Origin of the sequence: Kutzneria sp. NPDC052558, assembly GCF_044547355.1 — a bacterium.
Classification (GTDB): domain Bacteria; phylum Actinomycetota; class Actinomycetes; order Mycobacteriales; family Pseudonocardiaceae; genus Kutzneria.
The window spans coordinates 1-112,724 of sequence record NZ_JBIUAG010000015.1 but is presented as its reverse complement, the minus strand read 5'-3'; the positions used below and the strand labels follow the sequence as shown (position 1 = coordinate 112,724).

The following is a 112,724-nucleotide window of genomic DNA, read 5'->3' as shown; positions in this document are numbered from 1 at the left end:
TCGATCAGGGTCGAGTTGATCACGTCCTGGCTGGCGGCCCGGCCGTAGGGGATCTTGGCCGCGTCCACCACCCGGACGTGCGGCGGCAGCTCGTCGAGCAGCTGCATGGGGCCGAGCCGGTCGACCACGACGACGTCGGCCAGCGACAGCAGCCGACGGCCCCGCACGGTGATCAGCTCGGGATCGCCGGGACCGCCGCCGACCAGGGCGACGCCGCCATCCCGGGGCTTCTCGGGCAGATCGGCCACGGACCCGGTCCGCAGGGCGGTGAGCACGCCGTCCCGCACGGCGGCGGAGCGCCGGGGCTGCCCGCCGGACAGCACGCCGACCAGCAGCCCGTCGTGCTCGCCGACGGCCGGGGTGACGGCGCTGCCCTGGGTGCCGGCGTCGGACCGCACGCAGAAGATCCGGCGGCGCTCGGCCTCGGCGGCGACGGCCTCGTTGACCTCGGTGACCTGGGTGCAGGTGACGACGTACCAGGCGCCGTCGAGGTCGCCGTCGGTGTAGGGGCGCTGGTGCCAGGTCAGCTCGCCGGCGTCGGCCATGCCCTGCACGGCCGGGGTGACGTGCGGCGCGATCACCTCGACGGCCGCGCCGGACGCGACCAGCCGGGGCAGCCGGCGCTGCGCCACGGTGCCACCGCCGACGACGACCACGCGCCGTCCGGTGAGGTCGAGCCCGACCAGGTAGTGCTGCTCAACGGACATGGCCGTCAGCCTGCCATGCGTCCACCAGCGCGTTGACCACGGAACCGGCGATCGCGGCCCCGCCCCGCTCGGTGGCGGAGCTGGCCGCCGGCAGCCCGGACCGCCGCAGCGCCGCCTTGGCGTCGACGGAGCCGACGAAGCCGACCGGGATGCCGATCACCAGCGCCGGCCGCACCGCACCGAGCGCGGCCAGCCTCAGCACCTCCTGCAACGCCGTCGGCGCGTTGCCGACGGCCCATACCGCGCCGTCGGGAAATGCCTTGGCGGCCAAGCGGATTCCGGCGGCGGAACGGGTCGTTCCCGCCGACTTGGCCAGTTCGGCGACGCCGGGCAGGTCCAGCCCGATCACCGCCTCACGCGGGGCGACGGCGGCGGCGAGCATGCGCACGTCCACGACCAGCGGCGCGCCCGCGCCGAGGGCGTCCCGGCCGGCGGCCAGGGCCTGCTCGTCCAGCACGAGATCCCCGAGCCAGGTCGGGTCGGCCGTGGTGAGCATCACCCGCTCCACGACGGCACGGGTCAGCGGCGGCAGGTGCCCGGTGTCCACCCGGGACCGCAGTACAGCGAGCTGGTCGGTCACCCGGCCAGGATTACACGGCGGCCGGCGGCGGCCTCACTCCGCGTCCATCTCCACCAGCTTGCGCTGGCCGGTCGGCTCGGGGGCCGGGGCCGGCGGCGAGAACAGGGTGGGCCGCATCACGAACACCACGGCGGTCATGGCCGCGCCGGCCACGAAGGACACCAGGCACAGCACAAAAATCTGGCCGAACAACCACATCATCACGCACTCCTGGTCTTGTCCACGACCACGCCGCCGCCGAACAGCCGTTGCAGCAGCTTGGCGGTGTTGGCCTTGCGCTCGGCGTCGGGCAGCACGCCCTCCATCACCACCTGACCGTCCACAACGGACACCTTGACGTCCGCGCCCGGCTCCAGGGTCAGCACGGAGACCAGGGCGGCGGCCGCGGTGGTGGTCATCGCGAAGTCGGTGCCGGGGCTGGTCGAGGTGTGGTCCACCAGCGGCCGGCCGTGCGCGTACTCCCCGACCACGTGCAGGAACTGCCTGCGCCAGGTGTCCTGCTGGGTGGTGCCGGCGATCACGACCTGCCTGTCGTCCACGGAGATCGTCAACGGCCCCAGCGCCGGCTCACGGGCGGCGACCGTGCGCACCCCGGGCAGCGCCCGCACGGTCTTCTCGGCGTCCGGGATCCGCTCGAACGGCACGCCGACCAGCGTCACGTCCCGGCCGCTGACCACCACGGAGCCGTTGCCGGCCAAAGCTTTTGTCGACTCGGCCGAGATCTGCCGCTCGATGTCGCCGCCCTGCGCGGCCACGCCGACCACGGCCAGCACGGCGGGGACGGCGACGGCGGACGTCAGCCAGTACCGGGTCCAGGGGCGCACTCCCGTTGTCTACCCCCGCCCCGCCGCCTCCGGTCCCCGCCTCGCCGACGTTTCACCCACCCGTGCGACCCCCCAAACGCTTGGAAGGGGGCTTTCCTCCACTCGGAGTGGAGGAAAGCCCCCTTCCAAGGGGTACAGGGCGTGCTGGGGTGGGGGCTAGGGTTAGGGGCGGATGCGGGCGGCGGCTACGGTGACGTTGTCGCCTTTGGCCTTGGGGACGACGAGTTCCACGGGTCGGCCTTCGGCCATCTCGGCGGCGGCGTACAGGGCGGCGGCCTCGGCGACGCTGGGGGTGCCGGTCTTCTGCTCGACCACCGGGCTCGGGTTGGGCACGGCCACGGTGGACAGCGTCTCGGCCGGGTAGGTGAGCAGCTCCGGCGGGTCCTCGCCGACGCTGCCCTGGCCGTGCCAGAAGTTCCAGTCCTCCAAGGCCTGGAGCACGCCGGTCTCGCGGGCCTTGAGGTCGATGCTGGCGAACGCCCGCACGGCCCGCAGGTCGAGCCCGAAGTCCCACTCCAGCATGGACAGCACCGAGGTGACCTCGTCGCCGGACACGCCCGAGGACGCGCCCACCCCGACCACCAGGGTGCGCGGCACGATGCGCAGCACCTCGCCGTCGGTGCCGTGGCCGGCCACCCGGTCGTCGATCACGATGGTCCACCGGGCCCCGCCGCCGGCCTGGCCGACGTTGTCGGGCATCGGCGGCAGGTCGAAGCCCATGGGGTTGAGCAAGCGGATGGGCTCGCCGTTGAGCATGGCCGCCGCGCACTCGGCGATGTCACCGTCCACAGTGGCGTCGAGCTGGTCGACCAGCTGCTCCAGCACGGTGTCCCCGGTGTTGTCGCTGCCGGCGGAGGCCACCACGGTCAGCCCGAGGACCTCGCCGACCCGGTCGGCCAGCGCGTTGGCGCCGCCGGAGCTGCCGCCGGCCAGCACCACCACGAAGTCCTCGGTGACGCACACGACCGCGGGCGCGGACTCGTCCCGCACCAGCATCGGGGCGATGGTCCGCACCGCCGCGCCGGTCGGCATCAGCAGCACGGCCGCGCCCAGCCGGTTCCACATGCGGTGCACGGCCTGGTGCACCGGGCCGTCGGCGACCACGGTGTCCCGGCCCAGCCTGGCCGACAGCTCGACGGCGAGCTTGCGCTGCTCCTCGTCGATGGCGAACAACCCGATCATGAGCGCACTCCCCACACCACCGTCACCGGGTTGACCGCCGACAGCCGGCTCGACCCGTCGGGCAGGTCGGCCAGCCGGGAGGCGGACAACTGCACGCCCTCGACCGTGTAACCGTTCTCCCGCAACGCGTCCCGCGCCGGGGCGACCCGGTCCACCGCCGCCAGCGACACCACGATCCGCGGCGCGCCGACGCTGGCCGCCGCCCGCACCACCTTCGTTCCGCCGCCGCCGACGAAGATCGCGTCGGGCTGGGGCAGGCCGTGCACGGCGGCCAGGAACTCCGCCTCCACCACCCGCACGTCCACGCCGTGCGTGGTGACGTTGGCAATGATGCGCACGCACTGCACGGGATCCCGCTCCACCGCGACCACCGCCGCGCCGAAGCGGGCGCATTCCACTGCCACCGAACCGGATCCCGCGCCCACGTCCCAGATCAGCGTGCCCGGCGCGGGCGCGAGCCGGGCCAGCGCCACCGCCCGGATCTCGGACTTGGTCACCATGCCGTCGCGGTGGGCGAACTCGTCCTCCGACAGCGCCCAGCCGGCCGTGCCGGGCAGCGGCTCGCCGCCGGCCAGCCAGCCGCGCGGGGCGACGGCGTCCGGATCGGCAAGGCACAGCACGACATTCGGCTCACGCCAGGTCCGCATGGCGGCGTCGGCGGCGTCCACAGTGGACACAATCTCGTCGCCGCCGATGTCCTCGGCCACGATCAGGGTGCGCCGCCAGCCGCCCAGCCCCGCGGCCAGCTCGGCCGGCCCCGCGCCGGGGGCGGTGAGCACCGCGACCGCCGGTCGGGCCCGGCAGACGTTGAGCGCCTGCCGCAGGCCACGGCCGTGCGCGCTGACCACCGTGACGTCGTCCCACGGCCGCCCGGCCAGCGCGGCCAGGCGCTGCACGCTGGACGGGGCCGGCACCACCTGCGGCCGGATTCCCTTGTCCCGCAACGCCCTGAGCACCCCGAAGTAGCCGGGGTCGCCGGAGGCCAGCACCACCGCCGGCCCGTGCGCGGCGGTGTGCGCGGCCAGCGCCTCCAGCGCCTTGTCCAGCGCGCCCAGCTCGATGGTGGTGGCCCCGTTGCGGACGTGCAGGTCCAGGTGCCGACGACCACCGACGACCAGGGTCGCCTTGTCCAGCAGCGCCTCGCCGCCCGGCGGCAGCGCGGCCCCGTCCACCCCGATCACGGTGATCGTCATCAGCTCACCCGCTCTTGCGTGTCCGCTTCGCCTGCGTGTTGCGTCCCTTGGCCGGCTGCTTGGCCGCCCCGGCCCCATTGGCCCGCGCCGTGGTCCGCGGCGCGGGCTTGATGGCGGCCGGGGAGACGGCCACCTTCTCCGGCTCGGGGGCCGGCATGTCCAGCGAGGTCTGGTCGATGTCCGGCTTGGCCGCGGGCTTCGGGGCCGCCGGGGCCTTGGTCCGGGCGTCGGCCTGCCAGCTGTGCACGGCCCGCCACGCCGCCTGCGAGGTCTCGCCCGCCGACTGGGCCGGCACCTCGTTGCGGGCGGCGGCGATCCGGTTGGTGCGGCCGGCCCGCGCCGACCACGAGGTGCGGCGGGCCGAGCGCTCGCCACTCGTCTCGGCGGCGTCCTCGACCGGCTCGGCCGGGCTCTCGGCCCGGCGGTAGCGGGCCTTGGCCCCCGGGGCCATCGCCTTGCCGACCAGGAACAGCGTGTGCCGCCACAGCTTGCGCTGCTTGACGGTCGCCTCCAGCTCGCCGAGCGTGGTGTTGAGCAGCAGCTCGTCCGGCCACGTTGTCTTGTACGCGACGACGACCGGGGTGTCCTCGGCGTAGCCGCCCGCGGTCAGCTCCTCGACCAGCTGCCCGGTGCGGGCCGCGGCGACGAACACGCCCAGCGTCGCGCCGTGGCCGGCGAACGCGCGGATCTGGGTGGCGTCGGGCAGCGCGGTGGCGTCCACCCGGGTCAGGATCAGCGACTGGTCCTCGCTGTCGGTCAGCTCGCGGCCGACCGCGGACACCGCGGCCGACACCGGCGACACGCCCGGCACGATCTCCGTCTCCACGCCGATCCGCCGGCAGGCCTCGACCTGGTCGCGCACCGCGCCCCAGAGCACCGGGTCGCCGGTGATCATCCGGACCACCCGCAGCTTGTCCCGCGCGGCCCGGCGGAACAGCTCCACCAGGTCGTCGGAGGCGGCCCGGGACAGGTCGATCAGCTCGGCGCCGTCCCGCACGTGCTCGCGAACGCACTCGGCGTCCACCAGGCTCGGGGCCCAGACGACCACGTCCGCGTCGGCCAGCCGGCGGGCGCCGCGCAGCGTGATCAGGTCGGCGGCGCCTGGACCCGCGCCGACAAAAGACACCAACCCCGACTTCACAGTTGCTCCCCTCTTCCGCCCCGGGGCGGAAGGATCACCACGGTGGACAAGTACGGCGCGGAAACCGACCGGTCCACTTCAGACAGGGGGAGCACCCGCGCCTGCTGTGTGCCGAGATGCTCGGCGTACACCGAGCGGTCCAGCGCCCCGGCGGCCTCGATCTCGGCGCGCAGCTCGTCGAGTCGTCGTCCGCCCTTGTAGGCGACGACCGTACCGCCACCCCGCAAGGCAGCCCGCAGCCCGGTCAGCTCTCGGGTCACCGGCACCAGGGTGAGCGACTCCGTGCCTTCCACCAGATGGAGTCCGGCGGCGCTGGCGGCCGCCTGCATGGCGGTGATTCCGGGACTGAGCACCACTTCCACCTCCGGCAGCAACCGCCGAACGGTCTCCGCGAGATAGGTGAAAGTGGAGTAGACCATCGGGTCGCCGATGGTGGCGAACACCGCGCTGCCGCCGGTTTCGCGCAGGTGTTCGGCGACCTCGCGGCCGGCGGCGTCCCACAGTTCGTTACGACGTTGTTGTGAACCGCGCACGTCGTCGTTGAGCGCGAACACCAGCCGCCGCACCGGGGCGTCGTCGGACAGGTGCGCGCGGACCACGGCCTCGGACCGCCCCTCCTCGTCCGGCGACATCACCGGCACGAAGATCCGGCTCGCCGCCCGGAGCTCCCGGAGTCCGGCCAGTGTGAGCAGTTCCGGGTCGCCGGGGCCGACGCCGAGTCCGACCAGTCTCACTTGACGCACCTTTCGACGAACCGGCGGACGGCCTGCGGGGCGGCGGCCGGATGAGTGTGCAGGTAGGAGGCGTGCACGCCGTCCTGCACGAAGCCTTCGGGCTCCGCGCCGCGCCAGCGCCAGGCCGGCTGGGCGCCGTGCCGGGGCGTGACGGCGGTGCGGTGGAACTCGTGCCCGGTCACCCGGTCCCCGATCGAGTGCAAGGTTGACTCGACCGGGGCTAGAGCGTCCCGGTAGCCGAGGGTGAGTCGGGAAGTCATGGCCGCGGTGGCGTCGAGCACCCCGCACAGGGGACGACCGTCCAACTCCTTGGCCAGATAGAGCAGCCCGCCGCACTCGGCGTGCACGGGCGCGCCGGCCCGGGCCAGGTCGGCGACCTCGCGCCGGAGTGAGTCGTTGGCCGAGAGCTCGGCGGCGTGCTGCTCGGGGAAGCCGCCGGGCAGCACCAGCCCGGCCGTGCGGTCGGGAAGTTCCTTGTCCCGCAACGGATCCACCACGGCCACCTGGGCGCCGGCCGCCGCCAGCAGCTCCACGTGCTCGGCGTAACCGAACGTGAAGGCCGATCCTCCGGCCACGGCGACGACCGGATTCCCGGCCACCGGCTCGACCGCGGGCTCCCACGGTTGGGCGGCCAGCTCCGGCGCGGTGGCGGCCAGGGCGCTGACGGCGTCGAGGTCCACACCGGCGGCCACGGCGTCGGCCATCGCCTCAACCGCCTGCACGGCAACGGATCCGTGCTCGGCCGCGGTGACGAGACCGAGATGCCGGGAGGGGACCGCCAGGCCGTCGGAGCGGCGGAGCACCCCCAGCACGTCCAGGCCGATCTCACCGCACGCGTCGGTGAGGACCTGCTCGTGCCGCTCGGAGCCGACCTGGTTGAGGATCACCCCGGCCAGCCGGATCTTGGCGTCATAGCTGCGAAATCCGTGCAGAAGTGCCGCAAGGCTGCGGCCCTGTCCCCGACCGTCGACCACCAACACCACCGGCGCTTGCAGCAGCGCGGCCACGTGCGCCGTGGAGCCAAAGCCGTCGGTGCCGATCCGGCCGTCGAACAGGCCCATCACGCCCTCGATCACGGCGATGTCCGTGCCTCGGGCGCCGTGCCGGAACAGCGGGGCGATGCGTTCCTCGCCGACCAGCACCGGATCCAGGTTGCGGCCGGGAAGGCCGGCGGCCAGCGCGTGGTAGCCGGGGTCGATGTAGTCCGGCCCGACCTTGAACGGCGCGACCCGGCCGCCTCGGCGGCGCAGGGCGGCCATCAGGCCGGTGGCCACGGTGGTCTTGCCGCTGCCCGAGGACGGGGCCGCGATCACCAGCCTGGCTACCACTCGATCCCCCGCTGGCCCTTCTGACCGGCGTCCATCGGGTGCTTGACCTTGGTCATCTCCACCACCAGGTCGGCCGCCTCGACCAGCGCCGGCGCCGCGTCCCGGCCGGTGATCACCACGTGCTGGAAGCCGGGCCGGTCGCGCAGGGTGGCCACCACCTCGCCGACGTCGACCCAGCCCCACTTCATCGGGTACGTGAACTCGTCGAGCACGTAGAGCCCGTGCTCCTCGGCCGCGAGCCGGCGCTGGATCTCGCGCCAGCCCTCCAGCGCGGCGGCGGCGTGGTCCTCGTCGGTCCCCGGCTTGCGGGTCCACGACCAGCCCTCGCCCATCTTGTGCCACTGCACCGGCCCGCCCTGCCCGGTCCGCTCGTGCACCTCGCCGAGCGCCTTGAACGCGGCTTCCTCGCCGACCTTCCACTTCGCCGACTTCACGAACTGGAATACGCCGATGGACCAGCCCTGGTTCCAGCCGCGCAGGGCCAGTCCGAAGGCGGCGGTGGACTTGCCCTTCATCACGCCGGTGTGCACCACGGTCAGCGGCCGGTTGCGGCGCTGCTTGGTGGTCAGACCGTCGGCCGGGACGACTTCCGGCTTTCCCTGTGGCATGTCAGGCCGCCCTCGTCGCTCGCACCACGCCGGCCATCTGCTCGGCCGACAACTGTTCCAGCCGCAAGCAGGCGCCGCCCAACGCACTGGCCAGTTTGTCGGCGAGCCCGAGCCGCACCGGCCCGTGCTCGCAGTCCACCACCACGGTCGCGACGCCGTCGGCCGCGAGCAGCGCCGCCGCCTTGAGCGAGTCCTGCACGGGGTCGTGGCCCGGGCGCGCGGAGGTGGCGCGGCCGTCGGTGACGACGACCAGCAGCGGCCGCCGCCGCGGATCCCGCAGCCGCTCGACCGTCAACACCTTGTGCGCCTTGAGCAAACCGTCGGCCAACGGGGTGCGACCGCCGGTGCGCAGTTGACGCAGCCGCGCCACGGCGGCGTCCACGGAGGACGTCGGCGGCAGCGCCACCTGGGCGTCGGTGCCGCGGAACGTCACCACGCCGACCTTGTCCCGCCGCTGGTAGGCGTCCCGCAGCAGGGACAGCACGGCACCGCTGACCGCCGACATGCGCTGGCGCGCGGCCATCGAGCCGGAGGCGTCGACGGCGAACAACACCAGGTTGCCTTCCTTGCCCTCACGCACGGCCAGCCGCAGGTCCTCGCCCTTGAGCCGCAGGCCCGCGCCGTCACGGCCGCGTGCGCGCTGGTGCGGGGCGGCGGCGGTCACCGTGCCGACCAGGTGCAGGCCGTGGCCGTCCACAGTGGACGAACGGACCGTGCGGCCGCTGTTGGCCCGCGCGCGGGACCGTCGTCCGGGCGCGCCCTCGCCGACGCCGGGCACCTGCAACAGGCGGGCCTTGAACGCCGGCGACGGCGCGGCCGGGGCCTGGTCCTTCGGCGCTTGGCCCTCGCCTTGCTGGGGTTGTTGTTGCGGTGCCTCGGATTCCGGCGGAGTCTCGCCGCCGTCGGGGTCGTCGTCGGGGTCGGGCTCGTCCAGTTCCGCAGCCGCCTGCTGCATGGCGTCCTGGAGCTGCTGCTCGTCCATGCCGGGCTCGTCGAACGGGTCGCGCCGGCGGCGGTGCGGCAGCGCGAGGCGCACCGCGGCCTCCACGTCTTCCTCCGTCACGGTGTTCCCGCCGCGCCACACGCAGTGCGCCGTGGCGGTGCGGGCGACCACCAGGTCCGCGCGCATGCCGTCCACCTCGAACGCCGCGCAGATGGCGGCGATTCGGCGCAGTTCCGTGTCCGGCAGCACCGCGCTCGGCAGCTCCGCCCGCGCCTTCACGATGCGGGCCGCCAGCTCCGCGTCCGCCTCGGCCCAGTCGGCGGCGAAGCCTGCGGGGTCGGCCTCGTAGGCCAGTCGACGACGGATGACCTCCGTGCGGGTCGCCACGTCACGCGAGGCCAGCACCTGCACCGTGAGGCCGAAGCGGTCCAGCAGCTGCGGCCGCAGCTCGCCCTCCTCGGGGTTCATCGTGCCCACGAGCAGGAACGACGCCGCGTGCGACACCGACACGCCCTCGCGCTCCACGTGCGCACGACCCATCGCCGCCGCGTCCAGCAGCAGGTCTACGAGGTGGTCGTGCAGCAGGTTGACCTCGTCCACGTACAGCACGCCGCGGTGCGCAGCGGCCAGCAAGCCCGGCTGGTACGCCCGCACGCCCTCGGTCAGCGCCTTCTCCAGGTCGAGCGAGCCGACCAGGCGGTCCTCGGTGGCCCCCACCGGCAGCTCCACCAGCCGTGACGGTCGCCGGTCGGAATCCGCACCGCTGTGCGGGCCGTCGGGGCACTCGGCGTCGGGGTTGGCCGGGTCGCAGCCGAAGCGGCAGCCCGGCGCCACGTCCAGATCAGGCAGCAGTGCGGCCAGGGCCCGCACGATCGTCGACTTGGCGGTGCCCTTCTCGCCGCGCACGAGCACGCCGCCGATCGCCGGGTGCACGGCGTTCAGCAGCAGCGAGAGCCGCAGGTCTTCGTGCCCAACGACGGCAGAGAACGGGAAGCGAGGCGCCATGCCAGGTCCTTCCTCGGGTGTCCACGCCCGGGTCGGTCGGACGAGGGGCCGAGTTCCTGGCTCCCGGGCCCACGGCTGTCACACCGCGGGCCCGGTCACAGTGGCGGGACCGTCCCGGATTCGCACCGGGTTCCTCGCGCACACCTCGCTGTCGGCGGGGAGTCTAGTTGGACCCCCGCCGGCAGCGAGGTGCCGAATCAGCCGTTGAGCAGGGCTTGCGCCAACTCGGTGAGGGTCCTCACACCGGCCGTGGGCCCATCCGGCGCCGCAGCGGTCACGGTCCGGTTGACGCCCAGGGCGTGCGCGATGATCGCCGCCTCGCCGACCATGGCCGCCTTGCGCGGGTGGTACGGCGCGGCGGCCAGCAGGTTGAGCGACTGCCCCTGGATCCACGCGTTGCCGCCGGCGCACGCGTCATGCCCGTACGACGGCCCGTACGTGTCGACGAAGGTCGCGCCGCCCGCCGCTGCGGCGTTGGAGGCGGCGGTGTTGAGGGCTCGTTCGATGCTGTCCAGGTAGGTGTAGTCGCCGTCGGCGAACGGCAGCACGTCCGGGCACGTGCCGCTGGCCGGGGCGATCCGCGGGTAGCCGATGACCAGCACCTTGGCCTGCGGGGACCGCTGGTGGATGCCCTGCACGACCGCCGTCACCTTGACCTGCGTGTCGGCGATGGCAGCCAGCAACTGGTCCTGGCCGTTCACGGTGAAGTGCGCCTTGCACGGGGCGCCGTGCGGGTCGGAGGCGCGCAGCCCCGGGCAGGTGCCGACGACCGTGCCGAACACGCTGTCGTCATTGCCGCCGATGCCCACCGTGACCAGGTCCGTGTTCGCGCGCAGGGCGTTGAACTGCGGCGGGTTCGTGCCGAACAGCGGCACGCTCTGCGGCTGCGTCATGTTGGTGGTGTCGGCGCCGCCGCAGCTCACGTCCGTGAAATGCCGGACGCGCAGGGCGGCGGCGAGCAGCGACGGGTAGTTGTTGGTGGAACGCCCGCACCCGATCGGGTTCAGGCGCATGAGCGGGATGAACGGGCCGGAGGTGTACGAGTCGCCGAGGGCGACGTAGTTGGCGTAACCGGGCGTGGCCGCGGCGGCCGCGCCCGTGCCTAGGGCGACCAGGGACGTGACGACGACAACCGCAGCAGTGAGCACGCGGCGCAGGGTCATGGCTCCTCCACGCTGAGCAGCAAGACGACTGCCCAGTGTGGTGCGAACGGGTCAGCGCCGGTCAATCACCCAACACGCTCGACGTGAGGGCGGCGACGTTCACCCTGAGTGTGTCCTCGGCGCCGGGCTGCACCATCTCGCTGCGCATGCTGCCGATGATCACCTTGGCCAGGAAGTCCGCGTCGACGTCCGGGCGGACCTCGGCGATCAGCGCGGCCAGCTGGTCCAGCCAGGGCGGCGGGCCGACGCAGGCCGACTTCTCCATGGTCGCCATGAGCGGCCGCAGCCGCAGCACGATCAGCTCGAACATCTCGTCGACCAGGCGCAACGCCCGCTCCCGGGCCGGCACGGACTCGTCGGTGGCCCGGGCCTGCGCGTCCCGCCACCACGCCTCGGTCCGCTCCCGGACCACCGCCTGGATCAGGCCGTCCCGGTCGCCGAAGCGGCGGAACAGGGTGCCCTTGCCGACGCAGGCGGCCGACGCGATGGCGTCCATCGACACCGTCGGGCCCTGCCGGCAGAACAGGTCGCCGGCGACCTCGAGGATGACGTTGTGGTTGCGCGCGGCGTCGACTCGCATGCCGCACATTCTGCCTCTTGACAGAAGCGGACCGACAGTCCGTAGAGTGTGTCCCATAACCGGACCGCCGGTCCGACCTTGAGGGGGAACACCATGAAGGCAGTGCGCCACCACCGCTTCGGCCCGCCCGAGGTGCTGGTGCTGGAGGACGTGCCCGACCCGACGCCCGGCCCCGGCCAGCTGCTGGTCAAGGTCGCGGCGGCCGGCGTCAACTACGCCGACGTGATGCTGCGCGGGGAGGCCGGGCCGACGGCCCGCTTCCGTCCCGAGGTCACGCTGCCGGCGACGCCCGGCCTTGAGGTCGCCGGCCCGGTGCTGGCCGCCGGGCCGGACACCGACACCGCCCTGGTGGGCCGGCGGGTCACCGCCTTCGTCCCCAACGGCGGCTACGCCGAGCTGGCCCTGGTGCCGGCGGCCGGGGCCGTGCCGGTGCCGGACGGCCTCGACGACAACCGGGCCCTGGCCCTGCTGAGCCAGGGCGCGACCGCCGTCGGCGTGATCGACGCCGCGCGGCTGACCGCCGAGGACACCGTGCTGGTGGAGGCGGCCGGCGGCGGCATCGGCACGCTGCTGGTCCAGCTGGCCAAGCAGGCCGGGGCGACCGTGATCGCCGCCGCCAGCAGCGAGCGCAAGCTGGACGTGGCCCGCAAGCTGGGGGCCGACCGGGTGGTCGACTACAGCCGGGACGGCTGGACCGAGGAGGTCGGGCCGGTCACCGTGGTGCTGGAGACCGTCGGCGGGCGGACCGGGACCGAGGCGTTCCAGCTGCTCGCCGAACGGACCGGCACCCGGATGGTGGTGTACGGCTTCGCCTCCGGCGAGCCGGCCGACATCACCGCCGCCGACCTGTTCTCGGTGGGGGCCGCGCTGATCCCGTTCAGCCTCGGCCGCAACCCGGAGCTGCTGGCCGACCTCAACCGGCGGGCCCTCGACCTCGGCACCGCCGGCCGGCTCGACCCGGTGATCGGCAGCGTCCTGCCGCTGGCCGAGGCGGCCGCCGCCCACCGGGCCTTCGAGGACCGCACGGCCATCGGCAAGATGGTCCTAACGCCCTGAGCCCGCGCGGGCGGCCAGGGAGGCCACCTGGTGTGGCTCGGCCCGCACGCCGTCCACGGTCATGCCGCCGTACTGGAGCCGGGACGAGTACTGGTTGACCTCCGCCGGGAAGTTCAGCTTGGGCTTGGACACCTGGTCCAGCCGCTCGCGGTGCTCGTCGGACAGCACCACGTCCAGGCCGGTGATGTTGGCGGTGAACTGCTCGAGGGTGCGGGCGCCGATGATCGTCGAGGTGATGCCCGGCCGGTGCTGCGCCCAGGACAGGGCCACCGCCGCCGCGCTGACGCCGATCTCCGCGGCGATCTCGTTGACGGCGTCGATCACCACGTACTGGGCGTCGGTCGGCGGCCGGAAGTAGTCGATGGCGCCGCGGGTCTGGGTGGCCGGGTTGGCGCTGGAGTACTTGCCGGACAGGAAGCCGTTCTTGAGCGGGCTCCACGGCATGATGCCCATGCCCAGCGCCTGGGCGGCCGGGACCAGTTCGCCCTCGATGGTCCGCTCCAGCAGCGAGTACTCCAGTTGCAGCGCGGTGATCGGCACCCATGACCGGAACTTCGCGGTGACGGCGGCCTCGGCGACCTTCCAGCCCGGCAGGTCGGACAGGCCGACGTAGCGGATCTTGCCGGCGGTCACCAGGTCGTCCAGGGTGCGCAGGGTCTCCTCGATCGGCACCCGCGGGTCGAAGTTGTGCACCCAGTACAGGTCGATGTAGTCGGTTCGCAGGCGCCGCAAGGAGTTCTCCAGCTGCTGCATGATCCCCTTGCGGCCGACGCCGCCGCCGTTGGGGTCGCCGGGCCGGAGGTTGCCGAAGAACTTGGTGGCCAGCACCACGCCGTCGCGCACGCCGGGGTGGGCGGCGAAGTAGTCGCCGATGATCCGCTCCGAGTGGCCGGCGGTATAGATGTTGGCCGTGTCGATCGAGTTGCCGCCCCGGTCGAGGTAGGCGGCGAGGATGTCGGCCGACACCTCGGGGCTGCTGCCCCAGCCGAAGTCCTCGCCGAAGGTCATCGTGCCCAGGGTGAACGGGCTGACCCGCAGGCCGGACTGTCCGAGGGTGACGTACGAGTCCAGCGACATGACACACGCTCCTGTTGTCTGATCCGATCACTTGCTGTCGTCCATTCCACCAGCGAATTCCCACGGCTCCTAGATCGATCAGCGCCAGGCGTTGCACGATCTGCTCAAGTTTGCTGCGATGGAGGTGTGCGGGACACATTGCGCGAACTGACCGACCGGATCACCCGGCTGCATGCGAGGACCACTCGGCCGGTGTGGGTGGAGGGCATGACGGTGCACGTCACCACCTCCGTCGAGCACGGCTCCGGCGGGGTGATGCGGCCGGTGCTGGCCCTGGTCGCCCAGGGCGCCAAGCGGACCAGCCTGGCCGGCCACGTCTACGAGTACCGGGCCGGCCAGTACCTGGTGGCCTCGGTCGACCTGCCGGTGCTGGGCCGCATCATCGAGGCCAGCCCGGCCGAGCCGTTCGTCGCGATGGGCCTGCCGCTGCGCAAGTCCGTCATCACCGAGCTGCTGCTGGAGACCGGCGGCGGGGCCGGGCCGGACAGCGCCGACCGCGGCCTGGTCAGGGCCACGGCCGACGAGGAGCTGCTGGACGCCGTGGTCCGGCTGCTGCGGCTGATCGACCGGCCCGCCGACTTCGCCGTGCTCGCGCCCGGGGTGGAGCGGGAGATCCACTGGCGGCTGATGAACGGCCCGCACGGGGCGGCCATCCGCCGGGTCGGCATGGAGGACAGCCGGGTGTCGCTGGTCGGCAAGGCCACCCAGTGGATCGCCCGCCACTTCGACCGGACCATCCGCATCGCCGACCTGGCCGACGAGGTCGGGGTCAGCGTGGCCACCCTCAACCGGCACTTCCGCGCGGTGACGGCGATGAGCCCGTTGCAGTACCAGAAGCAGCTGCGCCTGCAGCAGGCCCGGCTGCGGCTGATCGCCGAGCCCGACGACGTGGCGGCGGTGGGCTATGCCGTCGGCTACGAGAGCCCGTCGCAGTTCAGCCGGGAGTACCGGCGCATGTTCGGGGAGCCGCCGGGCCGGGACGTGTCGCGGATCTCCGAGGTGGTGGTCGAGGTCGGGGCCTAGGCACCGGGGCGGCGCCGCCCTGATGCGAGACTGCTCGGCGTGACGACCGGCAACCCTGACGCAGTTTTCGACTGGATCGACGCCCGGGCCCAGGCCCGGCAGGAGGCCGGGCTGGCGCGTCAGCTCCGTCCCCGCGCCGCCGGTTGGGACGCCCTGGACCTGGCCAGCAACGACTACCTGGGGCTGTCCCGGGACAAGCGGGTGGCCGGGGCCGCCGCCGCGGCGGCGCTGAAGTGGGGCGCGGGGTCCACGGGGTCACGCCTGGTGACCGGGTCCACCGAGCTGCACACCGAGCTGGAGCTGGAGCTGGCCTCGTTCTGCGGGATGCAGGCGGCGCTGGTGTTCTCGTCGGGGTTCATGGCCAACCTGGCCGCCGTGGCCGCGCTGACCGGCCCCGGCACCGCCATCGTGGCCGACAAGCTGATCCACGCCTCGCTGATCGACGGGACCCGGCTGTCCAAGGCCGACGTCGCCGTGATGGGGCACTGCGACGTGGCGTCCGTGGCCAAGGCCCTGTCCACCCGCAAACACGAGCGGGCCCTGGTCGTCACCGACTCCGTGTTCTCGGTCGACGGCGACCTGGCGCCGCTGCCCCAGCTGGCCGAGGCCTGCGGCCGCTACGGCGCGGGGCTGCTGGTCGACGACGCCCACGGCTTCGGCGTCATCGGCGACGAGGGCAAGGGCGCCGTGCACGACGCCGGCCTGGCCGGCGCCCCCAACGTGGTCATGACCATGACCCTGTCCAAGTCCCTCGGCGCCCAGGGCGGGGCCATTCTCGGCCCGCGCCGGGTGATCAAGCACATGATCGACAGCGCCCGCAGCTTCATCTTCGACACCGGCCTCGCCCCGAGCAGCGTCGCCTCCGCGCTGACGGCTCTGCGCGTGCTGAAGGAGGAGCCCCAGCTGGCCGGCCAGGCCCGGGCGAACGCCCTGGAGCTCACCGAGCGCCTGACCGCCGCCGGCTTCCGGGTCAGCACCCCCACCGCCGCCGTCGTCTCGGTGCAGGCCCCCTCCCCCGAGGCCGCCGTCGCCTGGGCCAACGACTGCCGCACCGCCGGCGTCGTCGTCGGCTGCTTCCGGCCGCCGTCGGTCCCCGACCAGATCTCCCGCCTGCGCCTGACCGCCCGCGCCGACCTGTCGCCGGCCGACCTGGACCGCGCGGTCGACGTCATCACCCGGACCGCGCCGGCGCGGTAGCTCAGGTCGACAGGCAGAGCTCCGCGTAGTCGCCGACGAAGCTCGCGCACCACTTGGCCCCGGCCGCGTGGTCGCCCTTCCAGGCGACGGTGTACTCGCCCGGGCTGACCCTGACCAGACCGCTGAAGTTGTCCGGCCCCCACACCGAGAACTCCGCGCCGTCCGGGTCCAGAGCGTCGGTGCCGCGCATGCCGACCTCGACGACGTCACAGCTGAGCAATGCTCGCTTCACGCTCAACGTGAAGTAGGCGTTGGACGCGGAGTCGGGACGGCAGCCGATCGCGGCCTGCGCCGGGCCGGCGGCGGGCATGGCCGCCGTGAGCATGGCCGCGCCGACGGCGATGACCGCAGCCATCGCCAGAGATCTGCTGGACATCGATCCTCCCTGAACTCGACTGAACGCTCCACAGTGGCCTTTCGGCAATGCCACATGTGGAAAAAACGCTAGTGGGGTTGGGAGCGGGCGGGTATCACACGGCCGGTCGGACTCGTCCGGGTGACGGTCAGCCGGGGCGGCGCATGGTGATGTGGGGGATGCCGTCCTCGAGGAACTCCTCGCCCTGCTCGACGTAGCCGAAGCGGGCGTAGAAGCTCTTCACGGTGACCTGGGCGTCCAGGACGCTCGGGGTGTCGCCGATGTCGGCGATGACGGCGGCCATGAGGCGGGCGGAGAGGCCGTTGCCGCGGGCGTCGGCGGCGGTGCAGACGCGGCCGACGCGGAGCTCGCCGGAGGGGTCGGCGAGCAGGCGGAGGGTGGACAGCACCCGGCCGGCGTCGTCGGCGAGCCAGAAGTGCCGGGTGTCGGGCTCCAGGTCACGGCCGTCGAGCTCGGGGTACGGGCACTTCTGCTCGACGACGAAGACATCGGTCCGCAGCCGCAGCAGGTCGTACAGCTGGGTCGGGGTGAGGTCGGCGGCCCAGGAGCGGTGCAGGGTGGCATGGAGCGTCATGCCACCCGTGGTATCACGCCCCGAGATGGGCCGACACCTCGTCGCGGTAGTTGACCAGGCGGGTGTAGACGCCGGGCTTGCCGGCCCGGGCGCAGCCGTCGCCCCAGGACACGACGCCGACCAGCCGCCCCTCGACGACCAGCGGACCGCCGGAGTCGCCGGCGCAGGCGTCGCGGCCGCCCTGCGGGTAGCCGGCGCACACCATGCTGTCGGCGTCGAAGTCGGACTCCTCGGTGGCGCAGGTCCGGTCGGCCACCATGGGCACCTGCACCGACTTCAGCGTCGGCGACGGCCCGGCGTACTCGCCGACACGGCCCCAGCCGAGCACGGTCGCGACCACACCGGGCTGGTAGGCCGAGGTGTCGCCGGCGGCGACCAGCGGCAGCGTCCGGTAGGGCGCGGACCGGGTCAGCGTCAGCACGGCGACGTCGTGCCCGGTGCCCACGTCACGGAAGCTCGGGTCGGCCCACACCGAGGCGATCCGCAGCTGGAGGCCGTCCCGGGTGCGCAGGTCGGTGCGGCCGGCCACGACCCGCAGCGAGGACGGGGACTTGGTGGTCATGCCGCCGGTGGCCAGGGCCTGGGTCACGCAGTGCGCGGCGGTGACGACCTTGGTCGGGGCGACCAGCGTGCCGCCGCAGAAGAACGAGCCGCCGTCGGTGGTCAGCGCGACGACCCACGGCGTGGTGGTCGTGCTGGCGTCGTCGCCGCCGACGATCCGGGGCGAGGCGTCGCCGGCGTACGCGGTGGCGGACGACGTGAACAGCAGCAGCGAGGCGAGGACGGCGGCCGACCGCCGGACGGACAAGGGCACGGCGAGCACTCCTACAGGGAGGGGGAGGCCACAGACCGTAGCCGATCGGCAACGACCGGTGGGACGCGATCGAGATCACTCACCCAAAGGTGTTAATGCCGGAGATCTTCCCGTTAAGATTCCATAAGTACGAAGAATCTTCTGTCAGCGCTGCTGACGACGGGCGTTTGTTCAGCCACGCCCCGCTTGGACCGGAGTTTTGCCGTGACGTTCGACACCAGCACCCTGCCCGCCTTCCTGCTCGCCTGCCTCGTTGTGGTCATCACGCCGGGCATGGACGCGTTCCTGCTGCTCAGGACGTCCTTGCGAGGCGGGACGAGGGCCGGCCTGTGGGCGCTGGCCGGCGTGCACACGGCCAGCGCGGTGCAGATCGGCCTGGTCGTCTCCGGCCTGGGCGTGGTGCTCGCCGGTTACCCCGCGTTGCTGCACGTGCTGCGCTGGCTCGGGGCCGCCTACCTGGCCTTCCTCGCCGTGCAGATCGTCATCGGGCTGCTGCGGCCGCGCCCGGCCGAGTCGGACGAACCGGTCGCCGTGGCCCATCCCTTCCGGCAGGGCTTCCTGTCCAACCTGATGAACCCGAAGATGCTGCTGTTCTCCCTGGCGTTCCTGCCGCAATTCATCGGATCGGGTGACGCCGTGCTCCAGCTCGGGGTGCTCGGCGCGCTGTTCCTGGTGTTGGCCGCGTGCTGGGAAGGCACGATCGTGCTCGCCGCCGGCCGCATGTCCCGCCGGCTCCAGCGGCGCGGCGTGACCACCGCCCTCGACGCCGTCTCGGCGGCCGCGTTCCTGACCATCTCGGTCGGGCTGGTCCTGGCCTAACCGAGCTCGGCGGTGATCGCCGCGGAGTAGGCGGCGACCCGGGCGTACACGCCGGGATGGCCCTGCTCGGCGCAGCCGTGGCCCCACGAGGTGACGCCGGCCAGCCGGCCGGCCACCACCAGCGGGCCGCCGGAGTCGCCCTGGCAGGTGTCGACCCCGCCCTGCGGATAGCCGGCGCACACCATCTCCGACCGTCGGAACTCCGGGTAGGCCTGGCCGCACACGGCGTCGGCGACCAGCGGCAGCGAGGCCTGCATGAGGTAGCGGGAGTAGTCGCCCTCGGCGCTGGTGTCGCCCCAGCCCAGCACGGTCGCGGAGGCGCCGGCGGCGTAGAGATCGTGGTCGGCCGGTGTGGCCAGCGGGAGAGTGCCGTAGGAGAGCCCGTCGGCCAGGGTCAGCACGGCGATGTCGGAGCCGCCGGTGGACGAGCGGTAGTCGGGGTCGAGCCAGATCGCGGCGACCTTGGCGGTCACACCGCCCCGGCCGTCCTTGTCGTCCCGGCCGGCCACGACCCGGATGCCGGAAGGCCACCAACCGGCGGCGCAGTGCGCGGCGGTGACGACCTTCGTGGCCCGGACCAGCGTGCCGCCGCAGAACTGGAGGCCGGCCGCGTCGGTCAGGAACACCACATAGGGATGGTCGGCGGTGCTGGCCCGCGTGCCGCCGACGACCGAAGCGCCCGCCCCCAGGACGGGGACGAGCGCCACGGCCAGCACCGACGCCAGGATCCGGCGGAAGCCGGTCACCCTTCCAGCTCGGGCTCGATGTCGTCGTAGTACGACGCCACGCGGGTGTAGACGCCGTAGTACCCGGCGCGGGCGCAGCCCTCGCCGAACGACGTGATCCCGACCAGCTCGCCGCTCATCTCCAGCGGGCCGCCGGAATCACCCTGACAGCTGTCGACGCCGCCCTGCGGATAGCCCGCGCACACCATCGCCGTGGCGCGGTACTCCGAGTACGACTTCGCGCAGTCGGCGTCCGAGGCCAGTGGCACCGACGCCTTCATCAGGTACTGCGACACCTGGCCGGATTCCGAGGTCCGACCCCAGCCGAGCACCGTGGCCACGGCGTTGGGCTGGTACAGCGACCCGTCCCTGGCCAGCGGCAGCGGCGGCACGTTCACCGAGCGGCTCAACGTGATCACCGCGTAGTCCGAGCCCCCGGTGGGATCGCCCCTGTAGTTGGGCGAGGTCCACACGGAGGTGGCCGTGACGGACCGGCCGGCGGTGGTCTGCTTGTCCTCCCGGCCGATCACCACCCGCAGGTTGTCCGCCCGCTGGTCGGCCATGCAGTGCGCCGCGGTGAGCACCTTGGTGGCCGCGACCACGGTGCCGCCGCAGAACTGGAACCCGGTCGCGTCGGTCAGATAGACGGTCCACGGGTACTCCACGATGCTGGCCCGTTCGCCGCCGACGATGCGGGGGGAGGCGACCGCCGGAACGGCGGCGGCGAGGGCGACTAAGACGGCGGCCACCACGGCACTCGACCTGGAGATTCGCATGCCTACAACGGAAGCGGTCGGCCCGGGCGGGAACAAGGAAAACAACTCGGCGGGGTGTCACACGAAAGGCGTTGACGGCCGGGGCGGCCGGGTCTACTTTGACTCGTGACCGGATAAGAAATCTGGTCACGAGTCAAAGGGGGCGGGCATGCCCGGACCGGACGTCGAGCGCGGCGAGCGGATCCTGGACGCCGCCGCCGAGCTGGTCCTGCGCCTGGGCTACAAGCGCGTGACCATCGAGGACGTGGCCAAGCAGGCCGGCATCGGCAAGGGCACCGTCTACCTGCACTTCCGCACCCGCACCGAGCTGTTCCTGAGCGTCCTGGTGCGGGAGTCGGCGGCCATGACCGCCGAGATGCTGGCGGCGCTGGAGCGGGATCCGCTGACGATGCTGCCGGCCGAGCAGGCGCAGATGGTCTACGTGGGGGTGCTGAAGCGGCCGCTGCTGCGGGCGATGTTCGTCCGCGACGTCGAGCTGCTGGGGGACCTGGCCACCGACCCGGCCATCACACCGCTGCGGCGGGTCAAGACCGACCTGTTCGGCGACATGTTCCAGCTCCTGCGGGAGCACGGGCTGGTCCGCACCGACGTGCCGCTGGAGAGCCAGCGCCTGCTGCTGTCCGCCGTGCAGACCGGGTTCTACCTGGCCCGGCCGATGCTGGGGCAGTTCACCGACCCGCACGACGACGAGGCCACCGCCGCGCTGCTGGCCCACACCGTCCGGACGGCCCTGCACGCCCCGGGCCCGCCCGACCGGGCCGTGATCGAGGCGCTCAAGCCCAAGATGCTCGCCCTGTTGCGGGACTTCCACCACGCGCTCGGGGCCACCGTTCACGGCGGTTCGACACAGAACTGACCACAACATCAGCTAGGGGGATTTCATGACCACCACGGCGAAGCCCACCCTCCAGGACTTCCTCGACTTCATCGAGGGCTTCCGCAAGCAGGGGCAGGTCGTCTTCTCGGAGAAGCAGGGCACCTGGCTGGTGCTGGGCCACCCCGAGGTCATCGAGGTGCTGTCGCAGCCGCAGGTATTCAGCTCGGACCTGTCCGAGCTGGTCAAGGTCGAGGAGGAGCTGGCCCTGTTCCAGAAGGGCAACTTCATCCAGATGGACGACCCGCGGCACCGGCAGCTGCGCGGCATGGTCAGCCAGGCCTTCACGCCCAAGTTCGTGGCCAACATGGAGCCGGCCATCCACGACCTGACCGTGCAGCTGCTCGACGCCGCCGGCCCCGAGTTCGACCTGGTCGACGCGCTGGCCTACCCGCTGCCGGTGATCGTCATCGCCAACCTGCTCGGCATCCCGACCTCGGACCAGCCGATCTTCCGGCGCTGGGCCGACACCCTGCTGGACCGGGACATCCCGCAGGACAAGCCGCTGGACGAGGTCCGGGCCGAGGCGCTGGCCTCGGTGGCGCCGGTGATGAAGGAGATGAACGAGTACTTCAGCGACTTCATCAAGGACCGCCGACGCAACCCCGGCGACGACCTGACCAGCAAGCTCACCCTGGTCGAGGACGAGGGCAAGCGGCTGGACGACACCGAGATCATCGGCTTCGTCGGCCTGCTGCTGCTGGCCGGCCACATCACCACCACCGCCACCCTGGGCAACAGCATCCTGACCTTCCACGAGAACCAGGACGCCGTCGCCGAGGTCCGCCGCGACCTGTCGCTGCTGCCGGCGGCGATCGAGGAGGTGCTGCGGCTGCGCACGCCGTTCCCGCGGGTCGCCCGCGTCACCAAGCAGGAGACCCAGCTCGGCGGCGTCACCATCCCGGCCAACCAGTTCGTGCTGCCGTTCCTGACCGCGGCCAACCGGGACGAGCGGGTGTTCGCCAACCCGGACAAGTTCGACCTGCACCGCGACCCCAACCACCACGCCACGTTCGGCAAGGGCGTGCACTTCTGCCTGGGCGCGCCGCTGGCCCGGCTGGAGGCCCGGATCGCGCTGAAGATCATGCTGGAGCGCTACTCCGACATCCAGGTGGACGAGGAGAAGGTCGAGGAGCGCAACCCGTTCAACATGGTGGCCGTGACCAAGCTGCCGCTCGTCGTTCGGCCGGTCTGACCAGCTCGTCGGCGATACTGGCGGCGTGGAACGAGACGTGCTCGGTGAGGGCTACGAGGTTGTGACGCTGCCGCTCGGCGCTCTGCCGGCCGGTGCGGGACCGGGTGGCGACAACGTCGCCCACCTGGTCCGGCACCGAGCCGACAAGGCGGTGAACGGGGCCGTGCTCTACGTGCACGGCTTCACCGACTACTTCTTCCAGAAGCACGTGGCCGAGCACTTCGCGGCGCTGGGCTACGACTTCTACGCCGTCGACCTGCGGGCCTACGGCCGGTCGCTGCAACCGGGACAGCTGCCCAACTTCGTCACCGACCTCGGCTACCACTTCGAGGAGATGGACGCGGCCGCCCGGGTCATCCGCGACGAGCACGGCCACCGCCGGCTGACCGTGATGGGCCACTCCACCGGCGGCCTGATCGCCATCATGTGGGCCCACGAGCGGCGCGACGACAACGTGCTCGACGCGCTGGTGCTCAACAGCCCGTGGGTCGACCTGGCCGAGAACTGGTTCCTGCGCACCGTCGGGACCTGGGCGGTGGACCTGCTGGGCCGGGTCAGCCCGACCGCCGTGGTGCAGAAGGGGCTGGAGAGCCCGTACGGCCTGAGCCTGCACCGGGACAACAACGGCGAGTGGGAGTTCAACACCGACTGGAAGCCCACCGCCGGCTTCCCGGTGCGGGCCGGCTGGCTGCGCACGATCCGGCGCAACCAGGCCCGGCTGCACCGGGGGCTGGACGTGCGGGTGCCGGTGCTGCTGCTGCGGTCGTCGCACAGCCTGCTCAAGACCAAGGACTGGAGCCCGGAGGCGATGCGGGCGGACACGGTGCTCGACGTCGCGCACATGGCCAAGTGGGCGTCCAAGATCGGGCCGCAGGTCACGGTGGTGGCGATCGAGGGCGGCATGCACGACCTGTTCCTGTCCACGCCGGCGGTGCGGGAGCGCGCGCTCGCCGATATCGACAGCTGGTTGGCGGGTCTGCACCAGCGGGACCGAATCGTAGAGTGATGGCCATGAGCACCGGACCCAAGCTGCGTGTCGCGCTGGAGGACATCCCCACGTACAAGCCGGGCAAGCCGGCCGTCGGCGCGGACGGGGCGCCGGCGTTCAAGCTCTCCTCGAACGAGAATCCGCACCAGCCGCTGCCCAGCGTGCTGGCGGCGATGGAGCGGGCGCTCGGCGACTTCAACCGGTACCCGGACATGGGCTGCTCGCAGCTCATCCCGGCCATCGCGGCCCGGCTGGGCGTGCCCGAGTCGCACGTGGCCACCGGCACCGGCGGCGTGGGCGTGATCCAGCAGGTTTTGCAGGCCGCCTGCGACGACGGCGACGAGGTGGTCTACCCGTGGCGGTCGTTCGAGGCGTACCCGATCATCACGCAGATGGTCGGCGCCCGCTCGGTGCAGGTGCCGCTGACCGCGGACGAGCGGCACGACCTGGACGCCATGGCGGCCGCGATCACCGACCGGACCCGGCTGGTGATCCTGTGCAACCCGAACAACCCGACCGGCACCGCGCTGCGCCGGCCCGAGCTGGAGGCGTTCCTGGACCGGGTGCCCGGCGACGTGGTGGTGCTGCTCGACGAGGCCTACCGGGAGTTCGTGCGGGACGCCGAGGTGCCCGACGGCCTGGGGATCTACCGGGACCGGCCCAACGTGGTGGTGCTGCGCACCTTCTCCAAGGCCTACGGCCTGGCCGGGCTGCGGGTCGGCTACGCCGTCGCGCACGAGCCGGTGGCCACGGCGCTGCGCAAGGTGGCCGTGCCGTTCGGCGTCAGCCAGCTCGCGCAGGAGGCGGCGCTCGCCTCGCTGGCCGCCGAGGCCGAGCTGTTCGAACGGGTGGAGCACATCACCAAGGAGCGCGGGCGGGTGCTGGACGCGCTGCGCGACCAGGGCTGGCCGGTGCCGCCATCGGAGGGCAACTTCGTGTGGCTGCGGCTGGGCGAGCGGACCACCGAGTTCGCCGACCGGGCGCAGGCCGCGGGCGTGATGGTGCGGCCGTTCCCGGGCGAGGGCGTGCGGATCTCGGTCGGCGAGCCGGAGGGCAACGACCTGTTCCTCGGAGTCGCCGAAGCCTTCCGATCTTGATCTGTCACGCTGGTCCCCATGCTCGCTCGTCTCGGTGCGCTGATCGGCGCGTTCCTGCTGGCGCTGCCGGCCGCCGCCCAGGCGGCGCCGGTGGCTCCCGCCCCCGCCGTCAAGTGGATCACTGAGGCGTCCGCGACACTGGACCACTGGTACAACCCGGACGACGGCCGGTACAACACCACGAACTGGTGGAACTCGGCCAACGCGCTGCGGGCCCAGCTGGTGGCCTCGGCCTTGCTGGGCAACGACATCGGGCCCGAGCGCGCCGCCAACACCTACAACCAGAACATCGGCAGCTGGTTCCGCAACGACTACTACGACGACGAGGGCTGGTGGGGCCTGACCTGGGTGCAGGCCTACGACCAGACCGGCGAGCAGAAGTACCTGGTGCTGGCCGAGTCCCTGTTCACCGACATGGCGCACGGCTGGGACCTGCGCTGCGGCGGCGGCATCTGGTGGTCCAAGGACCGTAATTACAAGAATGCGATTCCCAACGAGCTGTTCCTGTCGCTGGCCGCCGCGCTGTCGCTGCGCACCACCGGGCCGGCCGCGGCCAACTACAAGCAGTGGGCGCTGCTGGAGTGGGACTGGTTCAGCCACACCGGGATGATCAACGCTCAGGGTCTGGTCAACGACGGGCTGACCGAGGACTGCGAGAACAACGGCCGCACCACGTGGACCTACAACCAGGGCGTGGTGCTGGGCGGGCTGGCCGACCTGTACCGGCTGACCGGGGACCGGAGTCTGCTGACCGCCGCCGGCTCGCTGGCCGACGCGGCGATGACCAAGCTTTCGGATGCGAACGGCGTGCTGCACGAGCCGTGCGAGGCGTTGCACTGCGACGTGGACCAGACCCAGTTCAAGGGCATCTTCGTGCGCAACCTGGTGGCGCTCAACGAAGTCGCGCCGTCGAGCAGCTACACCGCCTTCGCCGTGCGCAACGCGTTGGCCGTGTGGAAGTCACGCAGTCGCGGCAACCAGCTCGGCCTGTTCTGGAGTGGACCGTTCGACGCGGCCGACGCCAGCCGGCAGAGCTCGGCCCTGGACTGCCTCAACGCGGCCATGCAGTTGAGTTGATCCGCCAGTCAATTCTGGCTCTACTGAACTGATTTCCGCGTCAGTTCACGATGGGCTGGGTCAGCGTGTCGATGTGGTCGGGCGGCGGCAGCTCGGCGCTGCGCTGCGCCGGAACCGGTGTCGACTCGGCCCGGTTGATCACCACCACGTTGGCCATCGGGTCGGTCTCCTCGTTCAGCATCGGGGAGAGCGAGCGGGCCACCGCCTTGAGCCGGCGAAGCCGGCGCGCCACCAGGAAACCGATGAACCGAGGCGAGGTCAGCCACCAGCCCAGCAGGAGGCCGGCCGCGGCGATCACGGCCAGCACCACCAACTCGACCCGCACGGCGCACCCCCTTCCCCAGCGACGGACGACTCGGAGCGCTATCTGGTACGGCGTCCGGCGTCCGCGGGTTCACCGCCACCTCCCGGCGGCGGCGAACCCGCGTCGGCGTCTCCTGTCATTAAAGGACCTTCGGACCCGAAATGCCCGCGAAGTCACCGGTCTGGGGTCAAACGGCGCCGGTTATTCCTCCAACTGGCCTTCCAGTTCCAGATAGACCGTGCGCAGTTGGTCGAGAACGGTCTCGTCCGGCTGCGCCCACAGTCCCCGATCGGCTGCTTCCAACAGGCGCTCCGTCACGCCGCGCAGCGCCCACGGGTTCGACTTGCGCATGAAGTCCTGGACTTCCTTGTCAAAAACGTACGATTCTGCAAGTTGCGCGTACATCCAGTCGTCCACGACTCCGGCGGTCGCGTCGAATCCGAACAGGTAGTCCACAGTGGCCGCCAACTCGAAGGCGCCCTTGTAACCATGTCGACGCATGGCCGATATCCAACGGGGGTTGACAACGCGGGCTCGGAACACCCGCTTGGTCTCCTCGCCGAGCGTGCGGGTGCGCACCGCGTGCGGCACCGCCGAGTCGCCCACGTAGGCCGCCGGGTTGTCGCCGGTGAGCGAGCGCACCATCGCGACCATGCCGCCGTGGTACTGGAAATAGTCGTCCGAGTCGGCGATGTCGTGCTCGCGGGTGTCCACGTTCTTGGCCGCCACCTGGATCCGGCGGTAGGCCGTCTCCATGTCGTCGCGGGCCTGCGCGCCGTCCAGGCCGCGGCCGTAGGCGTAGCCGCCCCAGGTGGCGTAGACCTCGGCCAGGTCGGCGTCGTCGCGCCAGTTCCGGGAGTCGATCAGCGGCAGCAGGCCGGCGCCGTACGCGCCCGGCTTGGAGCCGAAGATCCGGGTGGTCGCCCGGCGCTGGTCGCCGTGTTCGGCCAGGTCCCGGCGGAAGTGGGCGGCCACGTAGTTGTCCTCGTCGGACTCGTCCAGCCGGGCCACCGCGGCGATCGCGTCGTCCAGCACCGCGACCACGTGCGGGAAGGCGTCCCGGAAGAAGCCGGAAATCCTGACCACCACGTCGATCCGGGGACGCCCCAGTTCCGGAACGGGAACGATCTCGAAGCCGGTGACCCGGCGGGACGCGTCGTCCCACACCGGCCGGGTTCCCAGCAGCCACAGCAGTTCCGCGATGTCGTCGCCCTGGGTCCGCATCGCCGAGGTGCCCCACACCGTCAGGCCCACGCTGCGCGGCCACTCGCCGGTGTCCTCGTGATGCCGGGCCAGCAGGGAGTCGGCCAGCGCCGAGCCCACGTCGAAGGCGTTGCGGGACGGAATCGCCTTGGGGTCCACGGAATAGAAGTTGCGGCCGGTGGGCAGCACCGACACCAGGCCCCGGGTCGGCGAACCGGACGGCCCCGGCTCGATGAACCGGCCGTCCAGCGCCCGCAGCACGTTGCGGATCTCGTCGGTGGTCCGGGCCAGCCGCGGCGCCACCTCGTCCCGGGCGAAGCCGAGCACCTGCTCCACGCTCTCGACCCGTTGCCCCAGCACGGTTTCCACGATCCCGTCGGTGGCCCAGCCGTTGTCGTGCACGCCCGTCACCAGCCGGCGGGCCAGCTCCTCCAGCAGGTCCACCACGTCCGCGCCGGTCTGGGCTGGACCCTCGACCAGTTCGGACAGTCGGCCGGCATCGACGCGGGCGCCGGGGTCGGCCAGCAGCGCCTCCTCGTCCAGTCCGAAGTGGACGGCCAGCGCCGCCCGCAGTCCGGTGATCGCGCCGACCTTGCCGCCGAACACCTGGCGGGCCCGCAGCACCGCCAGCACGTCGTTGACCAGCTCCTCGCCCTCCGGGGCGCGGCCGAGGACATGCAGGCCGTCCCGGATCTGCACGTCCTTGATCTCGCACAGGTAGCCGTCGATGTGCATGACGAAGTCGTCGAAGTCGTCCTCGCCGGGGACCTCGGCCTGGTGCAGGTCGTGGTGCAGCTTGGCGCTGGTGACCAGTTCCCAGATCTGGCCGCGCACGGTGGCGAGCTTGGACGGGTCCAGGGCCTGCACGGTGGCGTACTCGTCGAGCAGCTGCTCCAGCTTGGCCATGTCGCCGTAGGTGTCGGCGCGGGCCATCGGCGGGATCATGTGGTCGACCACCGTGGCGTGCGCGCGGCGCTTGGCCTGCGTGCCCTCGCCCGGATCGTTGACGATGAACGGGTAGATCATCGGCAGGCTACCGAGCACCGCGTCCGGCGCGCAGTCGTCGGCCAGGCCCAATCCCTTGCCCGGCAACCACTCCAGCGTGCCGTGCTTGCCAAGGTGCAGCACCGCGTGCGCGCCGAACTCGTGCTCCAGCCAGCGGTAGGCGGCCAGGTACTGGTGCGAGGGCGGCAGGTTCGGGTCGTGGTAGATGGCCACCGGGTTCTCGCCGAAGCCGCGCGGCGGCTGGATCATCAGCATCACGTTGCCGAAGCGCAGCGAGGCCACGTAGATCTCGTCGTCGGTCACGTAGAGCTGGCCGGGGGCCGCGCCCCAGTGCTCGGCGACACCGTCCTTGAAGGACTGTGGCAGCGCGTCGAACCAGGTCCGGTAGGTGGCGGCCGGGACCTTGATGGCCGCGCCGGACATCTGCTCCTCGGTCAGCCAGTCCACGTCGTGCCCGCCGGCGGCGATCAGCCGGTGGATCAGCGTGTCGCCGTCCAGTGTGGACACATCGAGGCCGCCGAGGTCGTAGCCCTGCTCGGCCATGCGCCGCAGCAGGATCACCGCCGAGGCCGGCGTGTCCAGGCCGACCGCGTTGCCGACCCGGGCGTGCTTCGTCGGGTACGACGACAGCACGATCGCGACCTTCTTGTCCTTGTTCTCCAGGTGCCGCAGCCGCGCCAGCCCCACCGCCGTGCCGGCCACGCGGGCGGCCCGCTCCGCGTCGGCCACGTACACCGGGATGCCGTCCGGGCCGTTCTCCTTGAAGGAGAAGGGAACCCCGATCAGCCGGCCGTCGAACTCCGGGATCGCAACCTGCATCGCCGCGTCCATCGGCGTCAGCGCCGCGTCCGAGTCCCGCCAGGTCGCCCGGGACGACGTGAGGCAGAGTCCTTGTAGGACCGGGATGTCCAGCTGCGCCAACGCCCCCGCGTCCCAGGCGTCTTCATCGCCGCCCGCGCTGGCGTCCGCCGCCACCGCCCCGCCGGCCGCCAGCACCGTCGCCACCACCGCGTCGCAGCGGCCCAACGTCTCCAGCAGGCCATCCGACTCGTCGCCGGCCAGGCCGCGCAGGGAGCCGCAGAACACCGGCAGCACGTTGGCCCCCGCCGCCTCCACCGCGTCGGCCAGTGTGTCCACGAACGCCGTGTTCCCGGCCAGCGCGTGCGCCCGGTAGAACACGATGCCCACCGTCGGCTTGCCCTCCTGGCGCCGCCGCTTCCCGTGCACGCCGAACACCGGGGTCCGCGCCGGCGGCTCGAAGCCCTCGCCGGTCAGCAACACCGTGTCCGACAGGAAGTTGGCCAGCTGGCCCAGGTTGGCCGGGCCGCCCTCCACCAGGTAGGCAAGCGCTTGCGTGGCCACCCCCGCCGGCACCGTCGAGGCCGCCATCAGCTCCGCGTCCGGCGTCGCCTCCCCGCCCAGGCACACCACCGGCTTGCCGCCGGCCAGGACCGCGTCCAGGCCCTCCTCCCAGGCCCGCTTGCCGCCCAGCAGCCGCACCACCACCAGGTCCGCCTCGGCAAGCAGCCCCGGCAGCTCCTCGACCTCCAGCCGGGCCGGGTTGCCGACCGTGTAGTCGGCCCCGCTGGCCCTCGCCGCCAACAGGTCCGTGTCTGCCGTCGAAAGCAGCAGGACGCGCGAAGTCATCAGCCGTACCCTCCTCGGGGTCCCGCGCCCCGGGTAGAGACATCACGGCCGGTGGTGGAGTGTCTGGCTTTCACAGTGGCGCGACCGCCCCGGACTCCCACCGGGTTCCTCGCTCCCACCGCCGTCTGGTCCGACCCAGCCTAGCCACCCCCCGCCCCCACCCAGCCCCAGCGAGAGCATCTTCGCGCTTGGAAGGGGGCTTTCCTTCACTCGGAGTGGAGGAAAGCCCCCTTCCAAGCGTCAGAGTCAGAGTCAGAGACAGGGCTTGTGGCCGACGCCGCCGTAGGAGAGGTGGACCTTGCCCTCGTTCTGCTCGCTCCACTCCGAGCGCCACTGCCGCACCGGCACCACGCCCGGCGGCACCAGGTCCAGGCCGGTGAAGAACTTGGCGACCTCGCCGTACGGCCGGGGGTGCAGCTGGGCGCTGATCTGCCGGTAGATGCCCTCGACCCGGCTCACCCCCGGGAGCTGGTCCTCGGGCACGAAATCGACGGTGGCGTGGGACAGGGCCAGGAAGCTGCCGGGGGCCAGCGCGGTGCGGTACGCCTCGACCAGACCCTGGGGATCGTCGTCGTCGGGCAGGTAGTGCAGCACGGCGATGGCGATCAGCCCCACCGGCCGGGAGAAGTCGATCATGTCGCGGACCGCGGGCAGGTTCAGCACCGAATCGGGGTGGCGCAGGTCGGCCCGCACCGAGGCGACCAGCGGGTTGGCGCCGAGAATGGTCCGACTGTGGGCCACCGCGATGGGCTCGTTGTCCACGTAGACCACCCGCGCGTCGGGGGCGAGGCGGTGGGCGATCTCGTGCACGTTGCCCACGGTCGGAATGCCGGAGCCGAGGTCGAGGAACTGGTCGACGCCGGCCTCGACCAGCGCGGTGACCGCCCGCCGCAGGAAGGACCGGCTGGCCCGCATGCCGTTGGCCACCTCGGGCATGGCCTGCACGGCCTGCTTGGCCGCCCGCCGGTCGACCGCGAAGTTGTGGGCCCCGCCCAGGAAGTAGTCGAGGATCCGGGCCGGGTTGGGGCGGTCCAGGTCGACGTCGGCCGGTATCCACCGAGGACGGTGCATCGGCGCGACCCCTTCCCCTAGATTCACCCGATCGTGTTAATGGTGGAGGTGGCCCCGGTCGGTGTCCACCGCGCACGGGTCACGAACACGCAGGCATTTTGTCGGATCACCGCGCGTTGCACCCGTTGGTCCAGTCCCGATGGGCGCGGTTGGCGGTCACGCAGCGTCACAAATGCTGATCGCCATCAGCGAACGCAACTTCGGGAACACATCCGAGCTCCAGTTGGTTGAGCCAGTACGACTCAACCTTGGAGGAAGACGTGAGCGAAACACTGGCACTCCCGGTGCTCCCGCTGGACGACGTGGTCGTGCTGCCCGGCATGGTGGTGCCGGTCAAGCTCGCCGACGCGGAGATCCGCGCCGCCGTCGAGGCCGCGCAGGCCGGCGACACCGGCTCGAAGGTGCTGCTGGTGCCCCGGTTGGAGGGCAAGTACGCGAAGGTGGGCACCCTGGCAGTGATCACCCAGATCGGCCGGCTGCCCGGCGGCGAGCGCGCCGCCGTGGTCCGCGGCACCGACCGCGTGCGGATCGGCACCGGCACGACCGGCCCCGGGGCGGCGCTGTGGGTGGAGGCCGAGATCCAGGACGAGCCTGCGGTCGACGACGCCACCCGTGAGCTGGCCAAGGAGTACCGCACCCTGGTCACCTCCATCCTCCAGCAGCGGGGCGCGTGGCAGGTGGTCGACTCGGTGCAGGGCGTCGACGACCCCTCGGCGCTGGCCGACCTGGCCGGCTACGCCTCCTACATCACCGACGAGCAGAAGATCTGGCTGCTGGAGACCGTCGACGTCCGCGAGCGGCTGGAGAAGCTGCTGGCCTGGGGCCGTGAGCACATGGCCGAGCTGGACGTGGCCGAGACGATCCGCAAGGACGTCAAGGAGGGCATGGAGAAGCAGCAGCGGGAGTTCCTGCTGCGCCAGCAGCTGGCGGCCATCCGCAAGGAACTGGCCGAGCTGGACGGCAAGCCGGCGTCCGAGGAGCAGGACTACCGGGCCCGGGTCGAGGCGGCCACGCTGCCGGAGAAGGTGCACGAGGCCGCGATGGCCGAGGTGGACAAGCTGGAGCGCACCTCCGAGCAGTCCCCCGAGGTCAGCTGGATCCGCACCTGGCTGGACACGGTCCTGGACATCCCGTGGAACACCCGCACCGAGGACGCGTACGACATCAAGGGCGCGCGGGCGGTGCTGGACGCCGACCACTCGGGCCTGGACGACGTGAAGGAACGGATCATCGAGCACCTCGCGGTGCGGCGGCGCCGGGAGGACAAGGGCCTCGGGGTCGTCGGCGGCCGGCGCAGCGGCGCCGTGCTCGCGCTCGTGGGCCCGCCCGGCGTCGGCAAGACCTCGCTGGGCGAGTCGGTGGCGCGGGCCATGGGCCGCAAGTTCGTCCGGGTCGCCCTGGGCGGCGTGCGGGACGAGGCCGAGATCCGCGGCCACCGGCGCACCTACGTGGGCGCGCTGCCCGGCCGCATCGTGCGGGCCATCAAGGAGGCCGGCTCGATGAACCCGGTCGTGCTGCTGGACGAGGTCGACAAGGTCGGCTCCGACTACCGCGGCGACCCGACGGCGGCCCTGCTTGAGGTGCTCGACCCGGCCCAGAACCACACCTTCCGGGACCACTACCTGGAGGTCGAGCTGGACCTGTCGGACGTGGTGTTCCTGGCCACGGCCAACGTGCTGGAGTCCATCCCCGGCCCGCTGCTGGACCGCATGGAGCTGGTCCGGCTGGACGGCTACACCGAGGACGAGAAGGTTGTCATCGCCCGTGACCACCTGCTGGCCCGCCAGCTGGAGCGCGCCGGTCTAACCACCGAGGACGTCACCGTCAAGGAGGACGCGCTGCGTCGGCTGGCCGCGGAGTACACCCGGGAGGCCGGGGTCCGCGACCTGGAGCGGTCGATCGCCCGTGTGCTGCGCAAGGCGGCCGTGGACGAGGAGAAGCTCCCGCTGACTGTGGGCGCGGACAACCTGCCGGACTTCCTCGGCCGGCCGCGGCACACCCCGGAGTCGGCCGAGCGCACCTCGGTGCCGGGTGTGGCCACCGGCCTGGCGGTCACCGGCGTCGGCGGCGACGTGCTGTTCGTCGAGGCCTCGCTGGCCGACCCGGAGACGGGCTCGACCGGGGTGTCGCTGACCGGGCAGCTGGGCGACGTGATGAAGGAGTCGGCGCACATCGCGCTGAGCTACCTCCGTTCGCACGGGGCCGAGCTGGAGCTGCCGGTCGGTGACCTGAAGGACCGCGGCGTGCACGTCCACGTGCCGGCCGGCGCGGTGCCGAAGGACGGCCCCAGCGCCGGTGTCACGATGACCACGGCCCTGGCGTCGCTGCTGTCCGGCCGTCCCGTCCGCTCGGACGTGGCCATGACCGGCGAGGTGTCGCTGACCGGACGGGTCCTGCCCATCGGCGGCGTCAAGCAGAAGCTGCTGGCGGCGCACCGGGCCGGCCTCACGACCGTGTTGCTGCCCAAGCGGAACGAGCCGGACCTGGACGACGTGCCGGCCGCGGTCCGGGAGCAGCTGGAGGTGCACCTGGTTGCCGATGTCCGCGAGGTGCTGGAGATCGCGCTCCAGCCGGTGAACGCGCCGGTGCTCAGCGCCTGAGCCGACCGAATAGCCGAGCGTGGCCCGCTTCTGTTCAGCGGGCCACGCTCTTTTCTATGCCCGCCAGCACACAGCGCAGCCCGAAGGCGAACTGGTCCTCGTAGCTGAGGTCGTCGGCCTCGATCATCCGGCGCAGCAGCGCGGGATAGGCGCCGCTGTCCACGACGACCTCTTTGACGTACGGGGAGACCGCCGCGCGGAACTCGTCCTTGCTCATTCCGCTGCGGCGCACGGCTTCCAGCTCCGAGAGCTCGGACAGCACGGCCCCGTGCACGTAGTTGGAGACGACGCCCAGCAGCGCCGCGGCCGTGGTGGTGTCCTCGGTCGCCCCGGCGGCGGCCAGCATCGCGAAGTTGGCTGTGCGCAAGGCATTCGGCCCCAGCGGGGCCCGGCCGCCCAGCTCGGTGGCCAGCCACGGGTGGCGCAGCATCGTGGCCCGCAGGCGCTCGGCGACCAGCGTCAGGTCGGCCCGCCAGTCGCCGGAAGGTTGCTCGGGCAGCTCGCGTTCGCCCTGTACGGCGTCGACCATCAGCTCCACCAGCTCGTCCTTGTTGGTGACGTAGCGGTAGAGCGAGGTGGTGCCGGTGCCGGCCTCGGTCGCCACCCGGCGCATGGTCAGCGCCGGCGTGCCCTCGGCGTCGGCGATCCGGACGGCGACGGCGACGATCTGCTCGACGCTCAGCGCCTGGCGGCGGCGCTGCTCGGCCACTCGCGTCCAGACCAGCGTGAAGTCCTGGGGCATGGCGTGCAGCCTACTAAGTGGGTACAGTGTTCCCAAGACGGGAACGTTGTTCCCACTTTGAAGGGGGAGAGCATGGACGTAGTGATCGTCGGCGGCGGCACGGTCGGCCTGTGCACCGCCGTGTTCCTGGCCCGGCAGGGCGTTTCGGCGCGGGTGCTGGAGCGCCGGCCGGCCGTGTCCGACCATCCGAGGGCGTTCGGGTTGAATCCACGGTCGGCCGAGATCGCCCGCTGGGCCGGCATCGAGTTCGAGACCGACCGCGGGCGGGCCAGCGTCGGCACCGGCCCCAGCCTGACCGAGCTGACCACGATGGCCGCGCCGATCGAACTGCCCGAGATCGGACCGGCCGCGTCGAAGGGCTGCCCGCAGCACCGCATCGACCGCGCGGCGCTGGAGTTGGGTCGGGAACTCGGCGTGCGCACCGACTTCGACGCCGAGGTGGTGGCGGTCGGCGACGGCTACGTGACCACGGCGTCCGGCATGACCGTCGAAGCCGACTACGTGATCGCCGCCGACGGGGCGCGCAGCCGGGTCCGGCAACTGCTCGGCATCGGGACGACCGGGCCCGGGGTGCTCGGCGACCACATGCTCAACGTGCTGTTCCGCGCCCCCGGCCTGCCGGCGCCCGACTACTCGATGACCGTGCTGCGCAACGAGGAGTCGACCGGGATCCTGATGAAGGTCGACGACGACGGCCGGTGGATCTTCCACGTGCCCGGCGGCGACCCCGCCATGCCGGTCTCGGAGTTCCGGCGGCGGATCCGGGCCGCCACCGGCGTGTCCGACGTCGAGGTGGACGTGATCAGCATGCTGCCGTGGGCCTCCACCGCCCGGGTGGCGGAGAAGTTCAGGCAGGGCAACGTCTTCCTCATCGGCGACGCCGCCCACGTGGTGCCGCCGACCGGCGGCTTCGGCCTCAACTCCGGCGTCGCCGACGGCCACAACCTGGCGTGGAAGCTGGCCGCCGGCGGCGACGCGCTGCTCGACACGTACGAGCTGGAACGCAAGCCGGTGGCGGAGTTCACCATGGCCCAGTCCCTGATCCGCGGCCAGCACCGGGAGCTGCACTGGGATCTGCGGCCCGAACGGGCGGCCGAACGGGCCGCCGTCGGCATGGCCAACGTGCTGGTGGTGATGGCCGGCTACCGGTACGACTCCCCGGCCGTCATCGGCGCGGAACCGTTGCCGTCACTGGAAGATCTGGTGTTGGACGGCGCCCCCGGCAGCCGCCTCCCCCACCTGTGGATCTCCCCCGGCAAGTCCACTTTGGACCTCATCGACGGCTTCACCCTGCTGACCGGTTCCAAGGCCGACGGCTGGCTCACCGCCGCGGCGTCACTGGGCATCCCCGCCCACGCCGTCGACGGCTGGGCCGACGCCGCCGGCATCGACGAGGACGGCGCCATCCTGGTCCGCCCGGACGGTTTTGTCGGTTGGCGCAAGACAAGTGCGGGCTCGGCGGCCGAACTCCGCCAAGCCCGCGACCGGATCCTCTGCCGCTAGACACCGGCCGGGGCTCCGCGGAGGGGACGCAGCCCCGGTCCGGTCAGCCCGCCTTGCCGGCCAGCTCCGGGTAGTCGACGTCGGTCAGCTTCACCGAGACGTCCCACAGCTTGCCGGCCAGGTCCTGGTCGTAGGCCGCCTTGATGTAGCGCTGCACCACCGGGAACCCGCGCGAGCCGCCGAGGCCGTGCGGGCCGTAGTACTGGCCGCCCTGCGCGCTCGGGTCCACCGCCGCGCGCAGGGCCGGCAGCGCGCCGCGGGCGGCTGGCTGGCCCAGGATCGGCGTGACGATGCGCATGAACACCGCGTAAAGGCCGCCGCCGCCCAGCTGTGGGCCGCTGTACTGGAGGTCCGTCGCCGCGTAGCCGGGGTGCGCGCCCAGGCTGCGCACGTCCGCGCCGGCCGCGCGCAGCCGCCGGTCCAGCTCGACCGTGAAGATCGCGTTGGCCAGCTTCGACTGGGAGTACGCGGTGTTCGCGCCGTAGCGCCGCTCGGACTGCAGATCGTCCAGGTTGATCCGGCCCATCCGGTGCATCGAGCTGCTCAGCGTCACGATCCGGCTGCCCGGCTTGGACAGCAGGCCCGGCAGCAGCAGGCCGGTCAGCGCGAAGTGGCCCAGGTGGTTGGTGCCGAACTGGAGCTCGAAGCCCTGCTTGGTGGTCTCGCGGCGGGGCACCGCCATCACGCCCGCGTTGTTCAGCAGCAGGTCCAGCGGCGGCAGCTCTGTCGCCAGCTTGCGCACCGAGTCCAGGTCGGCCAGGTCCAGCGAGACCAGCTCCAGGTTCTCGGCCGGGGCCAGCTGGCGCAGCTTGGCCATCGCCGCTTCGCCGCGCTGCGGGTTTCGGGCCGTGACGTAGACGTGCGCGCCGTGCTTGGCCAGCTGCAACGCCTCGTGGAAGCCGAGGCCCGCGTTGGCGCCGGTGACCAGCGCCGTCCGCCCGGTCTGGTCGGGGATGTCGGCTTCGGTCCAGTGCTGTGCCATGGCGTGTCTCCGGGTATCGGGGCCGTTTGAAGCCAGTATGGCACTGAGTGCCACCTGTGTCATCCGATGCCCTCGGTTACACTCAGAGGCATGACGAAGGGGTTGCGGGCGCGGGCCCGACTGGCCATGCGGACCGAGATCGCCGAGACCGCCTTCGCCCTGTTCATCGAGCGCGGCTTCGAGCAGACCACCGTCGACGAGATCGCCGAGGCCGCCGGCCTGTCCCGCCGCAGCTTCTTCCGCTACTTCCCGTCCAAGGAAGACACCGTCTTCGGCCTGCTCAACGACCTCGGCGAGGAACTCGCCGCCGCCGTCGCCGCCCGGCCGGCCGCCGAACCCCCGTGGACCGCCCTGCGCGCCGCCTGCTCCGTGCTGCTCACGCCCATGCTGCACCGCGCCGACGACGCCATGGCCCTCATGCGCCTCATCAACGGCACCCCCTCCCTGCGCGCCCGGCACCAGGACAAGCAGGACCGCTGGCGCGGCCTGCTCATCCACGCCCTCACCGCCCGCTCCGTCCCCCCGCTCCAGGCCGACGTCCTGGCCAGCTCCGCGCTCGCCATCTTCGACGTCGTCTGCCGCCAGTGGCTCGCCGTCGGCCCCTCCGTCGAACCCGCCCGCCTCATGGACGAGGCCTTCGGCGTGCTGACGCATTCCGATTCTGGGCGATAGTCGACCTTCGCTAACCTGTTCAGGCGTGGCGGAAATCGACGATGTGACGGCTTGGCTGCTGGGGCGCACCGACGAAGCGCTGGCCGCCCTCGTCGGTGAGTGGACCCCCTATGGCGCGCCGCCCAGGTCGATGCGGCAGTTCGCTCAGCAGTTGCTGAACGTGCACAGCGTCGGCGCGTCGATCAAGCTCCTCACCCAGCCCGAGCAGCAGCTGCTGGTGGCGGCGTGCGCGCTCGCCACGCCGGTGGAGCGGCCGAGGTCTGCCTACTACGGCCATCCGCCCCTGCTGACGGTGTCGCTTCCGGAGCTGCTGGCCCGAGTGGGAGCCGTCGGGCCGGGCGAGCGACGAGACGCGGCGCTGGCCATGCTGGACCGGCACCGGTCCAGGCTGTTTCTGCTGCCCGTCGGGGTCCCCGCCAAACCCGATCAGGTCAGGGTGCCTGAGCCGATCTACCGGGTGTTCCACCGGGTCCAGCATCATCCCAGGCCGCTGGACCAGGCCCTGAACTCCGCGTACACCATGGTGGAGATGCGGCGGATCGCCGACGCGCTGGGCATCAAGGCCGCCACCCGCACGGCCGCCCAACAGCAGATCGTCGCCCTGCTCAGTGATCCCGCCGCGGTGCGGGCGTTGCTGGCCGAGGCCCCCGAGCGCGCTCGGGAGATCATCGATCAGATGGTGCCCTCCCGCAAGGTGCTGGCCACGTACTGCTTCGAGGCCGACCGCGGCAAATACCGTTTCCGGGTCGGCGGATCAGGCGATGCGGGCACTGACTGGCTGGCCGAGCGGGCGCTGCTGGTGCCGTTGGCTCCGGAGCGCGCGGACGTGCCGCGGGAGGTGGTGGCGGCGATCGCCGGCGAGGACAGCCTGGCTGATCCGTTCGATCCGGAGCCGCCGGTCCCGACCTGCGCGCCGGTGCCGGTCGAGCGGGTCCACGGGCAGGCGCAGGCGGCCATGTCGACCGCGATCGGGCGAATCGAGAACCTGCTGGCGGCCCTGGCCGTCGCGCCGGCCGCGATCCGCAAGAGCGGTGGGCTGGCGGTGCGGGAGACCCGCAGGCTCGCCAAGGTCCTGAGCGCCTCCGAGGACGAGGCGCGGTTGTGGATCGAGCTCTGTGACGCCGCGGGGCTGGTGGGGGTCAAGGCCACCACACAGGCGGCACACCTGCTGCCGACGCCGGTCTACGACCGCTGGTTGACGTGGGCGCCCGCCGACCGGATGGCCCCGGTGGTCGCGGCGTGGACGAGGCTTGCCGACATCCCCACCTGGTGGCCGGACAACGGCGAGACCCCGGTGGCGCTGGCCGAGGTCAGAGACCGGGAGGCGGCGGGGCTGCGGTCAGCGGTGCTGCGGGTGCTCGAGGAACTGCCCAGGACCGATCGTGAGTGCTCCGGAGGCGTCCCGATCGAGGAGCTCCTGATGGCGGCGCGCTGGCGCCGGCCGCTGTGTGTCACCGAGGACGCGGTGGAACGCGTCACCGCGACCATGGCGGAGGCGCAGTTGCTCGGGCTGGTCGCCCACGACGCCCTGACTCCGATCGGATCCGCCGCGCTCCGCTATGCGGACGCGGGTCCGGGCAGCGACGCGGAGGAACTGGCGGTGCTCGGCCAGGTGCTGCGGGAGTCGCTGCCCGCACCGCAGGAAACGGCGCTTTTCCAGGCCGATCTGACCGTGGTGGTGACCGGCGCGCCCGCTCCGGCTCTGGCCGAGTTGCTCAACTCGACAGCCGAGCGCGAGTCGGACGGACATGCGGTGGTCTGGCGGATCGGCCCGGACTCGGTTCGCAGGGCGCTGGATGCGGGGACTGACGCGTCGCAGCTGCTGGAGCGGCTTGCGGCGGTCGCACACGGACCGCTGCCGCAGCCGCTGGAGTACCTGATCAAGGACACCGCCCGCAAGCACGGGACGATCAAGGTGGTCCGGTCGGCCTGCTGTGTCCGCTCCGACGACGAGGCGCTGATCATGGAGATCTCTCAGCATCGAAGCCTGCGCAAGCTGGGGCTTCGGCGTATCGCCCCGACCGTGGTGATCAGCGCCAAGCCGGTGGCCGCCACGCTGGAAGCGCTGCGCACGGCCGGCTACGCCCCGGCGCTGGAAGCCGAGACCGGTGACACCGTGGTCGAACGCGCCGTGCAGCACCGCGCCCCCGCACGGAAGGAAACCCTGCCCGGCAAGAAACCCGACGCCGCGCTGGCACTGGCCCGTCGGCTGCTGAAGGCCGGCTGAGGTTCAGGCCAGGAAATCCGGCAGGGGCACCGGGGTCAGGCCGTCCTGCTTGGCCCGCTTGATGAAGGCCGTGTAGTCCTCGACGAAGGTCTTGCGGAAGTGCATCAGCACGATGTCGCCGGCCTTGAGCTTGGCGCCGCCCTGGAACTGGACGACGCCGTCGTTGACGGCGGCGGTCCACAGGACGACGGCCTTGAGGCCGCAGTCGGCGGCGGCGCGCTGGGTGTCGGCGTTGTAGTTGCCGAAGGGCGGGCGGAACAGGGTGGGGCGGTGGCCGAAGGCCTTGACGAAGGCGTCGGAGTCGTCGCAGATCTCCTTCTTCTGCGCGGCGTATGACATCTTGGCCAGGTTGGGGTGGCTCACGGTGTGGTTGCCGATCACCAGGTTGTCCTGGTCCTGCAACTGCTTGAAGTACTCCTCGTGACCGCGCACGTACTGCTCGTTGAGGAATAGCGTGGGCCGCGCGCCGGAATCCTTGATGAGTTGCAGCGCATGCGGGTCCTGCACGGCGCCGTCGTCGATGGTGATGAACACGTAGGGCTTGCCGCCGGTGTCGATGTGCCGCACGACGGGCGCCTTGCCGTCGACGGTGGCGGGCGCGTGGGCCTGCACGGCGCCGAAGGGATAAGGCTGGGCGGCCGAAGGCGGCGGAGCAGTCGTCGTGGTGCTACTCGGTGGAGTCGGACTGCTACTGGTGGTGCCAGGGGTCATGCCCGCGACGGAACGCTCGGACCCGGCTTCACAGCCAGCAAGCAGGGAACCAGCGACAATGGCCGCGACAGCGACGATCCAGGCACGCATGTGAGAACCTTCCACCCCGTAATCGAGCATCACTCGATTTAGTGACGCCCAACCGGTGTGTGGGGTTGCACCCCGTACCCAACTATCTGGCCCGCGGGACTAGGGTCGAGTTCTCAACCGTGTGTTACGGAGGCCATCGCATGAGTCTCGACCGCCCCGTCAAGCCGGACCCCTACGAGCTGCTGCCGGCGGCCGGCTCGTTCGAGGTCACCTCCAAGGACGTCTCGGACGGCCAGCAGTTGCCCAACGCCCAGGTCTTCAACGGCTTCGGCGTCAGCGGCGACAACGTCTCGCCCCAGCTGAGCTGGGCGGGCTTCCCCGCGGAGACCAAGAGCTTCGTGGTGACCTGCTACGACCCGGACGCCCCGACCCCGTCGGGCTTCTGGCACTGGCTGGTGGTCAACATCCCGGCCACGGTCACCGAGCTGCCGTCCGGTGCGGGCGCCGGCGACGACACGCTGCCGGCCGGCGCGTTCCACACCCGCACCGACTTCGGCACCGCCAACTACGGCGGCGCGGCCCCGCCCCAGGGCGACCAGGTGCACCGCTACTACTTCGTGGTGCACGCGGTGGACGTGGAGCAGCTGGAGGTCACGCCGGACGCCTCGCCCGCGTTCGTCAGCTTCAACCTGGCCTTCCACACCCTGGCCCGCGCGATCATCACGCCGGTCTACTCGCACTGACGATTCCATTACACCGGGGTGGCCGTGGGAATCCCGCGGCCATCCTTCCTGTTTGATGGCTACGTGCGGCACTTCGACTTGGTGGTAATCGGCACCGGCTCCGGCAACTCGATCGTCGACGAGCGTTTCGCCGACTGGAACGTGGCGATCGTCGAGAAGGGCGTGTTCGGCGGCACGTGCCTCAACGTGGGGTGCATCCCCACGAAGATGTTCGTGCACACCGCGGACGTCGCGGCCACGCCGAAGGGCGCGGCCCGGCTGGGTGTGGACGAGCAGCTCCTGGGCGTGCGCTGGCCGGAGATCCGGGACCGCGTGTTCGGCCGGATCGACCCGATCGCGGCCGGCGGCCGGCGCTGGCGCAAGGAGGGCAACGCCAACGTCACCGTGTACGAGGGCGAGGCCCACTTCACCGGGCCGAAGACCCTCGACACGGGCACGGGCGAGACGATCACCGCCGACCGGTTCGTGATCGCCGCCGGCTCGCGGCCGATCGTGCCGGACGTGGCCGGCATCGAGGAGGTCGGCTTCCTCACCAACGAGGACGTGATGCGCCTGGACGAGCTGCCCCGCCGGATGATCGTGCTGGGCAGCGGTTTCGTGGCCACCGAGTTCGCGCACGTGTTCTCCTCCTTCGGCGTCGAGGTCACGGTCGTGGCCCGCTCCGGCGCGCTGCTGCGCGGCGAGGACGAGGACGTGTCGGCCCGGTTCACCGAGCTGGCGTCGAAGAAGTGGGACGTCCGCCTGAACGCCAAGGCGGTCCGGGTCGAACGCGTCGACGGCGTCGTCCGGCTGCACCTGGAGACCCCGCGCGGCGCGGAGGTCGTCGAGGGCGACGTGCTGCTGGCCGCGGTCGGCCGCATCCCCAACACCGACCTGCTCAACGTCGAGGCCACCGGCGTCACCACGCACGTCGACGGCCGGATCGTGGTCGACGAGAAGCAGCGGACCGCGGTCGAGGGCATCTGGGCCCTGGGCGATGTGAGCTCGGACTACCAGCTCAAGCACGTGGCCAACCACGAAGCCCGGATCGTGCAGCACAACCTGCTGCACCCCGACGAGCCCGTCGACGCGGACCACCGGTTCGTGCCGCACGGCGTGTTCTCCTCGCCGCAGATCGGCTCGGTCGGCCTCACCGAACAGCAGGCCCGCGCGCTCGGCCTGCGCTACGTGACCGCCAGCCAGGACTACGCCGACATCGCCTACGGCTGGGCCATGGAGGACACCTCCGGCTTCGCCAAGCTCATCGCCGACCCGGCCACCGGCAAGCTGCTGGGCGCGCACATCATCGGCCCGCAGGCGCCGACCCTGATCCAGCTGGTCATCCAGGCCATGAGCTTCGGCCTCACCGCCCGCGAGCTGGCCCGCGGCCAGTACTGGATCCACCCCGCCATGCCCGAACTCCTGGAAAACGCCCTCCTCAAACTCAACCTGGACTGACTTTTCACGCTTGGAAGGGGGCTTTCCTCCACTTGGAGTGTAGGAAAGCCCCCTTCCAAGCGCCGGGGCCGCGCCGGCGGGACCGGGGAGTCAGATGAGGTGGGGGCGGCCGATGATGGCGCCGAGGGTGGCCTGGGCGGCGAGGATGCCCAGCACGAGGATCAGCGGCACGGTCCACGAGCCGAGCCAGCCGTGGACCAGGCCGGCCAGGAACGGGCCCCAGCAGGCGATCAGGTAGCCGAAGCCCTGGGACATGCCGGACAGCTGGGTGGTCTCGGCCGAGGTCCGGGTGCGCAGGGCCATCATGGTCAGCACCACCGGGAAGATCGACATGCCGGCCCCGAGCAGCAGCGCCCACAGCACCGGCACGGCCTGGGGGGCCAGGATCACGCCGAGCACGCCCAGCACCGGCAGCACGGTCAGGCCGATCATCACCCACGACTGCGAGCGCAGCCGGGCCGCCAGCGTCGGCACGACCAGGTTCAGCGGCACGGAGACGACCATGGTGATGCCCAGCAGCACCCCGGCGGCGTCCCGGTCGACGCCGGCGTCGCGCAGGATCTCCGGCAGCCAGCCCATGATCACGTACGCGTAGGTCGACTGCACGGCGAACAGCAGGGTGAACACCCAGGCCATCGGCGCCCGCAGCAGGTTGCGCCGGGAGTGCTGAACCTGAGCCTGCGTGACAACCGAGGTGTCCTTGCGGGCCCCGAACAGCCACACCGCCAGGGCCAGCGCGGCCGGGATCGCCCACGCCGCCAGGGCCGGCCGCCAACTGCCGGCGGCGGTCTCCAGCGGCGGGGTGGCCGCGGCGGCGATGGCACTGCCGGCGGCCATGGACGAGCTGTAGATCCCGGTGATGAGCCCCAGTCGGTTGGGGAAGGATTCCTTCACCACCACGGGCACCAGCACGTTGCACACGGCGATGCCGGCGCAGGCGACGAAGGTGCCGATCAGCAGCAGTCCCGGGCCGGCCAGCACCCGAACGCCGAGACCGATCGTGAGCAGGCCCAGGGCGGCGCCGATGGCCGGGCCGCCGCCGAGCCGGCGGGCCAGCCAGGGGGACAGCAGGGCCGCTAAGCCGAAGCAGATGGACGGGGCGGCGGTCACCGCGCTCGCCCATGCGGAGGTGGCTGTGAGTCCTTGCTGGACGTCGCCGAGCACCGAGGACAGACTGGTCACGGAGATGCGCAGGTTGGCCGCCGCCAGCGTGACCGCAACCGCCAGCAGAGTGGTTCCCGCGAGCACGGCGTGTCGCGACCGCAGCTTGGTTGCCGACTCAAGCAGATGCGCTGTCCGCTTGCCTCGGATGGCACTCTGATCGGCTGACGGAGTTCGGTCCGGCGTGTGCTGCTGGGTCGTCACTGTCACACTATGACAAACGTAGGATGTCCGGACGAGAGGATGACCCCGTGCCGTTGGCCACTACTCGCCGAACTGGCCTTGTGGACCAGGTAATCGAGCAGATGCGAAAGGCGATCTCGTCCGGGGAGTGGCCCGTCGGCCAGCGCATACCCGCCGAGCCCGAACTGGTCAGTGCCCTGGGCGTCGGCCGCAACACGGTCCGTGAGGCGGTCCGCGCGCTGGCCCACGCCGGCCTGCTGGAGGTCCGCCAGGGTGACGGCACCTTTGTTCGGGCGACGAGCGAACTGTCCGGCGCGGTGCGCCGGCTGGTCGGCGACGAGCTGCGCGAGGTGCTGGAGGTGCGCCGCACCCTGGAGGTGGAGGGCGCGCGGCTGGCCGCCAAGCACCGGACGCCGGACGAGGTGATCGCGCTGGAGGCGCTGCTGGCCGAGCGCAACCGGGCCGCCGCCGAGGAGGCGTGGGAGGCGATGATCGAGAAGGACACCGCCTTCCACCTGCTGATCGTGCAGACCTCGCACAACGCGCTGCTCACCGAGCTGCACCGCGGCCTGACCGAGGTGGTGCGGGCCAGCGTGGCCGCGACGGTGAACATCTCGCCGCGGGAATCCGGGCAGATCTCGCACGACGGCATCCTGGACGCGGTGCGGGCCGGCGACCCCGAGCGGGCGGCCCGCGAGGCCGGCACGTTCCTCGACGAGCTGCTGGAGCGGCACACCGCCGAACGGGCCTGACGGGCGAGGTCCTACGATCGGGCTCGTTAGGGCAATGATCGTGCCGAAGACCTGCTTATGTGAGGTTCTCGATGGACGTCCGCAGTACCAGCCTGTCCCGCCGGGCCGCGCTGACCGGTCTGGGTGGGGTGGCCCTGCTTGCCGCGGCGGCCTGCTCCCCGAGCAAGGAAGCGACCTCGACGCTGCCGGCCAACCAGGTGCCTCCGGTGCCCACGGCCGACCCCAACGCGTCGATCGACGAGCAGCGCAAGATCATCGACGGCTTGGACAAGCAGATCATCGAGCTGCTCAAGCAGCGCGGTGAGGCGGCCGCGACCGTGCAGAAGATCCGCACCTCCGGCGGCGGCCAGCAGACCGACCCCGCCCGCGAGCAGGCGGTCATCGCCAGCTACACGGCCGGTCTCGGCGCGAACGGCGCCTCGGTGGCCAAGGCCATCATCGGCGCCGACGGTGGCACGGCGGCCACGCCGACCAGCACCACCGCCACGTCGACCTCCCACTGAGGCCACAGACCCACTGAGGCCTCAGTCGGGTCAGTCGAGCGCAGGCGCCCCCGGCGGCAGCACAGGCAGCCCGTCGGGGGCGCCGCGTTCGATCAGGGCCCACAGCGCGTCCGTGTCGAGATGCTGCTCGACCAGATCCCCCAGCAGGTCCAGCTGGGCCGTCCTGGCGGCCGCGAACGAGTAGTCCGGCGCGACCTCGAAGCCGTCGCGGCCGGCCGTGGCCGCCGCCCAGCGCAGGAACTCGCGGCGGAAGCCGTCGTTCTCCAGCAGGCCGTGCCAGTGGGTGCCGATCACCGGGCCGTCCACGACGCCTTCCACGTCCCCGTCGGACAGTTCGATCAGGCCGCCCAGCCGGGCCGCCCGCCGGGCCACCCGACCGTGGTGGATCTCATAACCGTCGACCGCGTGCCCGAACGCCTTGCCGGCCGGGCGGGTCAGCGTCTTGTCCGGGGCGAAGGCGATCTCGGTGTCCAGCAGGCCGAGCCCCGGCACCTCGCCCGCGCCGGACTCCACGTCGTCGGCGATGGTGCGGGCCAACATCTGGAAACCGCCGCAGATTCCCAACAACGGCCGCCCGGACTGGGAATGCAATCGAACAGCATCTGCCAGTCCGGTGCGTCGCAGCCAGTCCAAATCGGACACCGTGGCCTTGGATCCGGGCAGCACCACCAGATCCGCGTCAGCCAAGCGTGACGGCTCGGTCACGAAGCGCACCGAAACCCCGGGTTCTCCGGCCAGCGCCTCCATGTCGGTGGCATTGGAGATGCGAGGCAGCCGCACAACCGCCACCCGCAGCCACTGGCCGCCCGCCGGCGGGGCCGGACGGCCGATGACGCCATCGGCCACATAGGACAGCGAGTCCTCGGCGTCGAGCCAGAGATCCTCCCGCCACGGCAGCACGCCGTACACCGGACGGCCGGTCAGGCCCCGCAGTTGGCGCAGGCCCGGTTCCAGCAGGGCCGGATCGCCCCGGAACTTGTTCACGACAAATCCGGCAATCAGGACCTGGTCGGCCGGCTCCAACAGGGCCAGCGTGCCGAAGAGATGAGCGAAAACCCCACCCCGGTCGATGTCCCCGACCACCAGAACGGGCAGGTTCGCGGCCCGAGCGAGCCCCATGTTGGCGATGTCGGTGGCCCGTAGATTGATCTCAGTGGGTGAACCTGCGCCTTCACAGATAACCACGTCGAACTCCGATCGGAGCTCCGCAAGGGCCGATCGGGCGATCACGGACAGCTCACGCTTGCGGTCCCGATAGGACATCGCGCTGACCTCGCCGACCGCCTTGCCCAGCACCACAACCTGCGAACTGCGGTCGCCGCCGGGCTTGAGCAGCACCGGGTTGAAGCGCACGCTCGGCTCCAGTCCGCAGGCCGCCGCCTGCACCGCCTGGGCCCGGCCGATCTCCCCGCCCTCGACCGTCACGGCCGAGTTGTTGGACATGTTCTGCGCCTTGAACGGGGCCACCCGCACGCCCTGGCGGGCCAGCCAGCGGCAGATGCCGGCGGCCAGCACGCTCTTGCCGGCGTCGGATGTGGTGCCGGCGACAAGCAGTGCGCCCAAGATTGCCTCCCCGGTGCGGTTGACTGCCATCATCCACTCCATGCCCGCGGTGGATCTCTTGCCCATAGTTCTGATACACAGTCCCTATCTCGGTCCGGCGAGCCTGCGTCCGCTCGCCGATGTCCTGGCGGCGGGCGGCATCGAGTCGTGTCTGGTCGACCTGCGCGTCACGGTCAGCGCGGCGCCCGTGCACCAGCGCCTGATCGGCGCTTTTGCCGACGCCATGGACGAAGTGGGGCTGGCCGAGCCGGCCGTGCTGGTCGGGCACAGCGGGGCCGGGCCGCTGCTGCCGGCCTTCGCCGCCGAGCTGGACGAGATGGTGGCCGGCCTGGTGTACGTGGACGCCGAACTGCCCACTCCCGGCCGGAGTTTCCGGGAGCTGCACCCGAGCCGGTTCGCCACCCTGCGGGCCGCCGCCCGGGAGGGCCAACTGCCGCGCTGGTCGGACTGGTTCACGCCGAATCCGTTGGCGGAGCTGGTTTCCGACGAGGCGCTGCGGGCCGAGATGATCGACGAGGAGCCGGAGGTGGCCGTCGAGTTCCTCAAGGAGCAGCGGCCGTCGGCGGGGTGGGACGGGCCTAGCGGCTACCTGCTGCTGACCGAGGCGTACGCCGAACATGCCGCCGCCGCACGGGATCTGGGCTGGCCGGTGCGGGAGCTGGCGTCCAACCACCTGGCCCCGGCCACCGATCCGGGCCCCGTGGCCGCCGCTTTGACCGGCCTGCTCGGCGACCTAGAATAGGTGGCAGCCGTAATCTAAACGTTCGGAGGTGCGCCGTGGGGCGTGTGTCACAGGCGCAGGCGCAGGAGAACCGGGCCCGGGTGGTCGCCGCCGCCGCCCGGCTTTTCCGGGAGGCCGGCACCGACGTCAGCGTCGCCGACGTGATGAAGGCGGTCGGGCTGACCCATGGCGGCTTCTACAAGCAGTTCGCCTCCAAGGAGGCCCTCGTCACCGAGGCCGCCGCGCTGGCCTTCGAGGAGCAGCGTGAGCTCCGCGCCCGCCAGGACGAGGCCCACCCCGACGCCCGGGCCGCCCGCGAGGGCCTCATCGACTGGTACCTGTCCGCCGAGCACCGCGACTGCCCCGCCGACGGCTGCCCCTCGGCCGGCCTGTCGATGGACATGGCCCGCACCGCCGACCTCGAGACCCGTGCCGTCTACGCCGCCGGCGTCCGGGAGTTCGCCGACTGGCTTGCCACCGAAGGAGAAGACGACGGCGTGGCCCGCCTGTGCACCCTCGTCGGCGCCATCCTGCTGTCTCGCGCCACCGCCGGCACCCCGCTCTCGGACGAGCTGCTGGCCGCCGCCCGCAAGGCCCTCTGACCGCCCCCGGCAACCACTCCTTTGAGACGCCGCTCACACCCCCGACCTCCCTGTTGCCTCAATTAGATGTCAGTCATAATCTAATCACCAGACATGAGGAGGAGCCACCATGACCAGCTACTCGACCGCCGAGACCAAGTCCGTGACCGCCGACAACGGCGTGGACTACGCGTTCCGGAGCATCGGCGACGGCGCGCCTTTGGTTCTGCTGCAACACTTCCGCGGCAACCTGGACAACTGGGACCCGGCGCTGGCCGACGCGCTGGCCCAGGGCCGCCGGGTGATCACCTTCGACAACACCGGCGTGGGCGCCACCACCGGCCGCACGCCGAACACGGTGGCGGCGATGGCCGACGACGCGATCGAGTTCATCACCGCGCTGGGCCTGGAGCGGGTCGACCTGCTCGGCTTCTCCCTGGGCAGCTTCGTGGCCCAGGAGATCGCCCTGCACCGCCCCGGCCTGGTCAACCGCATCGTGCTCGCCTCCTCGGCCCCGCAGGGCGCGAGCGGCATGCACGGCTGGCACCCGGACGTCATCGGCGCGGTGGGCGGCCGCGAGACCTCGGCGGAGCAGTACCTGGGAGTGTTCTTCGCCCCCACGCCAACGAGTCTGGGCGCCGGCCAGCAGGCCGCGGGCCGGATTTTCGGCGCACGCACGGAGAACCGCGACACGGCCACGAGCTGGGAGACCCGCCAGGCCCAGTACGACGCCGTCACCCGGTGGGGCATTCCCGACCACGCCAAGCTCCAGCGCCTGTCGGCGATCACGCAGCCGGTGTTCGTGGCCAACGGCGACAGCGACCCGATGATCCTGCCGCGCTACTCCCACCTGCTGGCCGGCCTGCTGCCCGACGCCCGGATCAAGATCTACCCGGACTCCGCCCACGGCTTCCTCTTCCAGCACCACAAGGAGTTCGCCGACGACGTCGAGACCTTCCTCGCCGCCTGAGGCCAGTGCCCGCGCCGTTTCCCTTGCGGCGCGGGCACTTCCGTCAGCGGGCCAGCGCGGCCCGTTCGGCGCTCCTGGCGTAGTTGGGCGTCTCCAACGCGTTGTGCTTCACCACGGCCGCGTTCCGCTCGGCGGCGGCCTGTTCGAAGGTGACCCCGGCCCGCGCCAGGCCCGCCAGCAGCGAACGGGTCGGGCGCGCGGTCACCGTATTGGTGAACGTGGCCCGGTCCGCGCCGAGCGCCGTGACGCTGATGTCCCACACCACCTCCACGGTCTGCCACCCGCCGGGCGACTGGGTCTCCGAGATCGACACCAGCCGGGTGTGGTGCGGCTCGAGGATTTCCGCGACGTAGTGCTGAACGATCAGCGAGCCGCCGATCTCCTCGACGTTGACGCTCACCAGCTTGCCCTCGGCGTTGCGGCTCCAGCCGGCGGCCCGATGGTCGGGCGCCGCGCACTGCCGGTACTCCTCGTCGGTCAGCCCGGTCAGCCACGCGCCCAGGTCGATCCGGTCCAGCGGCGCGTCGATCACGGCCGTGGCCGTGGAATCGACCAGCACCAGGTCCTCGACAACCTCGTCCATGTGCCTTGTCCCCTCAGTTCTTCTGCCAGAACTCGGTGAGGAAGCGGGCGTAGTCCGCCGCCCCCTCCTCCCAGATGAAGTGGCCCTTGTCGACGATGTCCAGCCGGCTGCCGGGGATCCGCTCGTGCAGGTACTCGGCGTTGGCCAGCGGCACCACCGGGTCGAACCGGCCGTTGAGGATCTGCACCGGCGTGGTGATGCCGCCCAGCAGCTCCCCCAGCACCGGCAGCTCGGCCCGATACGCCTGCACGTAAGGGATCTGGTCGGCGAAGCGCTCGCCGACGTATGCGGCCAGGTAGTCCTCGCGGACCTCGTCGGGCAGCTCGTAGCCCTGGATGCTGTCCAGGGCGACGTTCACGACGTCCTTGGGGCCCAAGGCGCGGTACGGGGCCAGATCCTCGGCGTGCACCCAGGAGTGCAGCGGATCGCCGAGTCGCAGCGGCACCGCCGCGCCGCCGGTGCCGACGGTCGCGCTGCGGAACCGGCCCGGGTGGCCCGCGACGGCGAACAGCACCGCGCTGGTGCCGATGTCGGGACCGACGACGTGCGGCGCGGCCAGCCCGAACTCGTCGGCCACGCGCACGATGAACTCGCTCATCGCCTTGGGCGACAACAGATCCGGCCGCAGCTCGGAGTGCCCGAAGCCGGGCAGGTCGACCGCGGTCAGGTGGGCGTGCGCGGCCAGCTCCGACCAGGTGGCGTCGTAGGCGTACAGGCTCTCCGGCCATGGCGCGAACAGCAGCGCCTCGACCGCCCGCGGCTCGGCGCTCTGGGCGTACCGCACGGACAGCCCGTCGATGGTCCGGAACCGGGTGTTGATCTCGCTCATGTCCCTCGTCCCTCCGATGTAAATGACCGGTCGTCTTATAATGACCGTACGTCTTAGACGGCGTCAAGAAGGGTGCCCGGAGACACACGTGAGTGGCTCACTTGCCCTGGGGACGCACCTGAGTGGCTCAGGTGGCCCCAGAGGCGAAATGAGCCACTCACGTGGAACAAAGGGAGGAGGGGCGCCGGGTCAGGGCAGGGTGAGGATCTCCGCGCCGCTGTCGGTGACCACGATCGTGTGCTCGAACTGGGCCGTCCACTTGCGGTCCTTGGTGGTGACCGTCCAGTTGTCGGGCCAGATGTCGTAGTCGATGGTGCCGAGGTTGATCATCGGCTCGATGGTGAAGGTCATGCCCGGCTCCAGCTCGGTGGTGACGCTGGGCTCGTCGTAGTGCAGCACCACCAGGCCGCTGTGGAAGGCGCGGCCGATGCCGTGCCCGGTGAAGTCGCGCACCACGCCGTAGCCGAAGCGGTTGGCGTACGACTCGATCACCCGGCCGACCACGTTGAGCTGCCGCCCCGGCCGCACCGCCTTGATCGCCCGCATGGTCGCCTCGTGGGTGCGCTCGACCAGCAGCCGGGCCTCCTCGCTGACCTCGCCGGCCAGGAAGGTGGCGTTGGTGTCGCCGTGCACGCCGCCGATGAACGCGGTCACGTCGATGTTGACGATGTCGCCGTCCTCGATCACCGTCGAGTCCGGGATGCCGTGGCAGATCACCTCGTTCAGCGAGGTGCAGCACGACTTGGGGAAGTTGCGGTAGCCCAGCGTCGACGGGTACGCGTCGTGGTCGCACAGGAACTCGTGCACCACGGCGTCGATGTGGTCGGTGGTCACGCCCGGGGCGACCGCCTTGCCGCCCTCCTGTAGAGCCTGCGCGGCCAGCTTGCTGGCCACCCGCATCGCCTCGATGATCTCCGGCGGCTGCACCCACGGTTCGGTGCTGCGGGTCGGCGCCGGCTTGTCCACGTACTCCGGACGCGGAATGTGGCTGGGGACGGGTCGCCGGGGAGACAACTCGCCAGGCTTGAGAGCGGCACGCACGGGCATGCCCACCACCCTACGACCTCGCGCCGACCACCCTCGAAACCGGCGTCATGAAGGGCCCCATACTGACGTTGAACGTCAGTATGGGGCCCTTCATGACATCAGATCCGCCTCAGTGGACCGCGCGGAGGAAGGTGCCGGCGGCGACCACGGCCGGGGTGGAGCTGCCCGCCCCGACCAGCAGCACGGCGAAGGCCAGGTCGCCGCGGTAGCCGACGAACCAGCCGTGCGAGTTGGCGCCGTCGCCGAACTCGGCGGTGCCGGTCTTGCCGGCGACGTCGGGGATGTCCTTGATGGAGCGGGCGGTGCCGTCGGTCACCACGGCCCGCATCATCTGCCGGATCGAGTCCAGCACCGGCCCCGGCACCGGCTGCTGGGCCGGGGTGTTGACCTTGGTCTCGGAGCCGCGGATCAGCGTCGGCGTGGGGATCGAGCCCTTGACCACGGTGCCGGCGACCAGGGCCATGCCGAACGGGCTGACCACGTCCTTGCCCTGGCCGAAGCCGTCCGAGGCCCGCTCCAGGGTGGAGGCCGGCACCGGCACCGAGCCGGTCAGGGTGGTCACGCCGGGCACGGTGAAGTCGGCCCCGATGCCCATCTGCTTGGCCGTGTCGGCCAGCTGCTGGCTGGTCAGGTCGTTGGCCGCGATCTGGGAGAACGTGGTGTTGCAGGACTGGGCAAACGCGGTGCGCAGCGGCACCGTGCCCAGGTCGAACTCGTTCTCGTTGGGGATGGCCCGGCCGTCGATGGTGATCTTGCCGGGGCAGGGCTGCGGGGTGTCCACGGTGACCTTGCCGGCCTCCAGCGCCGACACGCCCGTGACGATCTTGAACGTGGAGCCGGGCGGGAACTGCCCGGTCAGCGCGATCAGCCCCTGGGCGTCGGCCGGCGCGTTCTGGGCAACGGCCAGGATCTCGCCGGTGGAGGGCTGCAACGCCACGATGGCCGCCGCCTGCGGGATGGCGCCCAGCGCGTTCTGGGCCGCCGACTGGTCGGCGGTGCTGATGGTGGTGGTCAGCGACTGCGCGGCCGTCGGGTCCTTGCCGGCCAGCTGCGTGACCTCGTTGCCGGCCCCGTCCACCGTCACGACCCGCCACCCGGCCGCGCCGGCGACCTGGGCGTTGACCGCCGCCTTGAGGCTGGACAGGAACTGCGGGCCCAGCGCCTTGTTCTGCGCCACCAACTGGTTGCTGGTGGGGAACGTCACGCCGGGCAGCTCGTGGATCTGCGCCTTGACCGTCTGGTAGTCGGCGTCACGCAGGTTGTAGACGTTGTACGCCTGGCCGTCGGGAGTCTTGGTCGCGCCGTCCACGATGGACTGCGCGGTGATCGTGTTGTCGAACTTGCTCAGCGCCGCCGCCAGCGCGGTGGCCACCGCGTTGAGGTCGCCGGCCTGCTTGCGGTCCAACGAGATGCTGATCACGGGGGTGGGCGCGAGCAGCGGCGCGCCGTCGCGGTCGAGCACGGGGGCCGGGTCCGGCAGCACCGTCTTCAGCACCAGCGACTGCTGGGCGGACAGCTTCGGATGCACGTCCTCGGGCTGCCAGTGCACCTTCCAGTCGCCGCTGGACTGGGTCATGGCCAGCGAGCCCTGATAGGTCCAGGTGCGGTCCTTGCCGAGGGTCCAGCTGGCGTTGAACGGCACGGTGGCGGTGTCGCCGTTGGGCGGCTGCGACGCGGTGGCGGCCAGCGACACGGCGGTCGGCTTGAGGGCCGTGCGCACCTTGTCCATCAGCGCCTTGGACGTGTTCGCGTCGTCGGTGAGCTGCGCCGCCGCGGCAGTGTCGCCCTTGGCGAAGTCGGCGAGGAAGTTCTTGGCGATGTCGTCCTGGCTCGGCTTCGATTCGAACAGTCCGCACGCCCCCAGCGGCAGGACCAGTGCGAACGCGATCGCCAGCGGCAGCTTTCTCGGCACGGCGGCAGTATGCCAACCGCCCCCGACAAATTCGCGTGATTTGGCCGTTCGGACTCTCAGAACAACACCGTGGCGTACCGGCCGACCTCCGAGAAGCCGATCCGCCGGTAGGCCGCCCGCGCGGGCGCGTTGAACCCGTTGACGTAGAGGCTGGCGGTGCGGCCCATGCCGCGGACCAGCCGGTCGGCCACCGCCGCCGTGCCGCTCGCGCCCAGGCCCTGGCCGCGCCGGTCCGGCCGCACCCACACGCCCTGGATCTGGCCCACCGAGGCCGACAGCGCCCCGATCTCGGCCTTGTAGACGACCTGGCCGGCCTCGAACCGGGCGAACGCCCGGCCGCCGGCGATCAGCTCCGCGACCCGGGCCCGGTAGCCCGCGCCGCCGTCGTCCAGCCGCGGGTCGACGCCCACCTCCTCGGTGAACATGGCCACCGCGGCCGGCAGGTAGATGTCCAGCTCGTCCGGCCGCACCGGGCGGACCAGCGGGTCGGGGTCGACGGTGGGCGCGCCGCGCATGGCCAGCAGCGGCTGGTGCGGCCGCACCTCGCGGGCCGGCCCCCACACCGGCTCCAGCTCCTGCCACAGCCCCATCACCAGGTCGGCCGGGCCGACCAGGGAGGAGCACATCCGGTGCCGCCGCAGCGCGCGGTCGGCGAAGTGCCGCAGCGCCGCGCGGTTGCCCGACAGCGGGATCAGGTTCGGGCCGGAGAAGCACAGGCCGGTGAGCTTGCCGTTGCGGGCCGGACGGCCCTCCATGCCCCACAGCTCGCCGCCCAGCCGCCACGGGTCCGCACCGGCCACTTCCACCCGTGCGGCGACCATGCAGGACGCGACCGCGTCCTCGGCGAGGACGGCGCGCACCGCCGACACGTCCCGGTCGTCGAGCACCCGTGCCCCGGCAAGCCTCAACACGCTTCCCAGCCTGCCAGATAACGCAGGCAACCTGCGCGCATGAGCACCCACTTAGCGGATCTTAGGCACCGAAGCAGACGAGACGGGCGGCGCCATGCGGCGCCGCCCGGGTGATCGTGGCGAATCAGGAAGCGGTGACCACCGGCGAGGCGCCGTCGACCGGCTCCATGTCTTCGGCGATGCGCAGCGCCTCCTCGATCAGGGTCTCGACGATCTGGTGCTCCGGCACCGTCTTGACGACCTGGCCCTTGACGAAGATCTGCCCCTTGCCGTTGCCCGAGGCCACGCCCAGGTCGGCCTCGCGGGCCTCCCCCGGACCGTTCACCACACAGCCCATCACCGCGACCCGCAGCGGCACCTCCATGCCCTCCAGGCCGGCGGTGACCTCCTCGGCCAGCTTGTAGACGTCCACCTGCGCGCGGCCGCAGGACGGGCAGGAGACGATCTCCAGCTTGCGCGGGCGCAGGTTGAGCGACTGGAGGATCTGCGTGCCGACCTTGATCTCCTCCACCGGCGGGGCCGACAGCGACACGCGGATCGTGTCGCCGATGCCCTGGCGCAGCAGCGCGCCGAAGGCCACGGCCGACTTGATGGTGCCCTGGAAGGCCGGGCCGGCCTCGGTCACGCCCAGGTGCAGGGGGTAGTCGCAGGACTCGGCCAGCAGCTCGTAGGCGCGGACCATGACCACCGGGTCGTTGTGCTTGACCGAGATCTTGACGTCGTAGAAGTCGTGCTCGGCGAACAGGCCCGCCTCCCACAGCGCCGACTCGACCAGCGCCTCCGGCGTGGCCTTGCCGTGCTTCTGTAGCAGGCGCGGGTCCAGCGAGCCGGCGTTGACGCCGATGCGGATCGGGGTGCCGTGGTCCTTGGCCGCCTGCGCGATCTCCTTGACCTTGTCGTCGAACTTCTTGATGTTGCCCGGGTTCACCCGCACCGCGGCGCAGCCGGCCTCGATGGCGGCGAACACGTACTTGGGCTGGAAGTGGATGTCCGCGATGACCGGGATCGAGGACTTCTTCGCGATCGCCGGCAGCGCGTCGGCGTCGTCCTGGGACGGGCAGGCGACGCGGACGATGTCGCAGCCGGCCGCGGTCAGCTCCGCGATCTGCTGCAGGGTCGAGTTGACGTCCGCGGTGAGCGTGGTGGTCATGGACTGGACCGAGACCGGGTAGTCACTGCCGACGCCGACCGAGCCGACGTGCAGCTGCCGGGTCCGCCGCCGCTCGCTCAGTACGGGAGGAGGCGTCGCAGGCATACCAAGGCTGACAACCATGCTGATCCATTCAGATCGACGGGGCCTTCTACGCCTACAACTTACCGTCTGAACGGTCCAGGACGCGCACCACGGCTACGTGACGCTACGAACGTTCACGTAGCGTCACCAGCCGTTCGACCCAGCGTTTACAGGTGAATCGGATTCACAATGTCCGCGGTGATGGCCAACAGGGTGTACGCGCCACCCACCAGGACGAGCAGATAGGTCAGCGGCAGCAACTTCATGTAGTCGACCGGGGCCCCGGCCGGCTTGCCCCGCCACTTGCGCACCGCGTCCCGCACCCGCTCGTACAGGTTGACCGCGATGTGCCCGCCGTCCAGCGGCAGCAGCGGCAGCAGGTTGAACACGCCGACGAAGAAGTTCAGGTTGGCCAACAGGATCACGAAGAACCACCACAGCCCCAGGTCGGCCGCCTGGCCGCCGATCAGGCTGGCCCCGACCACGCTGACCGGGGCGTTCGGGTCGCGCTGGCCGCCGCCGATGGCGTTGATCAGCGCCGGGATCTTCGTCGGCAGCGCCTTGAGGCCTTCCCACACGTTGCCGAACAGCTGCCCGGTGAACACGCCGGTCGCGCCGACGGCGGCGATCGGGCCGTAGGTGATGGTGCTGGACGGCGACATGCCGATGGCGCCCACCGGACCGGTGGGGTCGTTGGCGCCCAACGGCTTGGTCGGGTCCAGGATGCGCTGCACGGTGGCCACGTCCACGGTCAGCGTCAGCTGCTGGCCGCCCCGGTCGATCACGAAGGGCGTCGGCCCCTTGGCGACGCGGGTGACGTTCACCATGTCGTTGTAGGTGGGGGTGGCCTTGCCGGCGACCGACAGGATCTGGTCGCCCGGCTGGAGGCCGGCCGCCTTGGCCGGGGCCGGGTCGCTGGCCGTGCAGGGGCTGTAGGCGCCGGTGGCCGGGTCCTGGGTGGCCTGGGCGCACTGGCTGATCTGGCCGACGATGGGCAGGTTCTGGGTGTTGGGCAGGCCCAGCGTGACCGCCGCCACGTACAGCACGATCAGGCCGATCATGAAGTGCGTGATCGAGCCGGCGGCCAGCACGATGACCCGCTTCCAGGTCTTCTGCCGGTAGAAGGCGCGTGGCGCGTCCTCCGGCGCCACCTCGTCCAGCGCGGTCATGCCGACGATCTCGCAGAACCCGCCGGCCGGAATGATCTTGAACCCGTACTCGGTCTCGCCGCGGCGAAACGACCAGATCTTCGGGCCGAAGCCGATGAAGTAGCGGGTCACCTTCATGCCGAAGGCCTTGGCCGTCAGCAGGTGGCCGAACTCGTGCAGGGCGACGGAGATGCCGATGCCCAGCGCGAACAGCACCACACCCAGGACGTACAGCACCGTAGTTAGTCCCTTCCCGAACCGACCGGCCGCGCGACCAGCTCGCGCGCTCGCGCGCGGGCCCAGTCCTCGGCGGCCAGCACCTCGGCCACATCGGCGGGTTCCCCGCGCCACTGGTCGGCTTCGGTGAGCACCCGGTCAACAGTGTCCACGATGGAGGTGAAGGCAGCGTTGCCCGCCAGGAAGGCCGCGACCGACTCCTCGTTGGCCGCGTTGTAGACGGCCGGCAGGCAGCCGCCGGCCCGACCCGCCCGGCGGGCCAGCTCGACGGCCGGGAACGTCTCGTTGTCCAGCGGCTCGAAGGTCCAGCTGGTGGGGGTGGACCAGTCGCAGGCCAGGGCCGCGCCGGGGACCCGGGCCGGCCAGCCCAGGGCCAGCGAGATCGGCAGCCGCATGTCCGGCGGGGAGGCCTGGGCCAGCGTCGAGCCGTCCACGAAGGTGACCATGGAGTGGATCACCGACTGGGGGTGCACGACCACGTCGATGCGGTCGTAGGGCACGTCGAACAGCAGGTGGGCCTCGATCAGCTCCAGGCCCTTGTTGATCAGCGTGGCCGAGTTGGTGGTGATCAGCGGACCCATCGACCAGGTGGGGTGGGCCATCGCCTGCTCGACCGTCACCTCGGCCAGGTCCGCCCGCTTGCGGCCGCGGAACGGGCCGCCCGAGGCGGTCAGCACCAGGCGGGCCACCTCCTCCTCGGCGCCGCCGCGCAGGCACTGGGCCAGCGCCGAGTGCTCGGAGTCCACCGAGACCAGCTGGCCCGGCTTGGCCGCCTTGAGCACCAGCGGGCCGCCGGCGATCAGCGACTCCTTGTTGGCCAGGGCCAGCCGGGCGCCGGTGGCCAGGGCCTTGAGCGAGGGGTGCAGGCCCTGCGAGCCGGGCAGGCCGTTGAGCACCACGTCCACCGGGGTGGAGTCGATCAGCTCCTCGTTGGCGTGCGGGCCGGCCAGCAGGCGGGGCAGCCGGAACTCGCCCTTGTCGTAGCCGCGGCGCTGGGCCTCGGCGTACAGGGCGAGCTGGACGTCCTCCACCGCGGTGGCCCTGGTCACCGCGACCGCCTCGACGCCATGGTCGAGGGCCTGGCGGGCGAGCAGGGCGGGGTCGGAGCCGCCGGCCGAGACGCCGGCCAGGCGGAAGCGGTCTCGGTTGGCGGCGATGACGTCAAGGGCCTGGGTGCCGATCGAGCCGGTCGAGCCGAGCACGAGCACCCGCGGGGTCGCGGTGTCCATCACGCCCATTCTCGCCGATCCGCGGCGGTCGGGAACAGCACAGTCGGATGATAACGAGTTGGTAAAAGGTGCGTGATGATCGTCGGTCCGGGTACATCTGTGGGGCGTACGGACCGGACACGCCGGCCGTGAGTAAAGGAGCGTGACCCTGTGGGCATCATCGCGTGGATCGTGCTCGGCCTGATCGTCGGCATCATCGCCAAAGCGGTCATGCCGGGCCGTGACGGCGGCGGCATCATCCTGACCGCGGTGCTCGGCATCGTCGGTGGCTTCCTCGGCGGCATCATCGGCAAGGCGTTGTTCGGCGTCGACCTCGGCGGCTTCTTCGACCTGCGCACCTGGCTGCTGGCCATTCTCGGCGCGGTCATCGTGCTCGGGGTGTTCCGACTGCTCAAGGGCAACAGGTCCCGCGCCTAGCCCCTCGCCCGACGGCGCGCCCGGGTGGCCACCCGCCTGGGCGCGCCGTCACCTTCGTATGCGACCATGGACGGCGTTGGAACCCTCGTCAGACCAGGAGCGATCGTGGCGTCTTCGGAGTTGGAGAAGCGTCCGGGGAGCGTCGTCGACCCGCACGACGAGCCGTCGGTGGAGTGGGGCTGGCACGGCACCTTCCCCAAGGGCATCCGGATCGCCGGCTGGCTGACCGCCGTCGCCATGCTGCTGATGCTGATCGGCAACCACCGTGGGCGTATCGAGGACATCTACCTCATCGCCACCGCCGCCGTGATCGTCGGCGCCCTGCTGTGGGACCGCATCCGCAGCCGCACCGCCTGGCGACGCTGACCCACCTGCTGGGACATGCTTGCGCATGCGTTGATGGGTTCAGTTCACTGACGCCATGGGCGTGACGTCGCTGGAGGCCTTCTGGCCGACCCGGCGTGTCCGCCTGTTCGACACCGCCTGTCACTAGGCCGCGCCCCCTTCTCGCCGGGCGCGGCCTTCGTGTGTCTTTTCCCTTGTCTAGCGAAGGACCACAGGTATGTCCGTCACCGATGAACTGCTGTCCAACAACGCCGCCTACGCCGCCACCTTCACCGGCCCCCTGCCCCTGCCGCCGTCCAAGCACATCGCCGTCGTCGCCTGCATGGACGCCCGCCTCAACGTCTACGCCCTGCTCGGTCTGGGCGAGGGCGAGGCCCACGTCATCCGCAACGCCGGCGGTGTCATCACCGACGACGAGATCCGCTCCCTGGCCATCAGCCAGCGCCTGCTCGGCACCCGGGAGATCATCCTCATCCACCACACCGACTGCGGCATGCTCACCTTCACCGACGACCAGTTCAAGGCCGGCATCCAGGCCGAGACCGGCATCAAGCCCCCCTGGTCCGCCGAGGCCTTCCCCGACCTCGACACCGACGTCCGCCAGTCCATCGCCCGCATCAAGGCCAGCCCCTTCGTCCCCCACACCGACCAGCTCCGCGGCTTCGTCTTCGACGTCGCCACCGGCAAGCTCAACGAGGTCGTCTGACCGTCCACACCGGACATGAGCCGCACTCACCCACGGCTCATGTCCCGGATGACCGCGACCGATCAGGCCGATTCCCGGTACACGCGCCGAGCGATCTGCTCGACCTGCTCGACCTGCTCAGCAGTGAGCGCCGAGGCACCGGGGTGCAGCTCCATCGCCTCCGTCAGAAGCCGCCGCACCAGAGCTGACGTGGGAATGCGCTCGGCCTCGGCCCGCGCCTTGAGCTTGTTGACCAAGGATGTCGGCACCCGCAACGACAGCGCCGACTGCTGATTCTCGGCGATCTCCGCCTCAATCGCTTCGGCCTCGTCCTCCGCCACGTCTTCGCGGATCCGCGCGTGACGGAGGATTCGTTCCCGCTCAACGGGATCACGTTCGGACTCGGCAGCCGCCCGCTGTGTGGCGATCTCCTCGCGAATGGTCTCGAGAATCTGCTCCCGGGTCATACCCTCTGTCATCGCAGCCCATCCTCTCCATCCCGCTGCTGGCGGTACGCCCGCAGGTCGGCGCCCGTGGTCTTCCACGAAGTGACGCCGGAGTGGTCTGCAGGGTCGATGATCACTGTCACGACGAACCCGGCCAGCAGCGAGTACCCGATCACCCGGATATGCCCTCGCAAGCTCTTGGGATCGGGATCACGAGTGATCCGCCAGGGATCGACAGCCGCCTCGAACGTCCAGGCAGGCTCAATGCCCAGCGCGTCGGCATAGCGGTCCGATCGTCGGCGGATGTACTCGGCATCCTCCTCGCGCCACCACAGACCAATAGTCACACACACATTGTGACACGTCTACACACAGATGATGATCAACCCTCGGCGGCGAGTTGGCCGCAGGCGGCGGCGATCTCCTGGCCACGGGTGTCACGGACGGTGCACTCCACGCCCTGGTCCTTGACCCGGGCGACGAACTCGTCCTGCACGGGCTTCGGGGAGGCGTCCCACTTCGAGCCGGGCGTGGGGTTCAGCGGGATCAGGTTGACGTGGGCGTACTGGCCGAGGTGCTTGTGCAGCTTCTTGCCGAGCATGTCGGCCCGCCAGCCCTGGTCGTTGATGTCACGGATCAACGCGTACTCGATGGAGACCCGGCGGCCGGTCTTGTCGGCGTAGCCGCGGGCGGCCTGGAGGACCTCGGAGACCTTCCAGCGGGTGTTGACGGGGACGAGGGTGTCGCGGAGCTCGTCGTCGGGAGTGTGCAGCGACACGGCCAAGCGGACGTGCAGCCCCTCCTCGGTCAGCTTGCGAATCGCCGGCACGAGACCAACCGTCGACACGGTGACCGAACGCTGCGAGATGCCCAAACCGTCAGGAGCGGGGTCACAGATGCGATGCACGGCGTCGATCACCCGACGGTAGTTCGCGAGCGGTTCCCCCATGCCCATGAAGACGATGTTCGACAAGCGGCCGGGACCGCCGGGCAGCTCGCCGTCGCGCATGGCGGCAGCGCCGAGGCGGACCTGGTCGACGATCTCGGCGGTGGACAGGTTGCGGTTGAGCCCGCCCTGGCCGGTGGCGCAGAACGGGCAGGCCATGCCGCAGCCGGCCTGGCTGGAGATGCACAGGGTGGCCCGGTCGGGATAGCGCATGAGCACGCTCTCGACCAGCGTCCCGTCATGGGCCCGCAGCAGCGTCTTGCGGGTGGTGCCGTCGTCACAGCTGACCTTGCGCACCTCGGTGAACAGCGTCGGCATCAGGCCGCGGACCAACGCCTCACGGCTGGTCGCCGGGATGTCGGTCATCTCGGCCGGGTCGACGGTCAGCCGGGAGAAGTAGTGGTTGGACAGCTGCTTGGCCCGGAACGGCTTCTCCCCCAGGTCGGCGACGGCCTGGGCGCGTTCGGACGGGGAGAGGTCGACGAGGTGCTTCGGCGGCAGCCCGCGCTTGGGGGCGTCGAAGACGAGGGGGAGGGCAGTCATAGCCCATCCATTCTCCCATGCCGGCGAACGTGACACGGGTCACTCTATCGGACGTTGTATCGCGATATGTCAGCGATATATCGTTAGCGACGTCAGAACGACACACCACCCGAAGGGAGCGCATCATGCGCAGGCATCACACCCACTTCCAGCACGAACACGGCTTCGGCACGCTGCCGGGCTTCCCGCACCACACCCCGCCCAACCGCCCGGAACCGCCGATGGGCCCGATGCCCTTCGCCGCCGGCGGCCCGTGGCCGGGTGCGCTCGGCGCGATGGCCGGCTTCCGCGGCGGACGCCGGGGCGGCCGGCGACAACGCCGCGGCAACGTCCGCGCGGCGGTCCTGGCCCTGCTGGCCGAACGGCCGATGCACGGCTACGAGATGATCCAGGAACTCGGCGAGCGCACGAACGGCGTCTGGCGGCCCAGCCCCGGCTCGGTCTACCCGACCCTGCAGATGCTCGACGACGAGGGCCTGATCACCTCGGACGCGGCCAGCGGCAAGAAGCTGTTCACGCTCACCGAGTCCGGCCGGGCCGAGGTGGCCAGGCAGGGCGAGGCCAAGCCCTGGGCGGACGCGGTCGGCCAGGCCGACGACGTCCGGGAGCTGCACACGGCCCTGCACCAGCTGTTCATGGCCGTCAACCAGATCACCGAGGCCGGCACCGAGGACCAGAAGTCCCGCGCCGTCGACGCCATCAACGAGGCCAAGCGCCGCATCTACGGGCTGCTGGCCGAGGACGTCGACGACGATGACGCCGCCGAGTAGTCAAGCAAGGATGATCCCGGTCGGTTTCCGGCGCACATGCAGCCGGTAGCCGACCGGGATCTCCGTGCCCGGGGTCTCGGCGATGGCCCGCTCGGCCACCTTGGCCGCGAACTCGATGCGCAGCACGGCCTCCAGATCGGCCCGCCGCTCGAACCGCCACACCGTCGCGATCCGCACGGTGCTGAACTCCTGCTCGTCGAAGAACCGTTGCACCGCAACGGGATCGTAGCCACGGACGTCCTCGCACAGCCATCGTCCGTACGGCGGGGCGGCGCCGTCGAGGTCGACGATCGCCAGGGCGCCGCCGGGCCGTAGCACCCGATCGGCCTCCATCAGGCCGGGTTCGCAGCCGGGCCCGAAGAAGTACGCCGTCCGCGCGTGCACCAGATCCGCGCTGCCGTCCGGTAGCGGCAGCCGCTGCGCGCCGCCTTCCAGCACACGAACATTGGGCACGTCCTGCGTGCGCGCCTTGGCCCGCGCCACCAGCGGCGGATGCGGTTCAACGCCGGTGACGCTCGCGGCGTCCGTCGCGAACACCGGCAGGTGGAAGCCGTCGCCACAACCGATGTCGACGACGTCGAGCCCGCGCCAGTCGCAGTCGGCGCGCAGCGCCCGCCAGATCTCGCCGGTGCTGTCCTGGGCGCGGTTCTCCACCGCGTACAGCTCGGGCCACTGCCAGATGTTGGGGCTGGGAAGCACGTGCACAGCCGTCAGTCTGGCCCTCATCCGCGCCGCGAGTTGCGGCACCCACGCCATCCCCATGGCACAAGCCAATCATGTGGCGGCTTGCCATGGGGATGATGCTGTGTCAACTATTGACTACACGCCGTGCACACGCGAGGAGGTGCGCCATGCCGCCCACCAACGGCCTCCTCTCCGGAACCCCGTGCTGGGTCAACCTCGACAGCACGGATCCGCCCGCCAGCCGCGATTTCTACGCCGCGCTGCTCGGCTGGCGGTACACAGTGGACCGTAGCGGGGGCGCCCTCGCGCACGTCGGCCCGGACCAGGTGGCCGCAGGCATCGATCCCGGGCGGCGCCACGAATGGCGGCTGCACCTGGCGATCCGGAATCCCTGGATCGCCGCCGAACGGGTGCGCCAGCACGGCGGCCGGGTCGTGCGCGGTCCGCTGGAAGGTCGCACCGTGATCGCCGAGGATCCCAGCGGCGGCCTGATCGCGCTGAGCGCGCCGAGAGCGGATGTCACGCTGGCGTACGGGATTCCGGGCTGCTTCGAGTGGGCCGATCTGAACACGCGGGACGGCCAGCTGGCCGACAAGTTCTTCCGCGGCCTGTTCGGCTACAGCCAGGGCCAGGTCGGCGACGGCGCCGATCTGGACTACACCGTCTGGTGGCTCAACGGCCAGGCCGTGCTGGGCCGCTACCAGATGGGGCGGGAGTTCCCCGCGAACACACCGGCGCACTGGATGGTGTTCTTTCAGGTCACCGACACCGACGAGGCGGCGCGCTGCGCCCGACGGCAGGCGGGAACCGTTGTGCTGGAACCGTTCGACTCCGAGTACGGCCGCGTCGCCGTGCTGGCCGACCCCCAGGGCGCCACGTTCTCGGTGATCGAGCCGGCCGAGGAGGAAGAGGAGCCGGCCGACCCGTACGACGACTAGGCCAGCAACCGCTCGCGGCCGTGGTCGACGGCCCAGGCTACGGCACCCCATATCGGTGCGGCATCGCCGAACTCGCCGGCCGCCACTCGCATCGGGGCCGGTGTCGCGCCGTCCAGCGCGGCCCGGATGTGGGGCAGGATCTCGGGGTGGCCGCCCAACGGCCCGCCGAACAGCACCAGCTCGGGGTCGAACACCGTGCACGCCGCGGCGACCGCCCGGCCGATCGCGGCCCCGAACGCCGGCCGGTCGCCGGCCAGCACGGTCGGCACGTCGATCGCCGGCGGCGTGCCGAATCCCTGCCGCAGCAAGGCATCCGTCAGCGTGAGGCCGTTGTCGCCCTTGAGGTAGCCGATCTCGCCGGCCAGCCCGTGGGCGCCGCGGATGAGCTGATCGCCCAGGCACAGGCTCATCCCGATGCCCGCGCCGACGTGCACGTAGGCGAAGCTGGTGGCCTCGGTCGCCGCCCCGGCCCGACGTTCGGCCAGCGCCGCCCAGTTGACGTCGTTGTCCACCACCAGGGGCGCGTCCACGACGTCGTCGAGACGGACAAAGCCTTCGGGGAACGGGGATCCAGCCAGGGGGATGACCGCGCGGGTCGCCGGGTCGACCGGGTTGGCGACCGACACCGCCACCGCCCGCAGCGGTCCGGGGGCCTCGATGCCGGCGATGGCTGCGCGGACCTTGTCGACCAGGTCGCCGCCCGGCTCGGCCCGGCGCTCGGCGATCACCGTCTGCCGCAGGTCGTAGGCCATGGCGTGCACGCCGAACTGGTTCAGCTCAAGGGCGATGACGTGCCCGGTGTCGGCGCCCAGCTCGTAGAAGGTGGCGATGCGCCCGCGCTGGCCCGTCTCCCGTGATCCGGTCGCGGTCAGCAGGCCGGCGGCCTCCAGCCGGCGGACCGATTCGGAGATCGTCGGCCGGGAGATGCCGGTGCGGTCGGCCAGGTCGACGCGGGTCACCCGGCCGTGCGTGAAGACCTCGGCCAGCACGGCCCGATCGGTCAGCTCCCGCAGCATCTTCAGGCGCGGCAACTGCCGGGGGGCGGCGTCTTGTGGCTGGCTGGCGATGGGGCTACCGTAGCAAAGCGTTCTAGTTAGGAGTCCTAATCAAAAGGAGTTGCCGTGGTCACCGCCCTCCCCGCCGACGTCCACGCCGCCATCCGGGACACCAAGGCCCGGCTCCGCCGGCAGATCGGCGACGTCGCCGGCCTGTTCGCCGAGGTCGAGAAGGACATGCTGGCGGAGGTGGAGGCGGTCCGGAGCGCCGACGACAACTTTCCCGTCGTCCGCTACGACGACGTCGCCGCCGGCACCGTGCCGCTCGCGGTCATGGACGCCATCCGCCGCCGCGGCTGCGCCGTCGTGCGCGGCACCTTTCCCCGTGCCCAGGCCGAATCCTGGGACGCCGAGCTCGCGGACTACCTGTCCCGCAACAACTTCGCCGACGCCTACGCCGGCCCCGCCGACGACGTGTTCGGCGGCCTGTCCTCCAGCAAACCCCAGATCTACCCGATCTACTGGTCCAAGCCGCAGCTGCGGGCCCGCCAGTCCGAGCGGATGACCGCCGTTCGGACGTTCCTGAACTCCTTCTGGCGCAACGAGTCCGAGGGTCGCGTCTGGTTCGATCCCACCCGGGACACCGGCTACCCCGACCGCATCCGCCGCCGGGAGCCCGGCTCCTCGTCCAAGGGCCTGTCCGCGCACACCGACTCCGGCTCCGTCGAACGGTGGCTACTTCCCGCCTACCAAAGGGTTTTCCGCCACGTCTTCGCCGGCCGCTGGGCCTCGTACGATCCGTGGGACGCCGCCTACCGCACCGAGGTCGACGAGTTCGAGTCCACCGTCATGTGCTCCGCTTTCCGGACCTTCCAGGGCTGGACCGCGCTGTCGGAGATGCGGCCCACCGACGGCGTGCTGCACGTCGTGCCCATTCCGTCCGCCATGGCCTATCTCCTGCTCCGGGCCCTACAGGACGATGTGCCCTCCGACGACCTCTGCGGCGCCGTCAACGGCCGCGTCCTCGCCGTCACCGAGCAGTGGCACTCCCCGCTCCTGCCCGCCCTCACGCCCATCCCCGCCGTCGAGCCCGGCGACACCGTCTGGTGGCACTGCGACCTCATCCACTCCGTGGCCGACGTCAGCGACCAACTGCGCTGGGGCAACGTCATGTACATCCCCGCCGCCCCGCTGTGCGAGAAGAACGCCCGCTACGCCGCCGACTGCGGCCGCCGCTTCCTGACCGGCGCCAGCCCCGCCGACTTCGCCCCCGAGGACTACGAGCTCGCCTGGCCCGACCGCGCCACCCTCGCCGACCTCACCCCGACCGGCCGCGCGCAACTGGGCCTGTAATCAGCCATCCCCCGCCACTCCCGGGGTGGCCGCCCCGATGCCATTCTACCCGCGGCAGCAGACTTCGATCTTGAAACAGGGGCTCCTGTGGACAACTCAGCCCCTGTGCACAACTGCTAGGCCGGGACGAACATCCGCAGCAGGAGCCAGGCCACCACCGCGGAGGGCAGCAGCGAATCCATGCGGTCCATCAGGCCGCCATGGCCGGGCAGCAGGTTGCCCATGTCCTTGATGCCGAGGTCGCGCTTGATCAGCGACTCGACCAGGTCCCCGACGGTGGAGGTGATGACCAGGGCCACGCCGAGCAGCACGCCCTGCCACCACTGGCCGTGCAGCAGCAGGGTGACCGACAGGGCGGAGCCGACGGCGCCGGTGAGGACCGAGCCGGCGAAGCCCTCCCAGGACTTCTTCGGGCTGATCAGCGGGGCCATCGGGTGCTTGCCGAACAGCACACCGGCCGCGTAGCCGCCGGTGTCCGAGCACACCACGCCGATCAGGAAGCACAGCACGCGGTAGACGCCGTCGTCGGGCACGACCAGCATGGCCGCGAACGACGCGAACAGCGGCACGTAGGAGGCGACGAAGATCGACGCGGTGACGTCGCGGACGTAGCCGGACACGCCCTCGCGGAACCGCCAGACCAGGCAGGCCAGGATGGTGACCACAAACGCCGCCAGCAGGCCGACCCGCTCGAAGGGCCACGACAGCCACACCATGGCCTGCCCGCCGACGAGCACCGGCACCAGCGCGACATTGATGCCGCCGGCCCGGCGCAGCGCGCCCGCCAGCTCGACCGTGGAGATCGCGACCGCGATGGCCACGATCCCCACGAAGAGCTTGGGCAGCGTGAACAGGCACGTCAGGATGACCGCGCCCAGGCCGACGCCGACCCCGATCGCGGCCCACAGGTTGCGGCCCGCCCGGGAGGTCTTCGCCGGCGGCTGGTCGTCGGGGTCGCCCGCGGACGCGTCCTGGTCGTCCCGCCGCCCACGTGTGGTCGTCACGTCCGTGAACTCTCCCCTGCCGGCCGGTCCTCAGACCTCCAGCAGCTCGGCTTCCTTGTGCTTGACGAGCTGGTCGACCTGGCCGACGTACTTGTCGGTGAGGCTCTGGAGCTCCTTCTCGGCCCGCGCCACCTCGTCCTCGCCGGCCTCGCCGTCCTTGGCGATCCGGTCCAGCTCCTCCTTGGCCTTGCGGCGGATGTTGCGCACCGCGACCTTGGAGTCCTCGCCCTTGCTCTTGGCCACCTTGACCATCTCGCGGCGGCGTTCCTCGGTCAGCGCCGGGATCAGCACGCGGATGATCGAGCCGTCGTTGCTCGGGTTCACGCCCAGGTCGGAGTCGCGGATCGCCTTCTCGATCTCCTTGAGCTGGCTGACGTCGTACGGCTTGACGACCGCCATCCGCGCCTCGGGGATCGTGATGCCGGCGAGCTGGTTGAGCGGTGTGAGTGAGCCGTAGTAGTCGACGTGGATGCCCTGGAACATGGCGGCGTTGGCACGCCCGGTGCGGACCGAGGCGAGATGGTCCTTGGCCACGGACACCGCGGTTTCCATCTTCTCCTCGGCGTCGAGAAGGGTCTCGTCGATCACGGCTGCTCCTTAACGATGCTGCTGGCCGGTTGTGACTTTGCCGGTGCCCACCATCCCAGCGTCAGGCCGAGGGCCTGTCGTCAGGGGTGCTCACCACGGTGCCGATCCTCTCACCGCGCACCGCGCGGGCGATGTTGCCCTCGGTGAGCAGGTTGAACACGATGATCGGCATGTTGTTGTCCTTGCACAGCGCGAACGCCGTCGCGTCGGCGACCTCGAGGCCGCGCTCGAGCACCTCCTGGTGGGAGATGGTCTCGAACTTGCTCGCGTCCGGGTTGCGCCGGGGGTCGGAGTCGTAGACGCCGTCGACGGCCTTGGCCATCAGCACCACGTCGCAGCCGATCTCCAGGGCGCGCTGGGCGGCCGCGGTGTCGGTGGAGAAGTACGGCATGCCGACGCCGGCGGCGAAGATCACCACGCGGCCCTTCTCCAGGTGCCGCTCGGCCCGCCGCGGGATGTAGGGCTCGGCGACCTGCCCCATGGTGATGGCGGTCTGGACCCGGGTGTCGATGCCCTGCTTCTCCAGGAAGTCCTGCAACGCCAGGCAGTTCATGACGGTGCCGAGCATCGCCATGTAGTCGGCGCGGTCCCGGTCCATGCCGCGCTGGCTCAGCTCGGCGCCGCGGAAGAAGTTGCCGCCACCGATGACCACGGCCACCTGGGCGCCACTGCGGACCACGTCCGCGATCTGCGTGGCCACGGTGTGCACCACGTCGGGATCGACGCCGACGGCGCCGCCGCCGAACATCTCCCCGCCCAGCTTCAGCAGCACCCGGCGGTAGCCGGCGCCGTCGCCGGACGCGGCGTCCTTGGTCGATCGGTCCTGGGTCAACGACATCGAAGCTCGGTTTCCTCTCGTCGTCCGCGGTGGTGGTCCTGGCGTGCGAAAGCGGGGCCGCCACGTACTGTGGCAGACCCCGCCTGCGCCGGGCCTCAGCCCTGGCCCACCTCGAAGCGAGCGAAGCGAGTCACGGTGACACCGGCCTCGTCCAGCAGGGCCTTCACGGTCTTCTTGGACTCCTGCACCGACGGCTGCTCCAGCAGGACGACGTCCTTGTAGAAGCCGTTGACGCGGCCCTCGACGATCTTGGGCAGCGCCGCCTCCGGCTTGCCCTCCTCGCGGGCGGTGGCCTCGGCGATGCCGCGCTCGTGCTCGACGATGTCGGCCGGCACCTCGTCGCGGGTGACGTACTTGGCCTTCATCGCGGCGACCTGCATGCCGACGCCCTTGACCGCGTCACCGTCCGGGCCGGTGAACTCGATCAGCACGCCGACGGCCGGCGGCAGGTCGGCCGAGCGGCGGTGCAGGTAGATGCTGGTCTGGCCGTCGAAGACGACGACCTTGGCCAGCTCCAGCTTCTCGCCGATCTTGGCCGACAGCGCCTGCACGGCGTCCGCGACGGTGCCATCGCCCAGCTTGGCGACGGTCAGCGCGGCCACGTCGGAGGCGCCGGAGTCCTTGGCGGCGGCCACGATCTTGGCCGCCAGCTCCTGGAACTCCTCGTTCTTGGCGACGAAGTCGGTCTCGCACTGGAGCTCGATCATCACGCCGGCGTCGGCGGCGACCAGGCCGTTGGCGGTGGCCCGACCGGCCCGCTTGCCGACGTCCTTGGCGCCCTTGATACGCAGGATCTCGACGGCCTTGTCGAAGTCGCCGTCGGACTCCTCGAGGGCCCTCTTGCAATCCATCATGCCGGAGCCGGTGAGCTCGCGGAGTCGCTTCACGTCGGCCGCGGTGTAGTTCGCCATCGTGCGGTGTCCGTTTCCTTCTGCGGGTGCGCGCGGGTAGTGCGGTGGGCACACGCCCGCCCGCGCGGGATTGGCGCGGGCGGGCGTATCGCCGGTCAGGACTGGGCGGTGACCTCGGTCGCGGCGGCCGGGGCGTCGGCGGCCGGGGCGGCCGCTGCGGTCTCGGCGTTCGCGCCGACCAGGAGCTCCTGCTCCCACTCGGCCAGCGGCTCCTCGACCGAACCCGGCTTGTCGGCGGCCTGGGTGCGGGCGCCCGAGCGGGCGATCAGGCCGGCGGCGGCGGCCTCGGCGACCACCTTGGTGAGCAGCGTCGCGGAGCGGATCGCGTCGTCGTTGCCCGGGATCGGGTAGTCGACCTCGTCCGGGTCGCAGTTGGTGTCCAGGATGGCCACGACCGGGATGTTCAGCTTGCGCGCCTCGCCGACGGCGATGTGCTCCTTCTTGGTGTCCACGATCCACACGGCGCTGGGCACCTTGGACATGTCGCGGATACCGCCGAGGGTCTTCTCCAGCTTGTCCTTCTCACGGGTGAGCATCAGGATCTCCTTCTTGGTGAGACCCTGGAAGCCGCCCGTCTGCTCCATCGACTCCAGCTCCTTGAGCCGCTGGAGGCGCTTGTGCACGGTGGTGAAGTTGGTGAGCATGCCGCCCAGCCAGCGCTGGTTCACGTAGGGCATGCCGACGCGCAGCGCTTCCTGCGCGATGGCCTCCTGCGCCTGCTTCTTCGTGCCGACGAACAGGATGGAGCCGCCGTGCGCGACGGTCTCCCGCACGAACTCGTAGGCGCGGTCGATGTACGACAGCGTCTGCTGGAGGTCGATGATGTAGATGCCGTTGCGCTCGGTGAAGATGAAGCGCTTCATCTTCGGGTTCCAGCGACGGGTCTGGTGCCCGAAGTGGACGCCGCTGTCGAGCAGCTGCCTCATGGTGACGACGGCCATGGCCGGTTGCACCTCTTGGTGTCGAGCGCGCCGGGGTGGCGCGCGGTTCGGTTGACGCAACGGGTCGGGTGACCCAGTGCCCTGGTGCCTGGCCACCGCCCGAACCCGCCGGCCGCGCCACCCGCGAGGGGGCACTGCCTTCGGGACCGCCGGACGGCGTCACCCCGTTGATCAGGGGCACAGCGCAGGCACGCGAAGTCGACCCGCGATACACAGGTCGCGGGGGAAGTGTACGCCCGAACCCCCCGAACGCCCGAATCGGCCTCCCCGGTTGTCCACAGCCCCGCCGCCCGGTCCGGAGTTGTCCACAAGTCGATCATCGCCGGTGGCCGGCCCGACCCCACCCGGTCGACGCTGTCCTCATGCCCACCGCACTCGCCCTCACGACGCTCCTGCTGGCCACGGTCGTCTCGGCCCGGCCGTCGCCGGCCGGCCAGCACACCCGGCCGCCGTCCCTTCTCATCGCGGCCGCCTTGCCCGGGACGCCGGCTCCAGCTCGCGTCTGGCCACCGTCCGCTCGGGCCCAGCCGCCGCCTCGTGCCGTCCGCTACGGCTGGCCGCTGGCCCCGCCGCACCCGGTGCTGCGTCCGTTCCAGCGGCCGAGCAGCCCGTACGGCCCCGGCCATCGCGGTGTCGACCTCGGCGCGAACACCGGCGAACCGGTGCTGGCGGCGGCGGACGGGGTGGTTTCCTTCGCCGGCTGGCTGGCAACCCGGGGCGTGGTGGCGGTGGCGCACATGGGTGGCATCCGCACCACTTACGAGCCGGTCCAGCCGTCCGTGACGGTCGGCCAGCGGGTCCGGCGGGGCGAGGAGGTGGGGCGGCTGACGCCCGGCCACGAGGGCTGCGAGGCGGCTTGCCTGCACTGGGGCGCCCGGCGGGGCACTGAATACCTGGATCCGTTAGGACTGTTGTCGACGCAGCGCGTTCGACTGTTTCCGTGGCGTGAACCACCACCTGAGTAACTCACGTGAATGCACTGTCGAATTCCTGTCGACCGTCGCCCAATTACCCCAAATCGGTCGCGCACAGCAGGTTCTTAAGTTGCTCATATGCCACTCACATCGATCAAGTCAAGAATCGATCTGGTCATCCCACATCGTGAGGAGGCCGCATGGCAGTGGTGTCCCGCCTACTGGCCGCCCGGGCGCTGAAACGGCCCGCGTCGGCCGCGTTCATCGTCGGCGCGGACGGTAGGTCGATCACCTGGTCGGAACTGGCGTCCCAGGCCGAGAACTGGCGTGTCGCCAGTCATGGGCTGCCGCAACGGGCCCGGGTCGGGCTCGTCGCGACCGACCCGCTCGCGTTCACCGCCGCCTATCTCGGCGTGCTCGCGGCCGGACTCACGGCCGTGCCGCTCGACCCCCGGCTCACCGCCTCGGAACTGTCCAATTCGGTCGCGCGGCTTCGTGTCGACGTCCTGGCCACCGACACTCCCGACCTATTCGACGCCGACGCGGAAATATGGTCGATCACCGATTCCGGCCCGATTCCGGTCCGACCGGCGGCGTTGTCCGTCCGGCCCAGCGCCGACGCGGCGTCGCGACCGGCGGTATTGCTGGCCAGTTCCGGCACGACCGGCGCGCCCAAGGGCATTCCGCTGTCCGAATGGCAGCTGATGCACGCGGCGCGACGGGTCGCCCGGCACCACGGCTTCGGTCCCGACCAGCGCGGCTACACGCCGCTGCCGCTGTTCCACGTGAACGCGCAGGTGATGGGGCTGCTGGCGAACCTGGTCAGCGGGGCGTCGCTGGTGGTCGACCGCCGGTTCGACGTCAACGCCTATTGGGAACGCGTCGAGCGGTGGCGTCCGACCTGGCTGAACGCCGTGCCGGCGATCCTGACCTCGCTGGCGTCGGCGCCCGCGCCGGCCGAGGACCTCGTGCGCGGCATCAGGTTCGCGCGCTCCGCCTCCGCACCGCTGCCCGAGCACACGCTTCGTGCGTTCACCGAGCACACCGGCGTCGGCGTGCTGGAGACCTACGGCATGACCGAGGCCGCCGGACAGATCACCGCCAACCCGGTCGAGCCGGCCGCCCGCCGCATCGGCTCGGTCGGCCTGCCGGTCGGCATCGGGCTCTCGGTGCTCGACCAGGACGGCCGCCCGGCCGCCCCGGGGCAGGAGGGCATGGTCGCGCTGCGCGGCCGTCAGGTGGTCAGCCATTACCTCGACCTGTCGGCCGATGTCGCGGAGCGGTCCCGGCCGGCCCGGGACTCCGGCGGCTGGCTGCTCACCGGCGATCTCGGTGTCCGTGACGAGGCCGGCTTCGTGCGGCTGGCCGGCCGCGCGGACGACGTGATCAACCGGGGTGGCGAGAAGATCCACCCGCTGGAGATCGAGAACGTGCTGCTCGGGCATCCGGCGGTGCGGTCGGCCGCGGTTGTCGGCGCCCCGCACGACCGGCTCGGCCAGGTGGCCGTCGCCTTCGTCACCGCCCATCCCCGGGCGCGAGCCGACGACCTCGCCCGCGACCTGCGGGAACTGTGCGAGCGAGAACTGACCAGATACAAGCGGCCGGCCACCATCGAAGTGACCGGGCAGCTGCCCACCGGGCCCACCGGCAAGGTGCTGCGCCGCGCGCTGCGGGCCGAACTGGCGACCGCGGGAGGCGCGCGATGACGCCGCCGTCGACCAATGATTCCGACTTCAGGAGGCCGTTCATGAGCAGGGGATTGCCCGGCGCCACCATGATGATCGACCCCGGCCTGCCGACCGGCGCGTTCACCGACCTCATCGACAGCCACGGGCACCTGGTCGACCTGGTCAAGTTCGGTTGGGGCACCGCCCTGGTGACCAAGGACATCGACCGCAAGGCCGCCGTGTTGCGCCAGGCCGGCATCGACTTCTACTTCGGCGGCACCCTGTTCGAGCACGCGGTGTGGACCGACCAGCTCCCCGACTACCTCGCGCTGGTCGAGCGCACCGGGGCCACCCACATCGAGGTCTCCAACGGCACCATCCCGCTGGACCAGCGCAGCAAGGCCGAGTACGTGCGGCGGATGTCGGCGCACCGGCCCGTGCTGTCCGAGGTCGGCTACAAGGACGCCGACCGGTCGGCGCTGCTCACCCCGGCCGACTGGGTGGAGGCGCTGCGCGAGGACCTCGACGCCGGCGCCGTCATGGTGATCACCGAGGCCCGGGAGAGCGGCCGCAGCGGCATCGCCAAGGCCGACGGGCACATGCGAGAGGACGTGCTCGGCGCGGTGATGGACGCGCTCGACCTCGCCCTGGTCATGTTCGAGGCCCCGACCAAGGACCTCCAGGTCGAGCTCATCCGCACCGTCGGGTCGCGGGTCAACCTCGGCAACATCGCCACGCACGACGTGGTCGCACTCGAGACGCTGCGCCGTGGCCTGCGCGGCGACACCCTGCTCAGCCTCACCACCGGCGCCGTGCCCGCAGCCCGGTCGATGTCCCACTCGAACTGACACGCGGCAAAGGAACCACGAGCATGCGCAACCAGTACGACGCCTGCCACATCGCCGTCCCGGCCCGGGACCTGGACGAGGCGCTGGAGTACTACGTGTTCGGCCTCGGCGCCAAGCTGGCCCGGCGCTACGACGACCGGATCACCCTGGACTTCTTCGGCGACCAGCTCGTCTGCCACCTGTGCGAGGACGTGCCGACCGAGGCCGTCGCCTATCCGCGCCACTTCGGCGTCAGCTTCGCCGAGGCCGAGGACTTCGACCGCCTCGTGCGGCTCGTCGAGCACCGCAAGCTGCGAGTGCTGTCCGGGCCCGCGATCCGCTTCGAGGGCACCGCCGAGCAGCACCGCACCCTGTTCCTGGCCGACCCGTCCAACAACGTGATCGAGTTCAAGAACTACGACGACCCCCGCATGCAGTACTGATGGCCGACGTGACCACCGAATCGGCCAAGCCGTCCGTCCTGCACCTGGTCCGGCACGGCGAGAGCACCTGGAACCTCGCCGGCCGCATCCAGGGCCAGTCCGCCGAGGCCGGCGGCCTCACCGCCGCCGGCCGGGCCCAGGCCCACCGCACCGCCGACCTGCTCGCCGGCCGCCCCACCCGCCCCGACGCCGTCATCGCCAGCGACCTGATCCGCGCCCGTGAGACCGCCGAGATCATCGCCGCCCGCCTCGGCCTGCCCGTGGAGTTCGACCCCCAGCTCCGGGAACAGCAGCTCGGCGACCTGGAGGGCCACCGCCTCGACTCCCCCTTCTCCGACGACCCCACCGCCCAGCACTCCGTCGACCGCCTCTGGCGCGAGCCCTTCCGCCGCCCCTCCGGCGGTGAGAGCATCGCCGACATGTACGCGCGGGTCCACCGCGCCCTCCGCCGCCACGCCACCGACCGCCCCGGCGCAGAGTTGGTCCTCGTCACCCATGGCGGTCCCGTCCGCATGGCCTCCGCCCCCGAACCCCCGACGCCCGGCGTCCCCGTCCCCCGCGTCGGAGTCGACAACGCCTCCGTCACCTCGATCACCGTCGCCTGACGGCCCTGGCCCGGCCATCACCGCCGTCACCCGAGCGGCCGGCAATGCCACCACCGCGGCATTGCCGGCCTTGGTCTCTCGCCGACGCCCCCGATCAGCGAGCACTGGCGCCGCCCGCGCACAGGGGCACCAGACCATCGATTCCCGTTGCCACGCAGCAACTCTGACCATCGGCCGCGAGTTCACGGGTGGAAAGGCCCGTCACCGAACGCCAACCAGGACCGCACATCGCCAGACGCCGCGGTTGCGGTCGGCACCGCAACCCGAGCCGCCCGTGCCTTCGCCACCACGCCCGGCCCGTGAGCTGACCGGAGTCAGCTGGGCAGCGCGGGCCGCTCGTGAATCCATCCCAGCTGTCCGGTCTGGGCTGGTCAGCTCTCGGACTGCTCGGCGAGCTTGGTGCGCAGGCGTAGGACGGCGCGGGTGTGCAGCTGGCAGACCCGGGACTCGGTGACTCCGAGCACCCGGCCGATCTCGGCCAGGGTGAGGTTCTCGAAGTAGTAGAGGGTCACCACGATGCGGTCCCGCTCGGCCAGCTGGGCGATGGCGTCGGCGAGCTGGCGGCGGCTGTCCTGGTCGACGAGGCTGGCTACGGGGTCCTCGGCGTAGTCGTCGGGCAGGGTCTCGGCCAGGGACGCGGTGCCTCGGCCGGCGGCGATGAGCTCGTCGAGGGCGACGACGCTGGTGAGCTGGAGCTGGGCGTAGAGCTCGCGGAGCTCGCTGATGGTGATCGAGAGCTCGTTGGCCAGCTCGGAGTCGGTGGGGGTGCGCTGGAGACGTCCGCCAAGGCGCTCAAGGGCCCGCTCGACGTCGCGGGCGCGGCTGCGCACGGAGCGGGGCACCCAGTCCTGGGAGCGCAGGTCGTCGAGGATGGCGCCGCGGATGCGCTGCATGGCGTAGGTCTCGAACTTCAGGCCCCGCTCGGGCTCGAACTTCTCGATCGCGTCGACCAGGCCGAAGATCCCGGACTGGATCAGGTCGCCGACGTCGACGTGCGCGGGCAGGCCGGTGCCGACCCGGCCGGCGACGTACTTGACCAACGGGGCGTAGTGCAGCACCAGACGGTCTCGCAGCTCCTGCGCCCGACTGCCGCCGTAGCTGCGCCACAGCGCGACGATGCCCGCCTCGACGTCGTCGGCGGTGCGCTGGTCGCCAGGGAGGACCCCGTCGGGCTGGCCCGCACCGTACGAGCCCCGCGAGCCGCCGGCGGCCGGGCCGTGGCTGCCGTTGCGCATCGCTTTCGTCTCCGGGGCGCGTGTCTCCAGGGAGGGCACGGTTGCCGTGCGGGAACCTCCCCCGGCGTCCTCAGGAACGGGGGTGGGTTCGCTCATGGATCGCCTTAAGCCGTTCGACGGTGACGTGGGTGTAGAGCTGCGTGGTGGCTAGCGTAGCGTGACCGAGAAGCTCTTGGACGGTCCGCAGGTCCGCTCCCCCTTCCAGCAGGTGCGTGGCGGCCGAGTGCCTTAGGCCGTGCGGACCCGTGTCGACTGCTCCGGGTACCGCACCGACCGCGCCGTGCACGATCTTGCGAGCCGTCCGCTGATCCAACCGGCCGCCTCGGGCGCCGAGCAGCAGCGCGGCCGGCGAACCGGGCTTGACCAGGGCGGATCGTCCCTCGTCCAGCCACCGGCGCAGCGCCCGCTCCGCCGGTGCGCCGAACGGCACGACCCGCTCGCGACCGCCCTTGCCCAGCACGCGAATCACTCGGCTGGAGTAGTCCACGTCGCCCAGGTCCAACCCGCACAGTTCGGACACCCGGACGCCGGTGGCGTAGAGCAGCTCCAACAGAGCTTGGTCACGCAGAGCAACCGCCGCGCCTTCCGCGGCCCCGCTCTCCGCGGCGGCCAGCATCGCTGCCGCCTGGTCCTTGCGCAGCACCCCGGGCAACGTCCGATGCGGCCGCGGCGCCATCAGCAGCTGCCCCGGATCCGCCTCCAGGTGCCCGCGCCGCCGCGCCCAGGCCGTGAACGTCCGCGCCGCCGCCGACCGCCGGGCCAGCGTCGACCGACTCGCCCCGGCAGCCCGCAGCCCGCTCAGCCAGCCACGCAAGGTGGCCAGGTCGATATCGCCGACCCGGACCGGCAACGGCCCCTCGTCGGCGCCGCCCTCATCGCCCGGCCCACCGTCCCCGGCGCTCCGGTTGTGATCGCTCCGGTCGCCGTTGCCAGCGGACCGCCCCGGCGCCGACTCCCCCGGCGCCGACTCCCCACCGGCCGCCCGACCGCCGGCCTTCGGCTCGGTCTGGACCAGAGGCGAGCCATCGGCGGCGTTCGGGCTGGCCGGTGGCGAGACGGGCTCGCGGTTGGCGTCGCGGCCGTCGGGTGTGGAGTTGGTGGGCGGGAGTGGCTGGCCTGCGGTGGGACCGGTGTGCGACGGGGCCGAGGCGGGGTTGTGGCCGGAGGGAGCGGCGCCAGCCTGGGTGGGTAGGGCCAGGTGTCCGAGGAGGGACACCACGTCGCCGAGGTAGGCGCGCACGGTGTGCTCGGAGAGGTTGCGTTCCAGCCGGAGGTGGCGCTCGTAGTCCGCGAGCACCGCCTCGACGTCAGCGGGCAGCCGTTGGCGGAGCCGGGTCAGCTCCTGCGCGACCGGCCGTCGTGAAGAGGGCATCGAACGCCTGTCACATCCCCGCGATCAGCGCACAGGCGCGCGGCCGCGGTGCGGTGGCCCGCCCGATCCCGTGATGTCCACCCGCGCGGATGACCCTCGTGTGACGGCACATAGCCCAACACGGTGCGCCGCAACCCGTTCGTGGTCAAGCATCGCCACACCCGTTGGAGTGGCCTCTGCCCGTTCATCCCTGCCCGCGGCACCACCCCGCTTCACACTTTTGGACTAGGCCCAACAGTTCCAGTTCCGGCAGCAACGCTCTGACCCGCGACAATGGGACGCCGGATCCGACCGCGATGCGCTCGGCGCTCAGACCGCCCCGAGTTGGCAACTCCTCGTGCACACGCAGCATCACCCGATCGAGACCATCGGTGGAGCGCGGGGGTTCATCCGATCGAGTAGTTGCGTCGACACTGATCCGTCCGGCGTCGGCCATCACGTCGGCGGCGCCGCACACCGCGGTGGCGCCGGCCGTGCGCAACAGATCATGGCAGCCCACCGACATCGCCGACGTCACCGGACCGGGCACGGCCATCAGCGGCCGCCCGAGCGCGCAGGTTGTCGCGGCGGTGTTTCTCGAACCGCTTCGACGGCCCGCCTCCACCACGACCGTGCCCGCCGCCAACGCGGCGATGAGCCGATTCCGCACCAGGAAACGATGTCTGGCCGGCCGCGTGCCCGGCGGATACTCGCTGACCACGGCCCCGCTGACGGCGATCTTGGCCAGCAGCTCGGTGTGACCCGCCGGGTAGGCGACGTCGACGCCGCAGGCCAGCACCGCGATCGTGGACCCCTTGGCCCCCAACGCCCCGCGATGCGCGTAGCCGTCGATCCCATACGCGGCACCGGAAACGACGGTCACCGACCGCTCGGCCAACCCGTAGGCGAGATCCGCGGCGACATGCTCGCCGTAACCGGTGGATGCCCGGGCGCCGATCACCGCCACCGCCTCCTGGACGAGGTCGTCGAGCCGAGCGGAACCCCGCACCCACAGCCCCAGCGGTCCGGTCATCCCAGGCACGCCCCGGGCGGCCGCGTTGGTCAGCGCCAACAACTGCCACGCCGGCCATTCCTCGTCCTCCGGAATGACCAGGCGCGCCTGACCGGCCGCCGCCTCCGCCAGGTCCCGCTCGGCGAAGTCCAGGTGGCGGCGCGCCCCCGTCTCGTCGTCGGCGGCCTTGCCGGCGCGCACCAGCTCTGCCGCGCGTACCGGCCCCACGTTCGCGACCAGCGACACCACCTCGGGGGCCGGCGGCTCGGCCACCCTGAGCAGATAGGCCCGGGCCAGGCGGATCTCGTCAGTCGTCACGCCGCTCTCCGGTCCCGGAACTCCAGGGCGGCCGCCACATCGTCGCTGTCGGGGCAGTCCTTCTCCGCGAGGTCGGCGAGGGTCCAGGCGATCCGTATGCACCGATCAGCCCCTCGTGCGCTGACGAAGCCGCTCTCCAGGCCGCGGTCGAGAAGCAGCCGAGCCTTGGGCGGCAGCCGGAAGTGCCGACGCAGCTCCGGACCCGGCACTTCGGCGTTGGTGTGCCATCCGTGCTCCGCCCACCGCTCGGCGGCCCGCACGCGGGCCTTGGCCACGCGTTCTCGCACGGCTGCGGAACTCTCCGGCGGCCCGAGATCGCTGTCGTCCATGGCGCTGATGGGCCGCATCCGGGTGCGGATGTCGATCCGGTCCAGCAACGGCCCGGACAGCCGGGAGAAATATCGCCGCCGCTCGTTCGGCGAACACGAGCAGTCGACATCGCGAGGCGGCGCGCACGGGCACGGATTCGTCGCCAACAGCAACTGGAACCGGGCGGGATACCTGACCACGCCGTCCCGGCGAGCCAGCCGCACCTCACCCTCCTCGACGGCCGTTCGCAGCGCCTCCATGTGGTGCGCACCGAACTCGCAGGCCTCGTCCAGGAACAGCACCCCGCGGTGGGCCTTGCTGATCGCGCCGGGACGGGCGGTGCCGACGCCACCGCCGACGAGGGCGGGAATGGACGCCGAGTGGTGCGGGGCGACGAACGGCGGCACCGCCACCAGCGGCACGTCGGGAGACAGCGTGCCGGCGATGGAGTGGATCGCGGTCACCTCCAGCGCCTGGTCACGGTGAAGCGGGGGCAGCAGCCCGACAATGCGTTCGGCCAACATCGTCTTGCCGGTGCCGGGCGGGCCCACCAGCAGCATGTTGTGCGCGCCGGCGGCGGCCACCTCCAACGCCCAGCGGGCCTCGGGCTGGCCGACCACGTCGGCGAGGTCTGGCACCGCGAGGTCGGTGACCAGACCGGCCGGGCTCGACTCGACCAGCGCCGATTCCTCACCCTTCAGCCACGACAGGACGTCCACCAGCCGGGCGGCGCCGCGCGTCTCGACGCCGTCGACCAGCGCCGCCTCGGCGAGCGTCTCCACCGGCACGATGGCGTGTTTGAGACCGGACCGCTTCGCGGCCAGCAGCCGTGGCAGCACGCCGCGCACGGGCCGGATGCGGCCGTCCAGGGCCAGCTCGCCGATCAGCACGGTGCCGCCGAGCATGGTCTGCGGCACGCTTCCGGCGCCGGCCAGCACCGCGCAGGCCAGCCCCAGGTCGTAGCCGGAGCCGCCCTTGGGCAGGTCGGCCGGCGACAGCGCCAGGGTGACCTGGTCCGGCCACTCCAGCCCGGAGTTGCGGACCGCCGCCCGCACCCGGTCCTTGGCCTCGTTCAGCGCCGGGTCCGGCAGCCCCAGCAGCTGCACCTTCGGCTTGCCCTGGCCGACGTCGGCCTCGATCTCCACCGGCTGGCCGTCCACGCCGAGCAGCGCGACCGACCAGGTGCGTGACAGCGGCATCAGAACGCACCCCGCAGATGCTCCAGCCGGGCCGGGCCCTTTCCGGGCCACACGATGGAGATCAGGTCGAACCGGGTGGCGCAGTACGCCACGTTGTGCGCGGCCCGCCAGCGGTGGGTGAGCCGGCGGATCCGGGTCGCCTTCACGTAGTCGACCGCCTCCGCCGGCTTGCCGTAGACGGTGCTGGAGCGGGTCTTCACCTCGCACACCACGAGCCGGCCGCCGTCAGTGGCGACGATGTCCAGCTCGCCCTCGGGACATCGCCAGTTCCTGGACAGCACGACCAGCCCCTGCTCCTCCAGGAACAGGGCCGCCAGGTTCTCGCCCATCCGTCCCAGCTCGGCGGGGGTGGGTGCGGTGCTGCATCGATCGCGGGTCATGCGTCGACAGTGCGCCGAACGACGCAGCGACGGCTAGACCGTTCGCCGCGCCTGTGGACAAGTCAGGAGTTGTCCACAGGCAATCCCCGGCGGGAGCCACGGGCGCGCGTGCGTGTGGTTGGCTGGCCGGGGAACCGGCATGAGCCGCCGCGAGGAAGCGCCGAAACAGAGCCTAAAAAAACTGGCCCCCGAGAGGCCTGGCGGGCCGGGCTCGGGGACCAGGGTGAGCCAACGATCACGTGGCGGGGCCGCCGCCGGCGCCGAACGGCCCGTCCTCGGGCAGGCGCAGGTCGGGCTTGTCGAGCTCCTCCACGTTGACGTCCTTGAAGGTGATCACCCGCACGTTCTTGACGAACCGGGCCGGGCGGTACATGTCCCAGACCCAGGCGTCGGACATGCGCACCTCGAAGTACACCTCGCCCTCGGCGTTGCGGACCTGCACGTCGACGGCGTTGGCCAGGTAGAACCGGCGTTCGGTCTCCACCACGTACGAGAACTGACCGACGATGTCGCGGTACTCCTTGTAGAGCTGAAGCTCCATCTCGGTCTCGTACTTCTCGAGATCCTCCGCGCTCATCGGACCCGCGTCCCTCCTCGTCGTGAGCCAGGTACCCCGACCTCCGGGGACGCTCCATTCTGAACCACCCGGCGGGCCACCTCGTGCGGAGGGCACATGTTGTGCAGTCGACCGGCCGCGGCGACGTTCACGTAGGACCACCGGTGCTGGGCGGTCGGCCCGTGCTCGTTGAGGGCGGCCGTGTGGTCGGCGGTGCAGTAGCCCTTGTGCACGTCAAAGCCATAACACGGCAGGTCGCCGTGCAATTCCGTCATGATCCGGTCCCGTGTCACCTTGGCCAGCACCGAGGCGGCGGCGACGCAGGCGACGACCTGATCGCCCTTGATCACCGCGGTGCTGGGGGCGGTGAGGCCCGGCACCTTGAAACCGTCGACCAGAACATAACCCGGATGGGTGGTCAGCTGGGCCACCGCGCGCCGCATGCCCTCGATGTTGGCGACGTGCACGCCGATCCGGTCCACCTCGGCCGGCGGGATCACGACCACGGCGAAGTCCAGCGCCCGGGCCAGCACCAGGTCGTACATGCGCTCGCGGGCGGCCTCGGTGAGCAGCTTGGAGTCGGTGAGCCCCTCCAGCTTGCGGGCGTCGCCCGGCCGCAGCACACACGACGCGACCACCAGCGGCCCGGCGCACGCGCCGCGACCGGCCTCGTCGACCCCGGCCACGGGCCCTAACCCGCGCCGGTCCAACGCCGACTGCAATGCCCAGTTCCCCGTGCTGCTCCGGATGACCGCCCGCTGCGGCCGGAGCTCCTCGCCTGCCACTACCACCTCAGCGGTCGCCCCGGGCGAACAGTCCGAACAGCCGGCGCCGCACCCGCCGCCCGACCCAGACGGTCGGGAACGCAGCGGCCATGCCGACGCCCAGCGGCAGCCCCTGCTGCCAGGCGGGAGCGTTGAGCGCGGACGCCTCGGCCTGCGGGTTGACGGTCGTCACGGCCCCCCACCGGGTCGGCGGCAGCACGATCAGGCGCGCCTTGCCGATCACGTTGGACACCGGGACGGTGCCGGCCAGCAGGTCGCCGTGCCCCTGGAACCGCGAGTCGTCGGAGTTGTTGCGGTTGTCGCCCATCACCCAGAGCTTGCCGTCGGGCACCTTGACCGGCCCGAACGACGGCTGCGTCGGCGGATAGTCCGGCCGCCAGTAGATGTAGGACTCGTTGATCGGCTTGCCGTCGACGACGACCTTGTTGTCCTGGCAGCACTGCACCGTCTGCCCGCCGACCGCGATCACCCGCTTGATCAGGTCGTACTCGTTGGGCGGGAACAGGGAGATGGCCGACCCGATGTTCTCGATGGTGCTCACGACCGGGTTGTCCGACTGCTGCGACTGGAACTCGCTCTTGTCCCAGTTGTCCGGCGCCTTGAACACGATCACGTCGCCCGGCTGCACGCTGGTGAAGTCGTAGCTGAGCTTGTCGACCAGCACCCGGTCGTCGGTGCACCCGGCGCAGCCGATCAGGGTCATCTCCATCGACTCGGACGGGATGACGTAGACGCGGGCCAGGAAGGTCTGGATCAGGATCGTCAGCACCAGCGCGGTGACGATCAGGATCGGCAGTTCCTTCCAGAACGACCGCTTCTTCTCGGGACGACGCCGCCGGCGCGTGCGCGCGGTGCTGACGCCGTCGAGAAGGCGTGGTTCCGACTCGGCCTGCTCGGACTCCGAAGAAGTCGTCTTGGGTTCCTCCGGCTCCGGATTGCTCGGCGGGTTCTGCGAGGGCACGACGTCGGTCACCGGGCCAGGTTACGCTAGCGCTGGTGGGGTCCCGGTACAGCAGGCCGTGCGGTCCCCTACACGGGTAGTAGCGACTCCGCCCAATTCCGGCGTCGCCACCACAGCAGCGCCAGGCCCCCGGCGGCGACCTGCGGATCGTGGTCGGAGATGAAGCCCCAGCGCCCCGGCGGCAACACGATCACCCGGGCCTTGCCGATCACGTCGCCCACGCCGATGGTGCCGTTCACCCCGCCGCCGCCCTGGAACCGCGAGTCCAGCGAGTTCAGGCGGCTGTCGCCCATCACGAACAACCGGCCGGCCGGCACCGTGACCGGCGCGAACGGAGCCATCTTGGGCTCCTGCCCCGGGACGTAGTAGATGTACGGCTCGTCCAGCGGCTTGCCGTCCACCAGCACCCGGTTCTGGGGGTCGCAGCACTGGATGGTCTGGCCGCCGACCGCGATCACCCGCTTGACGAAGTCCCGCTCGTCGACCTGGGCCAGCCCGACCAGCGAGCCGAGGCCCTGCACCGCCTGGACGACGGGATTGTCGGAGTGCTCGGCGGTGAAGTCGTTGTGCGTCCACGCCTCGGGGCCGCGGAACACCACGACGTCGCCGGGCGAGGGGTCGCGGAACCGGTAGATCACCTTGTCGACCAGCACGCGGTCGTCGACGCAGCCCGAGCAGCCGTGCAGCGTCTGCTCCATCGAGCCGGACGGGATGACGTAGACCTTGGCCAGGAAGGTCTGGATCAGGACGGTCAGCACGAGGGCGATCCCGATCAGGATCGCCGTCTCCTTGACGAAGGAGCCGATGCGGCTACGGCCCTTGTCGCCATCGTTGGATGGCGACAAGGGCCGTAGCACGTCGTCGCGCTCGTCCCGGGACTCGTCGGTGCTCACCGGGGCGATACGAGGGTGAGATCAGGAGTTGGCCGGAACCGCGTCCCGCTTCTCCTTGATCTTGGCGGCCTTGCCGCGCAGGTCGCGCAGGTAGTACAGCTTCGCGCGGCGCACGTCGCCGCGGGTCACGCGCTCGATCTTGGCGATGTTCGGGGAGTGCACCGGGAAGGTGCGCTCGACGCCGACGCCGAACGAGATCTTGCGCACGGTGAAGGTCTCGCGGATGCCGCCGTTCTGCCGGCGGATCACGACGCCCTGGAACACCTGGACCCGCTCGCGGGAGCCCTCGATGACGCGGACGTGGACCTTCAGGGTGTCGCCCGGGCGGAAGTCCGGGATGTCGGAACGCAGCGACTGAGCGTCCAGAGCGTCCAGGGTGTTCATCGGTGGTCCGTCCTCGTCCTTCGGGTGTCTGTCGTACAACCCCCGCGAAGCGCACGGACGAACTCCACTGGGGAATCCGGGTGCTGGTCCTGCCTGGGGGTCTGGCCCAACTGGCGCACGCCGGGCAACGTCCACGTTCAACGTCCAGCCGGGTGCAGCAACCTGTCCAGTGTGCCAGACGGGGGTCGGCGGGCCCAAATCGGGGGCTTCGGGTCAGGGGTGGTCCGGGTCGCGCAGGCGGTCCAGCAGCGCCCGGTCGTGCTTGTCGAACTGGTCGTCGGCCAGCCGGTCGAGCAGCTCCGGCCGACGGTGGAAGGTGCGCTCCAGCGCCTGGTCACGGCGCCAGCGGTCGATCAGCTTGTGGTTGCCCGAGCGCAGCACCTCGGGCACGGCCAGGCCGCGCCAGACCTCGGGCCGGGTGTAGCTGGGACCCTCCAGCAGGCCGTCGGAGAACGAGTCCTGCTCGGCCGACAGCGGATTGCCCAGCACGCCGGGCAGCAGCCGCACCACGGCCTCGACCATGACCAGCACGGCGACCTCGCCGCCGACCAGCACGTAGTCGCCGATGGAGACCTCGTCGACCTGCATGCGGCCGGCCGAGTCGTCGACGACCCGCTGGTCGATGCCCTCGTAGCGGCCGCAGGCGAAGGCCAGGCGCGGCAGCGTGGCGTACTCGCGGGCCAGTTCCTGGGTGAACGGCCGGCCCGCCGGCGTGGGCACCACCAGCCGCGGCAGCACGCCGTCGGCGTCCGGCGCGCACACGGCGTCCAGCGCCTCGCCCCAGACCTGCGGCTTCATCACCATGCCGGGGCCGCCGCCGTACGGGCTGTCGTCCACGGCCTTGTGCACGTCGTGGGTGTAGTCCCGCAGATCGTGCACGTCGACGCGGATGAGCCCCTTGTCGATGGCCTTGCCCAGCAGCGCGGCCCGCAGCGGTTCGAGGTACTCGGGGAAGATGGTCAGAACGTCGATCCGCATCAGGCGTCCAGCAGCCCCTCGGGCGGGTCCACGATCACGCGGCCGCCGGCGACGTCCACCGTGGGCACGATGTCGGCGACGAACGGCACCAGGGCCTCGCCGCCGTCGGGCCGGCGCACGGACAGCAGGTCGCTGGCCGCGGTGTGCAGCACCTCGGCGACCACGCCGATCCGATTGCCCTGGACGTCCACGACCTCGAGCCCTTCCAGCTCGTGGTCGTAGAACTCCTCGGGATCGTCGGAGGGCGCGATGTCGGCGGCGTCCACGACCAGCAGCAGGCCGCGCATGGCCTCGGCCGCGTCCCGGCCGGCGACGCCCTCGAACGTCACCAGCAGCCGCCCGGTGTGAGGCCGGGCGGCTGCGATGGTGACGGTTCCGGACGCGCCATCCCGCGCACGGGTCGCCAGCACGGCGCCCGGCGCGAACCGCTCCTCGGGGGAGTCGGTGCGCACGTCCACGACGAGTTCGCCGCGAATGCCGTGCGGCTTGACGACCCGTCCGACGACGCGAACGTCGGGACTGCTCAACGGTCGGTGTCCACCACGTCCACGCGCACGCCGCGACCGCCGATGCCGGCCATCACGGTGCGCAGCGCGGTCGCGGTCCGACCGCCCCGCCCGATCACCTTGCCGAGGTCGTCCGGGTGGACGTGCACCTCGAGGGTGCGACCGCGGCGGGTGGTCAGCAGGTTGACCCGAACATCGTCAGGGTGGTCGACGATGCCCCGGACGAGGTGCTCGAGCGCGTCCGCGAGCAAACTCATGAGACCGCCTCGCTAACGCTCGCCGGCCTCATGAGCCGAGCTACTGTGCTTGATGGTGAGCTCGCAAGCTCGCTCACTACTCGCCGCCCTCGGACTTCTCCTCAGCGGCGGCCTCGTCCTTGGACTCGGCCTTCTTGGCGGACGCCTTCTTCTTCGGCGTGGTGGCCTCGGTCGTGGGCTCCTCGCCCGCGGCGGCCAGCGCGGCGTTGAACAGCGCCTGCTTGTCCGGCTTCGGCTCGGCGTGCTTGAGCGTGCCCTCGGCGCCCGGCAGGCCCTTGAACTTCTGCCAGTCGCCGGTGATCTCCAGGATGCGCTGCACCGGCTCGGTCGGCTGCGCGCCGACGCCCAGCCAGTACTGCGCCCGCTCGGTGTCGACCTCGATGAAGCTGGGCTCCTGCAGCGGGTGGTACTTGCCGATCGTCTCGATCGCCTTGCCGCTACGGCGGGCGCGCGAGTCGGCGACAATGATCCGGTACTGGGGCTGGCGGATCTTGCCGAGCCGCTGCAGCTTGATCTTGACGGCCACGGGTGGTGGTACTCCTCAGGCTCTCGTTGCTCCGGGTCGAGCACGTCGGACCGCGTGGGGACACGATCGTTGCGCTCAGGTTTCAGGACGCCACGGCACAGCGAGAGGGACCGGCAATGGCGGACAGCCGTCCATTCTGCCAGACGAGGGCGTGGCGGCACCAATCGCCCCCGGGTCGGGGGCGGGTCAGCGCCAGATGCCCAGGGACATGAGCAGGATGCCGACGGCCGGCACGAAGTTGTTGATCTGGTGGGCCACGATGCTGGCCGGCAGGCGGCCGGTGACCAGCCGGGCCCAGCCGATGGGGATGGCGATGACCAGCAGCAGCGAGGTGCGCAGCGGCTCAAGGTGGCTGACGGCGAAGATCGCGGTGCTCAGCACCAGGGCGGCCCAGCGGCTCCACTGCAGCCGCTCGATCGCGCCCCAGAGCAGGCCGCGGAAGATCAGCTCCTCGCAGGCCGGGCCGATCAGCCAGGTGTAGAGGAACATCACGATGCCCAGGGCCAGCGGCAGCGGCTGGGCGTCGACGACCGAGGCCAGCGCCGAGGTCGGGTCGAGCTTGCCGACGGTCTTGGCCCAGATCGCGGCGGCGATGGCGGTGAGCACCAGGCCGGCCAGACCGAGCTTGAGGCCGGCCCGCACGTCCGGCCAGCTCCACCGCAGCCGCAGGTCGACCACGGGGCCGTTGCCGCGCACCAGGGTGGCCAGCACGGCGACGCCGGCGGCGAGCATGGTGGGCAGCGCGGTCGCCACGACGATCAGCACCGGCGAGAGCGGCTCGTCGGCGGCCTGGCCCGAGGCCGCGACCAGGAACACCGCGGACAGGATCAGCACCACTTCGGCGAGCACGAAGGCGCCGAACCCCCATCTGTGCGCTGGGGGCACCTCGACCTGTGTGGTGGGTGGGGTCACCGGGCCTCCTCGGTCCGACGGCTGACGAGCGTAGTCAACGTTCGGTCAGGTCGCCGCGAGTGTGACGATCCCGGGCAGCAGGTTGTTGGTGGCGTGGGCCACCATGCTGGCGCCGATCCGCCCGGTGACCAGCCGGGCCGCCCCGATGGCCACGCCCTGCGCGAACAGCGACGCCAGCCGGCTCGGGTCCAGGTGCAGGAAGGCGAAGATCAGCGCCGTGAGCACGAGAATGGTCAGCTGCGGCACCTGGTAGCGCTCCAGTGCGCCCCAGAGCGCGCCGCGCACCAGCAGCTCCTCGGTGATCGGCGCGCCGATCACCAGGAACGCGACGTAGCCGACCAGCCAGGCGTCGACGTGGCTGGTGACCGGCGAGGCCTGCGGCGGGATGACCTGCGCGACCAGCATCGAGATGATCAGGCCGACCACGACCGAGGTCACCCCGCAGACCAGGCCGACCATCACGTCCCGCCGGGTGGGCAGGAAACCGAAGTCGGCCAGCACGCCGCGGCCGCGGCGGCGGGAGAACCACCACGGCACCAGGCCCAGGAACAGGTTGGCGACCAGCGGCAGCACCAGGCGGACGCCCGAGCGGGACCCGTTCGGCGCCGGCAGGAAGCCGATGATCACCAGCGACGCCAGGTAGTAGGCGCCGAAGCCGAGCAGGAACGCGGTCAGACCCCAGGCCAGGTCGGTCGGCGGATGCTGTTGTCGCTGCTCGTCCACCGCACTCCCCCGCCTGGCTAGCGAACCACCCGTCCGCGCAGCATGATCATGGACGGATCACGCAGCACCTGGAGATCATCTCGTGGGTCGTCGGCGAATACCAGCAGGTCAGCGGGTGATCCCTCGGTCAGTCCGGGCCAGCCCAGCCAGGACCGGGCCGCCCAGGACGACGCGCCGAGCGCCTGCTCGCGGCTCATCCCGGCCTCGTGCAGGGCGATCACCTCGTCGACCAGCCGGCCGTGCTTGATGCCGCCGCCGGCGTCGGTGCCGGCGTAGACCGGCACGCCGGCCTCGACCGCGCTGCTCACCGTGTGTCGCACGCGGGCGTGCAGGTCACGCATGTGGGCGGCGTAGGCCGGGTACTTCTCGGCGCCGTCCGCGATCGACGGGAACAGCTCGATGTTGATCAGGGTCGGCACCAGCGCGGTGCCGCGGCGGGCCATCTCGGCGATGGTGTCGTCGGTCAGGCCGGTGCCGTGCTCGATGCAGTCGATGCCGGCGTTGATCAGGCCGGGCAGCGCGTCCTCGCCGAACGTGTGCGCGGTGACCTTGGCCCCGGCCGCGTGCGCGACCTCGATGGCCTCCTTGAGCACCTCATCCGGCCAGAGCGGGGCCAGGTCGCCGAGATCACGGTCGATCCAGTCGCCGACCAGCTTCACCCAGCCGTCGCCGTAGGCCGCCTGCTCGGCCACCGCGGCCGGCAGCAGCGACGGGTCCGCCAACTCGACGCCGAGGTGCCGGATGTAGCGCTTGGGCCGGGACAGATGCCGGCCGGCGCGGATGATCCGGGGCAGATCGAGGCGTTCCTGCAACGGCCGGGTGTCGATCGGCACGCCGCAGTCGCGGATCAGCAGCGTGCCGTTGTCCCGATCCAGCTCGGCCTGCTCCACGGCCTCGTCCAAGCTCGTGCCGCCCTGCGGGCCGAGGCCGACGTGACAGTGCGCGTCGACCATGCCGGGCAGCAGGAAACCACCGTCCACGATGGTCTGCGCCCCCGGCACCGGCTTGGTGCGCACCCGTCCGTTCACGACCCAGAGGTCACGTTCCTCGCCGTCCGGCAGGACAACACCACGCAGGTGAAAGCCGCTCACTTTTCTTTGCCGAACTTGAACTTCTTCGGGTCGAAGCCGGGCGGCAGCTGGTCGAGGCCGGCCAGGCCGGGCGGCAGCTCCTGGAGGCTGGGCGGCAGGGCCGACAGGTCGGGCATGCCGGCCGGGAAGCCCCCGGGCAGCCCGGGGAAGCCGCCGCGCATCTTGGGCGGGGTCGGGCCGCGGTTGCCCTTGCCCTTCTTCCCCTTCTTGCCCTTGCGGCTGCCGCCGCCCCCGCCGCCGAAACCCATCCGGCCGGCCATCTGCTTCATCATCTTGCGGGCCTCGAAGAAGCGGGTGACCAGGTCGTTCACCTCGCTGACGGTGACGCCCGAGCCCTTGGAGATGCGCAGCCGGCGCGAGCCGTTGATGATCTTCGGATCGGCCCGCTCGGCCGGCGTCATGCCGCGGATGATGGCCTGCAGCCGGTCCAGCTTCTTCTCGTCGAAATTGGCCAGCTGGTCCTTCATCTGGCCGGCGCCGGGCAGCATGCCCAGCAGGTTGGCGATCGGGCCCATCTTGCGGACCGCGAGCATCTGCTCGAGGAAGTCCTCCAGGGTCAGCTCGCCCGTGCCCAGCTTGGCCGCGGTGGCCTGGGCCTTCTCCTGGTCGAAGTGCTGCTCGGCCTGCTCGATCAGGGTGAGCAGGTCGCCCATGCCCAGGATCCGGCTGGCCATCCGGTCCGGGTGGAAGACGTCGAAGTCGTCCTGCTTCTCGCCGTTGGAGGCGAACATGATCGGCTGGCCGGTGACCTCGCGCACCGACAGCGCGGCGCCACCGCGGGCGTCGCCGTCGAGCTTGGTCAGCACCACGCCGGTGAAGCCGACGCCGTCGCGGAAGGCCTCGGCGGTGGTCACCGCGTCCTGGCCGATCATCGCGTCGACCACGAACAGCACCTCGTCGGGCTGCACGGCGGCCTTGATGTCGGCGGCCTGCCGCATCAGCTCCTCGTCGATGCCCAGCCGGCCGGCGGTGTCCACCACGACCACGTCGTGCTGGGCCCGCTTGGCCTCGTCCACACCGGCCCTGGCCACCCGCACCGGGTCGCCGACGCCGTTGCCCGGCTCGGGCGCGAACACCGGCACGCCGGCGCGCTCGCCGACCACCTGGAGCTGGGTGACGGCGTTGGGGCGCTGGAGGTCGCAGGCGACCAGCAGCGGGGTGTGGCCCTGCTTGCGCAGCCAGGCCGCGAGCTTGCCGGCCAGGGTGGTCTTACCGGCGCCCTGGAGGCCGGCGAGCATGATCACGGTCGGCGGCGTCTTGGCCAGGTTGAGTCGGCGGGTCTCGCCGCCGAGGATGCCGATGAGCTCCTCGTTGACGATCTTGACGACCTGCTGGGCCGGGTTCAGCGCGCCGGAGACCTCCGCGCCCTTGGCCCGCTCCTTGACGCCGGCGATGAACGTGCGCACCACCGGCAGGGCGACGTCCGCCTCGAGCAGGGCGATCCGGATCTCCCGGCAGGTGGCGTCGATGTCCGCGTCGGTGAGGCGTCCCTTGCCACGAAGGTTCGCCAGCACCGACGAGAGCCGGTCAGAAAGGGTGTCGAACACAGTCCGCACGACCTCGCAACTAGACGGTGGTGTTGCGTCGAGAGTAGCTGGACCGGTACCCACCAGTCTCATGAGCGCCACGATGCCGGCCGGACGGCTCAACCTCCGCACCCTCGAATTCGCCGTCGAGGAGGTGCCCGTGCCCACGCCCGGACCGGGCGAAGTGCTGGTGAAGGTGGAGGCCGCGGGCGTGTGCCTGTCCGACATCCACCTCATCGACGGCACGCTTCGCCTGCCCGGGAACGAGCTGGAGAAGGTCACCCTCGGCCACGAGGTCGCCGGCACGATCGCCGAGCTGGGCGAGGGCGTGCCCGACGTGTTCGCCGAGGGGCAGCGGGTGCTGCTGCTGGCCGGCATGGCCTGCGGCAAGTGCGCCAACTGCGTGCGGCGGCGGCCCGGCTGCCTGCACGGGCTCACCCGTGGCATCGAGTTCGACGGCGGTTGGGCTCCCTACACGCTCGCGCGCTTCGAGACCGTCTACCCCATCCCCGACAGCCTGCCCATCGAGCAGGCCGCCATCATTCCCGACGCCGTCTCCACGCCGTACGCCGCGATCACCCACACCGCCGCCCTTCGCCCCGCGCAGTCCGCCGGCATCTGGGGCATCGGCGGTCTCGGCGCGCACGGCGTGCAGCTGCTGCGCTTCGCCGGCGCCGCCCCCATCATCGCCGTCGACCCGCTGCCCAGTGCCCGCGAGCGCGCCCTCAAGTTCGGCGCCGACATCGCCCTCGACCCTTTGTCCGCCGACTTCCGGCAGCAGGTCCTCGCCGCCACCGACGGCCGTGGCCTCGACTACGCCTTCGACTTCGCCGGCGTGCCCGCCGTGCGCACCCAGGCCGACAGCGTGCTGGCCCGTGAAGGCTCCCTCGTGCTCGTCGGCCTGTCCGGGCAGGCCCTGAGCATCCCCAACGACACCGCCTTCAGCGCCGGCCGCCACCGCATCCTCGGCCACTACGGCGGCCTGCCCGTGCACCTGGAGGAGCTCATCAAGCTTGCCGGCCACGGCCGCCTGGACTTCTCCGCCTCTATCAGCGGCCGCCTCAAGTTCGACGACGCCGCCGAGGCCGTCCGCCAACTCGCCGAGAAGGTCAACGACCCCATCCGCCTGGTGCTCACGCCGGACGGCGTGTAGAGAAACAGGATGTGCCAGTAGGGGGCTTCCGTACGTTGTTGTCGGACGAGCAGCAGTGGTCCGAGCTGCTCGACGCGGGCATTCCTCGCCGGTTCCGCGCCGGCGAGGAGCTCGTGCGGCAAGGCGATGCTGGCGGTTTCCTGCTGGTGTTGCGGGCTGGTCGGGTAAAGGTGTTACGCACCGAGGCCGACGGCAGCCGGCTGCTGTTGGCCATCCGCGGGGCCGGCGACCTGATCGGTGAGATGGCCGCCAGCGATCCCTGCGGGCGCAACGCGACCGTCGTCGCTGTGGATGAGTGCTTCGCCCATCAGCTTCCCGTGACGACGTTCAACCGGCTGCCGGCGGCTGCGCGACTGATGGACTACATCGTCAGCAAGTTCAACCAACGCATCCCGGTCCAGGTGAATCTCGCGCACTTCCGGCCGATGCAGAAGGTGGCCCGGTTGTTGGCCGAGCTGGTCGCGCTGGCCGGGCCCGAGGTGGCCGATCCCAGGTTGATCCCGTTGTCGCAGCAGGAGATCGCGGACGCACTCGGGCTGTCACGCAGCAAGGTCGCGGACGTGGTGTCCGTTCTTCGGGCCGAAGGCGTGCTCAGTCCCGAGCGACGGCTGACCGTGCTCGATCGGGACGGGCTGCTCCACCACACCTCAACTGTGACCTGAGTCACTTTTCAGATGTCCACGCGTGGACATCGGCCTCCGGCCGTCCGGCGAAGAGTCGACGGCAACACCAGTCGAGGAGGCCCGACACATGCCAGCCAAATCCCCCAACGCCCTGCCGCCCTACCGTGCGATGCTCGTCGTCGATCTGACGGACTTCAGCGGCAATCCCGCCGCCGACCAGGGTCGGATCGGCGCGGACATCCCCGTGCTGCTGCGCGACACGTTCCAGCGCATGGGACACGGCTACCTGCACGCCGAGGCGAAGTTCGTCGACCACACCGGGGACGGCCAGGCGATGTGCTTCCGTCCGCGGGCGCTGCCCACCCTGATCGATCTGTTTCCCGCCACGCTGCAAGCGGAATTGGCCGACCGCGCCAAGCGGACCGGCACCCGTCCGCAGCGGATGCGGGTGAGCATGACCGTCGGTCCGCTGACCGACAAGGCAGGCCCCTCGATCCGTGACGGCCAGGGGGCGGCGCGGATCGAGGTGCACCGTCTGCTCGACGCGAAGCCGGTCTGCGAGCTGCTCACCCGGTCCAATCCCGAGGTGACGCTGGTGGCCGCGATCATCTCGGCCCGCGTGTACGAGGACATTGTCGTGGGCGGCTACTGCCAGCTCGACACCGACAGCTTCGTCCCGGCGCCGGTTGAGGTGAAGTCGTACCAGGGCACGGCCTTTCTGCACGTGCCGACACCGTCCGGCGACCTGCTGGCCAACGGTTTCACGCCGCAGCAGAGCGTCATGCCAGTGGCAGACAAGCGAGAGGCGACGCCTACGCCGGCGTCGGTGAAGATCGGCAAGGTCAGCCGCAACCGTGGCGCGGTCGTGGGCAACAACAGCGGTGACATCCAGACCGGCGGCCGGCGATGACCGAGTCGATCGAAATCGGCGAAGTCGATCGGAATCACGGCGCGGTCGTCGGCAACAACAGCGGCACGGTCAACACGATCGGGAAGATCACCGCGGACACGATCTTCCTGCTCCAGCTGGCCGGCCAGCAGGCAGCGAAGCGGGCTGGGGCCAGGCACTGGTTCACCCAGCGTCATCTTTCCGAGATGTCCGCCCTCTTCGTGGAACCAGTGGGTTTCACCCAGGCTCAGGCGGTACTGCTGGACCGGAAGTCGGTGCTGCTGGCCGGAAGACCCGGCACCGGCCGCAGCACCGCTGCGGCCGTGCTGCTTCACAGGGTCGGCGGCGCCAATCAGATCGGCTTGGTGGACGTCAACCTCAGCGGCGATCACGAGCCGACGCTGGATGTCGAGCAGGTGCGAGGCAATGAGTCACTGCTGCTGGACCTGTCCGGGTTGGACATGTCGAGCTTCCTTCGGGTGGCGAGAGAACTGGGCTCGCTGATGGCCAGGGTCACGGAGGCCGACAGCCTGCTCGTGGTGGTGCTGCCGGACTACGAGCGGCAGCTACCGGGTGCGATCGAACACAGGCCGCGGGTGGAGCTGTCGCTCACGCCGGAACTGGCCCAGCGGATCTTCGAGCGCAACCTCGGCCAGGACGATATCGTTCCGGGACCGCCCAGTCCCGCCTTGATGACGATGTTCAACGCCACCAATGCCGGTGAACTCACCGAACTGGCCGAACTCGTCGCGAACGTGATGGCCGAACCGGCGCCGTGGTCGGAGGCATTGCCCAGGGCACTGGATGAGCTGAAAGAACAACTGCACGAGCTGACGGAGTTGTTCGAGAAGCATCCAGAGGCGACGTGGCGAAGCCTGTTGGTGTCGGTCGCTCTGCTCGACGGCGGCCCGGCCGACGCCGTGTTCGAGGCCGACCGGGCACTGTTGAACCTGTTGGCGTTTCCCGAGCCCGAGGATCATCCGCTCGCGCGTCCCGGTTTGACGGCAAGGCTGTCCGAGGTCGACGCGAAATTGGCCGCCGGCCGGGTTCGATTCGCCCGTCACCATCACAGTGAGGCCGTGTTGTGGCACACCTGGCGCGAGTTCCCCGGGCTGCGCTCGACGCTGACCCGATGGATCGAACGCGTGCCCAAGTTGGCCAGGACAGTCATGACGGACGACGACCGCGCCACCGTAGCCGCACGATTCACCAGCGTCGCCATAAGGCACGGAAGCGTGCCCGAGGTGCTGTTCACGGTCAAGCAGTGGTCGTCCGGGTCTGCCCGGATCAGCGCACTGGCGGTGCAGGCGCTGGGCGAAGCCGTCCTGGATTCGCAGCACGGCTGGCGGTTCCGCCGTCAGGTCTACACGTGGGCGCGTGACCCCAAAGTGCCACCACGGTTGGCCGCTGTGCTGATCTCGGTGTGCGAGAACGTCCTGGGATTGGCCTATCCGGTGCCGGCGATGATCCGTCTGCACCACCTCACGGCCCATCAAGACGACACTGTCGGGGCAGCGGCCGTCGAGGCGCTGCTACGAATGGCCACCGGCACACGGGAGCGGAAATGGCTGCTGGGCCGGGTGGTCGCACGGCTGAGGGACAACGCCCCCGGGCGGGACGCTGCTGTGTTCGGTCGACTCATCGATCTGGCCGAACCTCAGGACCCCGATCTGTTGCTCACCGCCTGGCGTGGAGCTCTCGGCCGGCCGGACAGCGTCACGGCTCTCCGAACCTGGTTGTCCACTTCGGACGATTCCTTGCTGGAACTGCTGGTTCAGGCGTGTGACCGCAGAACATCCGCGTTGGGCTGGCTGCGCGCCGTCACGGCCGCCTGGATCGCCGAGGACCGACCCGAGCGGGAGCACGTGGGCCGACTCCTCGACGTGAAGATCGAATCGGTGCTGGGCCTGGCGCGGACCGCGCCCGGTGGACGGGGGTGACCGCATGCTGCGGGATCTGATCGAAGCACTCTTCGCGCCGCGTGAACTGCCGCCACCGATGGTGATCCAGGTGCATGACGTCGCACTGCCCAGCGCCAGCGCGGGCTTCAACTTCCGGTTCTCATGCCGCGTGTTCTCCCAGCAGAACCGGCGCGGCGCCGAGCCACATCCCAGCGTCTACGACGTCGCACGGCACTCCGTGCTCCAGCGTGCCTCGGACGTGGCGGCCAACGCCGAATTGACCCATCGAGACGACGTGCAGAACCACCTCGCGGCCGTGCTCGGCGGCTACCAACTCGAGCTGAACGGCCAGTTGCGGGTGTGGGCGGATGGGGTCGCGGTCGCGGTGACCGACGCCGATCTACAGGCTGTGCGGCGAAAACTGGATCTGGATCGAGAACTGCTCGACTGGCGACACAAGAAGGAGGTCGAGCGACAGGAGCGCGACTTCGTCGCCGAGATGCTGCGGGACCCGCAGCAGGCCCTGGCCTGGTGGGTGTCCCACAACAAGCAGCAGGTGGCGCAGGCCGTGGACATGATCGAACCGCTCACCCGGCTCAGCGACACCGTGCACGGCCGGGCCAAGCCACAAGCAGGGGTGTCGCCGGAGGAACAGTTCCTCGCGGCGGCCGACGTCCTGTTCGCCCCGCTCGACGAATGGAGCCGGGCTCTGCTCGGCAACGAGCTCGCGAAAACGCTCGACGCCTTCGGGCAGACCAGCCTGGCCGATCGGCTCCGCGAGCGCTTCGACGCCCCCGACCCGGTGACCTGATGTCATGAAGGGCCCCTTCCTCACGTTCAACGTGAGGAAGGGGCCCTTCATGACGGTCGCCTCAGCCCTTGGCGGCGGCCACTACGGCGCGTTCGATGGCGCGGCGGCGGGCGGGGTCGAGGTCTTCGCCGTCGTGGGGGACGAGGCAGAAGGAGTCGACGACGGTGCCGCCGAGGGTGGCGACCTTGGCCCAGCGGACGTCGAGCTTGTTGGCCTCCAGGGTGGCGGCGACGAGGTGGAGCAGGCCGATGCGGTCGGCGGCGCGGAGTTCCAGGACCAGGGCGCCGGAGGCCTCGTCGTCGAACCAGAGGACGCGAGGGGGTGGGGCGTCGGTGGGGGGACCGCCGTAGTCGCGTTCCTTGGCGGAGAGGCGTTCGGCCAGCGGTAGCTCGCCGGAGATGGCGCGGGTGAGCTGCTCCCGGACCAGCCCGGCGTCGGGCAGGGAGCCGAAGCGGGGAGACACGGAGAAGATGTCGACGGCGACGGCGGAGTGGCTGCGAAGGACGGCGGAGTGGACCTCGAGGGAATTGAGGGCCAGCACGCCGGCGGCCCGGGAGAGCAGGCCGGGACGGTCGGGGGCGACGACGGTGACGATGGCGGAGGAGCGGTCCTCGGTGATCAGCACGTCGGGCTTGCCGGACAGGGAAACCTTCTGGGCCAAGGCCTGTTGCTCGGCGTCCAGCGGCTCGGGCCGGGGAGCGGGCTCGCCGGCCATGGCGGAGCGGCACCGACGCACGAGGTCGGCGATGAGGCCGGCCTTCCAGTCGGTCCACACGCCGGGACCGGTGGCCAGCGAGTCGGCCTCGGCCAAGGCGTGCAACAACTCCAGCAGCACGGGATCGCCGTCGAGGGTCTCGACGACCCGGGCGACGGTGGCGTCGTCCTCGACGTCACGACGGGTGGCGGTGTGCGGCAGCAGCAGGTGGTGCCGCACGGCCGAGGACAGCACCTGGACGTCGTTGGGCCACAGGCCGAGCCGCTCGCCGATCTGGGTGGCCAGGGCGGCCCCGACCTCGGAGTGGTCGGCGTCGCGCCCCTTGCCGATGTCGTGCAGCAAAGCCGCCAGCAGCAGGAGATCGGGCCGGGAGACGGTGGTGGCCAGCCGGGCGGCCTGGGCGGTGGCCTGCACGAGGTGCCGGTCGACGGTCCAGGTGTGGGCCAGGTCCCGCGGCGGCAGGTCGCGGACGGCGCCCCACTCGGGGAACAGCCGCCCCCACAGCCCGGTCCGGTCGTAGGCCTCGACGACGTCGATGAGCCCGGGGCCGGTGCCCAGCAAGGAAAGCAGCTCGTCCCGGGCCTCGCGCGGCCACGGCTTGCGCAGCTCCGGCGAGGAGTCGGCGAGCCGGGTCAGGGTGCCGGCGGCGATGGGGCTGTTGGTACGGGCGGCCGACCCGGCCACGCGGAGCAGCAGCCCCGGGTCACGGCTGGGCACGGCGTCGCGAGCGAGGGCGACTTCGTTGCCGTGCAAGACAACGCCGTCGTCCAAGGGCCGCCTTGCCGGGCCACGCCGCAAAGCCGACCGGCCGAACGCGCCGATTCCCTTACGGGGAGCGGCAGCCCGGGCCGAACGCAGGGCGACGTCGACGGCGTAGACGACGGTCCGCCCGGCCGAGGAGAGGGCGCGGGCGAGACCGAAACGGTCCCCCATGGACAAAGCCGAGGCGACCTCGTCGCCCTCCTGGGCATGCAGCACGTCACGAGGCTTTCCACTGGCGCGTCGCAATTCCGTGCGCACATCGAGCAGCAGCTCGCGGGCCTGCTCGACATCGGCCCCGGGCCGGTCGATCACCTGGGCGACGGCCAGCGCGTCCACGAGTTGCAGGTCCCGCAGCCCGCCGCGCCCGTGCTTGAGGTCGGGCTCCACCCGGTGCGCCACCTCGCCGGACACCGCCCAGCGCCGCTTGGCCTGGTCGGCGAGCTCGTCGAGACGCTCCCGGATGCCGGACCGCCACTGCTGCCGGGCCGACTGGATCAGCCGGTCGGCGACCTCCTGGTCGCCGGCGAGGTAGCGGGCCTCCAGCAGGCCCAGCGCCACCCGCAGGTCGCTGCCGGCCACCCGCAGCGCCTCGCCGACCGTCCGCACGGAATGGTCCAGCCCGATGCCGGAGTTCCACAGCGGGTACCACAGTTTCTCGGCCACGGACTCGATGTCCTTGCGTCCACTGTGGACGAGAACGAGGTCGAGGTCCGAGCCCGGCACGAGTTCCCGCCGGCCCAGGGCGCCGACGGCCACCAGGGCGGCCCCCGCGCCCACGCCGGCGCTGCCGGCGTGGGCGGTGAGCCAGAACTCGTGCAGGTCGACCAGCGCCTCTCTCAGCGCGTCCGCCGGCAACCGGCGGTGACCCGGGGCGGGCTTGAGCAACAGGTCCCGAGCCCGCACCAGGTCGTCCGCAGTGACAGCCCCCAGATCAGTCATGCGAACCTCCGATCACAATGCGTCGTTGCCGCGTTCTCCAGTCCGCACCCTGACCACGGTCTCCACCGGCACGACCCAGACCTTGCCGTCGCCGATCTTGCCGGTGCGGGCCGCCTCGACCACGGCGTCCACCACCTTGTCCACGGTCAGGTCGTCGACCAGCACCTCGACCCGCAGCTTGGGCACGAAGTCCACGGCGTACTCGGCGCCGCGGTAGACCTCGGTGTGGCCCTTCTGCCGCCCGAAGCCCTGCACCTCGCTGACGGTCATGCCCAGCACGCCCAGCCGCTCGAGCGACGCCTTGACGTCGTCCAGCACGAACGGCTTGATGATCGCCGTCACCAGCTTCATGACTTGCTGCCCTCCAGGACCGTGTTCGTGCCGCCGGAAACCTTGCCCACGCCGCGACCGGCGCCCACGAAGCCGCCGAGCTCGTAGGCCGTCTCCGCGTGCTCGCTCTCGTCGATGCCGGTGACCTCGGCCTCGGCGTCGACCCGGAACCCGATCGTCTTCTTGATGACCCAGCCGATGATGAAGGTGAGCACGAACGAGTAGGCCAGCACCGAGAACGCGCCGATGGCCTGCTTGCCCAACTGGGTGAATCCGCCGCCGTAGAACAATCCGTCGGCCCCGGCCGAGTTGACGCTGGTGGTGCCGAAGAAGCCGATCAGCAGGGTGCCGATGATGCCGCCGACCAGGTGCACGCCGACCACGTCGAGCGAGTCGTCGAAGCCGAGGCGGAACTTCAGGCCCACGGCCAGGGCGCAGACGACGCCGGCGATGAGGCCGATGGCGGCGGCCCCGAGCGGGTTGACGAAGGCACAGGCGGGAGTGATGGCGACCAGGCCGGCGACCGCGCCCGACGCCGCGCCGAGGGTTGTCGGCTTGCCGTCACGCACCTGCTCGGTGATCAGCCAGCCGAGGACGGCGGCGGCGGTGGCCACGGTGGTGGTGGTGAAGGCGACGGAGGCGAGGTCGCCGGCGGCCAGCGCGGAGCCGGCGTTGAAGCCGTACCAGCCGAACCACAGCAGGCTGGCGCCCAGCAGCACGAACGGCACGTTGTGAGGACGCATCGGCTCCTTCGGCCAGCCCTTGCGGCGCCCGAGAACCAGGGCCAGGGCCAGGCCGGCGGCGCCGGCGTTGATATGGACCGCCGTTCCGCCGGCGAAGTCGAGCGCCTTGATCCGGTTGGCCAGCCAGCCGCCGAGGGTGGAGCCGTCGGCCGAGTCGAAGGCGAACACCCAGTGCGCGACCGGGAAGTAGACGAGGGTGACCCAGACGATCAGGAAGATCACCCAGGACCAGAACTTGGTGCGGTCGGCGATCGCGCCGGAGATCAGCGCCGGGGTGATCACCGCGAACATCAGCTGGAACATGACAAACGCCAGCACCGGGATCTGATGATCCTTCGGCCCGGTCAGCTGGCCGACCGTGCCGGCCAGTCCGGAGTTGTCGAAGTTGCCGACCAGACCGGAGAAGGCGTCGTTGCCGAACGCCTCGCTGTAGCCGTAGAGCATCCACAGCACGGTCACCACGGCGAGCGCGATGAAGTTCAGCATGAGCATGTTCAGCACGCTCTTGGAGCGGACCATGCCGCCGTAGAAGAACGCGAGTCCCGGTGTCATCAGCATGACCAGCGCGGCGCTGGCCAACACCCAGGCGGTGTCTCCTGTGTTCACATCGTCCTCCCGTGCGGGCGCCAGTTGCACGGAAGCATCGACATCGGCTGTTTCGCCGGTCTTCGCGCCATGTTTCGCCGGTGTGAACTGTCGGCGGTCCGGTGTTAACAGGGCATTTCGACGGCCCTACCCACCCGGTTTCGGTGACGTTCGGTCAACGGGCGGGGTGCAGTGCGTCGCCCGATCTGGTGGCGACTTCAGACCGTGACCGACTCGGTCGGCGCACCCCGCACCGCACGGTGGCGACGGGTGATCATCGTGACCACGGCCAGCACGACCACGTTGACCACCAGCGCCACCACGCCGGTGTTGAGGTCCTTGAGCGGCTGCGGCAGCCACGGGGCCACGCCGGCCATGGTCGCCCCGCTGATGGTGAACGCCGCGACCACGGCCACCCCGGCCACGATGCCGGCGGCCGCGCCGGCGGTGGTGACCAGGCGGCGCTTGCACAGGCTGAGCACCATCGACGGGAACAGCTGGGTCACCAGCGAGTAGCCCATCAGCAGCAGCGAGACGATGGTGTCGCCGCCGTTGAACGTGAAGTACAAGGCGACCAGCGCGACCACAGGCACCAGGATCTTGGCCAGCGTGCCGACCTGCCGGTCGGTGGTGTCCGGCCGAGCCACCCGGTAGATGTTCTTGGCCAGCATGGTCGCCGAGGTCATCAGGATCAGCGAGCCGGGCACCAGGGCGGTCAGCACGCCCGCGCCGCCGACCACGCCGACGAACCAGGGGTCGAAGGTCTTGGTGGTGATCCGCAGCAGCGACAGGTCGCCGTCGCTGCCCTTGAGGCCGGGCACCACCAGCACCGCGGCGAAGCCGGCGAAGAACACGAACAGCAGGATCAGCTGGTAGAGCGGCAGCACGACCGCGTTGCGGCGGAACACCTTCTCGTCGCGGGCGGTGTAGACGGCGCTGAACGAGTGCGGCCACATGTAGAAGCCGAACGCCGACAGCAGCACCGTGGACACGAACCAGCTGGAGCTCATGCCCTTGTCCGGCAACGTGAGGAAGCCCGGCTTGGCCGCGTCGATGGCGTGGAACATGGCGTCGAAGCCGCCGAAGTAGTGCAGCGGCAGGTAGATGCCCAGGAACACCACGACCACCAGGATCACGACGTCCTTCAGCGCCGCGGTCCAGGCCGAGCCGCGCACGCCGGAGATCGTCACGTACGCCGCGAGCACCACGGTGCCGGCGATGATCGACCAGGCGTAGGGGATGCGGCCGCCGGAGGTCTCGGACACGATGTTGCCCAGGCCCTTGAGCTGTAGCACCAGGTACGGCACCAGCGCCACCACGCCGACCAGCGACACCAGCACGCCCAGGCCGGGGCTGTCGAACTTGGCGGTGTAGAAGTCGGCCTGGGACAACAGGTTGCGGCGCTTGGCGTAGCGCCAGACGGTCGGCAGCAGCCAGTACGACATGATGAAGGCCAGCGAGCCGTAGCAGAGGATGTAGAAGGCCGGGCCGCCCTTGCCGTAGGCCCAGCCGGAGCCGCCCAGGAAGGTGAAGGTCGTGTAGATCTCGCCGGCCATCAGCAGGAACACGAAGATCGAGCCGAAGCCCCGGCCGCCGACCGACCACTGTTCCAGGTTCATGTCGTGCCCGCGGCGCGCCTGTAGCGCCAGGGCCACCGCGATCAGGACGGTGGCCGCGACCACCAGCAGCGCGGTCACTCGCCGCTCCGGTTGGCCGGGTCGAGTGTGTAGATCACGGCCAGCACCACCGAGGTGAGCACCACGCAGGCCACCATCCAGAACAGGATGAACGGCAGGCCGAGCACGTACGGCTCGGTCCGGTCGGCGAAGAACGCGCCGCCCAGCATGCCCAGCACGGGCACCAGGGCCAGCAGGTGGCGCAGTCGCATCGAGAACCTCCCCGCCAGAAATTCCGCGATACGGAATCCCGTTACCAGGTTTGACGGGAATCCAACGTGGCGCACAGACGGTGTGTCAAGACCTGTCCACGGGCCGTCACCGGTTGGAAACGCGACCGCCCAGATGCCGGGGGTTGACACTTGGAAGGGGGCTTTCCTCCACTCCGAGTGGAGGAAAGCCCCCTTCCAAGCTCGAAGTCAGCCCAGGAGGGCGTCGACGAAGGCGGCGGGTTCGAAGGGGGCCAGGTCGTCGGGGCCCTCTCCCAGGCCGACCAGCTTGACCGGGACGCCGAGCTCGCGCTGGACCTGGAACACGATGCCGCCCTTGGCAGTGCCGTCCAGCTTGGTCAGCACGACCCCGGTCACGTCGACCACCTCGGCGAACACCCGGGCCTGGGTCAGGCCGTTCTGGCCGGTGGTGGCGTCCAGGACCAGCAGCACCTCGTCGACCGGGGCCTGCTTCTCCACCACCCGCTTGACCTTGCCCAGCTCGTCCATCAGGCCGGTCTTGGTGTGCAGCCGGCCGGCGGTGTCGACCAGCACGGCGTCGACCTTGCTGTCCACGCCCTGCTTGACGGCGTCGAAGGCGACGGCGGCCGGGTCGGCCCCCTCCTTGCCCCGCACGATCTCCGCGCCGACCCGGGAGCCCCAGGTGGCCAGCTGTTCGGCGGCGGCGGCGCGGAAGGTGTCGGCCGCGCCGAGCAGCACGGTCCGGCCGTCGGCGACGAGCACCCGGGCCAGCTTGCCGGTGGTGGTGGTCTTGCCGGTGCCGTTCACGCCGACGACCAGCAGCACGGCCGGCTTGCCGTCGTCGGGCAGCGCCCGCACGGCCCGGTTCATGTCGGGGTGCAGGGAGTCGATCAGCACCTCACGCAGCAGCGCCCGCGCGCCCTCGGCGTCGCGCACGCCCTGGGCGACGATCTTGGTGCGCAGGGTGCCGACGATCTCGGCCGAGGTGGCCGCGCCGAGGTCGGCCATCAGCAGCTGGTCCTCGATGTCGGTCCACGAGTCCTCGTCGAGGTCGCCGGCGCCGAGCAGGCCGAGCAGGCTCTTGCCGAACATGGTCTGGGACCGGGCCAGCCGGCCGCGCAGCCGCTGCATGCGGCCGGCGGTGGGCTCGATCTCATCGAGCTCGGGCTCGGGTTCCGGCTCGGGTTCCACGACCGGCTCGGGCAGGTCGACGTCGACCAGGGTGCGGCGCTCGGAGTCGCGCGGCACGGCGGCGTCGTCGCCGACGCCGGGCTGGCCGTCGGTCTCGGTGCGGTCGGCCACCGGATGCTCGACCGGGTCGACGGTGGCCGTGCCGCCGCCCGCGGAGAGGGTGAAGCCGCCGCCGGCCTGATAGCCGCCGGACTTCGGCTTGTCCAGCTCCTCCTTCCGGGTCATGTCGATCCGGCGGCGCCGGGCCAGCACCAGCCCGACCACCAGGGCGACGAGCAGCACCGCCAGCACGGCGACGCCGATCAGGAGCAGCATGTCCGGGGTCAGCACCGTCCCATCCTCGCATCCCGGTCTTCGCCAACATCTAACGTGTCGGCGTCCGGTTTGGTAAGAAACACCCATGAAGGTGCTCGGCCTGATCTCCGGCACGTCGATGGACGGCATCGACACGGCCGTGGCCGAGCTGCGCCTGGCCGGCGACACCGTGACGATGACCCCGTTGCACGCGGCCGCCGCGCCCTATCCGCCGAACGTCCACGCGGAGCTGTTGGCGGCGCTGCCGCCCAATGACTGCACGGCGGCCAAGCTGTGCCAGCTGGACACCTGGGTCGGCCAGGCCTTCGCCGACGCCGCCACGCAAGCGCTTGCCACCCATCCGGACCTGGAGCTCGTCGCCTCGCTGGGGCAGACCATCTATCACTGGGTGGAGGGCGACAAGTGCGAAGGCACGCTCCAGCTCGGGCAGCCGGCGTGGATCGCCGAGGCCACCGGGCTGCCGACGGTCGCCGACCTCCGCGCCCGTGACGTGGCCCGCGGCGGTCACGGCGCGCCGCTGGCGGCGATCCTCGACGCGTTGTGGCTCGGCGGCCGGGACGACCGGACGTGGGTCGGGCTGAACCTCGGCGGCATCGCCAACATCACTGTCGTCACGCCGGGCCGGGCCCCGATCGCCTACGACACCGGCCCCGGCAACGCACTGCTGGATCTCACCGCGCGCCGGGTCGGGCTGCACCAGGACGAGGACGGCGAGCTCGCCGCCGACGGCACCGTGCAACCCGATCTGCTGGAACTGCTGCTGCGGGAGCCGTACTACGCGCGGCCGGCGCCGAAGTCCACCGGCAAGGAGCTGTTCCACGTCGGCTATCTCGACGGCATGGAGCACCGCGTGCTCGAAGACGTGATGGCCACGCTGGTCGAGCTGACCGCCGTCACCGTCGCCGATGCCTGCCGGAAGCACGGCGCGGACGTGGTCGTGGCCTCCGGCGGCGGCGTGCGGAACCCGGTCCTGATGCGGGCCCTGCAACGCCGCCTGGCCCCGGCTGAGCTGTGCGTCAGCGACGACTTCGGGCTGCCGAGCGACGCCAAGGAGGGCTATCTGACGGCGCTGCTCGGCTTCCTGACCTGGCAGGGCGTGCCGGCCAACGGTCGGCTGCTCGGCTCCGTGACCCCCGGCCGCGGGCCGCTGCGCCCGCCGCCCCCGCCCGACATCCCGGTGACGAAGCTACGCGTGGAGGCCCCCGATGCATCCCGTTGACCTGGTCATCATCGTGCTCTACCTGCTGGCCATGCCGGTGATCGGCCTGCTGCTGCGCGGCAGGCAGCGCACCGGCGCGGACTTCTTCGTCGGCGGCCGAAACCTGCCGTGGTGGGCGGTGTGCCTGTCGGTGGTGGCCACCGAGACCTCGACCCTCACGGTGATCAGCACGCCGGGTCTGGTGTGGGGCACCGGATTCACCTACCTCCAGCTGGCCCTGGGCTACATCATCGGCCGCATCCTGGTGTCGATAATCCTGCTTCCCCGCTACTTCAAGGGAAACCTGGTCACCGCCTACGCCTTCCTGGGCCAGCGCTTCGGCACCGCCGCGCAGGGCGTGGCCTCGCTGGCCTTCGTCGTCACGCGGCTGCTGGCCGAGGGCGTGCGGCTGTTCGCCGGGGCGATCCCGATCCAGGCCATCCTGGCCAGCTACGGGATTCACACCGCGTACTGGCACATCGTGCTCGGGTTGACGGTGCTCACCGTGATCTACACCTACGTCGGCGGCGTGCGGTCGGTGGTGTGGGTCGACGTCGTGCAGCTGGCCCTCTACCTCGGCGGCGCACTGGTGGCCGTCGGCGTGCTGGCCTCACGGCTGCCCAGCGACTGGCTGTCGGTGGCCGCAACCGGGAATCGCTTGCAGTTCTTCGACTTCACGTCCAACCCGCTGTTCAGCCAGTACGCCTTCGTCACGGCGATCGTCGGCGGCGCGGTGTTCGCGATGGCCTCGCACGGCACGGATCAGCTGATCGTGCAACGGCTTCTGGCCACCCGCAGCCTGCGCGACGGGCAGAAGGCGCTGATCGGCAGCGGCATCATCGTGTTCGTCCAATTCGGACTGTTCCTGCTGGTCGGGGCCGGGCTGTGGGTGCTTTACCACGGCGCGACGCCGGCCTCGCTGGGACTGACCAACACCGACGGCTTCTTCGCCAAGTTCATCGTCGAGGACCTGCCGGTCGGCGTGGCCGGGCTGCTGATCGCCGGCATCCTGGCCTCCACCATGGGCGCGCTGGCCTCGGCGCTGAACGCGCTGTCCACGTCCACGGTCAGCGACCTGTACCAGCGGTTCCGGAAACAGCCCCTGCCGGAGGACTCGGCGTTGCGGCACGGCCGGATCTGGACCCTGGTGTGGGCGGCCGTGTTCGTGGTGTTCGGCTCCATGTTCTCCAGCACCACCGGCCCGGTGATCGAGCTCGGGCTGGGCATCACCGGCTACACCTATGGCGCGCTGCTCGGCTCGTTCGTGTTGGGGCTGCTGGTGAAACGGGCATCCCAGGCCGACGCGGTGATCGCCTTCCTGGTCACGGTGGCGGCGATGGCGGTGATCGTGTCGCTGAAGTTCGCCGTCGGCGGCAAGTCGGTCGGGCTGGCCTTCCCCTGGTACACGCTGACCGGCGTGCTGATCACGCTGCTGGTCGGCGGGCTGCTGTCGCTTCGGCATCGGGCTCCGGCGCTGACCTCGGTCGGCTGACCAGCCAGCCCAGGGCGGCGGCCAGCACCTGGAGCCCGCCGACCAGCGCGATCACCCCGGGCACGCCGAGCGCCGGCAGCACCGGGCCGACCAGCACCGCCCCCAGCGAGAACGCGCCGATCTTGAGGCTGGCGCCGGTGGTGCCGACCTGGCTGAGCAGCTGCGGCGGGCTGTAGCGCTGGCGGGCGGCCAGCAGGGCCGGGAACTGCGGCCCCATGGCCAGGCCGGCGACCAGGGCCAGCCCCAGCAGCACCGGGAAGTTGCCGGCCAGCGACCACGAGCCGAGTGCGACACCGTAGGCGGCGATGGAGACAAGCACTGTGCGCCAACGGTTCTGGAACCGGATCAGGGCCACATTGGTGACGACGCAACCGATCTCGAACACCGTGAGCAGGAAACCAGCCGGGTCCTGGCCGACGCCGAGTTGTTCGGTGCGCAGCGGCAGCACGACGAGCAGCAGCCCCATCGAGCCCCAGGCCATGGTCGTGGCCAGCGTGACGGCGCGCAGCTGCGGCGTGCGGACGATATGCCGCAGCCCCGTCAGCACCGGCTGCCGGCCATGCGGATTCGGCGGCACAGGGGCGACGAAGGCCAGCGCGGCGATGCTGCCGACGGCGGCCACGGCGATGGCCAGGATCGACCCCGTCGGGGTGGCCAGCCGGGCCAGCAGGCCGGCGACGGCCGGCCCGGCCATGGCCGCCGCGCTGAACGACATCGAGTCCAGAGAGTTGGCCCTGGTCAACCGGTCCGGGCCGGCCAGCCCCGGCACCATCGCCGAGAAGCCGGCGCTGGTCATCGGCAACGCCAAGCCGGCCAGCACGGCCAGCGGCGGCGCGGCCCAGGCCGGCGCGAGCACGATCCCGACCATGGACACGGCCAGCGCCGACTGGTTGGCGGCCAGCACGGCCCGGCGGTGCCGCGTGCCGTCCAACCACGACCCGAGCAGCGGGCCGGTGAGCATCGACGGCAGCGAATAGGCGGCGACCGTGACGCCGGTCAGCGCGGGATTTCCGGTGCGGGCCAACATGAACAGCGGGATCGCGACGGCGACCATCTCGTCGCCCAGGCGGGCCAGCGTGGCCGCCGTGTAGTAGGCCCTCACGGGGCCTGTGTACTGCTGATCACGCAGTTGCGGCCAGCGCTTTTCGCGCGGTACAGGGCGGTGTCGGCGGCCAGCAGCAGCTTCTCCAGCGTGTCGCCGGCGGCCGGGTGCACGGCGATGCCGATGGAGACGGTCAGGCCCTCGACGTCGGCGTGCATGCCGTCCAGCGGGACGTTGACCGCCATGTCGGCGATGGCCAGGCGGATGCGCTCGCCCACAGTGATCGCGCCGGGCTCGGTGGCCCCTGGAAGGAGGATGGCGAACTCCTCGCCGCCGAAGCGGCCGACCACGTCGTAGTCGCGGACCTGCCCGCGCAGGGTGTCGGCGACGGCCTTCAGGACCACGTCGCCGGCCACGTGGCCGTAGGTGTCGTTCACCCGTTTGAAGTAGTCGAGATCGGCCATCAGTACGCCGAAAGTTCTATTCTCGCGTATCGATCTGGAGTATTCCCGTTGCGCGGAATCATGCCATGCAAGTGCATTAAGCAATCCCGTTTTGTCATCGGTGCTCGCCGCGACTTCCAACTGTTTGACCAGGACACTCCGATGCAACATCAACAGCGGCGGCAGCACGAGGAGCACGAGTGCCGGTTGATAGACCAATGCGAGAGCGGCCAGACCACCGAGACACAGCGTTACCGTTTCGAGGGCGTTGTCACTCCAGGTGCCGAGCAACGCCTGTCTCGACCGTTTCCGCCCGTACAGGTAAATACCGGCTGCGGCCAAGCACGCGTTGACCGATTCGAACACCAGAGCGGCCGTCAGCACGATCGCGCCGGCCCGCCAGGTCGAGGGCATGCCGACGTCGAGCGGGCCAAGCCCGGTCACCCGCAGCGCCGCCGACGCGGCGAAGCAGGACAGCAGCGCCCAGGCCGTGCTCACCGCCACCCGGTGCGGCGGCCGGGCCCGCACGTGCCGCCAGACCCGGATCCAGAGGTGCAGGTAGAGCAGGGCAGCCAGCAGCGAGACCACCGCGGGCGAGAGCAGCACCGCCCCGGCCAGGTACCAGACCGAGGTCATGTTGATGTGCGTCTCGCCGGACATCCAGCGCCGCATCCGCTCGATCCGGGCCGACAGCTCGGCCTGTCCGACGCCCAGCGCCAGCAGCACGGCCAGCCAGATCAAATCCATTCCGCGCCGGGGAAACAGCACGGCGTCCGATATCGGCAACGCGACGGCGGCGAACTCGCAACTGAGTGCGAATGCCAGCCAGCCCGGCGCCTGCTTCCACACGTCCCAGTTCGAGACGGTCCCCCTCACGACACGAAATCGTGCGATACTCGTGCGCAGAGCCATGCTGAGAAGTGCCATAATGGAACTCGACACCCCCTCTAGTTCGACCGCTCCGCATCGACAACCACCCGACGTGTCTGCCGTCAGCGTAGTCGGCCGTACGTCCCGCGTACCCCGAGGAGGCGACCAACCATGGCGACTCGCGAAGGCTGAGCTCCATATTCTCGCGCAGACGGCGGTCGACCGCCCGCCCCCGGCGGCCGGAAATTCGCCCCGTTCTCGTTCACGCTCCGTCACCATGAAGCAGGTCGGCGGCCGTCGCGGCCTCGGGCGCCCCGAGTTCGCCCAGCACCCGCGCCGCCCGCTCCCAGGCCCGCCGGGCCTGCTCGGTCGCGCCCAGCGCCCGATGCCCCCGACCGGCCGTGACCAGGGATCTGCCCTCGACCAGGCGCTGGCCGGTCCGCGCGGCCAGCGCCACGGCCGCGTCGGCGCTGCCGACGGCCGGGCCCGTCTCCCCCGCGGCCAACTGAATCTCGGCGATCACGTGCAGTGTCGCCGCCTCGGCGCAGCGCATCGTCGCCGCGTCGCCGATGTCCAGCGCCTGCGTGGCGTGGGCCAGTGCCGAGGACAGCTCACCCACGGCCAGCTTGGCGCGGGCCAGGCCAAGTTGTGACTGAAGCTCGCCGTAGCCGAAACCGATGGCCCGGCTGAGCTGCAACGCGTCGCCATGCCGGGGCAGCGCCAGGTCGGGCCGGCCGGCGGCCAGGTCGAGGGCGCCCAAGGTGTTCAGCGCGTTCACGGTCGCGCCGCGGGCCCCGACACGCACCGCGAGCCGGTGCGAGGTCTCGGCCTCCTGCCGCGCGAGCTCGTACCGCCCCATGTCCAGGTGCACCGCCGCGAACGTGTCCAGCACGTCGAACTCGTCGTCGCCGCCGACCGCGCGACGGATCCGCTGCGACTGCTCGGCCTGCTCGAGTGCCTCGGCGTAGCGGCCGAGCTCGCGGTAGGAGTTGGCCATGTTGTTGCGCACCAGGGCCTCGCCGACCGGCGACCCGATCTGCCGGTAGCACTCCAGCGCCTGCTCCTGGAAGGCCACCGACTCGTCGAAGTGGCCAAGGTCGAAGTAGATGTAGCCGAGCCGGGCGAGGGTCTTGGCCTCGGTCTCGACCGCGCCGGCCGCCCGGGCCAGGGACAGGGCGTCGGTCGCGTTGGGCGCGGCCCGCTCGGTGACGCCCAGCTCCGCGTGGGTGGCGGCCAGGGCGCTCAGCGCGGCCGCCTCGCCGGCGGTGGAGCCGACCTCCCGGAACAGCTCGACCGCCTGCTCCAAGTGGTCCAGGGCCGGCCGGGTCTGGCCGAGGTCGGCGTGGGCCGTGGCCAGGCAGTAGTTGGCGGCGGCCTCGCCGAAGACGTCGCCGAGCCGGGCGGCCAGCCGGCGGGCGGCCTGGGCGGTGGACACGGCCTCGGCCGAGTGCCGGTGGGTGACCAGGAACCGGCTGATCGCCACGGCCAGCTGCCAGCCCACCGGCGCGCCGCTGTCGGCGGCGTCGTGGATCAGCGCGACCAGGTTGGTCCGTTCGTCGGCCAGCCAGCCGAGGATGACGTCGCGGTCGTACGCCAGGCACACCGGCCCCTGGTTGTCGGCCGGCTGCAAGCCGAGGTCGAACGGCGGCGCGAGGCCCGCCTGCTCGACCCCCGCGACGGCGGTGCGCAGGTAGCTGTCCCGGAGCCGGTCCAGCGCCGGCCCGCGCTCATCCTCGCCGGCGCGGCTGCCGGCGTGCCGGCGGACCATGTCGGGCAGGTGGAAGCGGCTGGGCTGATGCTGGTCGATCAGGTGCGCCCGGTCCAGGACACCCAGCAGGTCATCGGCCTCGCCGCCGGGCTCACCGGCGACCGCTGCGGCCGCCAGGATGCCGAACTCCAGGATCGGGGCCTGCCCGAGCAGCCGCAGCATCTGCCGGGCCTTCGGCGGCAGCGCCTGGTAGGCCAGGTCGAAGGTCGCGTACACCGCCGCTTCCTCGTCGCTCGCGACCAGGGGAGAGGTCAGCAGGCCGCCCTTGCGCAGCTCGCTGACGTACGCCGCGACGCTGGTCGTGATGGAGCCGGCGGCGATGCGCAGCGCCTGCGGCAGATGCGCGCACAGCGTGGCCAGCTCGGCGGCGGCTTCGGGCTCGGCCCGCACCGCCCGTTCACCGAGGAGCGCGGTCAACAGAGCGGCGGAGTCCTTGGCCGCCAACACGTCCAGGCTCAGCGGACTCGCACCCTGGAGCACGATCAGGCCGCGCAGGGCGTTGCGGCTGGTGATCAGGACCGCGCAGCCGGGCTCGCCGGGCAGCAACGGGCGGACCTGATCCGGCGTGACGGCGTTGTCCAGCACCAACAAGACCCGCTTGCCGGCCAGCTGCGAGCGGTAGAGCGAGATCTGCTCGTCCTCGTCGGCCGGGATCTGTTTCGGCGCGACCCCCAGCGCCCGCAACAGCCGGGGCAGCACCTCGGCCGCCGTCAACGGATGCGCCGGCGCCTGGCCCCGCAGGTGCACGAACAGCTGGCCGTCCGGGAACCGGGGACGCAGCTCGGCCGCCGCCCGCACCGCCAACGCGGTCTTGCCCACACCGGCCGGCCCCGACAGCGTCACCACCGGGACCGCGAGGTCCAGCTGCGCCGGGGCCAGCAAGGCCGTCAGCCGGGACAGCTCAACGTCCCGACCGACGAACTCCCGACCGTCGGCCGGCATCCGGAACACCGGGGCCTGCGAGCTGATGCTCGGCTCCGGCGGGGCCAGCTTCGGGTCGCTGGTGAGGATGGACTGGTGCAGGTCGCGCAGCTCCGCGCTGGGCTCCACCGCCAGCTCGTCGGCCAGCAGCCGGCGCACCTGGTGGAAGATCGTCAACGCCTCGGCCTGCCGGTCCGACCGGTACAAGGCCAGCATCAGCTGGGCCCAGAACCGCTCCCGCAGCGGGTTGGCCGTGGTCAGCGCGCGCAGCTCGGTCACCACCTCCTGGTGGCGGCCCAGCGTCAGCTGCGCGTCCAGGCGCAGCTCCGACGCCAGCAGCCGGCGCTCGTCCAGCGCCATCGCCTCGTTCTCCCGCAGCCGCGCACTCGGCACGTCCGCCAGCGCCGGGCCGCGCCACAGCGCCAGGCCGTCGCTGAGCAGGTTCACCGCCCGACTCGCCGGCGCCGTCCGGGCCAGCGCCAACAGCTGGTCGAAGCGGCCCGCGTCCACGTCCTCCACCGGCACGTCCACCCGGTACCCGTCGGTCACCGTCGTGATCAGGTCCGGCTCCCCGATCGCCTGCCGCAGCCGCATCACGTAGGCCCGCAGCGTCGTCCGCGCCCCGTCCGGCGGGTCCTCGTCCCACAGGTTGTCGATCAGCTCCTGCGCCCCGACCGTGCGCCCCGTGTGCAGCAGCAGGGTCGCGAGCACGATCCGGTGCTTGCCCGCCCGCACCGCCGCCGGCTGGCCGTCACGCACCAACTCGACCGGGCCGAGCAGGCGGAACCGCATGGACACACTCATCCCCCTCCCTCGCAGACCCGATCGTATTCGGCGGGTCACGCCCCGTGGCCCACAACTTCCCACGAGCCCGAAACGTCCCGGATTACCGACTAGGACTCAGGATCGGGCCGGCGGTGGGTGGGTGGGTGGGTGTGGTTGTGGGTCGGGTGCCCGCGCCGCGCGGTTGCCGGGGGTGGGGGTGGAGGTTGGGGGTGGACGGTCATGGCGCTTGGCGGTGGGGATTCGGGGGTTGTTGGTGGTTGCGGGGGTTGCGGGGGTTGCGGGGGTTGCGGGGGTTGCGGGGGTTGTGGGGGTTGTGGGGGTTGTTGGTGGTTGTGGTTCGGGTGCCCGCGCCGCGCGGTTGCCGGGGAGTGGGGTTTGCGGTGAGAGGTGGGGTTTTTGTGCGGTTGGAGATGGGATGGGGCGGCGGGTTGGTGGCTCCGGGTGGATTTTGTGTGGAGACCTCTGGGCGATGGCGTATCAAGGCGCTATCGGGCAGGCTCCGCCTGCCTCGATACGCAAGA

110 protein-coding genes, 1 pseudogene and 2 riboswitches (1 of these 113 running past the window's edge) are annotated in these 112,724 nt (G+C 71.2%); of the genes and pseudogenes, 38 read left to right on the top strand and 73 right to left on the bottom strand.

The annotated features are described in order from the left end of the window. From cobA to ACIG5F_RS26460, 13 genes are all read right to left on the bottom strand, one after another. Positions 1-707: the 5' portion of a uroporphyrinogen-III C-methyltransferase gene (gene cobA / locus ACIG5F_RS26520; protein WP_396521873.1), read on the bottom strand. Its footprint begins 508 nt before the window's first position; 707 of the gene's 1,215 nt are visible here — the first part of the coding sequence; its start codon is at positions 705-707; the stop codon falls past the left edge of the window. Further along, the gene (locus ACIG5F_RS26515) at positions 697-1,287 is read right to left on the bottom strand and encodes a precorrin-8X methylmutase (RefSeq protein ID WP_396521871.1); all 591 of its coding nucleotides are present in this window, start codon (positions 1,285-1,287) and stop codon (positions 697-699) included. Before ACIG5F_RS26515 ends, cobA begins: the two co-directional genes overlap by 11 nt. Positions 1,288-1,320: 33 nt before the next feature. Beyond that, positions 1,321-1,488, bottom strand: coding sequence for a hypothetical protein (locus ACIG5F_RS26510; protein ID WP_396521870.1), 168 nt, complete (start codon positions 1,486-1,488; stop codon positions 1,321-1,323). Then, complete coding sequence (locus ACIG5F_RS26505; protein ID WP_396521868.1) at positions 1,488-2,111, bottom strand: hypothetical protein; 624 nt, start codon at positions 2,109-2,111, stop codon at positions 1,488-1,490. Before ACIG5F_RS26505 ends, ACIG5F_RS26510 begins: the two co-directional genes overlap by 1 nt. 162 nt (positions 2,112-2,273) lie before the next feature. After that, complete coding sequence (locus ACIG5F_RS26500) at positions 2,274-3,293, bottom strand: cobalamin biosynthesis protein (protein WP_396521866.1); 1,020 nt, start codon at positions 3,291-3,293, stop codon at positions 2,274-2,276. After that, on the bottom strand, positions 3,290-4,486 hold the full coding sequence (gene cbiE, locus ACIG5F_RS26495) for a precorrin-6y C5,15-methyltransferase (decarboxylating) subunit CbiE (protein ID WP_396521864.1): 1,197 nt from the start codon (positions 4,484-4,486) through the stop codon (positions 3,290-3,292). Before cbiE ends, ACIG5F_RS26500 begins: the two co-directional genes overlap by 4 nt. 4 nt (positions 4,487-4,490) lie before the next feature. Further along, positions 4,491-5,627 (bottom strand): cobalt-precorrin-4/precorrin-4 C(11)-methyltransferase, encoded by a 1,137-nt coding sequence (locus tag ACIG5F_RS26490; RefSeq protein WP_396521862.1) that lies wholly within the window; start codon positions 5,625-5,627, stop codon positions 4,491-4,493. Continuing rightward, positions 5,624-6,361: a precorrin-2 C(20)-methyltransferase gene (cobI, locus tag ACIG5F_RS26485; protein WP_396521860.1), complete on the bottom strand. Its 738-nt coding sequence runs from the start codon at positions 6,359-6,361 to the stop codon at positions 5,624-5,626. The genes ACIG5F_RS26490 and cobI overlap by 4 nt, the downstream gene beginning before the upstream one ends. After that, complete coding sequence (locus ACIG5F_RS26480; RefSeq protein WP_396521858.1) at positions 6,358-7,689, bottom strand: cobyrinate a,c-diamide synthase; 1,332 nt, start codon at positions 7,687-7,689, stop codon at positions 6,358-6,360. Before ACIG5F_RS26480 ends, cobI begins: the two co-directional genes overlap by 4 nt. Beyond that, positions 7,683-8,297 carry a cob(I)yrinic acid a,c-diamide adenosyltransferase gene (gene cobO, locus ACIG5F_RS26475; protein ID WP_396521856.1) on the bottom strand — a complete coding sequence of 205 codons (615 nt, stop codon included), beginning with the start codon at positions 8,295-8,297 and terminating at the stop codon, positions 7,683-7,685. The genes ACIG5F_RS26480 and cobO overlap by 7 nt, the downstream gene beginning before the upstream one ends. Before the next feature lies 1 nt (position 8,298). Next, positions 8,299-10,245: a putative cobaltochelatase gene (locus ACIG5F_RS26470; protein WP_396521854.1), complete on the bottom strand. Its 1,947-nt coding sequence runs from the start codon at positions 10,243-10,245 to the stop codon at positions 8,299-8,301. A gap of 50 nt (positions 10,246-10,295) precedes the next feature. Then, positions 10,296-10,381: riboswitch (cobalamin riboswitch) on the bottom strand. Positions 10,382-10,442: 61 nt separating this feature from the next. Beyond that, on the bottom strand, positions 10,443-11,408 hold the full coding sequence (locus ACIG5F_RS26465) for an SGNH/GDSL hydrolase family protein (protein ID WP_396521852.1): 966 nt from the start codon (positions 11,406-11,408) through the stop codon (positions 10,443-10,445). A 61-nt stretch (positions 11,409-11,469) separates the two neighbouring features. Continuing rightward, positions 11,470-11,988, bottom strand: coding sequence for a TetR/AcrR family transcriptional regulator (locus tag ACIG5F_RS26460; protein WP_396521850.1), 519 nt, complete (start codon positions 11,986-11,988; stop codon positions 11,470-11,472). 93 nt (positions 11,989-12,081) lie between these two features. Between ACIG5F_RS26460 and ACIG5F_RS26455 the strand changes: the two genes are divergently transcribed. Beyond that, positions 12,082-13,044 carry a zinc-binding alcohol dehydrogenase family protein gene (locus ACIG5F_RS26455; RefSeq protein ID WP_396521848.1) on the top strand — a complete coding sequence of 321 codons (963 nt, stop codon included), beginning with the start codon at positions 12,082-12,084 and terminating at the stop codon, positions 13,042-13,044. Here ACIG5F_RS26455 and ACIG5F_RS26450 read toward each other — a convergent pair. Beyond that, positions 13,033-14,121 carry an aldo/keto reductase gene (locus tag ACIG5F_RS26450; RefSeq protein WP_396521846.1) on the bottom strand — a complete coding sequence of 363 codons (1,089 nt, stop codon included), beginning with the start codon at positions 14,119-14,121 and terminating at the stop codon, positions 13,033-13,035. The genes ACIG5F_RS26455 and ACIG5F_RS26450 overlap by 12 nt on opposite strands. 126 nt (positions 14,122-14,247) lie before the next feature. On the opposite strand from ACIG5F_RS26450, the gene ACIG5F_RS26445 reads away from it, so the two are divergent. Both ACIG5F_RS26445 and ACIG5F_RS26440 read left to right on the top strand, forming a co-directional pair. Further along, positions 14,248-15,144, top strand: a complete 897-nt coding sequence (locus ACIG5F_RS26445; RefSeq protein ID WP_396521844.1) for an AraC family transcriptional regulator N-terminal domain-containing protein — start codon at positions 14,248-14,250, stop codon at positions 15,142-15,144. 39 nt (positions 15,145-15,183) lie between these two features. Then, entirely contained in the window at positions 15,184-16,341 is a 1,158-nt protein-coding gene (locus tag ACIG5F_RS26440; RefSeq protein WP_396521842.1) for an 8-amino-7-oxononanoate synthase, read from the top strand. A gap of 1 nt (position 16,342) precedes the next feature. Here ACIG5F_RS26440 and ACIG5F_RS26435 read toward each other — a convergent pair whose 3' ends face one another. The 3 genes from ACIG5F_RS26435 to ACIG5F_RS26425 form a co-directional block, all read right to left on the bottom strand. Then, positions 16,343-16,717, bottom strand: a complete 375-nt coding sequence (locus ACIG5F_RS26435; RefSeq protein WP_396521840.1) for a hypothetical protein — start codon at positions 16,715-16,717, stop codon at positions 16,343-16,345. A 127-nt stretch (positions 16,718-16,844) separates the two neighbouring features. After that, positions 16,845-17,291 carry a GNAT family N-acetyltransferase gene (locus tag ACIG5F_RS26430; RefSeq protein ID WP_396521838.1) on the bottom strand — a complete coding sequence of 149 codons (447 nt, stop codon included), beginning with the start codon at positions 17,289-17,291 and terminating at the stop codon, positions 16,845-16,847. Positions 17,292-17,304: 13 nt separating this feature from the next. Continuing rightward, a complete protein-coding gene (locus ACIG5F_RS26425) occupies positions 17,305-18,105 on the bottom strand; it encodes a S1 family peptidase (protein ID WP_396521837.1) in 801 nt (266 codons plus the stop codon). A gap of 204 nt (positions 18,106-18,309) precedes the next feature. On the opposite strand from ACIG5F_RS26425, the gene ACIG5F_RS26420 reads away from it, so the two are divergent. Continuing rightward, positions 18,310-18,924 carry a LysE family translocator gene (locus tag ACIG5F_RS26420; protein WP_396521835.1) on the top strand — a complete coding sequence of 205 codons (615 nt, stop codon included), beginning with the start codon at positions 18,310-18,312 and terminating at the stop codon, positions 18,922-18,924. Here ACIG5F_RS26420 and ACIG5F_RS26415 read toward each other — a convergent pair. Beyond that, positions 18,921-19,670, bottom strand: a complete 750-nt coding sequence (locus ACIG5F_RS26415; RefSeq protein WP_396521833.1) for a S1 family peptidase — start codon at positions 19,668-19,670, stop codon at positions 18,921-18,923. The genes ACIG5F_RS26420 and ACIG5F_RS26415 overlap by 4 nt on opposite strands. Next, positions 19,667-20,425 carry a S1 family peptidase gene (locus tag ACIG5F_RS26410; RefSeq protein ID WP_396521831.1) on the bottom strand — a complete coding sequence of 253 codons (759 nt, stop codon included), beginning with the start codon at positions 20,423-20,425 and terminating at the stop codon, positions 19,667-19,669. The genes ACIG5F_RS26415 and ACIG5F_RS26410 overlap by 4 nt, the downstream gene beginning before the upstream one ends. A gap of 148 nt (positions 20,426-20,573) precedes the next feature. On the opposite strand from ACIG5F_RS26410, the gene ACIG5F_RS26405 reads away from it, so the two are divergent. From ACIG5F_RS26405 to ACIG5F_RS26385, 5 genes are read left to right on the top strand one after another with little or no spacing between them, the layout of a single operon-like run. Beyond that, positions 20,574-21,281, top strand: coding sequence for a TetR/AcrR family transcriptional regulator (locus ACIG5F_RS26405; protein WP_396521830.1), 708 nt, complete (start codon positions 20,574-20,576; stop codon positions 21,279-21,281). 25 nt (positions 21,282-21,306) lie between these two features. Continuing rightward, positions 21,307-22,494 (top strand): cytochrome P450, encoded by a 1,188-nt coding sequence (locus tag ACIG5F_RS26400; protein ID WP_396521828.1) that lies wholly within the window; start codon positions 21,307-21,309, stop codon positions 22,492-22,494. 25 nt (positions 22,495-22,519) lie between these two features. Beyond that, entirely contained in the window at positions 22,520-23,500 is a 981-nt protein-coding gene (locus tag ACIG5F_RS26395) for an alpha/beta hydrolase (protein ID WP_396521826.1), read from the top strand. A 5-nt stretch (positions 23,501-23,505) separates the two neighbouring features. Further along, complete coding sequence (gene hisC, locus ACIG5F_RS26390) at positions 23,506-24,579, top strand: histidinol-phosphate transaminase (RefSeq protein ID WP_396521824.1); 1,074 nt, start codon at positions 23,506-23,508, stop codon at positions 24,577-24,579. A gap of 18 nt (positions 24,580-24,597) precedes the next feature. After that, positions 24,598-25,656, top strand: a complete 1,059-nt coding sequence (locus ACIG5F_RS26385; protein WP_396521822.1) for a glycoside hydrolase family 76 protein — start codon at positions 24,598-24,600, stop codon at positions 25,654-25,656. Positions 25,657-25,696: 40 nt separating this feature from the next. Here ACIG5F_RS26385 and ACIG5F_RS26380 read toward each other — a convergent pair whose 3' ends face one another. The 3 genes from ACIG5F_RS26380 to ACIG5F_RS26370 all read right to left on the bottom strand — a co-directional run bounded on the left by ACIG5F_RS26380 (position 25,697) and on the right by ACIG5F_RS26370 (position 30,886). Further along, positions 25,697-25,981, bottom strand: a complete 285-nt coding sequence (locus ACIG5F_RS26380) for a hypothetical protein (protein ID WP_396521820.1) — start codon at positions 25,979-25,981, stop codon at positions 25,697-25,699. 180 nt (positions 25,982-26,161) lie between these two features. Next, positions 26,162-29,815, bottom strand: a complete 3,654-nt coding sequence (gene cobN / locus ACIG5F_RS26375; RefSeq protein WP_396521818.1) for a cobaltochelatase subunit CobN — start codon at positions 29,813-29,815, stop codon at positions 26,162-26,164. Continuing rightward, a riboswitch (cobalamin riboswitch) is annotated at positions 29,780-29,924 on the bottom strand. (Overlaps the previous gene by 36 nt.) Positions 29,925-30,067: 143 nt before the next feature. Then, positions 30,068-30,886, bottom strand: a complete 819-nt coding sequence (locus tag ACIG5F_RS26370; protein WP_396521816.1) for an SAM-dependent methyltransferase — start codon at positions 30,884-30,886, stop codon at positions 30,068-30,070. Between the two features lie 260 nt (positions 30,887-31,146). Between ACIG5F_RS26370 and lon the strand changes: the two genes are divergently transcribed. Then, positions 31,147-33,486, top strand: coding sequence for an endopeptidase La (gene lon / locus ACIG5F_RS26365; RefSeq protein ID WP_396521814.1), 2,340 nt, complete (start codon positions 31,147-31,149; stop codon positions 33,484-33,486). A 34-nt stretch (positions 33,487-33,520) separates the two neighbouring features. On the opposite strand, the gene ACIG5F_RS26360 is transcribed toward lon, so the two are convergent. Beyond that, on the bottom strand, positions 33,521-34,228 hold the full coding sequence (locus ACIG5F_RS26360; RefSeq protein WP_396521812.1) for a TetR/AcrR family transcriptional regulator: 708 nt from the start codon (positions 34,226-34,228) through the stop codon (positions 33,521-33,523). 72 nt (positions 34,229-34,300) lie between these two features. Here ACIG5F_RS26360 and ACIG5F_RS26355 point away from each other — a divergent pair, with 72 nt between their 5' ends. Beyond that, positions 34,301-35,731, top strand: a complete 1,431-nt coding sequence (locus ACIG5F_RS26355; protein ID WP_396521810.1) for an FAD-dependent oxidoreductase — start codon at positions 34,301-34,303, stop codon at positions 35,729-35,731. 43 nt (positions 35,732-35,774) lie between these two features. Here ACIG5F_RS26355 and ACIG5F_RS26350 read toward each other — a convergent pair whose 3' ends face one another. Further along, a complete protein-coding gene (locus ACIG5F_RS26350; protein WP_396521808.1) occupies positions 35,775-36,713 on the bottom strand; it encodes an oxidoreductase in 939 nt (312 codons plus the stop codon). Positions 36,714-36,803: 90 nt separating this feature from the next. On the opposite strand from ACIG5F_RS26350, the gene ACIG5F_RS26345 reads away from it, so the two are divergent. Together ACIG5F_RS26345 and ACIG5F_RS26340 are read left to right on the top strand one after the other, a co-directional pair. Beyond that, positions 36,804-37,385, top strand: a complete 582-nt coding sequence (locus ACIG5F_RS26345; RefSeq protein ID WP_396521807.1) for a TetR family transcriptional regulator — start codon at positions 36,804-36,806, stop codon at positions 37,383-37,385. Positions 37,386-37,410: 25 nt separating this feature from the next. Beyond that, complete coding sequence (locus ACIG5F_RS26340) at positions 37,411-39,612, top strand: helicase-associated domain-containing protein (RefSeq protein WP_396521805.1); 2,202 nt, start codon at positions 37,411-37,413, stop codon at positions 39,610-39,612. A gap of 3 nt (positions 39,613-39,615) precedes the next feature. Here ACIG5F_RS26340 and ACIG5F_RS26335 read toward each other — a convergent pair whose 3' ends face one another. Next, positions 39,616-40,224, bottom strand: coding sequence for a polysaccharide deacetylase family protein (locus tag ACIG5F_RS26335; RefSeq protein WP_396521803.1), 609 nt, complete (start codon positions 40,222-40,224; stop codon positions 39,616-39,618). A 329-nt stretch (positions 40,225-40,553) separates the two neighbouring features. Between ACIG5F_RS26335 and ACIG5F_RS26330 the strand changes: the two genes are divergently transcribed. Together ACIG5F_RS26330 and ACIG5F_RS26325 are read left to right on the top strand one after the other, a co-directional pair. Then, positions 40,554-41,096, top strand: a complete 543-nt coding sequence (locus ACIG5F_RS26330; RefSeq protein WP_396521801.1) for a kinase inhibitor — start codon at positions 40,554-40,556, stop codon at positions 41,094-41,096. 63 nt (positions 41,097-41,159) lie between these two features. After that, positions 41,160-42,533 (top strand): mycothione reductase, encoded by a 1,374-nt coding sequence (locus tag ACIG5F_RS26325; RefSeq protein WP_396521800.1) that lies wholly within the window; start codon positions 41,160-41,162, stop codon positions 42,531-42,533. 90 nt (positions 42,534-42,623) lie between these two features. Here the strand turns inward: ACIG5F_RS26325 and ACIG5F_RS26320 are convergent, their stop codons facing one another. Further along, complete coding sequence (locus ACIG5F_RS26320; RefSeq protein WP_396521798.1) at positions 42,624-43,781, bottom strand: MFS transporter; 1,158 nt, start codon at positions 43,779-43,781, stop codon at positions 42,624-42,626. Between the two features lie 164 nt (positions 43,782-43,945). On the opposite strand from ACIG5F_RS26320, the gene ACIG5F_RS26315 reads away from it, so the two are divergent. Both ACIG5F_RS26315 and ACIG5F_RS26310 read left to right on the top strand, forming a co-directional pair. After that, positions 43,946-44,629, top strand: a complete 684-nt coding sequence (locus tag ACIG5F_RS26315) for a FadR/GntR family transcriptional regulator (RefSeq protein ID WP_396521796.1) — start codon at positions 43,946-43,948, stop codon at positions 44,627-44,629. 71 nt (positions 44,630-44,700) lie between these two features. Then, entirely contained in the window at positions 44,701-45,132 is a 432-nt protein-coding gene (locus tag ACIG5F_RS26310; RefSeq protein ID WP_396521794.1) for a chorismate mutase, read from the top strand. Between the two features lie 30 nt (positions 45,133-45,162). Here the strand turns inward: ACIG5F_RS26310 and ACIG5F_RS26305 are convergent, their stop codons facing one another. Continuing rightward, positions 45,163-46,695: a cobyric acid synthase gene (locus ACIG5F_RS26305; RefSeq protein ID WP_396521792.1), complete on the bottom strand. Its 1,533-nt coding sequence runs from the start codon at positions 46,693-46,695 to the stop codon at positions 45,163-45,165. Between the two features lie 49 nt (positions 46,696-46,744). Between ACIG5F_RS26305 and ACIG5F_RS26300 the strand changes: the two genes are divergently transcribed. From ACIG5F_RS26300 to ACIG5F_RS26290, 3 genes are all read left to right on the top strand, one after another. Further along, a complete protein-coding gene (locus tag ACIG5F_RS26300) occupies positions 46,745-47,437 on the top strand; it encodes an alpha/beta fold hydrolase (protein WP_396522058.1) in 693 nt (230 codons plus the stop codon). 35 nt (positions 47,438-47,472) lie between these two features. After that, positions 47,473-48,018, top strand: a complete 546-nt coding sequence (locus ACIG5F_RS26295) for a TetR/AcrR family transcriptional regulator (protein ID WP_396521790.1) — start codon at positions 47,473-47,475, stop codon at positions 48,016-48,018. A gap of 109 nt (positions 48,019-48,127) precedes the next feature. Then, positions 48,128-48,967, top strand: a complete 840-nt coding sequence (locus ACIG5F_RS26290; protein ID WP_396521789.1) for an alpha/beta fold hydrolase — start codon at positions 48,128-48,130, stop codon at positions 48,965-48,967. A gap of 43 nt (positions 48,968-49,010) precedes the next feature. On the opposite strand, the gene ACIG5F_RS26285 is transcribed toward ACIG5F_RS26290, so the two are convergent. The 8 genes from ACIG5F_RS26285 to dxr form a co-directional block, all read right to left on the bottom strand. After that, positions 49,011-49,550 carry a hypothetical protein gene (locus ACIG5F_RS26285; protein ID WP_396521788.1) on the bottom strand — a complete coding sequence of 180 codons (540 nt, stop codon included), beginning with the start codon at positions 49,548-49,550 and terminating at the stop codon, positions 49,011-49,013. 13 nt (positions 49,551-49,563) lie between these two features. Then, on the bottom strand, positions 49,564-50,379 hold the full coding sequence (locus tag ACIG5F_RS26280) for an alpha/beta fold hydrolase (RefSeq protein ID WP_396521786.1): 816 nt from the start codon (positions 50,377-50,379) through the stop codon (positions 49,564-49,566). A gap of 189 nt (positions 50,380-50,568) precedes the next feature. After that, complete coding sequence (gene map / locus ACIG5F_RS26275; protein ID WP_396521785.1) at positions 50,569-51,426, bottom strand: type I methionyl aminopeptidase; 858 nt, start codon at positions 51,424-51,426, stop codon at positions 50,569-50,571. A 109-nt stretch (positions 51,427-51,535) separates the two neighbouring features. Further along, positions 51,536-53,338, bottom strand: a complete 1,803-nt coding sequence (locus ACIG5F_RS26270) for a penicillin-binding transpeptidase domain-containing protein (protein WP_396521783.1) — start codon at positions 53,336-53,338, stop codon at positions 51,536-51,538. Positions 53,339-53,394: 56 nt separating this feature from the next. Continuing rightward, positions 53,395-54,249, bottom strand: a complete 855-nt coding sequence (locus ACIG5F_RS26265) for a GNAT family N-acetyltransferase (RefSeq protein WP_396521781.1) — start codon at positions 54,247-54,249, stop codon at positions 53,395-53,397. 124 nt (positions 54,250-54,373) lie between these two features. Continuing rightward, complete coding sequence (gene ispG, locus ACIG5F_RS26260) at positions 54,374-55,522, bottom strand: flavodoxin-dependent (E)-4-hydroxy-3-methylbut-2-enyl-diphosphate synthase (RefSeq protein ID WP_396521779.1); 1,149 nt, start codon at positions 55,520-55,522, stop codon at positions 54,374-54,376. A gap of 128 nt (positions 55,523-55,650) precedes the next feature. Continuing rightward, on the bottom strand, positions 55,651-56,868 hold the full coding sequence (locus tag ACIG5F_RS26255; protein ID WP_396521778.1) for a M50 family metallopeptidase: 1,218 nt from the start codon (positions 56,866-56,868) through the stop codon (positions 55,651-55,653). Between the two features lie 5 nt (positions 56,869-56,873). Further along, on the bottom strand, positions 56,874-58,097 hold the full coding sequence (dxr, locus tag ACIG5F_RS26250; RefSeq protein WP_396521776.1) for a 1-deoxy-D-xylulose-5-phosphate reductoisomerase: 1,224 nt from the start codon (positions 58,095-58,097) through the stop codon (positions 56,874-56,876). Positions 58,098-58,247: 150 nt separating this feature from the next. Between dxr and ACIG5F_RS26245 the strand changes: the two genes are divergently transcribed. The 3 genes from ACIG5F_RS26245 to ACIG5F_RS26235 all read left to right on the top strand — a co-directional run bounded on the left by ACIG5F_RS26245 (position 58,248) and on the right by ACIG5F_RS26235 (position 59,565). After that, entirely contained in the window at positions 58,248-58,514 is a 267-nt protein-coding gene (locus ACIG5F_RS26245; RefSeq protein WP_396521774.1) for a GlsB/YeaQ/YmgE family stress response membrane protein, read from the top strand. 105 nt (positions 58,515-58,619) lie between these two features. After that, complete coding sequence (locus ACIG5F_RS26240) at positions 58,620-58,880, top strand: DUF2631 domain-containing protein (protein ID WP_396521772.1); 261 nt, start codon at positions 58,620-58,622, stop codon at positions 58,878-58,880. A gap of 196 nt (positions 58,881-59,076) precedes the next feature. Next, the gene (locus ACIG5F_RS26235) at positions 59,077-59,565 is read left to right on the top strand and encodes a beta-class carbonic anhydrase (RefSeq protein ID WP_396521770.1); all 489 of its coding nucleotides are present in this window, start codon (positions 59,077-59,079) and stop codon (positions 59,563-59,565) included. A gap of 62 nt (positions 59,566-59,627) precedes the next feature. Here the strand turns inward: ACIG5F_RS26235 and ACIG5F_RS26230 are convergent, their stop codons facing one another. The 3 genes from ACIG5F_RS26230 to rlmN are packed head-to-tail and all read right to left on the bottom strand — an operon-like array spanning position 59,628 to position 61,479. After that, a complete protein-coding gene (locus ACIG5F_RS26230) occupies positions 59,628-60,011 on the bottom strand; it encodes a hypothetical protein (RefSeq protein WP_396521768.1) in 384 nt (127 codons plus the stop codon). An 8-nt stretch (positions 60,012-60,019) separates the two neighbouring features. Then, positions 60,020-60,337: a hypothetical protein gene (locus tag ACIG5F_RS26225; protein WP_396521766.1), complete on the bottom strand. Its 318-nt coding sequence runs from the start codon at positions 60,335-60,337 to the stop codon at positions 60,020-60,022. Between the two features lie 35 nt (positions 60,338-60,372). Next, positions 60,373-61,479: a 23S rRNA (adenine(2503)-C(2))-methyltransferase RlmN gene (gene rlmN / locus ACIG5F_RS26220; protein ID WP_396521764.1), complete on the bottom strand. Its 1,107-nt coding sequence runs from the start codon at positions 61,477-61,479 to the stop codon at positions 60,373-60,375. Positions 61,480-61,604: 125 nt separating this feature from the next. On the opposite strand from rlmN, the gene ACIG5F_RS26215 reads away from it, so the two are divergent. Next, on the top strand, positions 61,605-62,249 hold the full coding sequence (locus ACIG5F_RS26215; RefSeq protein WP_396521762.1) for a PadR family transcriptional regulator: 645 nt from the start codon (positions 61,605-61,607) through the stop codon (positions 62,247-62,249). Here the strand turns inward: ACIG5F_RS26215 and ACIG5F_RS26210 are convergent, their stop codons facing one another. Further along, complete coding sequence (locus ACIG5F_RS26210) at positions 62,250-62,975, bottom strand: class I SAM-dependent methyltransferase (RefSeq protein ID WP_396522056.1); 726 nt, start codon at positions 62,973-62,975, stop codon at positions 62,250-62,252. Positions 62,976-63,100: 125 nt separating this feature from the next. Between ACIG5F_RS26210 and ACIG5F_RS26205 the strand changes: the two genes are divergently transcribed. After that, the gene (locus ACIG5F_RS26205) at positions 63,101-63,871 is read left to right on the top strand and encodes a VOC family protein (RefSeq protein WP_396521760.1); all 771 of its coding nucleotides are present in this window, start codon (positions 63,101-63,103) and stop codon (positions 63,869-63,871) included. Here ACIG5F_RS26205 and ACIG5F_RS26200 read toward each other — a convergent pair. Further along, positions 63,868-64,902 (bottom strand): ROK family protein, encoded by a 1,035-nt coding sequence (locus ACIG5F_RS26200; protein WP_396521758.1) that lies wholly within the window; start codon positions 64,900-64,902, stop codon positions 63,868-63,870. The two genes, ACIG5F_RS26205 and ACIG5F_RS26200, sit on opposite strands and share 4 nt — an antisense overlap. 90 nt (positions 64,903-64,992) lie before the next feature. Between ACIG5F_RS26200 and ACIG5F_RS26195 the strand changes: the two genes are divergently transcribed. After that, a complete protein-coding gene (locus tag ACIG5F_RS26195) occupies positions 64,993-66,219 on the top strand; it encodes a YbiU family protein (RefSeq protein ID WP_396521756.1) in 1,227 nt (408 codons plus the stop codon). Positions 66,220-66,335: 116 nt separating this feature from the next. Here the strand turns inward: ACIG5F_RS26195 and ACIG5F_RS26190 are convergent, their stop codons facing one another. From ACIG5F_RS26190 to rpsB, 5 genes are all read right to left on the bottom strand, one after another. Continuing rightward, positions 66,336-67,127, bottom strand: a complete 792-nt coding sequence (locus ACIG5F_RS26190) for a phosphatidate cytidylyltransferase (protein WP_396522054.1) — start codon at positions 67,125-67,127, stop codon at positions 66,336-66,338. A 126-nt stretch (positions 67,128-67,253) separates the two neighbouring features. Next, positions 67,254-67,811, bottom strand: coding sequence for a ribosome recycling factor (gene frr, locus ACIG5F_RS26185; protein WP_396521755.1), 558 nt, complete (start codon positions 67,809-67,811; stop codon positions 67,254-67,256). Between the two features lie 61 nt (positions 67,812-67,872). Further along, a complete protein-coding gene (pyrH, locus tag ACIG5F_RS26180) occupies positions 67,873-68,649 on the bottom strand; it encodes a UMP kinase (RefSeq protein WP_396521753.1) in 777 nt (258 codons plus the stop codon). A 95-nt stretch (positions 68,650-68,744) separates the two neighbouring features. Beyond that, positions 68,745-69,560 (bottom strand): translation elongation factor Ts, encoded by an 816-nt coding sequence (gene tsf, locus ACIG5F_RS26175; protein ID WP_396521751.1) that lies wholly within the window; start codon positions 69,558-69,560, stop codon positions 68,745-68,747. 95 nt (positions 69,561-69,655) lie between these two features. Continuing rightward, entirely contained in the window at positions 69,656-70,501 is an 846-nt protein-coding gene (rpsB, locus tag ACIG5F_RS26170; RefSeq protein ID WP_396521749.1) for a 30S ribosomal protein S2, read from the bottom strand. A gap of 362 nt (positions 70,502-70,863) precedes the next feature. Between rpsB and ACIG5F_RS26165 the strand changes: the two genes are divergently transcribed. The 5 genes from ACIG5F_RS26165 (at position 70,864) to ACIG5F_RS26145 (ending at position 74,957) form a co-directional block, all read left to right on the top strand. Further along, positions 70,864-71,466, top strand: coding sequence for a M23 family metallopeptidase (locus ACIG5F_RS26165; RefSeq protein WP_396521747.1), 603 nt, complete (start codon positions 70,864-70,866; stop codon positions 71,464-71,466). Between the two features lie 149 nt (positions 71,467-71,615). Then, positions 71,616-73,121, top strand: a complete 1,506-nt coding sequence (locus ACIG5F_RS26160; RefSeq protein WP_396521745.1) for a class I adenylate-forming enzyme family protein — start codon at positions 71,616-71,618, stop codon at positions 73,119-73,121. A gap of 41 nt (positions 73,122-73,162) precedes the next feature. Next, the gene (locus ACIG5F_RS26155) at positions 73,163-73,930 is read left to right on the top strand and encodes a phosphosulfolactate synthase (RefSeq protein ID WP_396521743.1); all 768 of its coding nucleotides are present in this window, start codon (positions 73,163-73,165) and stop codon (positions 73,928-73,930) included. A gap of 23 nt (positions 73,931-73,953) precedes the next feature. Continuing rightward, entirely contained in the window at positions 73,954-74,352 is a 399-nt protein-coding gene (locus ACIG5F_RS26150; RefSeq protein WP_396521741.1) for a VOC family protein, read from the top strand. Next, positions 74,352-74,957 carry a histidine phosphatase family protein gene (locus tag ACIG5F_RS26145; protein ID WP_396521739.1) on the top strand — a complete coding sequence of 202 codons (606 nt, stop codon included), beginning with the start codon at positions 74,352-74,354 and terminating at the stop codon, positions 74,955-74,957. Before ACIG5F_RS26150 ends, ACIG5F_RS26145 begins: the two co-directional genes overlap by 1 nt. Before the next feature lie 371 nt (positions 74,958-75,328). Here the strand turns inward: ACIG5F_RS26145 and ACIG5F_RS26140 are convergent, their stop codons facing one another. The 19 genes and pseudogenes from ACIG5F_RS26140 to ffh all read right to left on the bottom strand — a co-directional run bounded on the left by ACIG5F_RS26140 (position 75,329) and on the right by ffh (position 90,880). Next, positions 75,329-76,192 (bottom strand): FliA/WhiG family RNA polymerase sigma factor, encoded by an 864-nt coding sequence (locus ACIG5F_RS26140; RefSeq protein ID WP_396521737.1) that lies wholly within the window; start codon positions 76,190-76,192, stop codon positions 75,329-75,331. A gap of 70 nt (positions 76,193-76,262) precedes the next feature. Continuing rightward, positions 76,263-77,207: a tyrosine recombinase XerC gene (locus ACIG5F_RS26135; RefSeq protein ID WP_396522052.1), complete on the bottom strand. Its 945-nt coding sequence runs from the start codon at positions 77,205-77,207 to the stop codon at positions 76,263-76,265. Positions 77,208-77,396: 189 nt separating this feature from the next. Continuing rightward, positions 77,397-77,564: pseudogene (locus ACIG5F_RS26130) on the bottom strand (site-specific integrase); the annotation flags it as partial. Positions 77,565-77,748: 184 nt separating this feature from the next. After that, positions 77,749-78,873, bottom strand: a complete 1,125-nt coding sequence (gene dprA, locus ACIG5F_RS26125) for a DNA-processing protein DprA (protein ID WP_396521735.1) — start codon at positions 78,871-78,873, stop codon at positions 77,749-77,751. Then, positions 78,870-80,381 carry a YifB family Mg chelatase-like AAA ATPase gene (locus tag ACIG5F_RS26120; protein ID WP_396521733.1) on the bottom strand — a complete coding sequence of 504 codons (1,512 nt, stop codon included), beginning with the start codon at positions 80,379-80,381 and terminating at the stop codon, positions 78,870-78,872. The genes dprA and ACIG5F_RS26120 overlap by 4 nt, the downstream gene beginning before the upstream one ends. Continuing rightward, the gene (locus ACIG5F_RS26115; RefSeq protein WP_396521731.1) at positions 80,381-80,761 is read right to left on the bottom strand and encodes a YraN family protein; all 381 of its coding nucleotides are present in this window, start codon (positions 80,759-80,761) and stop codon (positions 80,381-80,383) included. Before ACIG5F_RS26115 ends, ACIG5F_RS26120 begins: the two co-directional genes overlap by 1 nt. A gap of 235 nt (positions 80,762-80,996) precedes the next feature. Next, on the bottom strand, positions 80,997-81,338 hold the full coding sequence (locus ACIG5F_RS26110; protein WP_043722832.1) for a DUF2469 domain-containing protein: 342 nt from the start codon (positions 81,336-81,338) through the stop codon (positions 80,997-80,999). Then, entirely contained in the window at positions 81,335-82,102 is a 768-nt protein-coding gene (locus ACIG5F_RS26105) for a ribonuclease HII (RefSeq protein ID WP_396521729.1), read from the bottom strand. The genes ACIG5F_RS26110 and ACIG5F_RS26105 overlap by 4 nt, the downstream gene beginning before the upstream one ends. Positions 82,103-82,109: 7 nt before the next feature. Beyond that, a complete protein-coding gene (gene lepB, locus ACIG5F_RS26100; RefSeq protein WP_396521727.1) occupies positions 82,110-83,075 on the bottom strand; it encodes a signal peptidase I in 966 nt (321 codons plus the stop codon). A 56-nt stretch (positions 83,076-83,131) separates the two neighbouring features. Next, positions 83,132-83,956, bottom strand: coding sequence for a signal peptidase I (gene lepB / locus ACIG5F_RS26095; protein WP_396521725.1), 825 nt, complete (start codon positions 83,954-83,956; stop codon positions 83,132-83,134). A gap of 21 nt (positions 83,957-83,977) precedes the next feature. Beyond that, a complete protein-coding gene (rplS, locus tag ACIG5F_RS26090; RefSeq protein WP_211765748.1) occupies positions 83,978-84,340 on the bottom strand; it encodes a 50S ribosomal protein L19 in 363 nt (120 codons plus the stop codon). A gap of 213 nt (positions 84,341-84,553) precedes the next feature. After that, complete coding sequence (trmD, locus tag ACIG5F_RS26085) at positions 84,554-85,318, bottom strand: tRNA (guanosine(37)-N1)-methyltransferase TrmD (RefSeq protein WP_396521722.1); 765 nt, start codon at positions 85,316-85,318, stop codon at positions 84,554-84,556. Continuing rightward, complete coding sequence (rimM, locus tag ACIG5F_RS26080) at positions 85,318-85,845, bottom strand: ribosome maturation factor RimM (protein ID WP_396521720.1); 528 nt, start codon at positions 85,843-85,845, stop codon at positions 85,318-85,320. The genes trmD and rimM overlap by 1 nt, the downstream gene beginning before the upstream one ends. Then, positions 85,842-86,081 carry an RNA-binding protein gene (locus tag ACIG5F_RS26075; protein WP_043722819.1) on the bottom strand — a complete coding sequence of 80 codons (240 nt, stop codon included), beginning with the start codon at positions 86,079-86,081 and terminating at the stop codon, positions 85,842-85,844. Before ACIG5F_RS26075 ends, rimM begins: the two co-directional genes overlap by 4 nt. A 76-nt stretch (positions 86,082-86,157) precedes the next feature. Continuing rightward, positions 86,158-86,607, bottom strand: a complete 450-nt coding sequence (gene rpsP / locus ACIG5F_RS26070) for a 30S ribosomal protein S16 (RefSeq protein WP_396521718.1) — start codon at positions 86,605-86,607, stop codon at positions 86,158-86,160. Between the two features lie 186 nt (positions 86,608-86,793). Further along, positions 86,794-87,519, bottom strand: coding sequence for a lysostaphin resistance A-like protein (locus ACIG5F_RS26065; RefSeq protein WP_396521716.1), 726 nt, complete (start codon positions 87,517-87,519; stop codon positions 86,794-86,796). Positions 87,520-87,564: 45 nt separating this feature from the next. Further along, positions 87,565-88,242, bottom strand: a complete 678-nt coding sequence (locus ACIG5F_RS26060) for a lysostaphin resistance A-like protein (protein ID WP_396521714.1) — start codon at positions 88,240-88,242, stop codon at positions 87,565-87,567. Between the two features lie 17 nt (positions 88,243-88,259). Continuing rightward, on the bottom strand, positions 88,260-89,333 hold the full coding sequence (locus ACIG5F_RS26055; RefSeq protein WP_396521712.1) for an amidohydrolase family protein: 1,074 nt from the start codon (positions 89,331-89,333) through the stop codon (positions 88,260-88,262). Further along, a complete protein-coding gene (gene ffh, locus ACIG5F_RS26050) occupies positions 89,330-90,880 on the bottom strand; it encodes a signal recognition particle protein (protein WP_396522051.1) in 1,551 nt (516 codons plus the stop codon). Before ffh ends, ACIG5F_RS26055 begins: the two co-directional genes overlap by 4 nt. A gap of 70 nt (positions 90,881-90,950) precedes the next feature. On the opposite strand from ffh, the gene ACIG5F_RS26045 reads away from it, so the two are divergent. The 5 genes from ACIG5F_RS26045 (at position 90,951) to ACIG5F_RS26025 (ending at position 96,236) form a co-directional block, all read left to right on the top strand. Continuing rightward, entirely contained in the window at positions 90,951-92,012 is a 1,062-nt protein-coding gene (locus tag ACIG5F_RS26045) for a zinc-binding dehydrogenase (protein WP_396521710.1), read from the top strand. A gap of 38 nt (positions 92,013-92,050) precedes the next feature. Further along, positions 92,051-92,674, top strand: coding sequence for a Crp/Fnr family transcriptional regulator (locus tag ACIG5F_RS26040; protein WP_396521708.1), 624 nt, complete (start codon positions 92,051-92,053; stop codon positions 92,672-92,674). Between the two features lie 88 nt (positions 92,675-92,762). Next, complete coding sequence (locus ACIG5F_RS26035; RefSeq protein WP_396521706.1) at positions 92,763-93,545, top strand: hypothetical protein; 783 nt, start codon at positions 92,763-92,765, stop codon at positions 93,543-93,545. Next, on the top strand, positions 93,542-95,464 hold the full coding sequence (locus ACIG5F_RS26030) for a hypothetical protein (RefSeq protein WP_396521704.1): 1,923 nt from the start codon (positions 93,542-93,544) through the stop codon (positions 95,462-95,464). Before ACIG5F_RS26035 ends, ACIG5F_RS26030 begins: the two co-directional genes overlap by 4 nt. Before the next feature lie 4 nt (positions 95,465-95,468). Further along, positions 95,469-96,236 carry a hypothetical protein gene (locus ACIG5F_RS26025; RefSeq protein WP_396521703.1) on the top strand — a complete coding sequence of 256 codons (768 nt, stop codon included), beginning with the start codon at positions 95,469-95,471 and terminating at the stop codon, positions 96,234-96,236. A 61-nt stretch (positions 96,237-96,297) separates the two neighbouring features. Here the strand turns inward: ACIG5F_RS26025 and ACIG5F_RS26020 are convergent, their stop codons facing one another. From ACIG5F_RS26020 to ftsY, 6 genes are all read right to left on the bottom strand, one after another. After that, complete coding sequence (locus ACIG5F_RS26020) at positions 96,298-98,652, bottom strand: [protein-PII] uridylyltransferase (protein ID WP_396521701.1); 2,355 nt, start codon at positions 98,650-98,652, stop codon at positions 96,298-96,300. 12 nt (positions 98,653-98,664) lie between these two features. Then, positions 98,665-99,003, bottom strand: coding sequence for a P-II family nitrogen regulator (locus ACIG5F_RS26015; protein WP_396521699.1), 339 nt, complete (start codon positions 99,001-99,003; stop codon positions 98,665-98,667). Further along, on the bottom strand, positions 99,000-100,283 hold the full coding sequence (locus ACIG5F_RS26010; protein ID WP_396522049.1) for an ammonium transporter: 1,284 nt from the start codon (positions 100,281-100,283) through the stop codon (positions 99,000-99,002). Before ACIG5F_RS26010 ends, ACIG5F_RS26015 begins: the two co-directional genes overlap by 4 nt. Positions 100,284-100,528: 245 nt before the next feature. Continuing rightward, entirely contained in the window at positions 100,529-102,007 is a 1,479-nt protein-coding gene (locus ACIG5F_RS26005) for a sodium:solute symporter (RefSeq protein WP_396521697.1), read from the bottom strand. Next, entirely contained in the window at positions 102,004-102,198 is a 195-nt protein-coding gene (locus ACIG5F_RS26000; protein ID WP_396521695.1) for a DUF3311 domain-containing protein, read from the bottom strand. Before ACIG5F_RS26000 ends, ACIG5F_RS26005 begins: the two co-directional genes overlap by 4 nt. A gap of 207 nt (positions 102,199-102,405) precedes the next feature. Beyond that, positions 102,406-103,683, bottom strand: a complete 1,278-nt coding sequence (gene ftsY / locus ACIG5F_RS25995) for a signal recognition particle-docking protein FtsY (RefSeq protein WP_396522048.1) — start codon at positions 103,681-103,683, stop codon at positions 102,406-102,408. A gap of 85 nt (positions 103,684-103,768) precedes the next feature. On the opposite strand from ftsY, the gene ACIG5F_RS25990 reads away from it, so the two are divergent. Further along, on the top strand, positions 103,769-104,902 hold the full coding sequence (locus tag ACIG5F_RS25990) for an anhydro-N-acetylmuramic acid kinase (RefSeq protein WP_396521693.1): 1,134 nt from the start codon (positions 103,769-103,771) through the stop codon (positions 104,900-104,902). Next, positions 104,889-106,373, top strand: a complete 1,485-nt coding sequence (locus ACIG5F_RS25985; RefSeq protein ID WP_396521691.1) for a sodium:solute symporter — start codon at positions 104,889-104,891, stop codon at positions 106,371-106,373. Before ACIG5F_RS25990 ends, ACIG5F_RS25985 begins: the two co-directional genes overlap by 14 nt. On the opposite strand, the gene ACIG5F_RS25980 is transcribed toward ACIG5F_RS25985, so the two are convergent. The 3 genes from ACIG5F_RS25980 to ACIG5F_RS25970 all read right to left on the bottom strand — a co-directional run bounded on the left by ACIG5F_RS25980 (position 106,306) and on the right by ACIG5F_RS25970 (position 112,221). Continuing rightward, positions 106,306-107,475: an MFS transporter gene (locus ACIG5F_RS25980; RefSeq protein ID WP_396521689.1), complete on the bottom strand. Its 1,170-nt coding sequence runs from the start codon at positions 107,473-107,475 to the stop codon at positions 106,306-106,308. The two genes, ACIG5F_RS25985 and ACIG5F_RS25980, sit on opposite strands and share 68 nt — an antisense overlap. Next, entirely contained in the window at positions 107,472-108,785 is a 1,314-nt protein-coding gene (locus tag ACIG5F_RS25975) for a diguanylate cyclase (protein ID WP_396521687.1), read from the bottom strand. The genes ACIG5F_RS25980 and ACIG5F_RS25975 overlap by 4 nt, the downstream gene beginning before the upstream one ends. Positions 108,786-108,990: 205 nt before the next feature. Further along, the gene (locus ACIG5F_RS25970; protein WP_396521685.1) at positions 108,991-112,221 is read right to left on the bottom strand and encodes a BTAD domain-containing putative transcriptional regulator; all 3,231 of its coding nucleotides are present in this window, start codon (positions 112,219-112,221) and stop codon (positions 108,991-108,993) included. Positions 112,222-112,724 lie beyond the last annotated feature (503 nt).

What these genes read in the sequence shown, in the direction of transcription:
- ACIG5F_RS26510 (WP_396521870.1), bottom strand. Translation starts at nt 1,488, where the DNA reads ATGATGTGGTTGTTCGGCCAGATTTTTGTGCTGTGCCTGGTGTCCTTC.
- ACIG5F_RS26500 (WP_396521866.1), bottom strand. Translation starts at nt 3,293, where the DNA reads ATGATCGGGTTGTTCGCCATCGACGAGGAGCAGCGCAAGCTCGCCGTC.
- cbiE (WP_396521864.1), bottom strand. Translation starts at nt 4,486, where the DNA reads ATGACGATCACCGTGATCGGGGTGGACGGGGCCGCGCTGCCGCCGGGC.
- cobO (WP_396521856.1), bottom strand. Translation starts at nt 8,297, where the DNA reads ATGCCACAGGGAAAGCCGGAAGTCGTCCCGGCCGACGGTCTGACCACC.
- ACIG5F_RS26470 (WP_396521854.1), bottom strand. Translation starts at nt 10,245, where the DNA reads ATGGCGCCTCGCTTCCCGTTCTCTGCCGTCGTTGGGCACGAAGACCTG.
- ACIG5F_RS26465 (WP_396521852.1), bottom strand. Translation starts at nt 11,408, where the DNA reads ATGACCCTGCGCCGCGTGCTCACTGCTGCGGTTGTCGTCGTCACGTCC.
- ACIG5F_RS26460 (WP_396521850.1), bottom strand. Translation starts at nt 11,988, where the DNA reads ATGCGAGTCGACGCCGCGCGCAACCACAACGTCATCCTCGAGGTCGCC.
- ACIG5F_RS26455 (WP_396521848.1), top strand. Translation starts at nt 12,082, where the DNA reads ATGAAGGCAGTGCGCCACCACCGCTTCGGCCCGCCCGAGGTGCTGGTG.
- ACIG5F_RS26450 (WP_396521846.1), bottom strand. Translation starts at nt 14,121, where the DNA reads ATGTCGCTGGACTCGTACGTCACCCTCGGACAGTCCGGCCTGCGGGTC.
- ACIG5F_RS26435 (WP_396521840.1), bottom strand. Translation starts at nt 16,717, where the DNA reads ATGTCCAGCAGATCTCTGGCGATGGCTGCGGTCATCGCCGTCGGCGCG.
- ACIG5F_RS26430 (WP_396521838.1), bottom strand. Translation starts at nt 17,291, where the DNA reads ATGACGCTCCATGCCACCCTGCACCGCTCCTGGGCCGCCGACCTCACC.
- ACIG5F_RS26410 (WP_396521831.1), bottom strand. Translation starts at nt 20,425, where the DNA reads ATGCGAATCTCCAGGTCGAGTGCCGTGGTGGCCGCCGTCTTAGTCGCC.
- ACIG5F_RS26405 (WP_396521830.1), top strand. Translation starts at nt 20,574, where the DNA reads ATGCCCGGACCGGACGTCGAGCGCGGCGAGCGGATCCTGGACGCCGCC.
- ACIG5F_RS26400 (WP_396521828.1), top strand. Translation starts at nt 21,307, where the DNA reads ATGACCACCACGGCGAAGCCCACCCTCCAGGACTTCCTCGACTTCATC.
- hisC (WP_396521824.1), top strand. Translation starts at nt 23,506, where the DNA reads ATGAGCACCGGACCCAAGCTGCGTGTCGCGCTGGAGGACATCCCCACG.
- ACIG5F_RS26385 (WP_396521822.1), top strand. Translation starts at nt 24,598, where the DNA reads ATGCTCGCTCGTCTCGGTGCGCTGATCGGCGCGTTCCTGCTGGCGCTG.
- cobN (WP_396521818.1), bottom strand. Translation starts at nt 29,815, where the DNA reads ATGACTTCGCGCGTCCTGCTGCTTTCGACGGCAGACACGGACCTGTTG.
- ACIG5F_RS26370 (WP_396521816.1), bottom strand. Translation starts at nt 30,886, where the DNA reads ATGCACCGTCCTCGGTGGATACCGGCCGACGTCGACCTGGACCGCCCC.
- ACIG5F_RS26360 (WP_396521812.1), bottom strand. Translation starts at nt 34,228, where the DNA reads ATGCCCCAGGACTTCACGCTGGTCTGGACGCGAGTGGCCGAGCAGCGC.
- ACIG5F_RS26355 (WP_396521810.1), top strand. Translation starts at nt 34,301, where the DNA reads ATGGACGTAGTGATCGTCGGCGGCGGCACGGTCGGCCTGTGCACCGCC.
- ACIG5F_RS26350 (WP_396521808.1), bottom strand. Translation starts at nt 36,713, where the DNA reads ATGGCACAGCACTGGACCGAAGCCGACATCCCCGACCAGACCGGGCGG.
- ACIG5F_RS26345 (WP_396521807.1), top strand. Translation starts at nt 36,804, where the DNA reads ATGACGAAGGGGTTGCGGGCGCGGGCCCGACTGGCCATGCGGACCGAG.
- ACIG5F_RS26330 (WP_396521801.1), top strand. Translation starts at nt 40,554, where the DNA reads ATGAGTCTCGACCGCCCCGTCAAGCCGGACCCCTACGAGCTGCTGCCG.
- ACIG5F_RS26310 (WP_396521794.1), top strand. Translation starts at nt 44,701, where the DNA reads ATGGACGTCCGCAGTACCAGCCTGTCCCGCCGGGCCGCGCTGACCGGT.
- ACIG5F_RS26290 (WP_396521789.1), top strand. Translation starts at nt 48,128, where the DNA reads ATGACCAGCTACTCGACCGCCGAGACCAAGTCCGTGACCGCCGACAAC.
- ACIG5F_RS26285 (WP_396521788.1), bottom strand. Translation starts at nt 49,550, where the DNA reads ATGGACGAGGTTGTCGAGGACCTGGTGCTGGTCGATTCCACGGCCACG.
- ACIG5F_RS26280 (WP_396521786.1), bottom strand. Translation starts at nt 50,379, where the DNA reads ATGAGCGAGATCAACACCCGGTTCCGGACCATCGACGGGCTGTCCGTG.
- map (WP_396521785.1), bottom strand. Translation starts at nt 51,426, where the DNA reads ATGCCCGTGCGTGCCGCTCTCAAGCCTGGCGAGTTGTCTCCCCGGCGA.
- ispG (WP_396521779.1), bottom strand. Translation starts at nt 55,522, where the DNA reads ATGGTTGTCAGCCTTGGTATGCCTGCGACGCCTCCTCCCGTACTGAGC.
- dxr (WP_396521776.1), bottom strand. Translation starts at nt 58,097, where the DNA reads ATGGACACCGCGACCCCGCGGGTGCTCGTGCTCGGCTCGACCGGCTCG.
- ACIG5F_RS26235 (WP_396521770.1), top strand. Translation starts at nt 59,077, where the DNA reads ATGTCCGTCACCGATGAACTGCTGTCCAACAACGCCGCCTACGCCGCC.
- ACIG5F_RS26230 (WP_396521768.1), bottom strand. Translation starts at nt 60,011, where the DNA reads ATGACCCGGGAGCAGATTCTCGAGACCATTCGCGAGGAGATCGCCACA.
- rlmN (WP_396521764.1), bottom strand. Translation starts at nt 61,479, where the DNA reads ATGACTGCCCTCCCCCTCGTCTTCGACGCCCCCAAGCGCGGGCTGCCG.
- ACIG5F_RS26215 (WP_396521762.1), top strand. Translation starts at nt 61,605, where the DNA reads ATGCGCAGGCATCACACCCACTTCCAGCACGAACACGGCTTCGGCACG.
- ACIG5F_RS26210 (WP_396522056.1), bottom strand. Translation starts at nt 62,975, where the DNA reads ATGAGGGCCAGACTGACGGCTGTGCACGTGCTTCCCAGCCCCAACATC.
- ACIG5F_RS26205 (WP_396521760.1), top strand. Translation starts at nt 63,101, where the DNA reads ATGCCGCCCACCAACGGCCTCCTCTCCGGAACCCCGTGCTGGGTCAAC.
- pyrH (WP_396521753.1), bottom strand. Translation starts at nt 68,649, where the DNA reads ATGTCGTTGACCCAGGACCGATCGACCAAGGACGCCGCGTCCGGCGAC.
- tsf (WP_396521751.1), bottom strand. Translation starts at nt 69,560, where the DNA reads ATGGCGAACTACACCGCGGCCGACGTGAAGCGACTCCGCGAGCTCACC.
- rpsB (WP_396521749.1), bottom strand. Translation starts at nt 70,501, where the DNA reads ATGGCCGTCGTCACCATGAGGCAGCTGCTCGACAGCGGCGTCCACTTC.
- ACIG5F_RS26165 (WP_396521747.1), top strand. Translation starts at nt 70,864, where the DNA reads ATGCCCACCGCACTCGCCCTCACGACGCTCCTGCTGGCCACGGTCGTC.
- ACIG5F_RS26160 (WP_396521745.1), top strand. Translation starts at nt 71,616, where the DNA reads ATGGCAGTGGTGTCCCGCCTACTGGCCGCCCGGGCGCTGAAACGGCCC.
- ACIG5F_RS26155 (WP_396521743.1), top strand. Translation starts at nt 73,163, where the DNA reads ATGAGCAGGGGATTGCCCGGCGCCACCATGATGATCGACCCCGGCCTG.
- ACIG5F_RS26150 (WP_396521741.1), top strand. Translation starts at nt 73,954, where the DNA reads ATGCGCAACCAGTACGACGCCTGCCACATCGCCGTCCCGGCCCGGGAC.
- ACIG5F_RS26145 (WP_396521739.1), top strand. Translation starts at nt 74,352, where the DNA reads ATGGCCGACGTGACCACCGAATCGGCCAAGCCGTCCGTCCTGCACCTG.
- ACIG5F_RS26140 (WP_396521737.1), bottom strand. Translation starts at nt 76,192, where the DNA reads ATGCGCAACGGCAGCCACGGCCCGGCCGCCGGCGGCTCGCGGGGCTCG.
- ACIG5F_RS26120 (WP_396521733.1), bottom strand. Translation starts at nt 80,381, where the DNA reads ATGCCGCTGTCACGCACCTGGTCGGTCGCGCTGCTCGGCGTGGACGGC.
- ACIG5F_RS26115 (WP_396521731.1), bottom strand. Translation starts at nt 80,761, where the DNA reads ATGACCCGCGATCGATGCAGCACCGCACCCACCCCCGCCGAGCTGGGA.
- ACIG5F_RS26110 (WP_043722832.1), bottom strand. Translation starts at nt 81,338, where the DNA reads ATGAGCGCGGAGGATCTCGAGAAGTACGAGACCGAGATGGAGCTTCAG.
- rplS (WP_211765748.1), bottom strand. Translation starts at nt 84,340, where the DNA reads ATGAACACCCTGGACGCTCTGGACGCTCAGTCGCTGCGTTCCGACATC.
- trmD (WP_396521722.1), bottom strand. Translation starts at nt 85,318, where the DNA reads ATGCGGATCGACGTTCTGACCATCTTCCCCGAGTACCTCGAACCGCTG.
- ACIG5F_RS26075 (WP_043722819.1), bottom strand. Translation starts at nt 86,081, where the DNA reads ATGAGTTTGCTCGCGGACGCGCTCGAGCACCTCGTCCGGGGCATCGTC.
- ACIG5F_RS26045 (WP_396521710.1), top strand. Translation starts at nt 90,951, where the DNA reads ATGAGCGCCACGATGCCGGCCGGACGGCTCAACCTCCGCACCCTCGAA.
- ACIG5F_RS26035 (WP_396521706.1), top strand. Translation starts at nt 92,763, where the DNA reads ATGCCAGCCAAATCCCCCAACGCCCTGCCGCCCTACCGTGCGATGCTC.
- ACIG5F_RS26030 (WP_396521704.1), top strand. Translation starts at nt 93,542, where the DNA reads ATGACCGAGTCGATCGAAATCGGCGAAGTCGATCGGAATCACGGCGCG.
- ACIG5F_RS26025 (WP_396521703.1), top strand. Translation starts at nt 95,469, where the DNA reads ATGCTGCGGGATCTGATCGAAGCACTCTTCGCGCCGCGTGAACTGCCG.
- ACIG5F_RS26020 (WP_396521701.1), bottom strand. Translation starts at nt 98,652, where the DNA reads ATGACTGATCTGGGGGCTGTCACTGCGGACGACCTGGTGCGGGCTCGG.
- ACIG5F_RS26015 (WP_396521699.1), bottom strand. Translation starts at nt 99,003, where the DNA reads ATGAAGCTGGTGACGGCGATCATCAAGCCGTTCGTGCTGGACGACGTC.
- ACIG5F_RS26010 (WP_396522049.1), bottom strand. Translation starts at nt 100,283, where the DNA reads ATGCTGATGACACCGGGACTCGCGTTCTTCTACGGCGGCATGGTCCGC.
- ACIG5F_RS26000 (WP_396521695.1), bottom strand. Translation starts at nt 102,198, where the DNA reads ATGCGACTGCGCCACCTGCTGGCCCTGGTGCCCGTGCTGGGCATGCTG.
- ftsY (WP_396522048.1), bottom strand. Translation starts at nt 103,683, where the DNA reads ATGCTGCTCCTGATCGGCGTCGCCGTGCTGGCGGTGCTGCTCGTCGCC.
- ACIG5F_RS25990 (WP_396521693.1), top strand. Translation starts at nt 103,769, where the DNA reads ATGAAGGTGCTCGGCCTGATCTCCGGCACGTCGATGGACGGCATCGAC.
- ACIG5F_RS25985 (WP_396521691.1), top strand. Translation starts at nt 104,889, where the DNA reads ATGCATCCCGTTGACCTGGTCATCATCGTGCTCTACCTGCTGGCCATG.
- ACIG5F_RS25975 (WP_396521687.1), bottom strand. Translation starts at nt 108,785, where the DNA reads ATGGCACTTCTCAGCATGGCTCTGCGCACGAGTATCGCACGATTTCGT.
- ACIG5F_RS25970 (WP_396521685.1), bottom strand. Translation starts at nt 112,221, where the DNA reads ATGAGTGTGTCCATGCGGTTCCGCCTGCTCGGCCCGGTCGAGTTGGTG.